The organism is Fredinandcohnia quinoae (genome assembly GCF_022427965.1).
GTDB lineage: Bacteria > Bacillota > Bacilli > Bacillales > Bacillaceae_L > Ferdinandcohnia > Ferdinandcohnia quinoae.
Genome location: NZ_JAKTTI010000015.1, coordinates 1 through 89,801, shown reverse-complemented (window position 1 = coordinate 89,801; position 89,801 = coordinate 1). Strand labels below are relative to the sequence as shown.

88 protein-coding genes and 2 riboswitches are annotated in these 89,801 nt (G+C 35.9%); of the genes, 32 read left to right on the top strand and 56 right to left on the bottom strand.

The window, feature by feature from the left end:
• Positions 1 to 247 precede the first annotated feature (247 nt).
• The 8 genes from opp4C to MJG50_RS11130 form a co-directional block, all read right to left on the bottom strand.
• Positions 248 to 1,156, bottom strand: coding sequence for an oligopeptide ABC transporter permease (gene opp4C, locus MJG50_RS11165; protein WP_240255777.1), 909 nt, complete (start codon positions 1,154 to 1,156; stop codon positions 248 to 250).
• 12 nt (positions 1,157 to 1,168) lie between these two features.
• Entirely contained in the window at positions 1,169 to 2,134 is a 966-nt protein-coding gene (gene opp4B, locus MJG50_RS11160) for an oligopeptide ABC transporter permease (protein WP_240255775.1), read from the bottom strand.
• Between the two features lie 35 nt (positions 2,135 to 2,169).
• Positions 2,170 to 3,888, bottom strand: coding sequence for an oligopeptide ABC transporter substrate-binding protein (gene opp4A / locus MJG50_RS11155; RefSeq protein ID WP_240255773.1), 1,719 nt, complete (start codon positions 3,886 to 3,888; stop codon positions 2,170 to 2,172).
• Between the two features lie 54 nt (positions 3,889 to 3,942).
• Positions 3,943 to 4,935 (bottom strand): ABC transporter ATP-binding protein, encoded by a 993-nt coding sequence (locus MJG50_RS11150; protein WP_240255771.1) that lies wholly within the window; start codon positions 4,933 to 4,935, stop codon positions 3,943 to 3,945.
• 1 nt (position 4,936) lies between these two features.
• Positions 4,937 to 5,959, bottom strand: coding sequence for an ABC transporter ATP-binding protein (locus MJG50_RS11145; protein WP_240255769.1), 1,023 nt, complete (start codon positions 5,957 to 5,959; stop codon positions 4,937 to 4,939).
• A 271-nt stretch (positions 5,960 to 6,230) separates the two neighbouring features.
• Positions 6,231 to 7,004, bottom strand: coding sequence for a DUF2268 domain-containing putative Zn-dependent protease (locus MJG50_RS11140; RefSeq protein WP_240255767.1), 774 nt, complete (start codon positions 7,002 to 7,004; stop codon positions 6,231 to 6,233).
• 95 nt (positions 7,005 to 7,099) lie between these two features.
• Positions 7,100 to 8,335: a beta-ketoacyl-ACP synthase II gene (fabF, locus tag MJG50_RS11135; RefSeq protein WP_240255765.1), complete on the bottom strand. Its 1,236-nt coding sequence runs from the start codon at positions 8,333 to 8,335 to the stop codon at positions 7,100 to 7,102.
• A gap of 43 nt (positions 8,336 to 8,378) precedes the next feature.
• Complete coding sequence (locus tag MJG50_RS11130; RefSeq protein WP_240255763.1) at positions 8,379 to 9,311, bottom strand: beta-ketoacyl-ACP synthase III; 933 nt, start codon at positions 9,309 to 9,311, stop codon at positions 8,379 to 8,381.
• Between the two features lie 194 nt (positions 9,312 to 9,505).
• On the opposite strand from MJG50_RS11130, the gene MJG50_RS11125 reads away from it, so the two are divergent.
• Positions 9,506 to 9,772: a hypothetical protein gene (locus tag MJG50_RS11125; protein WP_240255761.1), complete on the top strand. Its 267-nt coding sequence runs from the start codon at positions 9,506 to 9,508 to the stop codon at positions 9,770 to 9,772.
• 23 nt (positions 9,773 to 9,795) lie between these two features.
• Here MJG50_RS11125 and MJG50_RS11120 read toward each other — a convergent pair whose 3' ends face one another.
• From MJG50_RS11120 to MJG50_RS11110, 3 genes are all read right to left on the bottom strand, one after another.
• Complete coding sequence (locus tag MJG50_RS11120) at positions 9,796 to 10,752, bottom strand: BMP family ABC transporter substrate-binding protein (RefSeq protein ID WP_240255759.1); 957 nt, start codon at positions 10,750 to 10,752, stop codon at positions 9,796 to 9,798.
• Positions 10,753 to 10,848: 96 nt separating this feature from the next.
• Positions 10,849 to 11,373 (bottom strand): Rossmann-fold NAD(P)-binding domain-containing protein, encoded by a 525-nt coding sequence (locus MJG50_RS11115; RefSeq protein ID WP_240255758.1) that lies wholly within the window; start codon positions 11,371 to 11,373, stop codon positions 10,849 to 10,851.
• A gap of 92 nt (positions 11,374 to 11,465) precedes the next feature.
• On the bottom strand, positions 11,466 to 12,209 hold the full coding sequence (locus tag MJG50_RS11110) for an alpha/beta fold hydrolase (RefSeq protein WP_240255756.1): 744 nt from the start codon (positions 12,207 to 12,209) through the stop codon (positions 11,466 to 11,468).
• A gap of 174 nt (positions 12,210 to 12,383) precedes the next feature.
• On the opposite strand from MJG50_RS11110, the gene MJG50_RS11105 reads away from it, so the two are divergent.
• Positions 12,384 to 12,572 (top strand): YjzD family protein, encoded by a 189-nt coding sequence (locus MJG50_RS11105; RefSeq protein WP_240255754.1) that lies wholly within the window; start codon positions 12,384 to 12,386, stop codon positions 12,570 to 12,572.
• A 41-nt stretch (positions 12,573 to 12,613) separates the two neighbouring features.
• Here the strand turns inward: MJG50_RS11105 and MJG50_RS11100 are convergent, their stop codons facing one another.
• From MJG50_RS11100 to MJG50_RS22160, 12 genes are all read right to left on the bottom strand, one after another.
• Positions 12,614 to 12,793, bottom strand: coding sequence for a YjzC family protein (locus MJG50_RS11100; RefSeq protein ID WP_240255752.1), 180 nt, complete (start codon positions 12,791 to 12,793; stop codon positions 12,614 to 12,616).
• 82 nt (positions 12,794 to 12,875) lie between these two features.
• Positions 12,876 to 13,877, bottom strand: a complete 1,002-nt coding sequence (gene argF, locus MJG50_RS11095; RefSeq protein ID WP_275695584.1) for an ornithine carbamoyltransferase — start codon at positions 13,875 to 13,877, stop codon at positions 12,876 to 12,878.
• Entirely contained in the window at positions 13,832 to 16,969 is a 3,138-nt protein-coding gene (gene carB / locus MJG50_RS11090) for a carbamoyl-phosphate synthase (glutamine-hydrolyzing) large subunit (RefSeq protein ID WP_240255750.1), read from the bottom strand. The genes argF and carB overlap by 46 nt, the downstream gene beginning before the upstream one ends.
• A 114-nt stretch (positions 16,970 to 17,083) precedes the next feature.
• Complete coding sequence (argD, locus tag MJG50_RS11085) at positions 17,084 to 18,235, bottom strand: acetylornithine transaminase (protein WP_240255748.1); 1,152 nt, start codon at positions 18,233 to 18,235, stop codon at positions 17,084 to 17,086.
• On the bottom strand, positions 18,236 to 19,012 hold the full coding sequence (gene argB, locus MJG50_RS11080; protein ID WP_240255746.1) for an acetylglutamate kinase: 777 nt from the start codon (positions 19,010 to 19,012) through the stop codon (positions 18,236 to 18,238). It lies immediately after the preceding gene.
• A gap of 13 nt (positions 19,013 to 19,025) precedes the next feature.
• Positions 19,026 to 20,252 (bottom strand): bifunctional ornithine acetyltransferase/N-acetylglutamate synthase, encoded by a 1,227-nt coding sequence (gene argJ, locus MJG50_RS11075; RefSeq protein WP_240255744.1) that lies wholly within the window; start codon positions 20,250 to 20,252, stop codon positions 19,026 to 19,028.
• Positions 20,253 to 20,267: 15 nt separating this feature from the next.
• Positions 20,268 to 21,311 (bottom strand): N-acetyl-gamma-glutamyl-phosphate reductase, encoded by a 1,044-nt coding sequence (gene argC, locus MJG50_RS11070; protein ID WP_240255742.1) that lies wholly within the window; start codon positions 21,309 to 21,311, stop codon positions 20,268 to 20,270.
• Positions 21,312 to 21,487: 176 nt separating this feature from the next.
• Complete coding sequence (moaD, locus tag MJG50_RS11065) at positions 21,488 to 21,721, bottom strand: molybdopterin converting factor subunit 1 (RefSeq protein ID WP_240255740.1); 234 nt, start codon at positions 21,719 to 21,721, stop codon at positions 21,488 to 21,490.
• Positions 21,718 to 22,191 (bottom strand): molybdenum cofactor biosynthesis protein MoaE, encoded by a 474-nt coding sequence (locus MJG50_RS11060; protein WP_240255738.1) that lies wholly within the window; start codon positions 22,189 to 22,191, stop codon positions 21,718 to 21,720. Before MJG50_RS11060 ends, moaD begins: the two co-directional genes overlap by 4 nt.
• 49 nt (positions 22,192 to 22,240) lie before the next feature.
• On the bottom strand, positions 22,241 to 22,759 hold the full coding sequence (gene mobB / locus MJG50_RS11055) for a molybdopterin-guanine dinucleotide biosynthesis protein B (RefSeq protein ID WP_240255736.1): 519 nt from the start codon (positions 22,757 to 22,759) through the stop codon (positions 22,241 to 22,243).
• Positions 22,744 to 24,012 carry a molybdopterin molybdotransferase MoeA gene (locus tag MJG50_RS11050; RefSeq protein WP_240255734.1) on the bottom strand — a complete coding sequence of 423 codons (1,269 nt, stop codon included), beginning with the start codon at positions 24,010 to 24,012 and terminating at the stop codon, positions 22,744 to 22,746. Before MJG50_RS11050 ends, mobB begins: the two co-directional genes overlap by 16 nt.
• Positions 24,013 to 24,079: 67 nt before the next feature.
• Positions 24,080 to 25,042, bottom strand: coding sequence for a methyl-accepting chemotaxis protein (locus tag MJG50_RS22160; RefSeq protein WP_275695583.1), 963 nt, complete (start codon positions 25,040 to 25,042; stop codon positions 24,080 to 24,082).
• Positions 25,043 to 25,234: 192 nt separating this feature from the next.
• On the opposite strand from MJG50_RS22160, the gene ric reads away from it, so the two are divergent.
• Both ric and MJG50_RS11035 read left to right on the top strand, forming a co-directional pair.
• Complete coding sequence (gene ric, locus MJG50_RS11040; RefSeq protein WP_240255732.1) at positions 25,235 to 25,942, top strand: iron-sulfur cluster repair di-iron protein; 708 nt, start codon at positions 25,235 to 25,237, stop codon at positions 25,940 to 25,942.
• A gap of 300 nt (positions 25,943 to 26,242) precedes the next feature.
• A complete protein-coding gene (locus tag MJG50_RS11035) occupies positions 26,243 to 26,941 on the top strand; it encodes a Crp/Fnr family transcriptional regulator (protein ID WP_240255730.1) in 699 nt (232 codons plus the stop codon).
• Positions 26,942 to 27,131: 190 nt separating this feature from the next.
• On the opposite strand, the gene MJG50_RS11030 is transcribed toward MJG50_RS11035, so the two are convergent.
• The 5 genes from MJG50_RS11030 to MJG50_RS11010 form a co-directional block, all read right to left on the bottom strand.
• Positions 27,132 to 28,310, bottom strand: coding sequence for an MFS transporter (locus tag MJG50_RS11030; protein WP_240255728.1), 1,179 nt, complete (start codon positions 28,308 to 28,310; stop codon positions 27,132 to 27,134).
• A gap of 140 nt (positions 28,311 to 28,450) precedes the next feature.
• Positions 28,451 to 29,047: a hypothetical protein gene (locus MJG50_RS11025; protein ID WP_240255726.1), complete on the bottom strand. Its 597-nt coding sequence runs from the start codon at positions 29,045 to 29,047 to the stop codon at positions 28,451 to 28,453.
• A gap of 14 nt (positions 29,048 to 29,061) precedes the next feature.
• A complete protein-coding gene (locus MJG50_RS11020; protein WP_240255724.1) occupies positions 29,062 to 29,691 on the bottom strand; it encodes an SCO family protein in 630 nt (209 codons plus the stop codon).
• Positions 29,657 to 31,153: a cbb3-type cytochrome c oxidase subunit I gene (locus MJG50_RS11015; RefSeq protein ID WP_240255722.1), complete on the bottom strand. Its 1,497-nt coding sequence runs from the start codon at positions 31,151 to 31,153 to the stop codon at positions 29,657 to 29,659. The genes MJG50_RS11020 and MJG50_RS11015 overlap by 35 nt, the downstream gene beginning before the upstream one ends.
• Positions 31,154 to 31,167: 14 nt before the next feature.
• Positions 31,168 to 31,692 carry a cupredoxin domain-containing protein gene (locus MJG50_RS11010; protein WP_240255720.1) on the bottom strand — a complete coding sequence of 175 codons (525 nt, stop codon included), beginning with the start codon at positions 31,690 to 31,692 and terminating at the stop codon, positions 31,168 to 31,170.
• A 296-nt stretch (positions 31,693 to 31,988) separates the two neighbouring features.
• Between MJG50_RS11010 and MJG50_RS11005 the strand changes: the two genes are divergently transcribed.
• Positions 31,989 to 32,687 (top strand): Crp/Fnr family transcriptional regulator, encoded by a 699-nt coding sequence (locus MJG50_RS11005; RefSeq protein ID WP_240255718.1) that lies wholly within the window; start codon positions 31,989 to 31,991, stop codon positions 32,685 to 32,687.
• Between the two features lie 66 nt (positions 32,688 to 32,753).
• On the opposite strand, the gene MJG50_RS11000 is transcribed toward MJG50_RS11005, so the two are convergent.
• The 4 genes from MJG50_RS11000 to MJG50_RS10985 all read right to left on the bottom strand — a co-directional run bounded on the left by MJG50_RS11000 (position 32,754) and on the right by MJG50_RS10985 (position 35,509).
• On the bottom strand, positions 32,754 to 33,881 hold the full coding sequence (locus MJG50_RS11000) for a TIGR04053 family radical SAM/SPASM domain-containing protein (RefSeq protein ID WP_240255716.1): 1,128 nt from the start codon (positions 33,879 to 33,881) through the stop codon (positions 32,754 to 32,756).
• A 123-nt stretch (positions 33,882 to 34,004) separates the two neighbouring features.
• Positions 34,005 to 34,283 (bottom strand): DUF5316 domain-containing protein, encoded by a 279-nt coding sequence (locus tag MJG50_RS10995; RefSeq protein WP_240255714.1) that lies wholly within the window; start codon positions 34,281 to 34,283, stop codon positions 34,005 to 34,007.
• Positions 34,284 to 34,586: 303 nt separating this feature from the next.
• Positions 34,587 to 35,195 (bottom strand): molybdenum cofactor guanylyltransferase, encoded by a 609-nt coding sequence (locus MJG50_RS10990; RefSeq protein WP_240255712.1) that lies wholly within the window; start codon positions 35,193 to 35,195, stop codon positions 34,587 to 34,589.
• An 83-nt stretch (positions 35,196 to 35,278) separates the two neighbouring features.
• Positions 35,279 to 35,509 (bottom strand): DUF2249 domain-containing protein, encoded by a 231-nt coding sequence (locus tag MJG50_RS10985; RefSeq protein ID WP_240255710.1) that lies wholly within the window; start codon positions 35,507 to 35,509, stop codon positions 35,279 to 35,281.
• 148 nt (positions 35,510 to 35,657) lie between these two features.
• Here MJG50_RS10985 and MJG50_RS22155 point away from each other — a divergent pair, with 148 nt between their 5' ends.
• The 10 genes from MJG50_RS22155 to MJG50_RS10940 all read left to right on the top strand — a co-directional run bounded on the left by MJG50_RS22155 (position 35,658) and on the right by MJG50_RS10940 (position 40,736).
• Positions 35,658 to 35,792 carry a hypothetical protein gene (locus MJG50_RS22155; protein WP_275695582.1) on the top strand — a complete coding sequence of 45 codons (135 nt, stop codon included), beginning with the start codon at positions 35,658 to 35,660 and terminating at the stop codon, positions 35,790 to 35,792.
• 250 nt (positions 35,793 to 36,042) lie between these two features.
• Complete coding sequence (locus tag MJG50_RS10980) at positions 36,043 to 36,732, top strand: Crp/Fnr family transcriptional regulator (RefSeq protein ID WP_240255708.1); 690 nt, start codon at positions 36,043 to 36,045, stop codon at positions 36,730 to 36,732.
• Between the two features lie 80 nt (positions 36,733 to 36,812).
• Positions 36,813 to 37,064: a DUF2249 domain-containing protein gene (locus MJG50_RS10975; RefSeq protein ID WP_240255706.1), complete on the top strand. Its 252-nt coding sequence runs from the start codon at positions 36,813 to 36,815 to the stop codon at positions 37,062 to 37,064.
• Positions 37,061 to 37,267 (top strand): DUF2249 domain-containing protein, encoded by a 207-nt coding sequence (locus tag MJG50_RS10970; RefSeq protein WP_240255704.1) that lies wholly within the window; start codon positions 37,061 to 37,063, stop codon positions 37,265 to 37,267. Before MJG50_RS10975 ends, MJG50_RS10970 begins: the two co-directional genes overlap by 4 nt.
• A gap of 12 nt (positions 37,268 to 37,279) precedes the next feature.
• A complete protein-coding gene (locus tag MJG50_RS10965) occupies positions 37,280 to 38,521 on the top strand; it encodes a hypothetical protein (RefSeq protein WP_240255702.1) in 1,242 nt (413 codons plus the stop codon).
• A 17-nt stretch (positions 38,522 to 38,538) separates the two neighbouring features.
• Complete coding sequence (locus tag MJG50_RS10960) at positions 38,539 to 38,841, top strand: metal-sulfur cluster assembly factor (protein ID WP_240255700.1); 303 nt, start codon at positions 38,539 to 38,541, stop codon at positions 38,839 to 38,841.
• A 73-nt stretch (positions 38,842 to 38,914) separates the two neighbouring features.
• A complete protein-coding gene (locus MJG50_RS10955) occupies positions 38,915 to 39,223 on the top strand; it encodes a metal-sulfur cluster assembly factor (RefSeq protein ID WP_240255698.1) in 309 nt (102 codons plus the stop codon).
• A 205-nt stretch (positions 39,224 to 39,428) separates the two neighbouring features.
• Positions 39,429 to 40,250: a Cof-type HAD-IIB family hydrolase gene (locus MJG50_RS10950; protein ID WP_275695581.1), complete on the top strand. Its 822-nt coding sequence runs from the start codon at positions 39,429 to 39,431 to the stop codon at positions 40,248 to 40,250.
• A 136-nt stretch (positions 40,251 to 40,386) separates the two neighbouring features.
• Entirely contained in the window at positions 40,387 to 40,536 is a 150-nt protein-coding gene (locus tag MJG50_RS10945) for a competence protein (protein WP_240255696.1), read from the top strand.
• Between the two features lie 2 nt (positions 40,537 to 40,538).
• Positions 40,539 to 40,736, top strand: a complete 198-nt coding sequence (locus MJG50_RS10940) for a DUF3813 domain-containing protein (RefSeq protein WP_240255694.1) — start codon at positions 40,539 to 40,541, stop codon at positions 40,734 to 40,736.
• 95 nt (positions 40,737 to 40,831) lie between these two features.
• Here the strand turns inward: MJG50_RS10940 and MJG50_RS10935 are convergent, their stop codons facing one another.
• On the bottom strand, positions 40,832 to 41,686 hold the full coding sequence (locus tag MJG50_RS10935; protein WP_240255692.1) for a BsuPI-related putative proteinase inhibitor: 855 nt from the start codon (positions 41,684 to 41,686) through the stop codon (positions 40,832 to 40,834).
• A 47-nt stretch (positions 41,687 to 41,733) separates the two neighbouring features.
• Positions 41,734 to 42,576, bottom strand: a complete 843-nt coding sequence (locus tag MJG50_RS10930) for a YitT family protein (protein ID WP_240255690.1) — start codon at positions 42,574 to 42,576, stop codon at positions 41,734 to 41,736.
• A 168-nt stretch (positions 42,577 to 42,744) separates the two neighbouring features.
• Here MJG50_RS10930 and MJG50_RS10925 point away from each other — a divergent pair, with 168 nt between their 5' ends.
• Positions 42,745 to 43,608 (top strand): DegV family protein, encoded by an 864-nt coding sequence (locus MJG50_RS10925; RefSeq protein WP_240255688.1) that lies wholly within the window; start codon positions 42,745 to 42,747, stop codon positions 43,606 to 43,608.
• Between the two features lie 65 nt (positions 43,609 to 43,673).
• The gene (locus MJG50_RS10920) at positions 43,674 to 43,805 is read left to right on the top strand and encodes a DUF3941 domain-containing protein (protein WP_240255686.1); all 132 of its coding nucleotides are present in this window, start codon (positions 43,674 to 43,676) and stop codon (positions 43,803 to 43,805) included.
• A 29-nt stretch (positions 43,806 to 43,834) separates the two neighbouring features.
• On the opposite strand, the gene MJG50_RS10915 is transcribed toward MJG50_RS10920, so the two are convergent.
• The gene (locus MJG50_RS10915; RefSeq protein WP_240255684.1) at positions 43,835 to 44,695 is read right to left on the bottom strand and encodes a CvfB family protein; all 861 of its coding nucleotides are present in this window, start codon (positions 44,693 to 44,695) and stop codon (positions 43,835 to 43,837) included.
• A gap of 144 nt (positions 44,696 to 44,839) precedes the next feature.
• On the opposite strand from MJG50_RS10915, the gene MJG50_RS10910 reads away from it, so the two are divergent.
• The 3 genes from MJG50_RS10910 to metH all read left to right on the top strand — a co-directional run bounded on the left by MJG50_RS10910 (position 44,840) and on the right by metH (position 50,918).
• Positions 44,840 to 45,331, top strand: coding sequence for a YajQ family cyclic di-GMP-binding protein (locus MJG50_RS10910; protein ID WP_240255683.1), 492 nt, complete (start codon positions 44,840 to 44,842; stop codon positions 45,329 to 45,331).
• A gap of 96 nt (positions 45,332 to 45,427) precedes the next feature.
• A riboswitch (SAM riboswitch) is annotated at positions 45,428 to 45,541 on the top strand.
• A gap of 80 nt (positions 45,542 to 45,621) precedes the next feature.
• Positions 45,622 to 47,463 (top strand): bifunctional homocysteine S-methyltransferase/methylenetetrahydrofolate reductase, encoded by a 1,842-nt coding sequence (locus MJG50_RS10905; protein ID WP_240255681.1) that lies wholly within the window; start codon positions 45,622 to 45,624, stop codon positions 47,461 to 47,463.
• Positions 47,463 to 50,918, top strand: coding sequence for a methionine synthase (metH, locus tag MJG50_RS10900; protein WP_240255679.1), 3,456 nt, complete (start codon positions 47,463 to 47,465; stop codon positions 50,916 to 50,918). The genes MJG50_RS10905 and metH overlap by 1 nt, the downstream gene beginning before the upstream one ends.
• A 63-nt stretch (positions 50,919 to 50,981) precedes the next feature.
• On the opposite strand, the gene MJG50_RS10895 is transcribed toward metH, so the two are convergent.
• The gene (locus tag MJG50_RS10895) at positions 50,982 to 52,385 is read right to left on the bottom strand and encodes an alpha-amylase family glycosyl hydrolase (RefSeq protein ID WP_240255678.1); all 1,404 of its coding nucleotides are present in this window, start codon (positions 52,383 to 52,385) and stop codon (positions 50,982 to 50,984) included.
• A gap of 198 nt (positions 52,386 to 52,583) precedes the next feature.
• On the opposite strand from MJG50_RS10895, the gene MJG50_RS10890 reads away from it, so the two are divergent.
• Positions 52,584 to 53,168: a DUF2777 family protein gene (locus MJG50_RS10890; RefSeq protein WP_240255676.1), complete on the top strand. Its 585-nt coding sequence runs from the start codon at positions 52,584 to 52,586 to the stop codon at positions 53,166 to 53,168.
• A 16-nt stretch (positions 53,169 to 53,184) separates the two neighbouring features.
• On the opposite strand, the gene MJG50_RS10885 is transcribed toward MJG50_RS10890, so the two are convergent.
• Together MJG50_RS10885 and MJG50_RS10880 are read right to left on the bottom strand one after the other, a co-directional pair.
• Positions 53,185 to 55,164: an EAL domain-containing protein gene (locus MJG50_RS10885; protein ID WP_240255674.1), complete on the bottom strand. Its 1,980-nt coding sequence runs from the start codon at positions 55,162 to 55,164 to the stop codon at positions 53,185 to 53,187.
• 130 nt (positions 55,165 to 55,294) lie between these two features.
• Positions 55,295 to 55,660: a DUF1516 family protein gene (locus MJG50_RS10880; protein WP_240255672.1), complete on the bottom strand. Its 366-nt coding sequence runs from the start codon at positions 55,658 to 55,660 to the stop codon at positions 55,295 to 55,297.
• Positions 55,661 to 55,802: 142 nt separating this feature from the next.
• Between MJG50_RS10880 and MJG50_RS10875 the strand changes: the two genes are divergently transcribed.
• Positions 55,803 to 56,993 carry an ornithine--oxo-acid transaminase gene (locus MJG50_RS10875; protein ID WP_240255670.1) on the top strand — a complete coding sequence of 397 codons (1,191 nt, stop codon included), beginning with the start codon at positions 55,803 to 55,805 and terminating at the stop codon, positions 56,991 to 56,993.
• Between the two features lie 208 nt (positions 56,994 to 57,201).
• Positions 57,202 to 57,363: an aspartyl-phosphate phosphatase Spo0E family protein gene (locus MJG50_RS10870; protein WP_240255782.1), complete on the top strand. Its 162-nt coding sequence runs from the start codon at positions 57,202 to 57,204 to the stop codon at positions 57,361 to 57,363.
• Positions 57,364 to 57,388: 25 nt separating this feature from the next.
• Here the strand turns inward: MJG50_RS10870 and MJG50_RS10865 are convergent, their stop codons facing one another.
• A complete protein-coding gene (locus tag MJG50_RS10865) occupies positions 57,389 to 58,573 on the bottom strand; it encodes a DUF418 domain-containing protein (protein ID WP_240255669.1) in 1,185 nt (394 codons plus the stop codon).
• Positions 58,574 to 58,720: 147 nt separating this feature from the next.
• Between MJG50_RS10865 and MJG50_RS10860 the strand changes: the two genes are divergently transcribed.
• From MJG50_RS10860 to MJG50_RS10835, 6 genes are all read left to right on the top strand, one after another.
• Entirely contained in the window at positions 58,721 to 58,942 is a 222-nt protein-coding gene (locus tag MJG50_RS10860; RefSeq protein ID WP_240255667.1) for a spore germination protein, read from the top strand.
• Positions 58,943 to 58,955: 13 nt separating this feature from the next.
• Positions 58,956 to 59,168, top strand: coding sequence for a spore germination protein GerPB (locus tag MJG50_RS10855; protein ID WP_240255665.1), 213 nt, complete (start codon positions 58,956 to 58,958; stop codon positions 59,166 to 59,168).
• A 71-nt stretch (positions 59,169 to 59,239) separates the two neighbouring features.
• Positions 59,240 to 59,869, top strand: a complete 630-nt coding sequence (gerPC, locus tag MJG50_RS10850; RefSeq protein ID WP_240255663.1) for a spore germination protein GerPC — start codon at positions 59,240 to 59,242, stop codon at positions 59,867 to 59,869.
• Positions 59,818 to 60,045, top strand: coding sequence for a spore germination protein (locus MJG50_RS10845; protein WP_240255780.1), 228 nt, complete (start codon positions 59,818 to 59,820; stop codon positions 60,043 to 60,045). The genes gerPC and MJG50_RS10845 overlap by 52 nt, the downstream gene beginning before the upstream one ends.
• A gap of 6 nt (positions 60,046 to 60,051) precedes the next feature.
• The gene (locus tag MJG50_RS10840) at positions 60,052 to 60,450 is read left to right on the top strand and encodes a spore germination protein GerPE (RefSeq protein ID WP_240255660.1); all 399 of its coding nucleotides are present in this window, start codon (positions 60,052 to 60,054) and stop codon (positions 60,448 to 60,450) included.
• A 49-nt stretch (positions 60,451 to 60,499) separates the two neighbouring features.
• Positions 60,500 to 60,718 carry a spore germination protein gene (locus tag MJG50_RS10835; RefSeq protein WP_240255658.1) on the top strand — a complete coding sequence of 73 codons (219 nt, stop codon included), beginning with the start codon at positions 60,500 to 60,502 and terminating at the stop codon, positions 60,716 to 60,718.
• 30 nt (positions 60,719 to 60,748) lie between these two features.
• Here MJG50_RS10835 and MJG50_RS10830 read toward each other — a convergent pair whose 3' ends face one another.
• From MJG50_RS10830 to MJG50_RS10785, 10 genes are all read right to left on the bottom strand, one after another.
• Complete coding sequence (locus MJG50_RS10830; RefSeq protein ID WP_240255656.1) at positions 60,749 to 64,141, bottom strand: AAA family ATPase; 3,393 nt, start codon at positions 64,139 to 64,141, stop codon at positions 60,749 to 60,751.
• Positions 64,138 to 65,322: an exonuclease SbcCD subunit D gene (locus MJG50_RS10825; RefSeq protein WP_240255654.1), complete on the bottom strand. Its 1,185-nt coding sequence runs from the start codon at positions 65,320 to 65,322 to the stop codon at positions 64,138 to 64,140. The genes MJG50_RS10830 and MJG50_RS10825 overlap by 4 nt, the downstream gene beginning before the upstream one ends.
• 268 nt (positions 65,323 to 65,590) lie before the next feature.
• Entirely contained in the window at positions 65,591 to 69,355 is a 3,765-nt protein-coding gene (gene addA / locus MJG50_RS10820) for a helicase-exonuclease AddAB subunit AddA (protein ID WP_240255652.1), read from the bottom strand.
• Positions 69,348 to 72,842: a helicase-exonuclease AddAB subunit AddB gene (addB, locus tag MJG50_RS10815; protein WP_240255650.1), complete on the bottom strand. Its 3,495-nt coding sequence runs from the start codon at positions 72,840 to 72,842 to the stop codon at positions 69,348 to 69,350. The genes addA and addB overlap by 8 nt, the downstream gene beginning before the upstream one ends.
• A gap of 157 nt (positions 72,843 to 72,999) precedes the next feature.
• Positions 73,000 to 73,461: a flavodoxin domain-containing protein gene (locus tag MJG50_RS10810; protein ID WP_240255648.1), complete on the bottom strand. Its 462-nt coding sequence runs from the start codon at positions 73,459 to 73,461 to the stop codon at positions 73,000 to 73,002.
• 9 nt (positions 73,462 to 73,470) lie between these two features.
• Entirely contained in the window at positions 73,471 to 74,511 is a 1,041-nt protein-coding gene (locus MJG50_RS10805) for a ribonucleotide-diphosphate reductase subunit beta (protein ID WP_431307274.1), read from the bottom strand.
• Positions 74,512 to 74,533: 22 nt separating this feature from the next.
• On the bottom strand, positions 74,534 to 76,822 hold the full coding sequence (locus tag MJG50_RS10800; protein ID WP_240255644.1) for a ribonucleoside-diphosphate reductase subunit alpha: 2,289 nt from the start codon (positions 76,820 to 76,822) through the stop codon (positions 74,534 to 74,536).
• Positions 76,823 to 76,952: 130 nt separating this feature from the next.
• Positions 76,953 to 77,149: riboswitch (cobalamin riboswitch) on the bottom strand.
• A 126-nt stretch (positions 77,150 to 77,275) separates the two neighbouring features.
• On the bottom strand, positions 77,276 to 78,223 hold the full coding sequence (locus tag MJG50_RS10795) for an alpha/beta hydrolase (protein WP_431307273.1): 948 nt from the start codon (positions 78,221 to 78,223) through the stop codon (positions 77,276 to 77,278).
• Positions 78,224 to 78,241: 18 nt separating this feature from the next.
• Complete coding sequence (locus MJG50_RS10790; protein ID WP_240255642.1) at positions 78,242 to 79,546, bottom strand: MFS transporter; 1,305 nt, start codon at positions 79,544 to 79,546, stop codon at positions 78,242 to 78,244.
• Between the two features lie 68 nt (positions 79,547 to 79,614).
• Entirely contained in the window at positions 79,615 to 81,903 is a 2,289-nt protein-coding gene (locus tag MJG50_RS10785) for a glycoside hydrolase family 3 C-terminal domain-containing protein (RefSeq protein ID WP_240255640.1), read from the bottom strand.
• Positions 81,904 to 82,052: 149 nt separating this feature from the next.
• Between MJG50_RS10785 and MJG50_RS10780 the strand changes: the two genes are divergently transcribed.
• Positions 82,053 to 83,270 carry a helix-turn-helix domain-containing protein gene (locus MJG50_RS10780; protein WP_240255638.1) on the top strand — a complete coding sequence of 406 codons (1,218 nt, stop codon included), beginning with the start codon at positions 82,053 to 82,055 and terminating at the stop codon, positions 83,268 to 83,270.
• 87 nt (positions 83,271 to 83,357) lie between these two features.
• On the opposite strand, the gene MJG50_RS10775 is transcribed toward MJG50_RS10780, so the two are convergent.
• From MJG50_RS10775 to MJG50_RS10765, 3 genes are all read right to left on the bottom strand, one after another.
• A complete protein-coding gene (locus MJG50_RS10775) occupies positions 83,358 to 83,708 on the bottom strand; it encodes a VOC family protein (RefSeq protein ID WP_240255636.1) in 351 nt (116 codons plus the stop codon).
• 120 nt (positions 83,709 to 83,828) lie between these two features.
• Positions 83,829 to 84,350, bottom strand: a complete 522-nt coding sequence (locus tag MJG50_RS10770; RefSeq protein ID WP_240255634.1) for a DinB family protein — start codon at positions 84,348 to 84,350, stop codon at positions 83,829 to 83,831.
• Positions 84,351 to 84,437: 87 nt separating this feature from the next.
• On the bottom strand, positions 84,438 to 84,974 hold the full coding sequence (locus MJG50_RS10765; RefSeq protein ID WP_240255632.1) for an isochorismatase family protein: 537 nt from the start codon (positions 84,972 to 84,974) through the stop codon (positions 84,438 to 84,440).
• A gap of 161 nt (positions 84,975 to 85,135) precedes the next feature.
• On the opposite strand from MJG50_RS10765, the gene MJG50_RS10760 reads away from it, so the two are divergent.
• Positions 85,136 to 85,972: a VOC family protein gene (locus tag MJG50_RS10760; protein ID WP_240255630.1), complete on the top strand. Its 837-nt coding sequence runs from the start codon at positions 85,136 to 85,138 to the stop codon at positions 85,970 to 85,972.
• A gap of 48 nt (positions 85,973 to 86,020) precedes the next feature.
• Here MJG50_RS10760 and MJG50_RS10755 read toward each other — a convergent pair whose 3' ends face one another.
• Both MJG50_RS10755 and MJG50_RS10750 read right to left on the bottom strand, forming a co-directional pair.
• Complete coding sequence (locus MJG50_RS10755; protein WP_240255628.1) at positions 86,021 to 86,662, bottom strand: HAD family hydrolase; 642 nt, start codon at positions 86,660 to 86,662, stop codon at positions 86,021 to 86,023.
• Entirely contained in the window at positions 86,659 to 87,177 is a 519-nt protein-coding gene (locus MJG50_RS10750) for a GNAT family N-acetyltransferase (RefSeq protein WP_240255626.1), read from the bottom strand. Before MJG50_RS10750 ends, MJG50_RS10755 begins: the two co-directional genes overlap by 4 nt.
• 147 nt (positions 87,178 to 87,324) lie before the next feature.
• Between MJG50_RS10750 and MJG50_RS10745 the strand changes: the two genes are divergently transcribed.
• Positions 87,325 to 87,735 (top strand): VOC family protein, encoded by a 411-nt coding sequence (locus MJG50_RS10745; protein ID WP_240255624.1) that lies wholly within the window; start codon positions 87,325 to 87,327, stop codon positions 87,733 to 87,735.
• 56 nt (positions 87,736 to 87,791) lie between these two features.
• Here MJG50_RS10745 and MJG50_RS10740 read toward each other — a convergent pair whose 3' ends face one another.
• Together MJG50_RS10740 and MJG50_RS10735 are read right to left on the bottom strand one after the other, a co-directional pair.
• Positions 87,792 to 88,340: a GNAT family N-acetyltransferase gene (locus MJG50_RS10740; RefSeq protein WP_240255623.1), complete on the bottom strand. Its 549-nt coding sequence runs from the start codon at positions 88,338 to 88,340 to the stop codon at positions 87,792 to 87,794.
• Positions 88,341 to 88,442: 102 nt separating this feature from the next.
• Positions 88,443 to 89,429 (bottom strand): nuclease-related domain-containing protein, encoded by a 987-nt coding sequence (locus tag MJG50_RS10735; RefSeq protein ID WP_240255621.1) that lies wholly within the window; start codon positions 89,427 to 89,429, stop codon positions 88,443 to 88,445.
• Positions 89,430 to 89,801 lie beyond the last annotated feature (372 nt).

The following is an 89,801-nucleotide window of genomic DNA, read 5'->3' as shown; positions in this document are numbered from 1 at the left end:
GAATAATAGTAATTGTTTTATCTAATTATGAATTCTATTAAAAATCTGTCGAAATTGCAAGATTATTTTTATAATTTTTACGATTTTTTCGCTTATAATCCTATGAAAATCCTTAATTTATTGCCTTTTTTATTTTTCACTTTAATACTTCATTGTGATAAAGTTTGTTTTATCAATATAGTAGTTTTATTTTTCAATCTAGTAAGTAAACAAAAAAAAGATCCATCACATTTAGTGATAGATCTGTTTAACGATTAGATTTTGGATTCAAGGCATCCTTTAATCCTTCGCCTATGAAATTTATACAAAGAATTGTTAACGTAATCGCTGCTGCAGGTGGTACCCACATCCAAGTATACGTACGCAGCACTACTGAGTCTCTAGCTTCTGATAACATATTACCCCAGCTTGGTGTATCAGTAGAAACACCAAAGCCCAAAAAGCTTAAACCAGTCTCTGCAACGATCATAACAGCCAAAATCAAAGTAGCTTGTACAATGATGGTTGAAGAAACATTCGGTAACAGATGCTTCATAATAATCTTGGAAGGTCTTGTTCCGATTGATTTAGCTGCTAAGATATATTCATTTTCTTTTTCTGCCAGAATTCTACTTCGTACAATTCTTGCAACGCCGCCCCAACTGAGTATACTAATAACGATTATGATTGGCCATGGTCCAGACATTTTTCCACTTAAAATTGTATTTATCACAATTACGAATATTAAAAAAGGAAAAACTAAAACGAAGTCAGTAAAACGCATCAATAATTGATCCATTTTCCCTCCATTATACCCAGCAATCGATCCTATAATAGTTCCAATAACTGTTACAAAGAACATACAGGTGAACCCAATGAGTAAAGAAGTTCTTCCACCAGCTAACAACCGTGCAAAAACATCACGTCCGTTCGTATCTGTTCCAAGCCAATGCTCAGCAGATGGTGCTTGTTTTAATTGCATGAAGTTTACACGAACTATATCTTGCTTTGATAGCATCGGGCCAATAATTACTGTTAGCAAAATTAGCACTAGAACTGATAAGCTTATCATAGCTAGCTTATTCTTCATGAATTTTCTTCTTGCTATTACCCATGGCGAGGGACTCTTTTTAACTGTGTTTGTTACATTTTTATTTGTATTTGAAACTACTTCCATTTATACCCCTCCTTAATCCAATCGAATGCGTGGATCCACTATGCCATATAGTAAATCGGCTATAAGATTTCCGAAAAGCGTTAGAAATGAAAGTAACATTGTTATCGTCATCATAACTGCATAATCTCTTCTTGTAACGGATTCTAGGAATAGCTGTCCGATACCAGGATAAGTGAAAATTGTTTCTGTAATAACTGCTCCACCGATTAATGTGGCAATATCAAAACCTAAAAATGTTACTAACGGAATAATTGAATTTCGTAAAATATGTTTATTATAAATATTTGATTCCTTTGTTCCTTTTGCTCTAGCTGTTCTTACAAAGTCTTTACGACTATTTTCAATTATGTCATTACGTAAAAATTGTGTGTATGACGCTGTACCCATTAGACCTAAAACTAATGCTGGAAGTAATACATGTCTGAATTTACTAACATAATATTCCCAAGTGCCAGGTTCTAAACCAACTTCTATAGATCCGCTAAATGGGAACCATCCAAGCTGAAACGAGAAAAAGTAAATAGCCACAATCCCAGCTACGAAAGAAGGAATCGCAAGTCCAAAATAGTTATATCCTGCAATTAAGTTATCTCCAAGTGTATACGGTTTTCTTCCGGCATACATCCCCATTAAAAATGAAAATATATACGTAAATATTAAAGACACTAATGCTAAAAATAACGTATTAGGAATTCTTTCTAATATTAAATCTGATACTTGCATTTTATGTGCAGTTGATTTCCCAAAATCCCCTTGAACAAAATCAGTAACCCATCTCCAATATTGTACGTATATTGGGTCATTATAACCTAACTTCTCCTTCATTTCTTCGATATATTGAGGATTCGTATTAGATGGATCTATTTCTCCCCCAAAAGGGTCCCCTGGCATCATTTTTGCCAGGGAGAACACTACTAAGGAGGCAAGGAGTAATAATGGAATCATGCCAAGAATTCTTCGTATTGAGTATTGTAGCATGGTGTATTCCCCTTATCCTTTAAAATTTCTTCGAATTACTCTGTAATATACCATTCATGTACATTATCTTGGTATCCTACTGCATTAATATGAACACCTTGAAGACGTTTGTTAATTCCATAAAGGTCCATGTTTTCCCATAATGGTAATGCTGGTAATTCTTCGTTAAATAGTTTTTGCCAATCAACATAAACTTGTTTACGGTAGTCATTATCAAATGCTTTCTCACTTAGACCTTCCATAAGAAGCTTGTGACTTTCTTCATTTACCCAACGACCATAGTTCCATTCAGCATCATTATCCCAAAGACCAGATGGATCTGGATCAGAACCAGTTGACCAAGAACCGAAGAATGCTTCTAGTGCTGCATCATCTTGATCTTTCATGTCGTTATAAAGGTTGAATTCAATTAATGTACCTGTTGCTAATTCAGTCTTCACACCGATATCATTCCAGCTTTGGATAATTGCTTGTGAACGACCTTCGAATGTTGCATTTCCTGCATAGTGACCGAATGAGATTTTGAATGGTTTACCTTGTGGATCTTCGACGAATCCATCACCATCAATATCTTTATAGCCTGCTTCTGCAAGTAATTCTTTTGCTTTATCTGTATTGAACTCATATTGGTTAATTTCAGAATCATCTACTGCAATCCAGAATGCAGAAGGTACAACTGTGTTAAATACTTTACCTTTCCCAGAAAGGAATGCATCAATCATCGCTGGACGGTTGATTGCATATAATAATGCATGACGTAATTCTTTTGAATTAAATTTGTCAAAGTCTGCAACGTTTGTACGAGTTGCTTGGTCACGGTGACCGAAACGTAAACCAATGTATGAATAAGCTGTACCGCCAGATTCTTCTACACGAACATTATCCATACCTTCTAATTCTTTAACAGATGCAGGAGCGATTTCCATAATATCAACTTCACCATTTTGGAATGCACCATTTGCTAATGATGGATCGATAACTTTAATAACTACGCCATCTAATTTTGGCTTACCTTGCCAATACTCATCATTACGCTCTAACTCAACATATTCACCAGCAACAACTTTTTTAACTTTGAATGCACCAAGACCTACTGGTTCTTTGCGGACAGGATCAGACTCAGCTAAGTCTTTAACCGCAATTCCTTCATATGCTTTCTTAGGCATTGGAGTTGGCCAAAGATTTTCTAAGTTATTAATTTTTACTTCTTTGAAAGTAATTGCAATTGTATGTGGATCAATTACGTTAATACCTTCGATATGATCTGCTTTACCATCTTTCTTTTCTGTTGCACCTTTGATTCCTTCAACATAGTTGAAACGAGAACCATCATAGTCTGGATCTGCCATTGTTTCAAGGGCAAATTGCCAGTCTTCTGCAGTTAATTCTTCACCATTATGCCATTTAACGCCTTCTTTAATTTTGAAAGTATACGTTAATTTGTCTTCACTAATTTCCCAAGTTGCTAAGTGAGGAACAGTTTCTAATTCATCATTAGTCGCGAACATACTTTCTGTTGTAAAGTTTAGAATTTGTGCATCGATAGCACTTCTGTAATATGCTGATTCAAATACACCTTCAGGAGCAGTACTTACCGCTAAAGTGATTGTGCCGCCTTCTTTTGGAGCAGCTGTTTCAGATCCAGCTTTTTCATCTTCTTTTTTTGCTGATTTTTCATCTTTACCACCGCAAGCTGCTAGGAATAATGACATTACTAGCATAAGAGCGATAGTCAACAATGCTGACTTCTTCATTTTCTTTCCCCCAGTTCATTTTCTATATGTTTTAAATATTAACCTGTCAAATAATTACTTATATAAATGACAAGCGACCTGATGTCCTGGCTTCACCTCCTTTAATTGTGGTTTTATACGTGAACATTCCTCCATTGCCTTAGAGCATCTTGGATGGAATGGACAACCCGTAGGAGGGTTTGCAGGACTTGGTACATCCCCTTGAAGAACTATACGTTCTTTTTTCTTTCTAGGGTCTGGTTCAGGAATTGCCGAAATTAATGCTTGAGTATACGGATGAAGAGGTTCAGCGTACATACTATCCTTATCTGCAATTTCAGCAATATTACCTAAATACATAACCCCAATTCGATCACTCATATGCTTTACAACACTTAAGTCATGAGCGATGAATAGGAATGTCAATCCAAACTCCTCTTGTAATTCTTTTAATAGATTAAGAACTTGTGATTGTACGGATACGTCAAGTGCTGATACAGGCTCGTCCGCTATAATTAACTTTGGTTTTAATGCTAATGCACGAGCAATTCCAATTCTTTGTCTTTGTCCACCTGAAAATTCATGTGCATACTTATAAAACGCATCTTCTGGTAAGCCAACCCTGCGAAGAAGTTCCACAACCTCGTCTTTGAGTTGTTTTAATGACTTACCTGTATAATTAATAATCGGTTCGGCTACGATATCTCCTACCATCTGCATTGGATTTAATGATGCGTAGGGATCTTGGAATACCATTTGAAAATCTTTTCTAATATCTCTCAGTGTTCTACCTTTAATACTAGTAATATCCTTACCATCTAGTAAAATTTGGCCAGATGTCGGCTCTAGTAATCGTAATATCGTTCGTCCAGTTGTTGATTTCCCACAACCTGATTCACCTACAAGGCCAAGTGTTTCACCACGTTTAATCTCAAAAGAAATATCATCAACAGCTTTTACATTCGCTATTGTCTTTCTTAAAAACCCACCTTTTATCGGGTAATAGGTTTTTAGATTTTTCACTTCTAACAATACTTCGTCATTATTATTTACGATTTGTTTAGCCATCTTATATCACCCCTTCTACAGGCTGACTACTCTTGTACAATAGACAAGAAACATCATGTCCATCCTCTACTTCTGCTAATACCGGTGTTATTTGTTTACACTCTGGCATTGCAACTGGACAACGATCTGCGAATCGACAGCCAACTTTAGGCATATTTTTTAAGGATGGGACGATACCTTCTATTGAACCTAAAGTATCAACCTCTTCATCTAATTTAGGAATTGATTCCATCAGTAGTTTCGTATAAGGATGTTTCGGATTATAGAAAAGTGTATCAACATCTGTTTTTTCAACAATTTTACCCGCATACATAACAATTACTTCATCACACATTTCTGCTACAACACCTAAATCATGTGTAATTAAAATCACGGCCATATTATTTTTTGTTTGTATATCTTTAATTAACTCCATAATTTGTGCCTGTACTGTAACATCTAATGCAGTTGTTGGTTCATCAGCAATTAGCAGTTTTGGTTGACATGCAATTGCAATTGCAATCATAACTCGTTGTCTCATTCCACCTGATAATTGATGGGGATATTCATCGACAATACTATCTGGACGTGAGATACCTACTTGTTTGAGCAGTTCAACACTTACCGCTCTCGCTTTTTGCTTTGATATTTTTTGATGATTGAAAAGTACCTCTTGCAATTGGAAGCCGATTGTAAATACTGGATTTAGTGCCGTCATTGGCTCCTGGAAAATCATCGACATTTCTTTACCGCGTAATCCATTCATTTCTGATTCACTATAGCCCGCAATATTTTTTCCTTCAAAGATAACTTCACCATCGGTTATTTTTCCGATCCCCATAGGTAAAAGCTTCATAACGGACATAGACATTACACTTTTTCCGCACCCGGATTCTCCAACAATTCCGACAATTTGTGACGGTTTAACACTAAATGATACTCCGTCGACTGCATGATATATTTCACCATCTATTGTAAACCCGGTCTTTAACCCCTTCACTTCAAGTAAAGGTGCTTCATTATTACTTCGCGAAATCACGCTCATTCTCGACACCTCAAATATTCTCAAAATTCTAAACAAATATTATATTTATATAAAGAGTTTAGTGGAAAACTATTATAATTGCAAGATAATTTTTTCATTTAATATAATTATTTTTCTGAAAATACCATCAAAAACAAGTGAAATCAGGGATTTTTTCTTTTACTAGAATAGGAATCGCATATTATTTCAATATATTTATAATATTTTATTAAGTATAAATTTTCTAACTAAAAAAACAACACTGATTATTATCAATGTCGTCTCTATAACACTATTTAATTATGTTTTCTGAAGGAATTTTGAATAAATCCTTACATTCAAGTCTATGTTTTTCCATGTATCTTTTCACCAAATAGTACCCAGCGCAATATCCAACCATCTTTGGATAAAATCCCATTCCATATAAAAGTTCATCATGTTTTCGTTCTGACTTGAAAATCGATTGATTAGGTTCTATAATATTTTTCCATAATCTATCAACCTGATTTTCTGTATAATATTTCGTCCATCCAGCTACTTGATCTGGCCCGCATTGTTCACTAACAGCATTTTCTGCCAATCCCTCTATTATGATCGAATCTAACAATGTGTAGTTATCTTCACTTTTATTAATTTTCGTTAGACGACAAACATGATTATATTCATGAGTAAAAACCGCTTTTATCTCATCCACACTATTATTGCTGGAAAAGAATAAAAATAACTTATCCTTAAATGCGAGCCCTGACTTCCCGTTAAATTCTTTTCTTATTTTCCGATTGTATTCATCAACTGGAAAAATAAAAATTGGAATCGAAGGTCCATTCCATTCCCTCTTTAATCGATCTTCCTCCTTTTTCACAACTCGCCATATATTCTCCGGAAGTAGCTTAAGAGGTGCTTCCTCACCCTCTTTATGTGGTTTGTACATACCGTGTACCCGTAAGTATTGATAAATCTCTCGTTCAGAGCTTTCCATTGGAAAATATGTGGTTAGTTTTTTGCAAATTTCTAGTGGATTAGAATAATGATCCCTTATCCACTCATCAGTACGAATGATTCCCATTACTCCCTCTTCCTTCCCATTAAACTACTAGTTAGGGTATTCAGAGCAAATAAAAAAGAGCCAGACCATTTTTAAAGTCTGACTCACTTTCAATTTTAATACTTCTTAAAGATCAGAGTTGCATTATGACCACCAAACCCAAGTGAGTTACTTAGGGCAGCATTAACAACCATTTTTCTTGCTTCATTTGGAACATAATCCAAATCGCATTCTGGATCAGGTGTTTCGTAATTAATCGTTGGCGGAACGATATCCTCTTTTATTGCTAAAATCGAGAAAATAGCTTCTACCCCACCAGCAGCTCCAAGCAAGTGGCCCGTCATCGATTTTGTAGAACTAATTGCAAGCTTATTAGCATGGGCACCAAAAACCTCTTTAATGGCTAATGTTTCAAATTTATCATTATAATCAGTACTTGTGCCGTGAGCATTAATATAAGCAATCTCATTAGGTTCAAGGTTAGCATCTTCAATTGCTTGACGCATTGCACGCGCTCCACCTTCTCCACCCGGTGCAGGTGCTGTAATATGATAAGCATCCCCTGTTGAGCCATATCCAACAATTTCAGCATAGATGTTTGCTCCACGAGCTATTGCATGCTCTAGCTCTTCTATAACTAATATACCAGCACCCTCACCCATTACAAAGCCATCTCGATTTTTATCAAATGGTCGACTCGCTGTATTCGGATCAGGGTTAAAAGACAATGCTTTGTTCGCACAAAATCCAGCAAAAGACATTGTAGTCAAAGGAGCTTCAGTCCCGCCTGTAATCATCACATCGGCATCGCCACGTTGAATAACCTTAAATGCATCTCCTATCGAATTTGTCCCTGTCGCGCAAGCAGTAACCGTACATGAGTTAATTCCCTTAGCTCCAAGTGCGATTGATACTTGTCCTGCTGCCATATCAGGAATCATCATCGGTACATAAAATGGACTAACCCTTCGATATCCTTTTTCAAGAAAAATTTTATGCTGCTCCTCATGGGTTTCCATCCCACCAATTCCAGAACCTATCCAAACCCCAACACGAGGAGCAATGTCATCTGTAATTTCCAAATTTGCATCTTTAACAGCCATAAGAGACGCCGCTAATGCATATTGGGTAAACCGGTCCATTCTTCTAGCTTCTTTTTTGTCCATATAATTTTCCGGATTAAAATCTTTTAGTTCAGCTGCCACCTTTGCAGGTAAACCTTCTATTGTAACCCTTGTAATAGGTCCAATCCCTGATACACCATTTTTAGCATTTTCCCATGATGTTTCTACATCATTTCCTAATGGAGTTACTGCTCCTAATCCTGTTACTACAACACGTTTCTTCATCATAATTAAATCTCCTTCCATATATCCTCGATTCTATGCTTAATTCTTAACGACCCCACTTGATTGCAATCGCACCCCAAGTCAATCCGCCACCAAAACCTACCATAACTATAATGTCGTCATCCTTGATTCTTCCAGCTTCTAAATCGTCAACAAGTGAAAGTGGTATTGATGCTGAAGAAGTATTTCCAAACTTATTTACTGTCTTTGACATTTTTTCTTCAGGTAGCTCCAGACGCTGTCTCGATGCCTCCATGATTCTAATATTTGCTTGATGTGGTATTAAAAAATCGATATCTTCTTTTTGTAATCCTGCCTTTTCTATCACATTCACGCATGATTCTCCCATTTGCCTTACAGCAAATTTAAAAACCTCTCTACCGTTCATGATGATGTATTCATCCTGATACAAATGCTTTGCGCCAGTTCCATCCGCACCAAGTTCAAATGATAAAATCCCTCGGCCTTCTGAAACATTCCCAATTACCGCAGCTCCTGCACCGTCGCCAAATAATACAGCGGTATTACGATCTTCCCAATCAGTGATTTTCGATAATTTTTCTACACCAACTACTAAAATATGTTTATAAGTTCCACAGTCAATAAATTGCTTTGCTGTCACAATACCGTACATAAAACCAGCACATGCTGCACTAATATCCATTGCAGCTGCGTTCTTTGCCCCTAGTTTTTCTTGTATCATGCATGCGACCGAAGGAAAAGGTCGATCAGGTGTTACCGTTGCAACAAGTATCATATCAATTTCTTCAGCAGTAATTCCAGCATTTTCTATTGCTTTTCTTGCCGCCTCATAAGCCATATCCGATGTATTTGTATTATCATCTGCAATTCTTCTTTCCTCAATACCAGTTCGAGTACGTATCCATTCATCAGAAGTATCCATCATCTTTTCTAAATCATGATTGGTTATTATCTTCTCAGGTATATATCTACTAATTCCTAATATTCCAGCACCCATTCCAAACACCCCTTTAATTATGTCAAATATTATTATCAATTATTATGACTTGGTACTAATTTTAATTCATTTTTTTACTCATATCAACTATTTCAATTTAACTAATACAAAATCGTGTAAGTATGATACTAGTCTATCCCATTATTAATGAATGAGCATACGATATAGAAGATCAAATGTAAGCAGGTGATTATATGAATCCAAACCAAAAAGAAAATAATTCTGATCCAAAAGAGCCAAGCCTCAGAGATGATCCATTTAGCCGTCTTATGTTCGGTAATCGTCAGCAAAGAGGTACGGATGAGGAAAGACCCGAACCTATTCAAAAAGATGAAAATAATCAAATTGATTATTCACAACTGATGAATCAATTCGATGAAATAATGGCTTCAGTAGATAAGATAAAACCTGCTGTAAAACAATTATCTCCTTTCCTCAAATTTTTCAAGAAAAAAAAATAGCTATCACACTGAAGTGATAGCTATTATTGATTTGGTAAATCCCCTGTTTCTTTGTATGTATGAATTGCCTTTTTAAATTCTTTTACGAAGTCGTCATCAATATTAGAACTCAATTCACCCATTGAAATGACCCCATCTTCAAAATCAAAATAGAGATTACCTGCATTAAGCTCACCTTTATTAAACTTTTTTGCAACTAAGAGATAGAGTTTATCTACTTGTTGTATCGTACTTGTTAATACAGTTCCTTCACCTAAATCTGATTGGTCAGAAATATATCCTATTGCATATAGCCCTTTTTCTTTCACTTTTTCAATTACATGGACATTGTATCCATCCCCTGCAGGGTAAATAACGTCAACACCTTTATCAATCATATTATTTAAAATAGATATTGCACGTTTGTCATCATTCCAATCTTCGACATAATCTATTTCAACATCTACACTATGATTTTGAAAAGAGGCTCCTTCATAAAAGCCGTTGATTTCAGGCTGCCATTCAAAAGCAGCTATAATTCCTACTTTGTTGGTCTTCGTCATTTCTCCTGCAACCATACCCCCAAAAAACCCCATTGCATTACCTTTAAAATTTAAACTTGTCACATTCTTTCCTCTAACATCACCATTAAAACAAACGAAATGAACATCTGGATAGTCTTTAGCAATATTATTAAAAATAGGGGCATACTCACTACTATGACCAAAAACTAGGTTCACGTCTTTTTTTACAAAGTCATCAACCACCTGTCTTGTAGCTAACTCTGAGACAATCCCCTCCTTATAAAAAATATCAACTCCAAGTTCAGATTGAATTTGAAGCATTCCCTTATATCCCTTTGTACCCCAAACCTGATCATTAATTGAATCAGGCACAAGTAGACCTACCTTTGTAATTCTATGTTCAGAATTAGGTTGTCCACATGCTGTCATACTGACAAGAAGGAAAAAGAGAAAGAACCACTTATATGGTTTTTTCATCTTGACAACTCCTTTAAAACACTGAAACAATTCATTTTCAAAACCTTTATTATTATTTTACTTTTACTATAGCGGAAAGTAAAAGAGAAAATTTCACTATTCGAAATAAGTATTCACCCATTCCCTATATTCCTCAACTTTTCGATGCCCAGTCTGAAGATTTGTAGTCGTAAAATCAATTAAAGATGTAAAAAAGTGAGCTTCCTTATAATGGATAACTTGCTTGGAAAGCGTAAGATTTAGTTCTTCACACCATTTTAAATCAAATTCACTCTGCTGCATATGATTTGTATGCGAAGATACAAGTACGAGTCTTATTTTATTTGAATAACAAAATTCAATTGTTTTATTAAGTATGTTTGAACTTCTATCACATATATCATCCATCGCATATAGAACAACGTCAATATTACAAAAGGAGAAATTGTCTGAAGAAAAATCAGAAAGATCTTCAAATATAAAATTTGCATTTCTTCCTATGCGGAACATTTTCTCTTCTTCCATACTATCTTTATCCGGAGATAAGTCTACACCGATTACATATATATCTTCATCAAGTAAGCGACAACAAATCCCATGACCGACAAACGTAAAAGCCCCAATAATCATTGCTTGTTTCATCCACTTTACACCCCTATGTCATAACCTAATTACTGTAATCGTATGCCAAAAAACAGAGTAATAGTCCCAGTCAAGAAATAAACATGGGACTATTACAATTGCTTCTCGTGATCCTTATAAAAATTACAAATAGATTGGCTTAAGCCAAATGCTTTTTCATTCACATGATAACTTACAATTGGTTGTTTACTTTCACTTTGCCTAATTTCCTTATACATTCTAGTATGAATTTCAGGTTGGTACGTCTTATCAGTTGTATTTTGCCAGATTCTAACCGGTGTATTTGGTGAATGATAGTCAATGTTGGGAATATACCTTTCAAGGTCAATCATAGCTTCCTTATCATTTATTTCAAATGCAGCTGCAAGTTCCTTAATTAATCTTTTATAAAAAAATTTATTGTTTTTTTCGTATTCAATATGCGCCAACAGATCGATGCAAGGGTTTAATAAAGCTACAGATCTAATTTTATTTTCAATTTTGTTCATTAATTGTAATGCGACTAATGCACCCATTCCCTCAGCAAATATATGAATTCGCTCATTAAGGATCTCCCTTTTCATTGTCATATGACAGAGCTGGACAGCTAATTTTAAAGCCTTCGAACTTCCCCAATGTACCCCATATAGATTGGAATAAAAAATAGTATAGCCTTCCTTCTGGAGATATTCGATGATGTTTTTTCTCCCCGGATTTTGCATCCAAAAACTTGTATATTTATCAACAAAGTTGTTCTTATCACCAATTATTAATACACCAAAACCATTTGGTCTTTCTGGCAAATGAATGACAGACCATTCCATATCAACTTGAAAAAAGCGTTGGTTTTGATCCATTTCCATCTCCCCTAATTTCTTTAAAAGTAACTTCTTATTAATCTATGTAGTCAATCAAAAGATGAAAGGGGGATTGCCTATTTTAAAAGAACTTGTATTGAAATTGATATAAGGTGTGGTAAAATAGATGAAGATGTTTAACTTTATTCGACTGCAGTAACGAGGTGAAAATCAATGCGTTATATTTGGACAATCATCTGGACATTTTTATTAATTCAAATGTCGGCATATGTAATCGGTTCCATGCAAAGTGCTACATATAGCTTCAAGACTGTTTCTATTGTTTCTTTAGTAGTAGTAGTTCTTATCTTCATCATCGGGGCACTTATTCCAGACGAACCAGTGGAAAATGCACAACATTAAAAAAAAGACCTATTAAGGTCTTTTTTTCGTATATCTAGTTTTTATGGTTTTCTTTTGTATGACCATTTACGATTATGGTTTGAATTCTCTGGGAAAGGGTCACCGGCTTGAAGCTTTACACTTTTCGGATTTTTCACCATATCACCTGTTTCTCCAATTTCAACGTAAATACCATTATTCGGTGCCTTTTGTCCTGCTCGAAACTCATGACTTTGCCCCATCATAATCCTCCTTCAGAAATAATATATCATTACTATTCCCACGACAACGTAAAATCATGACATGTCGAACCAATAAAAAATTTCATTCTAAAATTGTTTTTAGCAAGGCTTTTTGTACATGTAATCGATTGCCCGCTTGTTGGAAAACAATCGAATTTGGACCGTCAATAATTTCAGAAGTTACTTCCTCACCACGTTTAGCAGGAAGACAATGCATAAATTGATAATCACCTTTTGCATTTTTCACTAAATCTGTATTTACTTGATAACTAGAAAAGGATTCTGTTCTTATTTGTTTTTCTTGTTCTTGCCCCATACTCGCCCATACATCCGTATAGATGAAGTCTGCATCCTTTACTGCATGAATTGGATCATGACATATTTCAATTTTTGCATGTGTCTGCTCCGCTATTTCTTGTGCGTATGAAATAATTTCTGGCATTGGTTCAAAGTTTGGCGGACAAGCTATTGTACAATTTAACCCCACTTTTGCTGCTCCAATTAATAAGGAATGAGCTACATTATTTCCATCACCAATATAGACAAGCTTACTTCCTTCAAATGTTCCTTTTTCTTCATATATCGTTAATAAATCTGCCAGTGCTTGACATGGATGAAAGTCCTTTGTTAGACCATTTATGACTGGAATACTTGCATGGTTTGCTAATTCAACTACTTTTTCATGTTCAAAAGTACGGATCATAATCGCATCGACATATTGTGATAGTGTATTTGCAGTATCACCAATTGTTTCACCTCTCCCCAGTTGGAGGTCATTACTTGTTAAAAATAGTGCACTTCCCCCAAGCTGTAACATTCCTGCTTCAAATGAAACCCTCGTACGTGTTGATGGTTTCTCAAATATCATAGCGAGTATTTTTCCTTTTAAATAAGGTGTCTCAATCTTTTGTTTGTACTTTTCTTTTAAATCTATAGCCAAATCAAGTATATACATAATTTCTTCTTTGGATAAGTTTTTAAGTGTTAATAAATCCTGCCCCTGCAATGAGATTTTCTTCGTTTGTTCCTTAATTAAATTCAATTGACCATCACTTCTTTCTTTTTCAGATAGTTTCCTTGCCATTCTTGAATAGAAATAACCGAATACTTAGCATCCTGACAAAATTGATAAGCTTGTAAAAACGCTTCAACTGTTTCAATTTGAGTAAACACTTGTAGTCTTTTCGCACTCGCCATTATTTTCTGTTGGATGCTATCTGCGTCATTTTTAAAAGATATGTATGCTAGTGCTCGAGGGCTATTCATCCAACTGTTAAAATCTATATTCTCCTTAACCACTAATCCTGCTTGCTGAATGGATTTGAATAAATGATGTAAAGAAGTAGAATCAAATTCATCAGTATATTCTATAAAAATCTCTGTCGCATCTTTTTTATTTTGAAAATAACTTTCGAATACTTTTCCAAATGCTTCTTCTACTGTTTTCCCAATGCTAATTCCTTCTCCAGTCGACTTCATTTCTGGTCCAACTGTCGGATTACCTTGAAGCTTGTTTGTAGAAAAGACAGGAAATTTCACTGTATAAAAAGGTAGGTCAGATAAAATACCATTTTCTTTTGTAACATCTTTTAATAATTTCCCGAGTAATAATTCAGTAGCGTATTGAATCATTGGAACACCTGTAACCTTACTTACTATAGGAACTGTTCGGCTTGCCCGGGGATTAACCTCCAAGCAATAGATTTCATTTTGGCTAATTGCAAATTGAATATTCATTATTCCAACGAAATTTAGCTTCTTTATAATTCTTTCTGCATAATTAGCTATTGTATTCTTTTCTTTCATTGTTAAAGAATTTGCTGGGATTACGGCATAACTATCACCTGAATGTACACCCGCTTTTTCAATATGCTCGATAATTGCAGGGATAAGAATGTTACTTCCATCTGATAAAAGATCAACATCATATTCTTTTCCATTAACAAATGCATCAATTAAAATTGGAAATGGTAGTTGTGATGACTTATTAGTAAATACTTGTAACTCTTCTTCATTCTTTACAATAACCATTCCTTGACCACCAATGACATATGATGGTCTTAATACTATTGGAAACCCCAGTTGTTTTGCCTTTTTTGTTAATTCATTTCTATCACTAGCTATCTTCCCACTTACATGTGGGATGTCTAACTCCTCAAGAAGTCTGTAGAAACTGTCACGATCTTCTAGTTGATCAATAACAAATTGAGTAGTACCGACGATTGCTACACCAGCATTTTCAAGTCCCTCTGCTAAATTTATCGATGTTTGCCCACCATATTGAACAATTACTTTCTCAACATTCTCAGCTTCAACCACATGTAAGACATCTTCAAGAGTGAGCGGTTCAAAAAATAGTTTATCGGCAATTTCAAAATCAGTGCTTACTGTTTCAGGATTATTATTGATAATCAAGGTTTCATATCCTGCTGCTTGCAATGATAAAATACCATGGACAGAGCTATAATCAAACTCAATCCCTTGACCAATTCGAATTGGACCAGAACCGATAATTAATACTTTAGGTTTGTTGGAGGTATATAGATCGCTTTTACCACTATAGCTTGAATAGTAATAACTTCCATGACCTGATTCCCCTTGCGGATAAGTAATTACTTTTTTATAAATTGGATATATCCCTAGCTCGTTTCTGACTTGACGAATATCTCCTTCGTCCTTATTAATAAGTTCTGCAATATACTGATCTGAAAAGCCCAATTCTTTCACCTTTTGTACAAACTCATACGTAAAGTCATCTATCGTTTTTTTGCTTATTTCAGCTTCCATGTTAATTAAGGATTGAAAAATTTTTAGAAAATACATATCAATCGAAGTCCATTTATGAATGTCATCAAGTGGAGTATCTCTTCTAATCAGTTCTAAAATAGCGAAAAAACGATTCTCATGCCCCTCTTGAGCGTATTGTTGTAATTCCTCGGTTTGTTTTCCAGAAATTCTATTTAGTCGTAAATAATGATGTTCACCATCCAATGAGTTAACCGCTTTTTGAATGGCTCTTTCAAAATTACAATCAAGTGCCATGACCTCACCTGTAGCTTTCATTTGCGTACCCAACACATGTGACACATTTGGGAATTTATCAAATGCAAAGCGTGGAAATTTTACAACTACATAGTCTAGTTGAGGTTCGTCACAGGTGAAATCTTTGCCTAATAACTCATGTAATGTATATCCTACAGCAAGCTTAGCTGTTATTTTGGCAATCGGAAATCCGGTTGCCTTTGATGCTAATGCGGATGATCGGCTTACCCTAGGGTTAACCTCAATTAAATAATAATTTTTCGTAATTGAATCTAAAGCAAATTGAATGTTACACCCTCCGACAATACCTAATTCAGAGATAATTTTCATTGATGATACTCTCAACATTTCAAGTTCATCATTTGTTAATGTTTGAGCAGGTGCTACAACGATAGAATCACCGGTATGAATACCGACTGGATCAATATTTTCCATCGTACAAATCGTCATACAATTATTTTTTTCATCACGGATAACCTCAAATTCAATTTCTTTCAATCCTGAAATGCTCTTTTCAATCAAACATTGAGATATCGGACTTTCTGATAATCCATTTGATGTAAGCTGGATTAACTCTTCAATATTTTTGGCAATCCCACCGCCTGTTCCACCTAATGTGTACGCTGGACGAACAATTACAGGAAAACCAGTATCTTTTGTAAAACTCACTGCCTCTGTAGTGTTCGTTACAATAAGACTACTAGGGACCGGTTCATTTAATTCATACATCAAATTTCGAAATGCCTCCCGATCCTCTCCCTTTTTAATAGCATCAATTGAAGTCCCAATTACGTTTACATTATATTTATCAAGGATTCCTTTTTCATGAAGTTGAAAAGCAAGATTTAATCCTGTCTGACCTCCTATAGTTGGAAGTAGAGCATCTGGTCTTTCTTTCTCGATGATCTGTTCAAGACTATTTAAAGTTAATGGTTCGAAATAAACAACATCAGCATTTACTTCATCTGTCATTATCGTTGCTGGATTGTTATTTACTAAAATAATCTTATATCCTTCTTCTTTTAATGCACGACATCCTTGTGTCCCCGAATAATCAAATTCAGCTGCTTGACCTATTACAATTGGTCCAGAGCCAATAATGAGGATAGATTGTATTGATGTGTTTTTTGGCATATAACCATCTCCTCTCACAATATTGCATATTTATTAATATAAAAGTATTTTTATGCATTTACCATTAAAAAAAATAACTTTGCTCTTTTTACACTAGCCCCTGTGGGGGTATTATCAATTAATCCCCACATTTACAAGTGTTTCTTCAATCAAGTTTACTGCCTTATCAATTTCTTCATAAGATACAGTCAATGGCGGCAATAATCGAATCACATTTTGACCTGCTGGTAAAACGAGCAAGCCATTATTTCGAATAGCTGTAATTGCTTGAACGACTTCACTTTGACATGCAATTCCTTGAATTAACCCTTTTCCACGGACCTCCGTCATCCATGATTGGTCACCTAGAATTTCATTTAGTTTTTTACTCAAATATTCACCTTTTTCCTCAACGTCAAGCATAAACTCATCATGAAAGATAATATCGAGTGTTGCTTTTGCAGCTGCCAATGATATTAGGTTTCCACCAAAGGTTGATCCATGCGTACCAGGCCCAAATGCCTCCCGTAAATACTCTTTACCAAGCATTGCACCAATTGGTAAACCACTACCTAGTCCTTTTGCTAGTGTCATTATATCAGGTGAGATATTAAAATGTTGATAAGCAAATGCTTTCCCAGTTCGGCCAATTCCGGTTTGTACTTCATCGATAATAAATAAGGCTCCAAATTTCTGACACAGATTTTGTATTGTTTCTAGGAATTCTGCTGATGCTGGAATAACTCCACCTTCCCCTTGAATAACTTCAACAAGAATTGCAGCAACCGTATCATCCATCTCTTTTTCTAATTGCTCACAATCATTATATGGTAGATATACAAACTCTTGTAAAAGTGGTCCAAATCCAGAATGAATTTTATCCTGTCCAGTAGCAGCCATCGTTCCAAATGTCCGACCATGAAATGATTGTTTAAACGTAATGACCTTTGATTTTTGGGTATATTTACGTGCCAGCTTTAATGCTGCTTCGTTCGCTTCAGCACCACTATTACAGAAAAAAACAGAATCCATATCACAATTTTCCACAAGCTTCCCAGCAACCTCTTGCTGAAGTTCAGTATGAAAAAGATTTGATACATGCCAAAATTTATCGAGCTGTTGTTGAATCGCTTGTTGCACAACTGGGTTACGATGACCTAAATTGCAGACAGCAATTCCCGATACGAAATCTAAATATTCCTTTCCAGACTTATCGATTATTTTTGACCCTTCAGCAATCTCAACTACAATGTCCCATTTTGCATATGTTGGAAATAACGCATCCATTTAAACCACCTCGAGCTCTTTAACAATTTTTGTTCCTTTCAAACTTCCATCTAATGCTAGTAACGAGTCCTTACCATTAATAATTGTTATTTCATGCAACTGGCCTGTTGAAAGAGCCTGAAGAGCTGCCTTTACTTTAGGAATCATTCCACCGTAAATCGTTCCATCTTCTATAAGCTCATCAACTTCATTTGTATTTAAATATGGTACTACTTCACCATCTTTAAGTATTCCAGATACATCTGTTACAAATAGTAAGTGTTTTGCATTTAGAGCAATCGCTACACTTGCAGCCGCAGTATCAGCATTGATGTTATACTTATTAAAATCATCTGCAATACCAATTGGCGAAAGAACTGGAAGGTAGTTTTTCCTTAAAAGACCTTCTAAAAAATTGCTATTAACATGGGTTACCTCACCAACAAACCCCAGCTTTTCATAATCAATTGCTTTTGCAGAAAGGATGTTAACGTCAGTACCAGCTAATCCTACTGCATTAATCCCCATTTTAGATAAATTATTTACTAGACTTTTATTAACCTTACCAGATAAAACCATTTCAACAACCTCTAATACCTCAGCTGTTGTTCTCCTTAAACCATTCACAAACTCACTTTTTATTTGCAGCTGATTCAGCATTGTTTCGATTTCTGGTCCACCTCCGTGAACAATCACGATTTGAAAGCCTTTTTGCTGCAATTCTTTAATACTTGTAAAAAATTCATCCGATAACTTTGCTAGTATACTCCCACCGCATTTTATTACAATCGTATTCAATGATTTGCACTCCTCATGTCCGGTAGCTTGCATTTATTTTGATATAATCATAGGTTAAGTCACATCCCCATGCTGTTCCATTACCACTTCCGAGATTAAGGTCAACATGAATAATAACATCCTTATTTTCCAAGTATTCTTTGGCAAGCTCTTCTGAAAAAGAATGTGGTTGACTAGCCTTTAACATTTGGATATCCCCAATTGAAATATCGACAATATCTGGATTAACTGTTGCATCACTGTGACCAATCGCCCCAATAATTCTTCCCCAGTTTGCATCGGCTCCGTATATAGCTGTCTTTACTAGATTTGAGCCAACAATCTTTTTCGCAATAATTCTTGCTTCATCATCCGACATTGCACCCGTTACATTAACTTCAACTAGTTTGGTTGCACCTTCACCATCTCTAGCAATCTGTTTTGCAAGGTCTTCAAAGGTTGAATGAAGAGCTAGTAAGAAGTTATCCCAATCTGGGTGATTGGGTGTAAGCTGTTCGGTATCAGTCATCCCACTTGCCATGACTAATACCATATCATTCGTTGACGTTTCCCCATCAACTGTAATCTGATTAAAGGTAACATCCGTAATTGATTTCATTGCCTCATGAAGTACAGCAGATTCAATTTTTGCATCTGTTGTAATGAAGCCAAGCATCGTCGCCATATTTGGGTGAATCATCCCTGAACCCTTTGCAGCACCCGCAACAGTGACTGTTTGTTCATTAATAGTCGTTTGATAACATGCCTTTTTCATTACTAGATCCGTAGTCAATATAGCGGTTTGAAAATCCTTTGCTGCTTCGTTACTATTGATTGGAGAAAGCATACCTATTCCATTGCTTATTTTATCCATTTGCAGCAATTCCCCAATCACACCAGTAGAAGCAACAGCTACATGATGATCCAAATATCCAAAATGATTTGCTGTCAGTGCTCTCATTTCATAAGCATCCTTCAAGCCTTGTGCACCTGTACATGCATTCGCACAGGCACTATTAATGACAACAGCCTGCAGTTTATTTTCAACGGCTATACTATCCTTAGTTACCTGTAGTGGTGCTGCTTGAAAATGACTTTGTGTGTATACAGCTGCACAACTTGCTGGTACATCACATGTAATGACACCTAAGTCTTTTTTTGCATATCGTAATCCAGCATGAACACCTGCAGTTTTAAAACCTTTAGGTGTCACGATTGACCCCTCTTCTACTTTCACTACATGAATATCTTTCGTATACATCCCGCAACACCCCTCCTAAATGTAAATAGGTATGTGGTCTAATCCTGCCCGTTCATCGAAATCAAACATTAGATTTGCATTTTGGACAGCCTGACCAGCAGCACCTTTCATTAAATTATCGATTACCGAAACGACTGTTATTCTTCCAGTACGATTATCATATGCGATACCGATATCACAATAATTTGTTCCATATACTTCTTTTGTTCCTGGAAAATTACCAGGTTCTCTTACTCTAACAAAATGGGAATCTTCGTAAGTTGTTTTATATAAGTCAACAAGTTGTTCTGTACTTCCTACAGATTTATTTGCATTTGCGTATGTTGTCGCCATGATTCCTCTTGTCATCGGTACTAAATGTGTATTAAAAGTAATAAACGGAATATTTTCATTCCAAATTGAAAGCACTTGTTCAATTTCTGGAATATGTTGATGTTGATTTACTTTATAGATTGTTAGATTATCATTCGTTTCCACAAAATGAGTAACTCTTGATAGGCTTTTTCCAGCACCCGAAACACCTGATTTTGCATCTGTAACGATTGAACGTTCATCAATGAGTTTACTCTTAACTAGTGGAGCCAATCCTAGTAATGTGGCCGTAGGATAACAACCAGGATTTGAAATAAATCTACAATTTCTTATGTCTTCCTTATTCCATTCGGTCAATCCATAGATTGCTTTATTTATATCTTCTTGTGCTGGGGCAGGGTGCTTATACCATTTTTCATATGTATTCGGATTGTTTAGTCGATAATCCCCAGATAAATCAATAATTTTCACTTCATATTGGAGCAGCTCTGGAATAATTTTTGATGATATCCCAGATGGTGTTGCAATGAATACAAGATCAACTTCATTAGCAATCTTTGAAATATTAATATCTTCTAGTTCATCAGAAATGATATTTTTTAAATGTGGATATATTCCAGCTAAATTAACCCCACTTTGTGATGAAGAATGAATTGAATGAATCCTAATATTTGGGTGATTTAATAATAATCGTACTAACTCAATACCACTATATCCTGTAACACCAATTATTGCTGCCTTCTTCATTATATCCTCCTTCATTTATATTCACTGTTTAAATTATTTTCCATTATAAGTCCGTATAAAAATAAAATCAATTGTATTTTTATTAAATATTATTTTAAACATCAAAAAACAGGTATTCTCACTAATGAGCGTACCTGTTTTATAGATAAAGTGTTGGGAATATAAAAACAATGATATTAACCGCCACTAACTGGCGGAATTAATGCAACAGTGTCTCCAGCTTTGATTACGTCAATGTCAATTGCGTATTCTTCATTGATTGCAAACATAATCTGATTAAGGTTTTTAAATTCATATCGTTTCTCAAGTTCTGTCTTAAGTTCCGTTACTGACATACTTTCCAAATCTAATGTTATTTTTTCTGAACCAACGACCTCCTGTAAATGAGCAAAAAATAAAACTGTAATCATTTTATGTCCTCCTCCTCAGGATAACCTGTTGAGTATTGTTTTGTTTCTAACTGGTCACCTATCCACATTTCTCCATCTTCCCAATGTTCTTTTTTCCATATTGGTACAATTTGTTTTATTCTTTCAATGGCATATTCATTTGCAGCATATGCATCCTTGCGATGTGGAGTGGAGACTGCGATAACGACAGCAATCTCAGAAATTTCAAGCCGGCCTATTCGATGTGTTATCGCTGTTTTAGCCTCAGGCCATTTTTCTGATATTTCTTTACCTATTTCAGTAAGTTTTTTTTCTGCCATCGGAATGTATGCATCATATTCCAAACGTAATGTTCGTCTTCCCTTTGTAAATTCGCGTACTGTTCCAATGAAGGTTGTGATTGCTCCAGCTTCCCGTCGCACAACCTTATTAGTAACTTCCTCAATATTAATTGGATTTCTTGTTATCATGTACAATTGATTGTTGTTCATTAACTTCCCTCACTACCTGTAAAGTGCGTGTTCAAAAAGGAGGATTTTGTCAGACTTTTTGAACGTTATCTTCAAATAACCAATCAAGATATTTTTCTTCATCCTTTATATTAAATATTGTAAAATTCCCTTGAATGGGAATCCATGAGATAACAGCGACAATATTTTGTAGGATTGTTAATAGTTCCAAATCTTTTTTCTCCCTAATTAATACTATTTTAGGGAAATTAGCTGTTTTATAGCCTTCAATGATTATCATATCGTGTTCAAAATAAGAATAAAGCTTAATGATGTCATCTAATTTCCATTGTGATATGTTAGTAGCTTCAAGCTGAAGCATTCCTCCACCTTCAACAGTCGAGATGACAGCTCCAGCTTTTCGATGTTTTATAGAATCTGTATTTTGATTAAATGGCTTTAATTCACTCATATGCCCATGGTGTTTTATTGTTGCCATTTTACAGTGATTCAAACTACCTTTTCTAACAATCTTTTCAACAAGTGTCGTTTTCCCGCTATTTTGAAAGCCTACAACTTGTAATATTGGATATTTTACACCCACGGCCACTGGCTTCCCTCTTGATCCTCTAAAAATAAGACATCGACATCCATTCCCTTTTCGAAGCCTCTTGTTCCGCCAGGCAATACCATTAATCCGTTTGCATCTACAAGTGATGACACGACATTGGATTTATCAAGGCCACTTGGTTTTACCCGCACTTTCCCCTCATCAAAGCTTATTTTACTTCTAACAAACCGAGTAAATGGGTTTGGCTTTGGAAAATCAGCATCTAGAACTGCCTTCATTTTCATTAAATGTGGTTTCGAAGAAAATAACATTGTTCGAACTATAGGTTTAACAAATAATTCGAAGCCAACATAACATGCAGATGGATTACCAGATAATCCAAACAGAAGTTTCCCATTCAATTGGGCTACCGTTGTGACGCTTCCAGGTCTCATCGCAACTTTATCAAAGAGAACCTCTGCACCTAACTTTTCATAAATGGCAGGTAAATAATCATAATCCCCAACAGATACCCCTCCAGTAGTGATCATAATATCAACTTGATCTAATGCATTCTTAATTGCTTCGTAGCATACATCAAAATCATCAGTAAGCTTTCCGAAATATTTTGGCAATGCCCCGGCTCTTTCAATTTGAGCATTGATCATGTATGCATTACTATTTCTTATTTTTCCTGGGACAAGTTCTTCGTGTACGTCTAGCAATTCAGTACCAGTCGCATAGATCCCTACCACTGGCTTTTTTGCTACATCGACTTGGTCATAGCCAAATGTAGCCAGAAGTGCCTTAACTCCAGGGTTAATAAATACCCCTTTTCCAACTAAGACTGAGCCCTTTGTTGTATCTTCCCCTTGAAATGAGATATTGTCTCCGGACCGAAACGGCCTTTTAATTGACATATATTTTTTTCCTTCACGTTCATACTCAGTTGTTAATTCAATCATTACAACTGCATCACATTCAGTAGGCATTTGAGCACCAGTCATTATTCGTATTGCTTGAAAGGATTCCACTTTTTTTGTAGCAACAAATCCGGCTCCTATTTCTTCAATTACCTCAAATTCAATAGGATGATTTTGACTAGCTATTTCGGAATCAGATGCTCGAATTGCATATCCATCATATGGAGAACGATCAAAAGGAGGTACATCATGATCCGCTCTTAAGTCTTCAGCTAAAAACCTACCAAAGCTATCATCTAGTGAAATCGTTTCTTTTTCACCCTTATTTGCAAATGCTAGAACTTTAGAAACTGCTTCTGGAACTGGAATCGGAGTTCTTCTTTCAACCATTTCTTTCACTCTTTTCTAATGAATTCATTTTACTGTAGCCTTATTCATAGGAACGGCAAAAAAACAACTATTTACTTGCTGTCATTTCACTAAGTTGTGTAATACCTTTTTCTAATTTATTATCAACTATTCTTGCATCATCAATATGCTGATGAATTAAGTCATTCGCCTCAACAAATAAATCCTTAGTTGTTGAAATTTCACTCATAACACCTTCTGAATACTCCTTTTGTTCCTCAATCGTTGCTAATACTACTTTGATTTCATTTTGTACGGAACTAATTACAGCTAAAATATAGTCAATTTTTTCTGTCGTCTTAGAGCCAACATCTACACCTGATTTAACAAGATTTGTACTATTAGTGGTAGAAAGTAATGAATCATCAATTTCTGTCTGAATGGCTTTTGTTAATGTACTTATATGTTCAGTACTCTCTGCCGTACTTTCTGCTAACTTACGAACTTCAGAAGCGACTACAGAGAAGCCTTTACCATGTTCACCTGCTCTGGCTGCCTCAATTGATGCATTAAGAGCTAATAGATTCGTTTGATCTGCAATGTCCTTAATGACCTTCACAATATTTTCAATTTCTTTTGAACGATTGCTTAATTGATTCATCTTTACAGATGTATCTGTTAGCTGATCTCCCAGTTGCTTCATAATCTCTTCAACTTTTGATACTTGTTCGCGCCCTTCTTTTGATTTCATAACCATATCTTCGGCAGAAGTAAGTAATGAATGACCATTTTCGTATAATTTTAATGAATTCTTATTTGAGAGTAGACTTAAATTCTCAACTGAATCAAATTTCTCTTTTATTTTTCCGACCAAGTCTCCTAATACATGGTGCTGACCATTTACGTGTTCATGCTGTTCAACAGTTGTTAACAATTCATGATAAAACTCTTTTATAAATGTATTTATATATTCTCTTTGGAATTCTCTTTCTTCATTTAATCTTTTAACTTCTTCATGAAGTTGTTTATTTTCGCTAATTAGATCCTTATTCTGTGATTTGTACGTAAACATAGCTGTTCAGCTCCCTGTCCCTTTTCTTCTATTTATAAATGTACCAAGTATTAAAGTTTAGTTATGTGACTAAAATCACATGAAAAATGTAGAAATTCTTTCGTAAGTGTGATTCTTATCACCTCATCACCTTTCATAAAAAGATATCCTTTATTTAGAATACTATAGTTCAACTATTAGGAGGTAATAAAAATGGAACAAACATTTAATGAACAACATATAATTGGCGAAATTGTTACAGCATTCCCTAAAGCAGGTGATCTTTTCAAAAAACTCCGAATTGACTTTTGCTGCGGAGGTAATCGACCTTTAATCGAAGCAATTGAAGAAAGAAACTTATCCAAAGATGAAGTACTTGAAAAACTAAATGGTCTTTACAATGAAATGAAAGCTATGAATGAATCTGAGATTGATTGGAAAGCTACTAGCTATTCTGAATTAATTGACCATATCGTAAATAAACACCACCGTTATTTGAATGAAGAATTACCGCAGCTTAGCCCATATGTGACAAAGGTACTTCGTGTTCATGGTGCAAATCATCCACACTTAGTAAGGGTTCATAAATTATTTAATCAATTAAAGGCTGAACTTGAAGAGCATACAATTAAAGAAGAAACTGATTCTTTCCCACTTATATTACAATTTGAAAAAGAACATACGAAAGAAAATCATGAACTAGTAAAAAAACATGTTGCTGAATTAGAAGGCGACCATGATGAAGCCGGTACAATCATTAAAGAAATTCGTGATATTACAAATGACTTCCAACCACCAGTTGGTGCATGTGGAACATACCGTCTTGTATACCAGCGCTTAGAAGCTTTAGAGGCAGATTTATTCCAACACATTCATCTAGAGAATAATATCCTGTTTCCTAGAGCAGCTGCTGCAATTTAAGAACAAAAGCGCAAGCGCCTTGATTTAAAGGATCGTCGACTAAAATCCGCCACGTCCTGTGGCGAACGTCGACGTCAGCACGTCCTGTGCAAGTCCGACAAGCAAATGTTCTGATGCAAAAAAGTCGCTCTTTGACTTTTCTTGCATCAGGTTATTTGTCCTCGAGGGCCTAGGCGCTGGAGCTGAACGTAAAAAAACGTTATACACGAGGACAAACTAAAAGGGCTGACCAAATCAGCCCTTTTTTTCAGAATAAAGCTTAACTTTAAGAATCTTTAACTAGCAATGGAGGTGTAGTCCTTGTATCAAGAACTTTTACAAAAGATAGAAATACTAAAAAATTTACCAGAAGATACATTAAATATCATTGGAAAAAGCCTAAAAACGATAAACTATCAACGAGGGAATATGATATTTTCCGAATTTGATATAGCGAAAGGTGTTTATTTTGTAAAATCTGGGGTTGTTCGTTTAACAAAAGGAGACCATACTGGTAAGGAAATTGTAGTATGTATTAAAAAAGCAGGTGAATTATTTGCAGAAGCTTGTTTATTTACGGAGGAAGGAACACTTTATCCCGCTACCGCTACAATGATACAAGAGGGAGATGTGCTTTTTCTAAAAACAGCTGACCTTGAAAGGGAGCTCTTCATCAATCCAGAGCTAGGCATCGAAATTATTCGTTATATGAGTTACCAGTTAAGAGGATTTACAACTACATTACGTGATATTGCATTACTCGATGTGTACAGTAAAACAATTTCTGCACTAGATCGATTAGCAAAAGACTTCGGTGAAAAAAATGGGTATGGTGTAAATATCGAACTGCCATTGACAATCCAGGAATTTGCAAACTTAATTGGTGCAAGACGCGAAAGTGTGAGTCGTGTCTTTTCAAAGCTCCGTAGTGATAATATCATCACGATACACGAAAGAAAAATTGTAATTTCAGATTGGTGTAGATTTTGTACAATGTATCGAATGCAAATGTTTGCCTAATAGAAAAGCGCAAGCGCCTTGTTCAGCCCCGACAAGCAAATGTTCTGTGGCGAGAAAGTCGCTCTTTGACTTTTCTTGCCACAGGTTATTTGACCTCGAGGGGCTAGGCGCTGGAGCTAGACAACCAGAAAATTACTGGAGCTAGACAAAGAAAAAGATTGAGAATTTAGTTTCTCAATCTTTTTTTTTATTAAGCTGGATCAAATTCATATACTTTTTCTTTTTGCTTTTTATCAAACATAAATCTATTTACAATTAAGCAAACAATAGCGAGAACGCCAAGTAAGATAAACCCAAGTACATAATTACCTGTCACGTCTTTAACAATTCCCATTAGGATAGGAGGGAAAAATCCTCCTAATCCACCCCAAGCTCCGACAATACCTGTTACCGCACCTGTTGCTTTTGGGAATAGATCTGGGACAAGCTTAAAGACTGATCCATTACCTAATCCAGCCATAATCGCGATAAAGATAACGCCAATACGCATGATAACAATATCCTTCATTCCGAAGGCAACTACAATTGCACCGATTGCAATTCCCATGTAGACAAATGTTAATATTTTACCAGCACTAATTTTATCTGCTAAGAGTCCTCCAATTGGTCGGGTCAGTGTTGCTACTACTACAAAACCCGCTGCTCTAAGTCCAGCATCAACCGGTGATAGTCCATATAAATCTGTTAATAGTGAAGGTAAGTATATCCCTAGAGCAACAAATGAACCAAATGTAACGAAATAAAACAGAGATAAAGTCCAAGTATTTTTATATTTTAAAACCGATAATGAGCTTAATATTGTAGTATGCTCAGTAGGCTTTGGAGTTTCTGGTGTGAAAAACCAAACTAAGATAATCATAGCAACTATTGGGATAATTAATCCCCAAAATGCCCACTGAACTCCAAATGCAACAGCAATTGTTGGAATTACAAAACCCGCAATTGCAGTTCCGATATTTCCCATCGCATTTATTCCAAGCGCTGTTCCTTGTTTTTGTGGTGGAGTTAATTTTGATACAAACGCAATTGAGATCGCAAATGAGGTACCCGCCATACCGATAAAGAACGCCCAAAACATCAGAACTGCAAAACTATTTGCGAACCCTGCTCCAATAAGTGGGATAATCGTAAATAGTAATAATACAGTAAACATCTTTCTTCCGCCATAGCGGTCTGTTAAGATCCCTAACGGTATACGCATGATTGATCCTAATAGGACAGGTATTGCTACTAAAATACTTTTTTGAGTTGATGTTAAATGATACATTTCTTGAAAGGTGCTTGCCAATGGAGAAAGAACTGCCCATACCGTAAATGCAAATGTCATCGCAATTGTTGTTACAGGTAATACTAATTTTTGTTTATTCATGTTATCCACCTCAAAGTGAAATAAATTTGTTAACACTATAATATGAGGTAAATAAAAATAGAAATGTGAAGTAAATCACATTTCTACACACTGTCATACTTCATTCAAATCTTTTTGACTTATTTTCAACTTAATAAAAATTATGCTTGACGGTTTGATTTTCCATGAATAAAATATTTCACTGATTTTCCTGTGAATAACCTAATGATAAAATATAAACAGAGCGCAAACCCAATGTATAAAAAAGCTTTTCCTAGTTGCTGTTGAGCAGTTACCAAATAATTATTACATAATCTAACTGGTGATGCTAAATAAAGCCAGCTCATTACAAATATCATCGAAATAAGATTTGCCCATATAAATGATTTTGAAATAGGACCAAGTAACTTCCAGCTCTCATACAAAGGTACACCAACAAGTAATGGCAAGCTTGCATATTTCATAAGCTCCATCAATGGTTCATTTAAAGCTGCATCTATTGCTCTCGGTAGACTCCAATATGAAACGATAAACACTACTAATAATATTCCAGGAATCCCATTTTCATTAAAGGATTGAGTTATCTTACTCCACTTGCTAGTTAGTCCCATCGCACAAAGAAATCCACTTACTACTAACAGAGGAATTTGTACAAGCATTGTTCCAACCATACTTGATTCTAACAAGTGGCGTACAAAAGGCAAAGAAAGGACCAAGAATAAAGATAAGCCCATTATAGAAAATTGATAGCGTGCCATAAGTTCACCTACTTTTATAGAACAGCATCTAAATATGTCAATACGGATTGCGGTCTTTGAAAATCAAAAATATTAGTTAATTTTCCATCAGGATTTATGACATAAAATGCTGAGTTATGCTCGTATCCCCCGTACTCATTCGGGATAACGATCACTTCTAATGTATCTAATACATCTTTAAGCTCTTTTACGTCTTGAATTGTTACCATTTTCCAAGCAATTCCATCAGCACCATAGTAATTACCATAAGTCTTAAGTGTTTCTGGTGTGTCCCTTTCTGGATCGAAGCTAATACTTAACATTAAAACTTCATCCCCGAGGACTTCCTTTGGAATACCATTATAAATTTCTGCAAAATTACTCTCTAAAACTGGGCATAAATCACCACAAGCTGTATACATAAATGTTAACAATAAGTATTTTCCTTTTATGTCATCAATTCGAAAATTTTCACCCTCTGAATCGATTAATGTAGCCATAGGGAGCTCCGGTTGCTCCCTTTGTAGATGAATAAACCTAGCAGTTTCAGCGGTATATGCACGAAATCCATCGGTCCCTAGCCATAATAACGAAAAACCAGCTATCACGACCAATAAAATTGAAATACCTTTACGCATGGCTACTTGGATCGATTCTCTCTTCAAACTTATGGTCAATTTTACCATCGAACGATTTTGTAAATCCAATGAATCGAATGACAAATGTTAAAACTGCCAAAATGACAAATGTTCCAAATACAGCACCAATACGGTCAAATGCTATCCATTCAGGAAAATGCTCTGCCCAACGTCTCGGAGCACTTACCTTTCCGGAGAATAGGAATGAACCACATAGTCCTAGGAAGAACATTACATACACCCAAAAACTAATATAATCCACATTACCTGCTTTTTCTTTACCATTTACTTTAGCTAAATAATACATAAATCCGAATAACATCGCTGTTGCACCTAGTCCCATATACATATGGAAATGTCCTGGTACCCATTTTGTATTATGCATAACATGATTAATTACGATTGTTGCATCAACAATTGCTGGCACAACTCCAATTACCCAACCAAACATTGATAAAAAGATAAAGGATGAACCAATGTCCCATTTAATACCTGAACGATAAACAATCATTAGTGCACCATATGCTGTAACAACCAATACTGGAAGTCCATTCGCATAAGATAACGCCTGTCCCATAATAATCATCCATTTTGGAAGAGCAAAATCCATTAATAAATGGTGAGGATAAATAATGATTGTAAAGATTGTTGATAAATTCCAAGCAATTAAGAAAGGACGATTTGCTTTCCACGGCCGCTTTGTATACATTGCAAGGATTTCATACACTGCAATAACACCCATATAAATAACGGAGTTTGCAAATATATGTCCAAACGCATATGTTAAGTTTTTGGCAAGGAGTGGATCAATCTTAATTGATGGTATAAATAAATTGATCAAACTCATAACGATTACACTTGCTCCAGCAACTAATGCAGTAATATTGACGATAGAAACCATTGTACTTGCGACAACCGCCGCTGGAGGTCCATAACCTTTTTTCCTTCCGAATACAATTGACCATCCTAGACCGCCACCTAAGCTACCATATTGCTTAATAATACCTCTTGCTGTCTCTAAATAAAGTAATAAAAAGCCAATTCCGATTAAAAGCATCCCAATTAAATATAGTGCTGCACCTGTTAATCCCCAGCCACCACCAGAGATAGCAGGTAAAGGATATAAAAATGTCCATGCCCCTGCAAAATCAAATGCGAAAATACCTACTAAAACTAAAACGACACCAACAATAAAGAAGATAAAATTAGCTATTAGAATACCCTTATTAAGCTGTACATACTTACTTAAGAAATACCACATAATGGCTGAAGCAGCTAATGCCGATGCACCGACCATCCCTGTACCATGCACAGTTAAAATTTCATAGAAAAAGCCTGGATCCACATCAATTAGCTTTCCCTGTGCTAAAAGCATCAGAACACCGAATACCATCATTAGTAAAATGACGACACTACCTATTAATAAATACAAGTTAATTATTTTACTCTGGGAAGCTGCATTTCCTCCCTGTGAATTCGTATTAGACATGCAATCATCCCCCTTTATTCTGTTACTGTAATTTCACCAATCATTATATGGTGAGCAAGTCCACAATACTCCATACAAAGAATTTGATAGGTACCTGGCTTATCAAATGTGTAAAAAACAGTATTCGTGTAATTTGGCATTGCTTGTGTTTGCGCTAGTAAAGTCATACTTTCATCATAAAGCCCAAAACCATGATTAACATCTTCACTTGTGATATCAAACTCAATAGGTTCCCCAACCTTAAACTCTGTTTGACTTAGATTCCAGCCAAATTGAATGGCCTTAACATCTACGATAACTGGATTTTCGTCTGCACCATATACAGGTCTTTCAAATGGTAAGTCAGATAAAGTAAAGTATGAGACCGTTCCCATAATAATGAGCAGAGCTACGAAGTAAATATTCCGAAAGCGATACCATTTCTTTTGAATTGGCTCATAATCCTTGCGTCTTGCTGTGTTCAATACAACAAATAAAAATACCCCTACAATAAAAATCATTAAAATGAGTGAAACATACCATGCCAACGTCTGGTACAAATTCTTTCCCTCCTAAATCATATAAAATTCAAATCCTGTACAAAATCTTACATGATTTAGGAAAATCAAATCTGTATGAAACATCACATTTTGTCAAAAACCCAACATAAACTAAGAAGGTTTATCATAATTGTTAGAAATTGTTCATAACTACGTTTTTACTTGCTATCTCAATGATTTAGGTACTTTTTACTACTATCACTGTGATAAATTGCATATTACATACATTGACTATCAATATATTATCAATTTAAATCAAACTATAGCGTCAATATAGATGGAAAAGGGTGATACAAATGGTTCAATTAAATAAAGCCCCCATTTCAACGGAACTAACAGAACTATTAAAGTCAGCTAATGAGGTAATGAGAGTAAGAAAAACTTGTTATTTATTTCAGGAAGGAATGGAAGCAAAAGAGCTTTATCTTATATTATCTGGAAGAGTAAAAGTAAGTAAGGTTACTGCAGAGGGGCAAGAATTATCTCTACGAATTGCCAGCCAAGATGAAATTGTTGGAGAATTAACATTGTTCACTGACAACCCTAAATATCTTTTTAATTGTGTCGTTTTAGAAGATTGTGAGGTAGCAATAATTAAAAAAGATGACTTAGAAAAAAAGCTATTTAAAGATAATAAGCTGGCTTTCGAATTTATGAAATGGATGAGTGATCATTTCCGAAAAACTCAAACAAAATTTAGGGATCTTGTTTTACTAGGTAAAAAAGGAGCTTTGTATTCTACTTTGATAAGAATGACAAATAGCTATGGAGTTCCTACCGAAAGAGGGATTCTCATTAATCTACGCCTAACTAATCAAGAGCTCGCTAACTTTTGTGCGACAACTAGAGAAAGTGTTAATCGAATGCTAACAGAACTTCGTAACTTAGGGATTATTTCAGTTGCAAAAGGGAAAATAACAGTCCATGATTTGGATTATATTAAGAAGGAAATTAACTGTGAAGGATGTCCTGTTAAATATTGTAGTATTGAATAGGAAAAGCGCTGGAGCTAGACATAATCGAAAAGCTACTAGAAATTTTTCTAGTAGCCTTCCCTTACATTAATTTGCTAGCTTTTTTTCTTTTTTACGAAGAGCTTCAGGTATATACACACAGAACGGTTCACTTTCCATGTAATCTCCTGTCATCGCAAATGCACGCGAACGTGATCCTCCACATACATGACGGAACTCACAAACTCCACATTTACCTTTATACTTATCAGGATTTCGTAGATCTTGGAAGATTGGAGAATTTCTGTAGATGTCTGACAATGGTGTATCTCTAACATTCCCCGCTTTTACTGGTAAAAGTCCACTTGGATAGACATCACCAATATGTGAGATAAATACAAACCCATTTCCATCATTTACTCCTTTTGGAGCCCTTCCTAAGCCATCAATTTGACCTGTCTTCCCTTTCATTAATGCATCTTCATATTTAATTTTTGATTGTTCCTCCTTCGTTTCACGCATTTTTGATTGAATAACAACGCGACGGTAGTGCTGGGCTGCTGTAGTTTTAATATCAAACTTCACTCGCTTACTTAATTCATAAAGCCATCTGAAAACCTGCTCATGCTCTAATGGTGAAATCATATCGGAATCTTTGCCACGTCCAGTTGGTACAAGGAAGAACACACTCCAAAGAACACAATCAAGGTCTTCCACAAGCTTCGCCATTTCTTCAAGCACATGTACATTATATCTAGAAATTACTGTATTAATTTGAATTGGTATTTCGAGTTCGTGTAAATACTTAATCGCATTCATCGTTAAATCGAAGGATCCTTGTGTCCCGCGGAAGTGATCATGGATTTCTGCAGTTGGACCATCCAAACTAAATGCCCAACGTGCCAAGCCTACTTCCTTCGCTTTTTCAATTGCTTCTTTTGTAACATTTGGTGTAGCACTTGGCGTCATCGATACTCGAACACCTTTTTTGATTGCATATTCTGCGATATCATAAACATCCGGCCTCATTAAAGGATCGCCACCAGTAAATACAAGCATCGGATTGTCCATTTCATAAATATCATCTATTAATTTCCTTCCTTCATTAAAAGAAAGTTCTCTTGGATCTCTTGTATATTGTGCTTCTGCACGACAATGCAAGCATTTTAATTGGCACGCTCTTGTTAATTCCCATATAACGATAAATGGATTTTCATTATAATCTCTTTCAAACATGGGAAAACCTCCTTATCCTTGATGAGCACATTTTAGCACTACAGCAAAATAAAATATGTGAGTCTCATCACAGAAAGGAGAGATATTCGAATAACGTTCACAAATGGAAAAGTAAATTGAGGCTTACAAATATTTGATTGTTAATAGAAGAGCAACAATCAAATTAGGGGCTCCAATGAGGGAAAAAATAAATAACCAACGATTTCTCATCAAACGGTCACTTTTCGTTTCTGTTGCAAAATTAGCTCTAATTCGATCACCACTAATGAATGAACCCGAAAGGATACCAGCAATTAATAAAAAAACAATTCCTGAAATACCTGAAATAACGGAGTATTGCTCATATTCTTGTGTGGATAGGCCCATTATTAGTAGGAAACCCGAGGAAAGAAGGCCAAGCAAAAGTCCTATCTTCAGAAATATCCCTCCTTTTTTGCAGTTCCTATTACGATTATATTAGTGATTTTCACGGTTTATGATTATAGGGATGTATGATGGTGACTTATATCTCTGTACAAAAAAACACCTGTAGAAATTCGTTCTACAGGTTAAGTATGCTTTTCCTTTGCATACTTTAAAAGTGAGGAAACATTTCCAACCTTTACTAGTGGAATAAGGATTTTCTTGTAAAAGTCCATCCTCCTTCCAATCAGGTTGACCCTACAAGATTATATAATTTAATAATAGATTATGATGTGAACTCTATCACAATGAGTCTTTTTTTAATTTTTTATATTCTTCTTGATTATTAATATTGTGAAATTCGGTTCCACCAAGGCTTAAATCTTCTTCGGATACAAATAGAACCGAACAAGAGGCTAATAAATCTTGCATCCTGAATTTTTTTTCAATAAGTAATTTTTCAATATGATCTTTTAATCTAGAATGATAGACTGCAATAAGTGGTTGAGCTCGTCCATCTACGATAGGAACTACAGCATCTATTTGCGGGTCGATGAAGGAAATAAGTTGCTTAATAAGTCCTGTAGTAACTTGAGGTGTATCACAGGGTAATACGACATACCAATCAGATTCATCTATCGACATTGTCGCAAGGATGCCTGCCAACGGGCCATTCCCTTGGTATTCTTGGGGATCCTCTATTACGGTTACTAATTTATTTTTAATAAATCTTGCTTTTATTGACGGGTGGCTAACGATGAAAATATTGTCAACATTCTTTTGGAGTGAATTAATAGCATGTTTGTAAAAATACTCATTATTAAACTTTGCGAATGCTTTCGGGCTTCCAAACCTTCTAGACTCGCCTCCTGCTAGGATGATACCAGTTATTTTAGTTAATGTGGCAACCAATGCGATTTCTCCTTCAATGACGTTTTCGTACCATTATTATACTAAAAAAGAGGACGGATACACACCCGCCCTCATAGTTTTACTTATTTCTTCCCAATCGCTACTCTCCACACTTCCGGGCCTTCTTCAAGGTATTCCCAAGTAAATTGGTCGTTGCGTTCCATCATAAATTGATATTGAAGTGGTCTTGGATCGTGGTCATTAACTAATTCCAAAAACTCACCTGAATTTATACTATCAAATGTTCTAAATATTGTAGGATGCTTATCCTTTGGTGCATAATCAGGTACATTTACTTTTGCTGCGAATTCCATTTTTCATTCCTCCTAATGTGTTTATGGGTACATTTTACCTAGTAGATGAAAAAAATGTAGTGAACCACGTCACATCATCAATATGTTTTTAATCATATATCTGAAAATTATGAGATAATGAAGAAAATAAATAAAGAGGTGATTTCATTTGAAAGAACTAGTCGGTACATGTTCAGGGTGTGGAAAAGAGATTTATTGCCTAGAAGGCTTTTTTAATGGTGTCGTTTCAGATGATAAAAAGACGATAAAATGTTTTGATTGTGCAGAGGAAGAGGAAAAATAAAGGAACATGTGAAGGAAGGGACACCCCTCCTTTCACGTTTCTAGCAATATTATTTCAACTCCCATTTTAATTAACCCCACTTTTTAGTTTTATTCATACAAACATTTCCCCTTTTATTTTGTGACCATTTTGTGAAACCAGTCACACACTACCAAAAGAGTATGATTTAAATCACAGCCTATTTCTCTCATATTGATACAATTTTATGTAGATGAAAATGTTTCTCAGGAGAGAATAGGAGTGAACATATATGATTAATCAATTAATCCGGGCTCAATTAAAGGAGGTACCGATTTTTAAGGAGCTTACGCCAGAAGAGCTTGAACCTTTTGTGGATATCTCACAATCACGCTTGTATAAGCAGAAAATGCTTGTATTTATGCAAGAGGATCCTTTAGATCGTGTCTTCTTTATTCAATCGGGTAAGGTGAAAATTTACAAAACCGATATGCATGGTAAAGAACAAATTATTTCTGTCCTTGAAGCTGGAGAAATGTTTCCTCATGCAGGTTTCTTCCGCAAAGGTGGTTACCCTGCACATGCAGAAATTATTGAAGATGCGACATTAATTGTTACACCCATTGATCAATTCGAAGAAATTTTAATTAAATATCCTGAGCTGTGTATAAAGCTCTTTAAAGTACTAGGTGAAAAGATAATCGACCTACAAAAACGCCTTGAAGAGCAAATTCTACATAATACATATGAACAGATTATTATGCTTCTTCTGCGATTATGTAGGACAAATGGTGTTAAAGCTAATGATCGTTATAAGCTGACGACCCATTTTACAAATCGTGAATTGGCAAATATGATTGGAACTTCACGTGAAACGATTAGTCGAACTATAAGTATTTTAAAGAAGAAGGGATTTGTTGATTTTACCGATGATGGATTTTATCTGCTGGATCATATGAGGTTGCATGACGAAATTTTTTAACTACTCGTGATACAAATCACATAATATTATATTGAAAATGATTATCATTAATATATAGAAACAATTTAGGAGGTATGATGATGAATCAATCAGAAGGAAAAGTAGTAGAATTAGATGTTCGCGAGGATCTTAAAAATAAACTTGAGCCTTTTCAAAAAATCATGGAGGCAGTTAAATCCTTAAAGCCTGGTGACACATTCATTCTTCATGCACCATTTAAGCCAACACCATTATTTGCGGTTTTAAAAGCAAAAGGTTTTACACATGAGTCTGAACAAATTGAGAAAAAACATTGGAAGGTTACCTTTTTCAAACGGGGTGACCAAGCATGATTTTAGATAACCGAGGACTTGAACCCCCTCAACCGATGATGAGAACATTAACAACACTTGAGAAATTAAATAAAGGTGAAACACTAACAATAATTAATGATAGAAGACCGATGTTTTTGTATGAACACCTAGATGATTTGGGTTGTACTTATACAACAACACCGAATCCTGATGGCAGCTTTCAAATTGATATTACGAAATAAGGTGTTACTAACATGATGCCTTCGATTTCAAATGAAACAAATATCAAGCTGCCGTTATCATTTATCATTTTTAGTCTTATTGCCTTTTGTGCTTCTCAAGTGATTCTACTTTTCAATGGTCATTTAATTGTAGAAGAATATTTTCGTTCACCAGCGATATTGTCTGCAGTTCATTTATTAGTCCTTGGTTGGGCTTTGATGGTAGCAATGGGAGCCATGTATCAGCTCGTACCTGTAGCTTTTTTAACACCAATTTGGAGTGAAACGTTCGGTTTCTTCCAGTTCGGTATAAGTGCAATTGGGATTGCTGGATTTGCGATTACTTTATCTTTTTCATTTAAATTAGCTGCGATCACAGGTATTATTGCTGTACTTGGAATATTGTTATTTATTTTTCAAATGTTCATGACAATGAAAAAGCAAGCTAAGAAGAATATTTTAACACTTTTAGTAGGCAGTGCTCTGGCTTGTCTTTTGATTACGATAACACTTGGGATTCTTTTAGCAGTTAATATGGGTATGGGACTTACAGATTTCAATCATATCGTAGTGTTAAAATCCCATATTTTATTAGGAATCACCGGCTGGTTTACCCTTTTAATTTTTGGATTTTCCTATAAGATGGTTCCAATGTTTTCACTAGCACATGGTTTTTCTATGAAGCCAAGTAAATGGGTATATATCGTGTATGTAGCAGGTCTTGTTGTCTCAATTATTAGCTTTATAACTGAGGAAACATACCTCTTTCAAATAGGATTAAGTATTCTATTTATAGGATTTTCAATATTCTCATATCACATTTATTTAATCATTAAGGCAAGGCTGAAGAAAAAACTTGATAAGCCATTTACCTTTTCACTGTATGCAATTAGTTTTGGTCTTGTCATACATGGACTTGCAATGGTACTTTCATTCTTTCCAGGTCATTATCGATTTTTTGGTTTACTTATTTACCTTTATATATTCTGCTGGATTGTCTGTAGTATTCTTGGATATTTGTATAAAATTATTCCATTTCTTTGGTGGACACATCGTTATAGCAAGGAAATTGGAAAAAGCAATGTACCCACCTTAAAGCAATTGATTGATGAAAAACTGGCATATCCGATTTTCTATAGCTTTCTGTTTGGTGTTCTAATTGTTCTAGTGTCAATCTTCACTGGGCAATTGCTTATTTTCACCATCGGTCAAGGGCTAGTACTAGTTGCTACATTCGTTTTTAGTTATACAGTCATTAATGTTTTAAGGAAATAAAAAAGGAGGAATGTCAGATGGAATTACGTGACCAAATTATTGAACAATTAAAGCAAGTAATTGATCCTGAGTTAAATATTAATGTAGTTGACTTAGGACTTATATATGAAATTGATATTAGAGACAATAAAGATGTTTTTATCGAAATGACATTAACAACACCAGGATGTCCTTTGCACGATAGCATTACTAGTGGTGTCAAACATGCTGTTTCTTATCTTGATGAAGTAAATGATGTTGAAGTAATCATTGTATGGCAGCCTGCTTGGTCACCTGAAAAGATGTCCCCTGAAGCAATGCAGCAATTAAGAGGTTATTAAGCCAGGTTATTTCACTTTATAAACATGATTCGGTATACTAGAAATAAGCTAATCCTTGAAAGGAGTGTTCAAAATGGACAAAGCGTTAGAAGAAAATATAATGGGTGCATTGGAGCAAGTTAATGACCCTGAATTAGGGATTGATATTGTAAATTTAGGACTGGTCTACGGTGTGGAAATGGATGATGAAGGGATTGTAACAGTAACAATGACTTTAACATCAATGGGCTGTCCACTTGCTGGTACGATTGCTGCAGATGTAAAACATGTTCTTACTGACTTACCTGAAATCAAAGGTGTAGATGTTAATATCGTTTGGAGTCCTCCTTGGTCAAAAGAAATGATGAGTCGTTATGCGAAGATTGCTTTAGGAATTAGATAAACAAAAAGACGTGTAAGCTATTAAATGATAGCTTACACGTTTTTTTATTACAAGTAAAGTAAGGTAATCAATACTTTATCTAAGTAAAAATTTCCTTTTCATTTGACGATTTTTTCGTTTAATGTTTAAGTTAGATTATAAATTGTTTGATTAGTGAATAGCATTTTTAACATGAGAGGGAAAAAACTGGGGTGAAGGAGATATTATGACGAAACAGCATATTATAGCACTTGACTTAGATGGAACATTATTGAAGGATGATAAGACTATTTCAGCTAAATCAAAAGAGGTTCTTTTGAAAGCGAAGCAGGAAGGTCATATTGTCATGATTGCAACTGGACGTCCTTTTCGTTCAAGCGCGATGTATTATCAAGAGCTTGGGCTAACTACTCCGATTGTAAATTTTAATGGTGCATTTGTACACCATCCATTAGATGAGGGTTGGGGAACATACCACACTCCAATGGATCTTAAGATTGTTAAAGACATTGTTGAGGTAAGCGAAGAATTTCGTGTAAAAAATATATGTGCTGAAGTAATTGATGAAGTATATTTCCATTACCATGATGAATCATTACTTGATGTATTTAGTATGGGAACACCGAATATTGAAACTGGGGATTTACGAAGAATCCTAAAAAGTGATCCTACTTCAATTTTAATCCATCCAGATGAGGAAGTAGCTCAAAAGATTCGAAAGTATTTATCAGATGTACATGCTGAAGTAATTGATCATCGCAAATGGGGTGCACCATGGCATGTCATTGAGCTTGTAAAAAGTGGATTGAATAAGGCAGTTGGAATTCAGAGGGTAGCAAAACATTATAATATCCCTGCGGAACGAATTATTGCTTTTGGTGATGAGGATAATGATTTTGAAATGATTGAGTATGCTGGCCATGGAATCGCGATGGGAAATGCAATTGATCAGTTAAAAAATATTGCAAATCAAGTGACACTTTCTAATGAAGAGGATGGAATTGCTCTCTACTTGGAAGAAGTTTTAAAACTAAATAAAGCATTATAATGGGAGAACTGGTGAAAGCCAGTTCTTTTTTTCAGAAATAATTACCGTTATAAATGTTTCTTTTTGTTATAGACTATGTAATGACGCAATGTTATAAGCGTCCTTTAATGCTGTTAATATGAGGAGGTAATTACGGATGGGTAGTAATAAATCAAAGCGATTTGTTCATCAAGGTGCTGATGCAGTTCAACAACATGCACAACGCTTTCCGTACCGTTCTACTTTAGCAGAGGCAGAAGAGAAAAAAATGAAAAATGTTGAAAAGTCCTCTTTAGGGGGAGTTTAAAAATGGGTAATATGTTATTCCAAAAGGCCCGAGAAACGGTAGCAATTGCTAAACAGGCAGTGAATGGACAAGGAAACACTTCACCTGATGATGCTATTTCCGTAGCCAAAAATGCTCTTTCTTCTGCATATGCAAACTCAACAACAGCTGAAAAAGTTCAACTACGCGAACTACAAAATAAACTAGATCAACTTCAATAGTTAGAAATGCACAGGAGCTTTGTCTAGCCGTAAAACTTTATAGGTTCTTACCATTTAATAAAAAACTAGGCACCATTGTAAAATGGTGCCTATCTTTATTGAAATCGTTGCAATAGAGCGTTGTAAGAGTTGATAATTGAGCCGTCTTTTGCGCTTTTTTCGTAGAGATGAATGATTAATGCACCATTTTCAGGCAATTTTTCCTTAGGGATTGATATTTCTATTTTAAATTCTGCCCATGCAGGAGCACCTTCACTTGCCATTTGGGCAGTTTCATTAATAATATAATCATGACCATCTTCTACTGTATACAAAAAGCTAGCTTCAAAAACCCTTGCCTCTCCTGTTACAATATATTCACCATTCTCACCGCTAACCTCTACATTTCGGAATGCATTATTACCAACCGGAATCGTAAAAGTCGCATTACTTGATTGCAAATCATTTGAAGCAACCTTCTGCTCATTTACTTGCGAAGCGGTTACTTTTGCACTTATTTTATATTCTCCAGCTGGCAATCGTTCTCCATCATTTGTCGTATAGTCCCATTTTTCAACCCAACTTTCTTCAGTTCCGGCTTTTAATTCTATTTCTTCGAGTACTTGAACAAATGATTTATCGATTGAATAGCTATATACTTCATGACCTGCTTCATTTGTAATAACAAAGTCAAATTTTTGTCCCGAAGGAAAAATGATATTAACTGAATTCTCACTTGTATTTTTTAATGTAATTATTATATTAGCTTCGCTTTCGTTAGGCTCTATTTCCACATTTGTTTCAAGCTTTTCAATAGGATTCTCCACTAAACCTGGTTCCTTATCATCTATCGGTTGTTCTTTTGTAATGTCTTCCCCACTATTAACAGGCTTTACCTCTTTAGCCCCACATCCAGAAAATATAAAAATAGTCATGATTGATAGTAATAATAAAAATAATTTTTGTTTCATTAATGTCACCCCTTTACTCATTTGTCGATTTCAAAGCAAAAAAGTTTCTACTCCTTCCGAAAAAATCCGAAAACACCCATCGATTGGATTACGTTTGTAAAAGCATTTGGGTCAACTTCCTTTATCACTCGTTCTAAATCATATAATTCATATCTTGTGATTACAATCATTAACATATCTTTACTCTCATTCGAATAGGCGCCCTTCGCTGGCAGCATTGTAATTCCTCGCACAAGCTTTTCATGGATAGCCTTTTTCAATTCATCTGCCTTTTTCGTAATAATCATTGCTGTTAATTTCACATGTCGTGTATGGATCATATCAATGACTCTTGTCGAAGCATATAGTGCAACTAGTGTATATAATGCCTTTTCCCACCCATAAAGTAGACCTGCAGATAAAATAATGACCGCATTTAACGAGAAAAAATACGTACCAATTGGTCGATCCTTGACTCGCGAAAGAACCATTGCTATGATATCAAGACCTCCTGTTGAAGCACCCCATTTTAATGTAAGTCCGATACCTACAGCTTGAATGACCCCACCAAATACTGCATTCAATAAAATATCATCAGAGACTTTTTCAAGTGGGATAATACCCATAAATACAGTTGTCAAAGCGACAGAAAGAAAGCTATATAATGTGAATGATTTACCAACTTTCATCCAGCCTAAAATAGCTACTGGTATATTCAATAATAGCAATAATATACCGGTTGAAATAAAGATAGGACTGAATTCCTCAAGAACCCTCGATAGCAACTGTGCAATTCCAGTAAAACCACCTGAATATACATCAGCTGGGATTAAAAATAAATTTAAACCTAGTGCATTTAATAAAGCCCCAACGATAACAATTATTACTTTTTTCGTTTCAGACAAGATCATAAGTCATTCCTCCTGGAATATCTTTCATGTTTAATCTACCCTGAAATAGTTTCAATTAAAAGTTGATATTATTATAAAACTCTTTTTATTGTATTTTTTATCATTACTAGATACACTTACGTTAGATATAACAGTTGAAATGATAAAATTTAAAAAGTAGGTGAAAAAATGACTGTTAAAATTCTTACAGATAGTGGAAGTGATTTGCCATTGCAGTTCTTTAATGATGGAAATGTAACTTTGATTCCACTAGTAGTAAACCTAGACGGACAGGCATATGAGGACCTTACCTCGATTCAACCAAAAGAAGTATATGATGCGATGAGAAATGGCAAGGCACCAACGACTTCACAAGTATCGCCAGCACGATTCAAAGAACTTTTTACCAACTTGGCTAAGGAAAATCAACCAGCAATTTATATCGCTTTTTCATCGGAACTTTCTGGTACTTATCAAACAGCGGTGATGATGAAAACAGAGGTTGAAGAAGAATTTCAAAATTTGGACCTTACCATAATTGACACAAAATGTGCATCATTGGGTGAGGGCTTAGTTGTGAAGGCGGCTGCTGAGTTAGCTGCAAAAGGCGGCACGAAAGAAGAAATTATTGAATTAGTAAAATTTTACAGCACTCATATGGAACATATTTTTACTGTTGATAATCTCGAATATTTAGCACGTGGTGGCAGAATTAGTAAAGCTTCCGCATTTGTTGGTGGGTTACTTAATATTAAGCCGATTTTAAATGTTGAAGATGGAAAACTAATCCCTCTTGAAAAAATCCGCGGGAAAAAGAAGGTAAATAAACGAATTCTTGAAATTATGGAGGAACGCGGTGTAGACCTTTCGAAACAAACAATTGGAATTAGCCATGGGGATGTCGAAGACGAAGCACTTGAATTAAAGAGACTATTTGAAGAAAAGTTTGGATGTAAATCAGTCTATATTAATTATGTTGGGGCAGTCATAGGTTCACATTCCGGGCCAGGGACAATCGCGATCTTCTTTTTAAATAAATTGCCAAGCAACTAAGATTACATAGTTTGAACATGACTGGAAATGCTAACATTTGAAAGCATGAAAAGGAGTGTTCTAATATGCCACATACGAGTGATAATGATAAAAAAGCGCAAGATAATAACGCACTTCGACATGAGAAAAATATGATGCGCGAAAAAAACCGGCAAAACGGTAAGCATCAATACTCTAAAAAAACAGATCATAAATGATAAAAAGATACCCGATTCGGGTATCTTTTTTATTCCTTCTTAAAATATGTCCAGCCTTCCTCTTGATACACTTTGCCTACCTTCATTAGATTTCCAAGCGCACGTTTGAAAGCTGATTTGCTCATGTTAAATCGTATTTTTATTTCTTCAGCATCACTTTTGTCCCAATATGGCATTGCTCCACCACGGCTTTCCATATATGAGTAAATCTGCTCTGCATCATCGCCTATCACCTCGTGGCCGCGTGCAAGTAATGAAACATTAACAGAACCATCTTCCTTCACATCAATAATTCGACCCTGTACCTTTTCACCTAAGCGTGGCTCACGCTTACGCTGACTTTCGTGGATAAAACCAATATACCCTTCATCACTGATGATAAAAGAACCAACCAATAGCAGCCGGTACACTGTTCCAGTTATATTTTTATTATAATCTTTTCTTTCCGCATTTTTGGAAATAGTACGAATGACATCTTCGGTTGCAAGCCTTCCAAAAAGACGACCATTTTTATCAGTTTTTAATGAACAATATAAGCGATCCCCTTGTTCAGGCCAAAGATCCCAAATTTCATGAAGGTCATCCTTTGAAACAAGAATATCCTTATTTATTCCGATATTGACAAACACACCTAACTCACGCTTCACTTCCACGACTTCCACCCAATCATATGCATTAAGCTGGGCAGTTGGTATCTTCATAGAAGCAGCAAGCCTTCCTTGATGATCCTGAAATAAGAATACTGTCAATTCATCACCTAGATCAAATTCCTCAGTAATCTCATTATTATGTAATAAAACATCTTCTTCACCATTTGTTAAAAAATATCCAAATGGTGCTTCTCGATCGACATCTAACGTAACAACCGTTCCCGGTATTAATTCATTCATCTTATAAAACCCTTCCTTCATGTTCTATGCTTAATAAACTATACCACATAACCTTTTTATAAGTGAAATCTGTTTTGGTATAAGTTGTTCTATCTGTAGTATTTTACTATAATTAAAATAAATATATATTTTTGGAGGTAGCCAATGTCTAAAGAAAGCTCATTTGATATTGTTTCAAAGGTCGAAATGCCAGAAGTAACAAATGCAATTAGTATTGCAATGAAGGAAATTAAAACTCGTTATGATTTTAAAGGTAGTAAAAGTGATATTTCCCTTGATAAGGAAGAACTTGTCCTTGTGTCTGATGACGAGTATAAGCTGGAACAATTAAAGGACGTATTGATTAGCAAGATGATTAAGCGTGGGGTTGCAACGAAAAATCTTGACTACGGAAAAGTTGAAAATGCTTCTGGTGGAACAGTTCGTCAACGCGCCAAGCTAGTTCAAGGAATCGATAAAGATAATGCAAAAAAAATAAACACAATTATTAAAAATAGTGGTCTGAAGGTAAAAAGTCAGATCCAAGATGATCAAATACGTGTTACAGCTAAGAGTAGAGATGATTTACAACAAATCATTTCAGCTGTCCGTGAAGCAGACCTTTCAGTGGATGTTCAATTTATTAATTATCGATAATTTTACATTAATTAAATAATTCTATTGATTTTCTAGCTACTTACCGTTAGTATTTAATACAATATAACTTTACAGTAATAAAAACTAAATAACATATTCTTATCAAGAGAAGCTGAGGGACTGGCCCTATGACGCTTCAGCCCCCTGACATCATTCATGATCGAACAGGTGCTAATTCCAGCGAATTCCTTGAAATTCGGAAGATAAGAAGAAGCATATACATTAATAGCCTTCTTCTTAAGAAGGCTATTTTTTATTTTCATTGCTTTATTACCAATAGGAGGAGTCACATGGGATTACTTGAAGACTTAAAAAAGAAAATATTAATTGCGGACGGTGCTATGGGGACTCTTCTCTATTCCCATGGTGTCGACAGCTGCTTTGAAGAACTTAATCTATCCAAAAGTGAGCAAATACAACTTATCCACGAAGCGTACATTAATGCTGGTGCAAATGTCATCCAAACAAATACATATGGAGCAAACTACCAAAAGCTTGCGCGTTATGGCTTGGAGGATCAAGTTAAGGAAATAAATATAGCTGGAGCAAGGATTGCAAAAAAAGCAGCAAGCCAAGCATATGTCCTTGGAACGATTGGTGGGATCCGGAGCTTTAGGAAGTCTGCAGTTTCAATAGAAGAAATTAAAAGAAGCTTTCGAGAGCAGCTCTATATTTTATTAAATGAAGAAGTTGATGGGATTTTACTTGAAACTTACTATGATTTAGAAGAAATCAGAACCATTTTAGAAATTGCAAGAAAAGAAACGAATAAACCAATTGTGGCAAATGTATCACTCCACGAAATTGGCATTCTCCAAGATGGAACACATCTTACTGAGGCATTTAATCAATTAGAACAACTTGGAGCAGATGTTGTAGGGTTAAACTGTCGGTTAGGGCCATATCATATGATTCGTTCACTAGAAGAGGTACCGATTCCAAATAAGTCATTTTTATCAGTTTATCCAAATGCAAGTTTACCAGAATATGTGGAAGGTAGACTTGTATATGAAAAAAACACTAAATATTTCGAAGAAAGTGCCCAACACTTTAGAGAACAAGGTGCTAGATTAATTGGGGGCTGCTGTGGTACTACGCCACTTCACATTGAAGCAATATCAAATGCATTAAAAGGATTGCCTCCAATAACCAATAAGGTTGTTAAGAAACAAGAGCATGAAATCAGTGTTAAAAGCGCAGACCCGAATAATGCCCCACCCATCCATGAGATTGTAAAACAAAAAAGGTCAGTGATTGTTGAGCTTGATCCTCCAAAACGCTTGGGGATTTCAAAATTCATTGAAGGGGCTAAAGCTTTACAACAGGCTGGAATTGATGCGATTACACTTGCGGATAATTCACTAGCTTCACCAAGAATTAGCAATGTCGCAGTGGGTACTATTTTGAAGACCCAATATAATATGAATCCATTGATACATATTACATGCCGGGATCGAAATTTAATTGGGCTTCAATCGCATTTAATGGGGCTTCATACACTTGGGATGAACGAAGTTCTCGCTGTTACCGGAGATCCTTCTAAGATTGGAGATTTCCCTGGGGCAACGTCTGTATATGATTTATCCTCTTTTGATCTAATTGGCTTGATAAAACAGTTTAACGAAGGAATCTCATACTCTGGTAAACCATTAGGACAAAAAACAAATTTTTCGATTGCTGCTGCTTTTAATCCAAATGTGCGCCACCTCGACAAAGCAGTTAAACGCTTAGAGAAAAAAATTGCATATGGAGCAGATTATTTTATTACACAGCCGCTCTTCAATGAAAAACAAATTGAAGATGTTTATGAACATACGAAACATTTATCAACACCAATATACGTTGGGATCATGCCATTAACGAGTGCTAGAAATGCAGAATTTATCCATCATGAAGTTCCTGGGATAAAACTATCAGATTCCATCTTAGATAGAATGTCAGCTGTTAGTGATAATCCAATAATGGCGCAGCAGGAAGGGATTTCAATTGCAAAATCTTTAATAGATGCTGCTTATGAATTATTTAATGGTATTTACTTAATCACGCCATTTTTACGATATGAAATAACAGTTGAATTAACAAATTATATCCATGCAAAACAACTGGCCACTACAGAAAGGAAGGTATATTAATGAGTGAATTATTGTTGCAACAACAGCTGCAAAAGAAAATTTTAGTTATTGACGGTGCCATGGGTACGATGATCCAAGCAGCAGACCTTTCACCAGAGGATTTTGGAGGAGAAAAGTACGATGGTTGTAATGAGTACCTTTCTTTAACCTCACCCGAAACAATTGTGCAAATCCATGAAGCTTATTTACAGGCAGATGCCGATATTATTGAAACGAATACTTTTGGTGCTACCAATATCGTTCTAGATGAATATGAACTTGGCCATTTAGCTTATAAAATAAATGTTGAATCTGCAAGACTAGCAAAAAAGGTTGCTATCAAATATTCTACCGCAGAGTGGCCACGTTTTGTTGCTGGGTCAATGGGCCCTACTACAAAAACATTATCCGTTACAGGTGGAATTGCGATTGAGGATTTAATAAATTCATATGAAGAACAGGCTCGAGGACTTATTGATGGTGGCGTTGACCTCCTGCTGCTCGAAACAAGTCAGGATATGCTAAATGTAAAAGCCGGCTATATCGGGATTAGCAATGCATTTAATAAGACAGGTAAAACCATCCCACTTATCGTATCTGGGACAATCGAACCGATGGGAACAACATTAGCTGGTCAGAATATTGAGGCGTTTTACTTATCATTGGAACATATGAATCCAATAGCCATCGGGCTTAATTGCGCGACAGGTCCTGAGTTCATGACAGACCATATTCGTTCACTTTCTGACTTGGCAAATATTGCTGTAAGTTGTTATCCGAATGCTGGGCTCCCTGATGATGAAGGGCACTATCACGAATCGCCAAGCTCACTAGCAATTAAGTTAAAGGGGTTTGCAGAAAAAGGCTGGTTAAATCTTGTCGGTGGATGTTGTGGAACAACCCCAGAGCACATAAAAGCAATTGCTGAAACTGTAAAAGACTGTAAACCAAGGGAATTACCTACTTCAACTCATCCACATGCGGTATCTGGGATTGAACCACTGATATATGATGACAGTATGCGTCCCCTATTTGTTGGGGAGCGTACGAATGTAATTGGATCAAGAAAGTTTAAACGGCTAATATCAGAGGGAAAATACGAAGAGGCTTCCGAAATTGCGCGTGCTCAGGTTAAAAATGGTGCACATGTTATTGATATTTGTTTGGCTGACCCGGATCGTGACGAACTAGCTGATATGGAAAATTTTATTCAGCATGTAACGAAGAAAGTGAAAGTTCCACTTGTAATTGATTCAACAGATGAAAAGGTCATTGAACGTGCATTGTTATATTCTCAAGGTAAAGTAATTATTAACTCGATTAACCTTGAGGATGGTGAAGATCGGTTTGAAAAAGTGGTTCCCTTAATTAAGAAGTTTGGTGCTGCAGTTGTTGTTGGTACGATCGATGAGATTGGAATGGCTGTAACGGCTGAACGGAAACTTGAGGTTGCCATACGTTCACATGATTTATTAGTAAATAAATACGGATTGAATCCTAAGGATCTCATATTTGATCCACTTGTTTTTCCGGTTGGAACCGGAGATGAACAGTATATTGGTTCTGCGAATGAAACAGTAAGGGGCATACGCTTAATTAAGGAGAACCTTCCCGAATGTTTAACGATATTAGGAGTAAGTAATGTTTCATTTGGTCTACCACCTGTTGGGCGAGAAGTATTAAATTCCGTATATTTATACCATTGTACACAAGCTGGCTTAGATTACGCGATTGTCAATACAGAAAAATTAGAACGTTTTGCATCGATTCCTAAAGAGGAAATTGAGCTTTCAGAACAGTTGCTTTTTCATACAGACGATCAAACACTAGAACGATTTACTGAAACTTATCGAGGAAAAAAGAAAGAATCAAAAATACAGGCGTCCAATTTAAGCTTGGAAGAACGACTTGCTTATTATGTAGTTGAGGGAACAAAGGAAGGATTATTACCTGATCTAGAGCAAGCCCTAGATCAATATTCCGACCCCCTCGATATTATTAACGGCCCTTTGATGGATGGAATGGCCAAGGTCGGAGTGCTTTTTAATAATAATGAACTAATCGTAGCCGAAGTATTACAAAGTGCAGAGGTAATGAAGACATCTGTTGCCTTTCTAGAACCTTATATGGATAAAAAAGATGATAGTGGTAAAGGAAAAGTAATATTAGCAACCGTAAAAGGTGATGTTCACGATATTGGGAAAAACTTAGTAGATATTATTTTAAGTAATAACGGCTTTAAGGTTGTTGATCTGGGAATCAAAGTGACGCCTCAGACCTTAATTGCCGCAATAGAAGAGGAAAAACCAGATATAATCGGTCTTTCAGGGCTATTAGTTAAGTCAGCACAACAAATGGCTGTTACTGCTCAGGATTTACAACAAGCTGGCATTTCAATTCCTCTTTTAGTTGGAGGGGCAGCACTTTCAAGAAAATTCACTGATAACAAAATAGCTCCTGATTATTCCGGAACTGTATTATATGCAAAGGATGCGATGGACGGACTTTCACTTGCGAACCGTTTACAAGCAAAGGATACGCTACCAGAATTTTTAAGAGAACTTGAGTCCAAGCGTGAAAAGGCAAGAAATGCAGTATTGCCAGAGGAATTTTTACAACTAAAGAAGCAAGCAGCAACAGCAGTTAAAAACCGCTCTAAAGTATCAACAGACGTACAAGTCTTTACACCGACTGATTTGAAAAGGCATGTATTGAAGCATTTCGATTTAGCACAAATTGAACCTTATATTAATATGCAAATGTTGCTTGGACATCATTTAGGATTAAAAGGAAAGGTGCAAAAATTAATTGCTCAAAAGGATGAAAAGGCCCTTAGTCTAAAAGAAGTGATCGATGATTTATTAGCTCTAGCTAAAAAGCAAAATCTAATCCTTCCTTCTGCAGTATATCAATTTTTTCCTGCCCAAAGTGACGGGGAGTCTGTTATTATTTATGATCCTACTGATAAGAAAACAGTTATTGAAACTTTTACGTTTCCGCGACAGGAAAAAGGTTCTTTCCTTTGTCTTGCTGATTTTCTTAAATCTAAAGATAGCGGTGTGATGGATTATGTAGGATTTTTCTCAGTAACAGCTGGACGTGGGATTAGAGAGCTAGCCGATCAGTATAAAGCTGACGGTGATTTCTTAAAGTGTCACGCGATTCAAGCATTAGCGTTAGAAACTGCAGAAGGCTTTGCGGAACGGATTCATCAAATGATGAGAGATCAATGGGGATTTCCAGATGGTCCAGACTTTACAATGCAGGATCGATTTGCAGCTAAATACCAAGGACAGCGTTTCTCCTTTGGGTATCCCGCTTGTCCTAACATCGAGGATCAAGAAAAATTATTCCGACTAATTAGCCCAGAGGATATTGGCGTTCAGCTAACTGACGGATTTATGATGGAGCCAGAAGCATCCGTAACAGCAATCGTTTTTGCACATCCTGAGGCAAGGTATTTTAATGTTTTATAATATAAATGCGTTCTGAACATTTAAAAGAAGCATCACCATTATCGATGATGCTTCTTTCTTATTTTATACCTTTGGGCTATGTTTTCTTTTATTAATATATAGGAAAGTGAGCATGAGTATTGGAATAATAATGACCGTAATTAATAACCAATAATTAATTCCAGTATCGTTTTGAACAAGATATACTTCTGCAATATCTCGGTCAACAATTACATCAAATTTCCCATCATTTGGTCGAATGAGATCTTCCGTTAAAAGCCCTCTTAATTCTTTACTTGTGTCGACTATGTCATTCGATAATGTTACTTTTTGTGATTTCGTAGTATTATTTATCGCAACAATGATCGATTGTTCTTCATAGTCTCTTTTAAAAACAATCATACCGTCTTGATTTGAAATTAATTCGAAATCCCCTTTTGTAAGAGCAGGAATTGATTGTCTCACTTTTCCTAATAAGCCAATATATTCAATAAGATCCTTTTCTGTTCGAAAGTCCATCATTCCACGATTATCTGGGGTTTCCTTTCCGTTTAAGGCAATCTCAGTACCATAGTAAACAACTGGAATTCCTGGCATCGTATATAAGTATGATAAAGCAACCTTAATTCTTGGAACAGGATGTTCATTTTCCTCTGCAGATAAATATGTAAAACGAACCGTATCTTGATTATCTATGAAATTAGCTAATAAATTGGGATTTTCATATACCTCATGACTATGATTCAAAATTTCCTCAACTTGTTCTAATTGACGATCTGGTACACTGAATGATGATGCGACCTCTTTATATACCGGAATATTTAGTACAGAATCAATTCCAAGCTTTGTGATCTCTGCTAAATCTTGAGGATTATCCAGATCGGTAGGTTGTCCTAATAAGAAAAAATCCTTCTTCTCAGCCTTAACTGTTTTTGATAATGTGGTCAAGAAGTCTTTTGGAAGTAAGTCAATAGAATCTAGCTTATAACCATCAACATCTGTTTCAGTAATCCACCATTTTGCAGCTTTTAAGATTTCAGCTTCATTGAATGAATTAGTGCTATTTCGCAAACCAAGATCAAGGATGATCTTCAAATTTTTATCGTGAGCTTTTGAAACTAGTTTTTTAAATAATTCTATTGTACCAAAATGCTCATCCACTTCAAAATAGTCCTCAACCGAGTATCCATCATATCCATCTGGTCCATTTTTGAAAATGGGGGTTAATAAAATTGTAGTAAATCCCATATCAGTAATAAAATCAAGCCGATCAATAATCCCTTGAATATCCCCACCATGGTATGCAAGTGGATCGGAGAAATCAACATCAAAGTCATTTGTTTGATCCCCATTACTAAATCTATCAATCATTAATGAATATATCATTTCATCTTGCCAACCATTTTCTCCTATTTCTTCTGCTTGAATCGGTGCAGCAGAAAAAAGAAGTAATGGAATGAGTAATAGTAAAATTACCTTTCTCTGCATCTTAGGCTTCTCCTACTTTCTATATATTCTCCTTTCTTAAAGTAACCCTTTCCAACATAAAAAGTCAAATTTCACATACTCCGTTATATATTTCTTGTTTCTTGTCTAAAACGATAAAGTGAAACTTCAATCAGTGGGGGTTTTACTTCCAGTTAATGCGGGATAACAAGGATAACTTAGACGGATGGAGGATTTGCATTGGATCTACAACAACGATTAGGCAACATCAAGGAGCAGAAACGATCACATATTGTCGGAACAGTAGAATGTATTAATGAACAATGGATTTTTTTTGATGCAGAAAGTGACGAAGCATCCATGCTTGAAGAAATGATTGATCATGATGTAGAAGTATTTACCCTTAATAGATGGGAAAAAGGAGTCTTTGTAGAAGAAGGTCTTATCAAAATGTGTGACTATTTTTATAAACTTGAAAATGGAGATTGCCTTCGTTTTCGTAAATGGCTTCCACAGTCTTATAATAAATTTTTAGAGAACTTTTCTGAGGATTTATTTTTAAAATACACATCATTATTAAATAATCTTTCTTTTTCATTATATGATTGCATACATTGCCACAACCAATTTATATATAGCAAAGACAAGCAACATTTCCAAGGGGTTAATTTCATTATATATGATAATACTGAAACTATATGCTCGGTTCATCATCATTTTTCAAGAAATAGCAAAGAAATTGACCGATTTGAATTTACTATAGCTACAGGAAAAAGGGCAATTCTAACAAATCTACAAAAGAGAGAAAAGGGAGTTGATACATAAGTATCAGCTCCCTTTTCTAATTAACTTTCCTCGCAGCTAGACCATTTGTAAAATCTTCACTAATTAACGGTCGATCAATATAGAAGCCTTGTGCATAATGACATTGAAGCTCTTTCAATAGTGATATTTGCTCACAGGTCTCAACACCTTCGGCAACTACTTTCATTGATAATCCATGCCCCATCGTAATAATTGCTTTAACAATTGCGATATCTGATGTATTCACCTTTAAATTATTGATAAATGATTGATCGATTTTTAAAGTATTGATAGGTAAATCCTTCAGATAACTAAGAGATGAATAACCTGTACCAAAATCATCAATAGAAACCTTTACACCTAGCTTTTGTAATTCCTGCATGACAACAATACTATGCGAAATATTCCGTAGCATAACACCTTCAGTAAGCTCTAGTGTCAAGTGTTGAGGCGCAAGGCCTGATTCATTCAATGCTTCCTTCACTTCATTTATAAAACTAATTTGTTGAAATTGGTTTGCTGAAACATTTACTGAAATCGTTAAATGATCATATCCCATATCATGCCACTTTTTATTTTGCAAACATGCTTGTTTGAGTACCCAAATTCCAATATCATGAATTAGCCCAGTTTCCTCTGCTAATGGTATGAATTCTCCAGGTGAAACAAGACCAAGCTTTGGATGATTCCACCTTATTAATGCCTCACTTCCAAAAATCCCTCCAGTCTTAAGGTCAATTAATGGCTGATAGCATAAATAAAATTCATCCTTATCCAATGCACGACGTAAATAGCTTTCTAATTCAAGCTGATAAAGAACTTGTTCATTCATTTCTGTGGAATAAAACTTCATTTTATTTCCACCCTGCTTTTTTGCTAGGTTCATTGCAGTATCAGCATGTTTAAGTAAGGAATCAGTGTTAACACCGTCAGTTGGATACATACTTACACCGATGCTTGCCGTTAAGAAAAATTCCTGTCCCTCATACATGATTGGTTTTGCAATCTCGTGTAATAGCTTCTGACCATGGTCTACGACACTATTAATCCCAATATTTTTCGTAAAAAGAATCGTGAATTTATCTCCGCTAAATCTCGCTAAATAGCACCTAGAAGGGAGTAATCTTTTGATTCGATTTATAAGCTCCTTTAAAATCATATCTCCAGCATAATGACCAGCAGTATCATTAATTAATTTAAATCGATCTAAATCAATAAACATAACGGCGAGATGCTGTTTCTTCTTCTCCATCCGATGAACAAATTCATTAACTTGTTCCGTAAATCTCAATCGATTTGGCAATCCAGTTGCCGTGTCATAGTAAGCTAGATATGCAATTTTCTCTTCCGCTCTTTTTTGCTCTGTAATGTCTCTGCCTATTCCGTATATCCCTACCATTTCACCATTCATAATGATAGGAATATTCTTAATTAAAAATAAATACATTTCTCCACTTTTCGATTGAATTTCAAGTTCATAGTACTGCTCTTTTCCTTTTTTAGCTCGATTAAAATGCATACGTACCTTTGGAACATCTGTCTCTTTTACAAAATTTAATGAGTTTTTATCAAGTACTTCTTTCTCTGTATACCCGATTATTCGCTCAAATGCTGGGTTAACACTTGTGAATCTACCTTCAAGATCTGTTGAATATACGATATCTGTATTATGTTCAAATAGTGAACTATACCGTTGCTCTGATAACTCGAAATTTTGATATAATTGATTAATATCCTTTGATGATACAAAGATCGATGAAGAATAGATCGTAAATAATATAAAAAATGAATCTCCTGAAATAGGATGTTCAACAATTTTCTCTTCAGTTGTTGTTCCAATAGTGACAGCCTGAGGTAGTAGTTTTTCAATTTTGGTAAGCAAGCTAATATAAGATTGTTCATCTGCTTTCCCACTTAATAGCTGAACAAGTATATTTTTTTCACTAGTTAGATGATGTTGCTTAACAAATTTTTCAATTTCTTCGAATTGTCTGCATTTCAAACTCAATGTTCTCAAGCAATATTCACCACTCTTTCAAACTCTAGAAGTATGACAGTTCATAATCTTAAGATAGCATATTTTTTTATTCAAAAACACTAAAAGTTAAAAAAAGCTACCAAAAATGGCAGCTTTTCGAAATATTTTATTACATGTGCAATATGCCTAATGGTAGACGCCATCCTAGAGCAATCGTTAGAGCAAGCACGATTATCAACAGAACCCAAAATAAACCAGTAGGTCTACCATCACTTTTACGAGTTAAAATCATTTCCATAAACCCAATCACTAACAATCCAAGAATTGCTTTTCCTATGTATTCCCCGTCTATTTGAACCCCACCAAATAATAAGAGTAAACCAGTAGCTAAAATAAATAAGTAAAACAGGCGCAATGTCATATGCATGATTTTTACTGCTTTTGCTTTTTCACCATTAAGTAGTACGAATGTAATAATAAATAGTATTATTGCAATCGCCCATGCCGCAATATGTGCATGTGTATTAACTGTCATCTCTTAATTTCCTCCTTTTTCTAGTACATATACCATATATAATAGCATGTTTCTTATAAAAACTAAAAGTTTTAGTGTTGATTCCCTTTCCACAGTAGGATATTGTTAGTAGTATCAAAAATAATTACCGGAGGGGATAATATTGAGTAAGACAGAAGAACTTATTTCATTAACAGATCATTATGGAGCACATAATTATCACCCGCTTCCGATTGTCATATCTAGAGCTGAAGGTGTATGGGTAGAGGATCCTGAAGGGAATAAGTACATGGATATGTTAAGTGCATATTCTGCTGTTAACCAAGGACATAGACACCCAAAAATTATTCAAGCATTAAAAGACCAAGCAGATAAAATTACATTAACATCACGAGCATTTCATAATGACCAGCTTGGACCATGGTATGAAAAGGTTGCAAAGCTTACTAAAAAAGATATGATCTTACCAATGAATACAGGAGCAGAAGCCGTTGAAACAGCATTTAAAGCTGCTCGTCGTTGGGCATATGACGTAAAAGGTGTTGCTGAAAATCAAGCTGAAGTAATTGTATGTGATGACAATTTTCATGGCCGTACGATGACAGCTGTTTCAATGTCATCAAGTGACGAGTATAAACGTGGATTTGGGCCAATGCTGCCTGGAATTAAAGTCATTCCATATGGTGATCTTGACGCACTAAAATCGGCGATTACCTCAAATACAGCTGCATTTATTTTTGAACCAATTCAAGGTGAAGCAGGTATTAAAATTCCTCGAGATGGCTTTTTAACAGAAAGCTATAACATATGTAAAGAAAATAATGTACTGTATATTGCAGATGAAATACAAGCTGGTTTGGCACGATCTGGAAAATTGTTTGCATGTGAATGGGAAAACATCATACCTGATATGTATATTTTAGGAAAGGCACTTGGTGGTGGCGTATTCCCTATTTCATGTGTTGCTGCAAACAATGACATCCTTGGGGTATTTAACCCTGGTTCACACGGATCCACATTTGGAGGAAACCCGCTTGCATGTGCCGTATCTATCGCTGCATTAGATGTATTAATTGATGAAAAGCTTGCAGAACGGTCACTTGAACTAGGCACATATATGATGGAAAAGCTGCGTGAAATCAGGAATCCAATGATTAAAGAAGTAAGAGGTCGAGGATTATTTATTGGTGTTGAGCTGACTGAGGATGCGCGCCCATATTGTGAAAAACTTAAAGATGTAGGGTTACTTTGTAAAGAAACTCATGACACTGTTATTCGTTTTGCCCCACCACTAATCATTTCGAAAGAAGATCTAGACTGGGCAATTGATAGGGTTAAGGAAGTATTATCTTAATTTGTAGTAGGTCTGTGGTAAAGAAACCCACAGACTTTTTTTATTTAGAGATTTTGCAGGATTTTGTATGAATATGTAATAATTTAAGAACTTTTAGCGAACTTGTTTAATTATTTTTGTAGAAAGTTATAATAATAGTGGACCAAATAAGACAACCTAGAATCTTCAATACGGTTAAAATGCTGCAAATGGAGAAATGATAATGTTGATGTTAAAGCTAGTGATCGAGATAAAACGTCGAAAAATGATTTTTTTAGCAAATCGGTATGGGTATACAGCGAAAGAGACCGTGAAATGTAGCCAAGAGCTAGATCAATTATTAAACATTCATCAAAAGGCATTGGAAAGAAGACTTAAATTGGTGAATTAAAAAAGGCATTCAATATTGAATGCCTCTATTTTTTGATCTGAACTTTTTGACCATAGGTAAGTGTTCTCCACAACCATTCAACTGGACCGTACCGAAACCTCTTAATCCACAGCTTGCTAAGGAAAATTTGAACAATAAAAATTCCAACTGCCAACAATGTACCAGTGAAAGGCTGCATTTTATTATAAAATCCAAGCCCATAACTATAAAAGATTAAAGTACAAATGAACGATTGAAATAAATAATTACTCATTGAAAGTCTACCGACTGCTGCTAATGGTGATAAAATCTTATTCCAAATTGGAAGTCTTACAAGCAACACGATTGAAGTTGCATAAAGGATCGCTGTTGCAGGACCACCAATCGTATCTTGTATATAATCAGTACCTAAATTTTTGCCAAAGAGATACGGTGCTAGCTTTGTCGGCAAACCGATTACCAATGAGATCAGCCATAGTACTCTAATCTTTTTCAAATGTTCATTTGTATTCTCAAACCATTTTGATTTTGCAATAAACGCACCAAGAAGAAACATTGGTAGCAATGTTAGGATGAGAAAAAATCCATTGGCAAGATTATTTATATAATACCAATCTTCAATTCTTTGTAACGTAATTTCCGCAAAGGACCCTGAGCTATATACCTCAACAAGTTTAGCAGCTAGCAACTCATCATAAGGATAGATTGCTACCTCTGGTGCTACTAACGACGCAAGTATCATTAATCCCGATATTAATACACTAGGTATAAAAATTAACAACAGTGACCAAATGAGCAAAGTCACTGGCTTTGCTTTATGAAATAATATCATAATGGCTCCAACAATTGCATACGAAATTAAAATATCTCCGTGCCAAATCAAAAATGCATGGATACAACCAATTATGAGCAGAACAAGAAGTCTGCGTGTAATCAGCCGATAATAAGAATATCCCTTTGCAATTGCTCGCTCTTTAAAAATGACCATTCCAAAACCAAAAAGGAAAGAAAATAGCGTATAAAAGCTAGCCTGGGCAAAAATATCGATAAATTGATTTGTTCCCTGATTCAATGATCCACTCCACCATTTTTCTGGATCTAAATAAAGCATTGGTGCATAGAAGGATGGCAAATTCACTAAAAATATCCCCAAGATAGCCAAGCCCCTAATTACATCAATTGATTGAATTCGTTCTTTTACCGTAATCGGCATAAGAATTTCTTTGTTCATTCCTCCAACTCCCTAACATATTTACTTAATTAAATTATAGTTGAACATGTCCTTATTCACTAGAGATATTTACCAACAACAATCCATTCACAACTTTTGGGCTATACTCATACACTGTTGTAGTTAATAACAAAAAGGGTGTTACACATGCCAGCTATTGTAGGAGCAGTTAAGGTGAATAGTATTGGAAATAGTAGTATTTTTAATATTGGTGATGTGTTTCAGATGGCACCAAATAGTGTAGCAAAGACATTTGCTGGGGCTGGGTCTTTTAATACAGGTGATGGCTTGCGAATTAATAATCACCAAAGTGTAACAAATACGTATGATACGGATAATATTGATCAAGTAACAATTGGAAATTTATAGGAGGGATGCTATTTTGAATTATTACATCAATCAAACCATTTGTATTCAATCCCTTAAAATTGGAAGTATTAATAATTCTTCAGTACTACAAATTGGTAGTGCCGGCATTATTAAGCCGGTATCCCATCTTCACAATACAGGTGGGTTCACAGAACCTGCACCCGAGGCAGTCTCCTCCACATTGGAGGGCCCTGCTGTACCACTAACATCCCCAACTTCGGCTTAAAGATAGGCATTCACCCATTTTTACCCTTATGCATAATATAACAATAAAGGCGAAAAGAAGAGGTGAATATCTTGTACTCATATAATTACGATATTTCTATATATTTACAACAACTTCACCAGTATGTAGAAACTCAAAATCAACGAATTAATCATTTGGAGAAAATAATTAATCAGCTTCAGACAACAGTAGATGAAATTAAAAAAAGACCTTCAACCCATATTGATCGGATCGAATATAAATTTGATCAATTAAAAGTAGAAACATTAGATGGTACATTAAATATTGGTTTAAATCCCACAAACGGGGAGCAAATAGAAGAATTCGCTGTATCACAACAAGGGAAAACGAACATACCGGATGTAAGACATATTCATAAGCCCGTTATAGAAAAAATTGAAAATGAAATAAATGAGTTTTTAACTAATGACTGTTATCATATCATCAGTCAACTGGAGAAAAGTGAAGGTTACATCCTTGCTGAAGGCTATAGTGATTTTATTATAGAAGATATTCGCAATCAAATTCATGAACGGATTCATTATTATTTACAACAATATCAAGCTGACCTACGTACTCCTGTACATGAAAAAGAAATCTATCAATCTATTATAACAAAAGTAAAAATGGATATACAAAACTCGATTACATCTTTTATGAACCATATACCAGACAACATGAAAGAAGGGAAACCAAAATGAATTTCACCGTTGTAAATAAGGATATTCAAGTTGGTAATATCAATATTGTTGGTGTCGGTGCGTCCTCTGTATTTTTAATTGGAGACACAAAAACGATTTGTTTATCATCTGTATTTGATACTCCACCTGAATCTTTAATTATTGGGCCATATGTTCCCCTCTCACCACAGGCTTGATGTACAATGATGAATCGATTATCAGTTGTTGACTTTATTTATGTTAATTCGATTGCATTTAGTTCAATTTTAGAAATTGGGGATTCAAAAAAAATTACTCCAGTATCAACCGCACTTGCTGTTCAACGAGAAGTGCCACTTTTTTTCACAAACGAGGGTAATTTTTCGGCCTATTCAATTTTCTCTCAAGAATTACCGAAAGTTACTATTACCGAAAATATGAATATGAATATTTGTAATCAAAATCCTATTATAAAAGTAAATTCAATAAAGGTAACTGGGCTATCATCTTCCTCAGTTATGCAGGTAGGTTCAACCGAAATTATCAATGCTGAAGCAAGACTTAAACATATTCGAAAACTTTTACCTAAACGCCATAGGACTCATACTAGTAACGAAACATAAATTGATATCATAGCGTATAGTAAATTCAATTAATAAAGGGTGTCTGAAAATGCCAGCAATAGTAGGTCCCATAAAAATTATAAGTATTGGCGGTGGGGTCGTTAATTTTGGGGACTCCTTCTATGTATCACCTAAGGATTCAGCTAAAACCTATTCAGGATCTGGTTCATTTAATACAGGTGACTTCATCTGTACAAATAATGGTCTAAATTCAACAAATACTAATGACGAGGATTTTGCAGATCAACTAATTAAGAGGAATGCATAAGAAAGAGCAGGTACTAGACGTACCTGCTTTTTACAAGGTTTCAATTTTTACTTGTGTACCCCTTCCAGATGGTTCCGCGGGTATTACAATAAGACGTTTTGGTAATCTCGCCCTTAGTTCCTGAACATGACTGATAACTCCAACTGCTAGCTGTTTCGAATGAAGCTTCTCAAGTGCCGAGACAACAGTGTCTAACAGGTCTGCATCTAATGTTCCAAAGCCTTCATCTAAGAAGAAGAACTGGAGTGGATACTCTCCACGCAGCTGAATTTGGGCTGAAAGAGATAATGCTAATGCCAATGATGTTAAGAAGGTTTCCCCACCAGATAATGATGTAACAGGGCGTCTAACTCCTCCATTCGCATCATCCCGCATAATGAATCCCCCTTGTGAATCCACTTCAATTGCATAACGCTGTCTTGTTAAGATACCTAGTCTTTCTGTGGCATCACGACTAACTTGAACAAGTTGTTCCTCAGCAATGTATTCAACAAAGCTATTCCCTTTGAAAACAGCTTGTAGCTGATGATATTGCTCAACCAGCGCGTCTAATTCAGTACGTCTACCCTCAAGCTCATTAAAACGCACATGTTTTTCTTGGAGCACCTGAAGTGCTTTTAATGCAGCACCTTTCGCCTCAACAGCTTCATTAACCATTTCTTTTATTTCTTCACGAATTTTTTGGATGTCTTGCCATTTTTCAAAAGATATTTCCTTCCCATTTAATAGCTCATTTAGGTTCGTTAATTCTGCAAACAACTGTTTTACTTTATCTGAATACTCTTCAATTGTACGCTTCATTATTTCCTGATCATTTTTCGAAAGTATAGCACTTTTCACATCTTCAATTGATAAGAAATTGGTTTCTGATTTTACCTCATTCCATTTTGCAGTTGACTTTTCTAAGCGACTTTTACTTTCGGTTAATGATTGTGCAGCTGCATGTGTTTCATTCTCAAGCTGCTGACAGATTTGCTGTGTATGCAGCCATATTTCATAGGTTGAAGCTTCCTTTTCCTCGACATTCTTTAGCAGTTGTTCTGTTTCGGACAGTAATTGGTTAATATCGTTTTCGCCAATTTCTTGTGAAAGCTTTTCGCGATGCTCATGTAATGCTTCGTCCTTATTTTGTAAAGCAGAAGTAAGTTCGATGACATTACGTTCAAATTGATTGAAATCTTCTTGATGTTTGCCACTTTCTTGTTCTCTTTGTTCTAATATCTTAGCAATATGATCAAGTTGAGCAGTTAGTTCCTGAACATTCTTGTCCTTTGTAGAAATTTCCGCCATTTTTGTTTCAATTGAATCAAATTGCATATTAGTAAAAATTTGATTCCACTCAGCTTTTTGGTTCTCTACCCTTTTAGATAGTGAAGTAACTTTTTCTTGGATTTCCATATGATTCATTTGTAGATTTTCTTTCGTGCTTTCTATTTGGGCAATACTTTGGGTAAGAGCTCGAACCTCCTGTATTGCCTTTCTTCCTGTTTCTTTTAGCTGAAGATAATCTTGATTGAATGATTTTATTTCAATCTGCAAATGATCTAATTTAGAATATATTGATGGAAAAACATCTATTTCTTTTACTGGAGGATTTTCTTTAATTTGAACCTCTAAATGACCTGGGTATTCTTGAACAAGCCCGTGAGAAATTTGTTCAAGCTGTAGCTTTAAGGTCGTTATTTGTTGTTTGACCTCTTGTGCTTGTCTGATACCATCCGTAAGGTGTTCGATCTCTTTTTGAAGAACATTTACTTGATCATCATGCATAACTAATGGGTTCGGATGTTCGGTTGAGCCACAAACTGGACATGCAGCACCCTCTTTAAGCTGACTCGCTAGCTGTATCGCCAGATTTTTTGTTCTCATCTCCTCTAACTGCTGTTTTTGTTTTGCTTGTTCATTCTCAGCCCGTAAGATCACCTTTTCAGAATCTACTTCTATCTCGCAAATAGCATGGTAAGTAGCATCTGTTTTTGAAAATAAAGACTCCATTAGCTTCTTCTGCTTCGAGAGAAGTTCATTTTTTGTGGCAAACATCTTTTCAGCTTCTGCTAGTTGTTTTTGTTTTTTATTTTTCTCTTCTAACAACCCTCTTAATGTCTCATTATTGTGTAAAATAAGTTGCTTTTGCTCATATGCTTTACGGATTACATCCCGCTCACTTGCAGAAACGGTAAGCTTTGATTGTTCTTCCTTAAGCATTTTTTGTTTTTCCAATCCTCTTGTAATCACATCTGACAGATTCGTAATTAGTTGTTGCTTTTCATTTGTTTGTTTTTTTAGCGCATTGAGCTTACCGTGTAATACTCTAAGTTCATTTTCTAGCACAACAGCCTTTTCTTGAATTACTTTAGCTTCGATAAGCTTTTGCTTTTTTGTAAGTAAAATTGGGAGTTGTTTCGTTTTTTCCAATCTTGCTTGATTATAGTTTTCTAGACTTTTTTCCAGTTTTAGCTTATTGATCTCTAGTTGACTATGAACTTCTTTATGCCTATTCGTCCATTCCATTACAGCAATGTTTGATGCCTCAAATTCTTCTAAATATGGAAAAACTTTATCTGCAGTGTCAGCAAGCTTCACTTTTGACTCTAATTGCTGAATATGATCCTTTTCTCGTTCAACCTCATTTAATTTTGTAGCAAGTGTTAATTTCTGTTGTTGCCAATCCCAAATCTTTTTACTTTGTTCAAATTGCTCCTCAACCTTTTTTAACTCAGTTTGGCGCTTATTTAAGAGAATTTCAACTTCACTAAGCTCTGTTTCAGCTTGTTTAATTGCTTCTGTTGAGGCATCACCAAGTCCTGTCTGTTCTGCAACAACCTCATTTAATTCTGATTTTGCTGTGGATAGTTTATTCTTCAGCTTTTTATTAAGCTTGTCCCCATATTGTTCAAGGTTAAAAAGTCGTTGCAGCATTTGCCTTCTGTCAACGCCCTTTAATGATAAAAATTCCGCAAATTTCCCTTGTGGCAGCACTACCGCCCTTGTAAAATCATCAATCGTTAAGCCAAGTAATTCTTGTATTTGCTGATTAACCTCACCAATTTTATCAGCCAACACGACAGATTCTTCATTAACTTCGATTAAACGGCTGACCGAGGATTTTACCCTTAGTTCATCAGCACGTTTAAAGCTTCTTTCAATCATATATCGTTTCGCACCATTTGCATTTTGAAGTTCAAAAGTGAGGGATACATGGAGCTGTTCTTCCGCATGGTTCAAGATTCCCAATGTGTTATTAGATGCGCGCTCCACTTTCCCATAAAGAGCTAGTGTCATCGCATCCAAAATCGAGGATTTACCGCTTCCGGTAGGACCAAATATCCCAAATACACCTCCTTCACAAAGTGAACTAAAATCAATTACTTGTTTTTCTCGAAAGCTGTGCAGTCCCGCAACTGTTAAAGAAATTGGTTTCATGCTTCTTCACCTTCTTCTTCTGTCTCATCAGTGATTAACTCTAGAAATAATTTTGTTAGCTCCTGTTCTGGTTTAGCCCCACCAGTTTGACGTACATAAAAACGCGAGAATAGCTCTTCAATCGGTAGATTTGCAACTGTTTCTTGCGTTGCTTTTTCTCTTTCAATTTCTTCAAAAACCGGACGGATATGAATAAACCCACTATGAAGCTTTCGCAATCTATGAATCTCTTCAATTGAAATGGCATTTGTGACATGAACCTCAAGATCAATCCATGCATTTATGTCTTTGCCTTCATCAAGCCAAGCATATACTTGTGGAAGTCCTTCTGTTGCTTTCCAGCGAACCAGTGGCTTTCCACTAGATAAAAACACTTCCGACATGTCAATGGGTTGTGATGGTTTGGCTTCTAAAATTGTCACAGATTTGGCATAGCCAGCCTCAGAAAAACTATAGGCAAGCGGTGAGCCAGAATATCTTGCCAAAGTATTCGCCCTGGGAATCATTTGTGGTCGGTGCAAATGGCCCAACGCAACATATTGCGCTGCTTCTGGTAGACTTGTAGCCGCAACTGTATACGCCCCCCCTACTTCAATTGGTCGTTCAGAATCTGAAGAACTTCCTCCCGTAACATAAATATGGCTCATCGCAATATTTATTGTTTCAGAGGTGAAGGCCCTACTCATTTCTTGGAACATTCCTTGAATTCGCTTGTCATACTTATCACGTAAAAGCAGCTCTTCATGAGATTCTGATAGAACTTCTGCAAGACGAGATTCAGATGGGTATGGTAATGCTGCTAGTTTTAAAGTTTCATTTGTGGTTGGTACATAAATGGTTTGAACTTCCATTGTCGGTAAGCCAAGTAATTGGATATGTTGTTGGTGTGCAAGGGGCGATGCTGCAGACAACCGATCGGGATTATCATGATTTCCGGCAATGACTGATACCGGACGCTTCCCTCCATTTGATAATCGAGATAAGCTCTCGTAAAATAACTGCTCGGCCGCCGCAGGTGGATTGACAGTATCAAACGCATCACCCGCCATTAAGACAACATCAATTTTTTCCTCTTCAACAATCTTTACAAGCTCGTCCAAAAATTGTTCCTGCTCTTGTAATCTACTACGACCTTCTAATGATCTACCTAAATGCCAATCTGCTGTGTGTAGGATTCTCATAAGTTAAAAGCACCGTCCTTTGCTTGTTCTAGTATATGTTTATTTTATCATAGGTGTTTGTTCGAAATTAGGTTAGGGGGAATGGAAATTTATTCAGAAATGGCAAGATTATAAGGTGAAAGCCAATGAAAGATTATTTGATACCTGCGATATTTATTCATTAGGGAATCTTAATTCGGCGTTAGTAATCTACATTCAATGTTAGCCTTCAAGTTTCCCGACTGAAAAAACAGGATTCCGCCACTTACAACGGAATCCTTTCTTCTCATTATACCTCTAGCAAATATCCACCATCAAAAAAGTATAAATATCTTTCTTTTAGTGGCTTTTTCCATATATGTTCGATTGCTTGACTGTAAAGCTCGAGTTGGACTCGATAACGATCTTCCAAGACAGGCTTCGCTTCTTCAAAACCACCTTTAAATCTCCCTGTTATCGTATCTGTTTTGTAATCAATCAGAACAATTCCCTCTTCATCCTCGAAAATACAATCGATGACACCTTGGATTAATACATTCTCCTCTTGTAAATCCGTCCAATCTGCATATGCAACACTTGCAGGTAAAGCCACACTAAATGGAACCTCGCGGCAAACCTCTTCAGCTCTCATCATTCTTTGAGCAATGCTCGTATTGAAAAATCCAATTACACTTTCGATATCGATTACTCCTGCCTGTTCAGGTGTCAGTAACTCTTGATTAACCATCTTTGCAATCTGCTCATGAATTGTATCCTCATGAATTGCATCTTTAAAATTAACATGCTGCATGACCATATGCATCGCTGTACCTCGTTCAGCAGCTGTAAGTGATTTTTGCTGCATAAAGCGTGGTCGGTCTGCAATCGATGAACGGAATTTTGGTATAAATGCCGTATCACTATTCTCGTCAATTTGATCACGTTGTCTCTTAATCTCAGATACCGATTGCTTTGAGCGCTTGTTCGAAGCTGATAGATAAGAATATGACCAAGTAAGCTGGTTCTTAATTTGAGAATAATGGCTTGTTTCAACCGGCACAGGTTCTCCCTCTATTATTGCTTGCTCGATTTGTTCATCCCTCATTTGCACCTCAGTATCAACATCATGTAACGTAGTCGAAGCAATTGAACGAATCTCCCATTTAGCTGGATGATTAACGAGATCATCAGGTAATTGCTTCGTGGATTCTTCCCCTCGTAAAGCTTGACAATCACGATGTCGAACAAGTGCTGGTCCAATCCAATCTAGGTAGTTTTTTGCACCAGCCCTTGTATGATCAGCAATCAGCCATTCCTTATTCGCTAATGTTGCTTGCCATTTTACAAGCTGCTTTTCCAAATCCTTTACTGTACCAACGAGATAAAGTTTTTCTTTCGCCCTTGTTAGAGCAACATAAAGCACACGCATTTCTTCAGCTATTAACTCAAGATGCATTTTCTTTTTAATTGCTTGCATCGGTAAAGTTGGATAGCTAATTCGAAGCTTCGGATTCACATACTTGGAGCCGAAGCCAAGTTCTTTATCTAATAAATATTTTTTATTCAGGTCCATCATATTGAATTGCTTTGAAAGTCCTGCAACAAATACAACTGGGAATTCGAGTCCTTTACTTTTATGAATTGTCATTAAGCGAACAACATCTTCTTGTTCACCCAGTGCTCTAGCAGTTCCTAGGTCATCACCACGATCTTGCATTCGCTCAATAAATCGCAAGAATCGGAACAAGCCTCTAAATGAAGTAGCTTCATATTGACGAGCTCTGTCATATAAAGCCCTTAGGTTCGCTTGGCGCTGTTTGCCACCAGGCATTCCGCCAACAAAATCATAAAAATACGTGTCCCGATATAATTGCCAAATTAATTCAGATAGCGCACCATTTCTTGCTTTTGTTCGCCAAATCTCAAGATTGTTATGAAACTGTTTTAACTTTTGATAGGTTTTATCATCATGAGGACTATCCTTAATGAACATTTTAAGTGCCTCATAGTATGGACTGTTTTTATCATATGTTCGAATGATTGCAAGCTCTTCCGCATCGAGTCCTACAATTGGCGAACGCAATACAGAAGCTAGTGGGATATCCTGATACGGATTATCAATTACTTTTAATAAGGACATCATAATCGATACTTCCGTTGCTTCAAAATACCCTGTTGATAGGTCCGCATAAATCGGGATTCCCTGTTGTTTAAATTCCTCCATGATTTGCGATGCCCATGGCATGGAACGCATTAAAATAACTACATCACGATAGGTCATGCTTCTCATTCGATCCTGTTTACGGTCGTATATTTGGAACTGACTCGAAATCATTTCTTTAATTTCCTTCGCCATTGCCCTTGCTTCAAGCTGTGCTGTTTCTAAATCAGCCTTATCGAATAAGACTACCTGTTCTTCACCCTCGTCTTCATTCTCATAAGTAACTGTCTCTTCTTCTTGCCCATTTTTATCAATTAAAAGGAGCTCTGCCGCCATTTTTTCACTTACTGGATATGAAGCACCAAGCTTCAATTCTGCATCTTCATCATAGATAATTTCACCAACTGTTTCACCCATCAATTGTTTAAACAGATAATTAGTTCCATCTAAAATTTCTGCACGACTTCGGAAGTTTTTTGAAAGATCAATTCGAATTCCAGTTCCCTCTCCAGCTTGGGTAAATCGCTTATACTTACTTAAGAAAAGAAGTGGTTCAGCGAGTCTGAAACGGTAAATCGACTGCTTGACATCTCCTACCATAAATAGATTCCCTGTTACTTCTCCTTCTTTCGTTACGAGCTGTAAAATCGATTCCTGGACCATATTCGTATCCTGGTATTCATCAACAAGTACCTCTTCAAATTGAACGCGGTATTCAAGCGCTGCTTCAGAGGGTATGAGCTTCCCAGTATCCGAATGACCTTTTCGTAAAATATTCAAACAATAATGTTCTAAGTCAGAAAAATCAACAAGTCCCTTTTCTTCCTTTACCTTCTGGAATTGCTCACCGAACTCAATGACAAGCTGGATTAGCATACCGATCGAAGACTGCATTTCTATAATATCCTGCAGATAGCTTTCAGGCTTTCGGCTAAATAAATCCTCCTTCAGCTTTTGTACTTGCTTTTTTGCGTCATCCCTAAGCTTTGTCACTTGCTTTAAAAGGATTTCATCGTATTCATCACCTTTACAAGACTTTGCCGTTTTAAACGTAACGTTTTGCATTGCTTCATATAATGCCGTCCAGGATTCATCTTTTGCATGTAAAAGGCGGTAAATTTGTTCTAGATCCGTTTCTATTGTTTCGGCACGCGGTGCTGGACCACCAGGCTCCCTTGTCAGATCAAGCCCTTGTAAAAGATTCGCCTTCACCCCCTCAAGTTGAAGAGAAATATCTGCTAATAAATATGGAATGTATGGGGTATCCTCTAATGATCGTTCATCCACTTCATACTCGGCCGCAATTTGACGTAGCCACTCATTTGGTGATGGATGTGCCCGTGAAAATTCATATAATTTTCGGATCATATTTTGTAATTCAGTATCTGTTCGATCATTCGTGAACCGGTCAACGAGATCAAAGAACTGAATGTTATCAGGATTACTATAATGCTCCTCGAATAATTCCTCCATCACCTCGTCACGAAGAAGCTCAGCTTCAGTGGAATCCGCAATCCGAAATCCTGGATCGATATCTATCAAATAATAAAATTTACGAATAACCTCTAAGCAAAATGAGTGAATCGTAGAAATGGAGGCACGGTTAAGTAAGCTTAATTGCCTTCTTAAATGAAGAGAACCAGGCTCCTCCTTTAATGCCTTCTCAAGTGCTTCACCAACTCGGTTTCGCATTTCAGCTGCAGATGCATTCGTAAATGTCACAACTAATAAGCGATCGACATCAACTGTAATCTCTTTAGAAAGGATTTTTTTTATGATCCGTTCAACTAATACTGCCGTTTTACCTGACCCAGCAGCTGCTGCAACAAGAATATCCTGGCCACAAGAAACAATCGCTCTCCATTGATCATCAGTCCATTGACTACCTTCTGGTTTTTCGACGATATTACTCATGAATGCCTGCACCTCCATTTCTGATTTTATCTAAAACGACATCGTTTTTTTCTGCCGATAGGACGCGGTAATTATTATCCTCTAGACTTTGATCAAATTGACAGACTGATTTAAACGCACAAAATGTACATGGTGTTTTATCTTTTAATTTATATGGAGCAATATCAATTTCACCGTTTGTAATTCGATTACCTGTGTTCTTAAAAACACCTCTAACATGATTTCGGAGATGGCCAATATCTTCTTCGCTTGCAATTTGTGAAGTTGAGTAAAAGCTGCCATCTTTTTTTATTGCTGCTGATACAATTTGTGAATAGCCTGTATCCAATGTTTGGTCCATCAATCGGACTGTCTCCTCGTCACCTAAAAGAAGACCTTTCATTTTAAATCTCTTAAAAATCTCTTCTTCAATTTTATCTTCGGGCATTGCCTTATTTGCATTAATCAACGGATCATGCACATGAAAATAGACGACACCCGCTGGTGTTGCAGTCGTTCCAATCCACTCTTTTGAAGACGAAATAATCACATCAAGATATGTGAGCATTTGTAATGCAAGTCCGTAGTATACCTCTGCTAAATCAAGGGATTTCTGACTTGATTTATAGTCAACAACCCTTAATAATACTCCTTTGGAGCTTTCCGCTTTATCAACACGGTCAATTCGGCCAACTAACTCCATCGTACTTCCGTTATCAAGCGTGAACTGAATCGGTGGTAATGGACCTTTCTTTCCAAATCCTAGCTCCATCCCAATTGGTGCAAAACCACTAGCTTTCGCATGCTCACTTAAAATAGACGATGCACGACTTATGATTTTTTGAAGCTTTTGCATAATGTAATGGTATCTGTTTGAGCTTAGTAAAATCTCATTTTGCAATTTCGGTGCAAGTGCTTCAACAGCATCTGCAGCTAATTGGTCACACTGCGCTTTTGTGATATCTCGCCAATCGAGGCCCTTTTCTCTTAGTGAATCCGATATTTCCTTTAATGCTGCATGGAACAGCTCACCAATATCCGGTGATTCCAAGCGAAAAACCTTTCGATCGCGTAAATGAAGACCATAGTTTGCAAAATGTGAGAAAGCACATCCTTGGAAGACTTCCATCCTGGATACACTCCCTTGAATATGGTCACCATACAAAGCTTTTGTAATCTCTCTTGAGAGCTTATTCGGTTTATTTTTATAAAATAAACTATTAAGCACAAGCTGAGTTGCATCTTTCATATCTTCGATGTTTACAAAATAATTGTACACATCCCACCAGAGGTCTTTAATCGGATATTGTTTTTTCCATGCTTGTAATTGAGTTGCTAAATATGACAGAGAAACATTGGGATTAACGATATATTCCAACTGATTTTCTTCTGCTAGCTCTGATGGTTCATTTAAATAGAACTTTTCATTCATATTTGGAAAAATTTCTTTTAATCGCTTAAGAATCGTCGATGGAAGAAGTGATTTTCCTTCTTCATTTGCAAGGGGGTAGCTAATAAAAAGCTGATCAGATGGACTCGTAATGGCACAGTAGATTAAAAAATTCTCATCTAGTAAAGTCACTCGACTACCAGGTGCTAATCTCATGCCAGATTCGCCAAGCATTTCCCTGTCCTTTTCTGAAAAAACCCCTTCTTCATTTGGTCTTGCTGGAATAACGCCATCATTTGCACCAATAATAAAGGTACATTTAATATTTGAAAATCTTGAACGTTCCAGGCTTGCAATTAAGACCTGGTCGATGGCTGGTGGAACAAGAGCAAAACGCATACTCTCTATACCCGTTTCCAGCATATTGCAAAATAATGTGGGCTCTACTTTTTCATCTGCCATAATTTCTACGAATTGATCAAGCAACTCAAGAACTGAATTCCAAACTTGGTCATTCTCTCTTGCTTCAGATAATCTGCCCGACATTTCAGCAATAAGCTTAAGCTCTTCCATTTTTGCAGGAATTTCAAGTTCTTCTAAATACAGAAACAGAGCTTCACACATACTCCGTCCAGTCTTTGCCTTTTGAAGACGTTTTTGTAATGTAAGCAGTGGTTCGACAATCATTTGACGAAGATCGTTCAACATATCCTCATAGTCACGTTCTTTATTTGTTTGGGTAAGACCATCCTCTTCGATTCCACGAAAACGCTTGTACTTCCAACGTTTATCGCTTGTCCATTTATATCCTTGAATTCCATATTCAAGCACATAGTTTTCAAGCTTGTCCATATCCTCACGCAGTTTAGTTATATCCTCTCCAAATGGATATAAAAGATCTGTCTTTACACAACGAAATACAGCTTCATAACGCCAATTCCCCGTAATAACCTCAAGACTTGAACGAATCAGTTCAATTAAGGGATGATTTAACATCGAGCGCTTTTGATCAATAAAAAATGGGATCTGATAATCTTGAAAGATTGTTTCGATGATTTCGTGATACTCACCCGCATTACGAACTAAAAGAGCAATTTCTCGATATCGGTAGTTTTGTTCACGAACTAATTTTTGGATTTCACGAGCAATCCCTTCAATTTCAGCTCTTCGGTTGACAGCCTGTGCGAGGGTAATTGCAGCCTTTCCACTGTAAGAAACTGTAGGTCTTTCATCAAAATATGCTTCCAAATGAGTTAGTGATGGTTCAAGAACAAAGCGCATTTGTTCTCGTAAGAAGATAGGTTCTTCTACCTTAATTTGATCCTCTGAAGCTAATTGACAAATTGATTGATAAGTTGTCCCAGTCATTCGAAATAAGCTTAAATCGTGGGGAGGTAATCCATCATAGGCCTTATCAACTGTTAACGCAATGGTTACCTTTTTACCAACCTTCATTAATTGGCCAAGTACTTCAAGCTCCTGTGGAGTATAGCTATGAAAGCCATCAATAAGTATTTCAGCTTCCTTTATATAATTTGATTGAGGAATTTTCTCCGCGAGCAAACGCAAATAATCCTCAGAATCCACATACTTTTCAAATAAATGCTTTTCAAGGTCAACATATAGTAATTTGAGATCATGGAGTTTATCAGTGAGAACTTGATTCTGTTCATTTTGTAACTGGTGTCGTTGTTCCTCTAATTGTTCAGGTGTAATACAATACCTTTTAAACTCTGCTACCATTTCTTCCATCTGAGTAATGAAGCCATTTTTATCAGCAGCACGTGAAAAAACCTTCAAGTCTTGCTTTCGGGCTTCTATGATTTTTCGTAGGATCATATTAACCCCAACATTATTTACATGATAACGACTCATTCCTCCTGTTTCCTGTAATACACGCCAAGCTAAACGAGTAAAACTGAATACTTGAGCACGCATCATTCCACCAATTCCTGGTGTGTTAATAAGATCATATTCCATCTGAAATGTCATTTGATCTGGAACTAAATAGATAATTGGTGATCCTGTTGGTTCTTCTCTTAATTTTTCTCGGATAATTTCTAGGCATGTATGTGTCTTGCCTGAACCAGCACGTCCTATTATAAATTGAAGTGACATTATTGTTACCTCCAAAGTTGAATCATTGTTTCATTTAATACTCTAATTGTACCAAAAAAACGAAATACATGGTGTGAACTGTTACCTTCCAACTACAACCAAATTAAAAACAAAAAGAGTATGAACGCAATGAATATTACGCTCATACCCCTAATCGTTATATTAAAACCTTAGATCTACTTGCTTCATGTATCCGCTTCATCACAGACTTAACTAATCTTTGACACCTTTCAATATCCTGTAGTTGTGGGGATAGTTCTATTTTTAGTGTTGCAGCCAAGTTTGAATGTACATACAACATATCTCTAAAATCATTAACTGCCCCGCAAAAATGAGGATAAAATCTGTCACCAGTTCCGAACACACCAGTCACAATCTTTTTGGATTCTTGATCCTCAAAAGCTTGATATATCGTCTTCATTTCTTGAGGTATTTCTCCATCTCCCCACGTATATGTTCCGATGACAATAGCATCAAAATGGTTAATTTGTGAAATCGGAAACTGATCAATTTGGTATAATTGCACATTATCAATTTCATTCTTGAAAAATTGGTGAATGATATTCGCTACTTCATTGGTATTTCCTGTTATAGAAGAGTAAACAACTGCTATTTTCATAACCCACACCTACAATTCATCGAAGCCATTTGACTGTGAAACCTTAGTATAGGTTCGGGATTTTTGTTCGAAGAAATCAGATTTTGTTTCATTCATCATTTCATCACTGAAGACGTGAATCCATGGCATCGGATTGTCTCTTTCCTCATATAGATTTTGAAGTCCGAGCTGACGTAAGCGCTTATTCGCAAGATATTCCACATATCCTTTGAATTCATTCAATTCAATACCTTCAATGTCCTTTAAAATTACACTTGCCCATGCCTTTTCTAGCTCCACCGCTTGTCCCACTGTGTTATACACATATTCGATATTTTCTTCATTATTTAGATCAGGATTTTCAGTTAAAAGAATCCGTACAAACTGTGCGATAAAATAGGCATGCTGCATTTCATCCCGCTGAATATAACTAATCATTGTACTCGTCTTCAACATTTTTTGTTGACGTGCCAAATGATAGAAAAATGCAAAGCCAGCATAAAAATAAATACCTTCAAGATTAATCGAATTAATCCCAAGCTTAAATAAATTCTGCGGTGTTGGATTCTCACGAAAACATTCATATGCATCTAAAATGAGTTCATTTCGCTTTTGTACAATTGGGTCGCTTTTCGCCTGATTGAATCGTTCATTTTGCTCACGTAAAGGAATAAGAGAACTCAATATATAGGAATAAGACTCGTTATGCACAGCTTCCTGTTGTGAGATAACAGCAAAAATAGCCTTGAAGCTAGAATCTGTTACATAATCCATAACCTGACTCATCGTTGGGGTTTGCAAGCTATCAAGTGATGCCAGCTGTGTATTCACCCTTAGGAAAATATCCTGTTCCGTTGGACTTAAAAGATCCCATTGCTTAATATCATCCTGCATATTTATTTCCTGAGCCTTCCAAAAGTTTGCTAGCAATGTTTGATATAAGGTATACATCTGTGGATAGGCAATATCATTCCAGTTCAGTAATCCTGACGATTGTCCGTTAATAATACCTGTTGATTTATTTGGATGTTCTGGGTTTAATAATTTTATTTTCGTTAAAAGTGTATTCATACTCATATTCCCACTCCTTTATTTAGCTATGACAAGCCTCACATTCTTCTATTTCCTCCTGGGAAGTGCTTCGTACATAATAGGTTGTTTTCAACCCTTGCTTCCATGCTTCCAGATGTAGATTTAATAATTCCTTAGCTTTTATGTCGTGTCTTACATAAAGGTTAAAACTAATGGCTTGATCAATATGACGCTGGCGAGCAGCATTTTGTCTTATACCCCACACCTGGTCAAGCTCATGTCGTGCACGACGATAATAATTATACGTAATATGGTTCAAATCTGGAGCCGTTACTTTGAATTTAAAATTCTTCTTCTCCTCAGCGTATTCAACAGCATACAAAGGATCGATTCCATCTGTTGATCCACCTATTTTTGCAGTTGATGAATTAGGAGCAACAGCCATCAGCCATCCATTCCGGATGCCATTGTTTGCAACATTTTCTTTTAGTTCGTCCCATCGTGATGACTGGTATTGTTTACGCTGAAAATATTCACCTGTCTGCCATTCGGATCCTTCAAACTTACTGTAAGCTCCTTTTTCCTGAGCTAGTTCCATTGAAGAACGTATTGTATAGTAAGCAATATCTTCATAAAGCTCATCAGCATATTGAACAGCCTTATTAGATTCCCAATGGATGCCTTCAAGTGCTAACAAATGATGCCAGCCAAATGTACCAAGACCAACTGCTCTGAATTTCTTATTTGTCATCTCAGCTTGTCCGACTGAAATTGTATTTAAATCAACTACATTGTCAAGCATTCTTACTTGAATGCGAATTAAGCGTTCAAGTACATTTTGCTTAACGGCCTTTGGTAGATTAATAGAAGATAAATTACAAACTACAAAATCACCCGGTTTTCGAACAATGACGATATTTCCATCTTCATCCTTGAATTCCTTCACAATTGTGGTTGCTGACATATTTTGAGTAATCTCTGTACAAAGATTACTACAATAGATTGATGTCCTCCCTATCCCAGAAAGATGCTTATTTGGATTTTGACGATTAACTTCGTCTCGGTAAAACATGTAAGGTGTTCCAGTTTCTAATTGAGCAACCATAATACGTGCCATAATATCCATCGCACGATATGTTTTTCTAGGTAAAAGTGGATTGTTCACTGCTTCCATATATTTCTTAGTAAAAAATTTTCTGTCAGTTTCATCATAAAAATCCTCAAGACCTAGTAGATTGCCATTTTCATCCTTCCACCCCATCAATTGCTTCACTTGATGAGGGCAAAACGTATGCCATTCACCAATACTTCTTCCATTCTCATCGACTTCTTCTAATCTTTGCATAAAGAGGTCTGGGACAGTCACACCAGTAAAAATATCATGTGCTTTTCTGCGTTCATCTCCATTATTCGTCTTCAAATCTAAAAATCCATTCATGATATCCTTATGGAAAAGATCCAGATAAATGGCAATTGCACCTTGACGTTGACCAAGTTGGTCTACACTAACAGCTGTATCATTAATTAAGCGAATCCATGGGACAACCCCTGAAGAATTACCTTTAAATTTCTTAATATCAGAGCCTAGTGCACGAACCTTTCCATAGTAAATTCCGATTCCACCACCATCTTTACTCAACCTTGCAATATCCCAATTGTTTAAATAAATGCTATCAAGAGAATCATCGACAGTATCAATGAAACATGACGATAGTTGTCCAAAGCTTTTTCCAGCATTTGAAAGAGTTGGTGTCGCAACAGTCATATATAAATTACTTAATGCCCAGTATGCCTCTTTGACAAATCCCACTCTTTTCGATTTTTCTTCATTTTTCATTAATGTCATTGCAATAATCATAAATCTCTCTTGAGGTAGCTCATACACATTTCTCTCATGGTCCCTTGCTACATATCGATCAGCAAGTAAAAATAAACCAATGTAAGTAAATAAAGAATCACGTGTTGGATCAATTTCTTTTGCCAATTCTACGATCTCTTCTTTTTGATAGGAATATAGAAGGTCGGTGGAATAAATCCCCTTATCGGTTAGTGTCTGAATGAGCTTATATAAATCTCCATATTTCAAATGAGAATCATAGTTCCGATTTTTACCTGCTTCTTCATATAGTTCATCTAAGTAGAGCTTTGCAGCTAAAAATGTCCAATCAGGTTGATCCATTGCAATATTATTTAATGCATAAAATAATGCCTGTTGGTTTGCTTCTGACTTTGATAGATTCTTTGCTCTTATACGTTTTGTAATCTCTGAAATATCTAGTTGATACTTTCGTGAAGCGTTGTTAAGCTCGGCAATAACAATTTCCAAATCAGATTGAAATGTAGTACTCATTTTGTCCCCTCCAATAAAAATAAAAAATCCGCCCAATTAGATTGAGCGGATAATACGATAACATCAGAGAAAAAGAAAGAAACTTGGTTTCCCGACAGCCACCGTTTCCTTCTCAATCCCCGAAGAAGTTAAAACATCTCAAAAATAGACAGGTCTCCTGACTTATGCATCAACCTACTTTGAATCCTTCCCGCATACAAACCTCTTTCGAAGCTTCAATATACAGTGGTAATTTCATTTCGTACGCATTTACAGTTGCGGGGGCAGTTCTGGTATTTCACCAAATTCCCTTTTAAGCCTACAGGCATCTACTTTCAAGGCTAAACACTATATGTAGTTTAAATTTTGTTCATTAACACAATATGTGTAACTGCATTTAATAATAATCGAAATCTAGTAGAATAGCAAGACAAAAAAATACCGACTGAATAATAGTCGGCGTAAAGATGATTATTATTGTAATCCAAGTTTCATTGCTTCCACATATTGCTTTAAGGCACGTTGACTGACTTCAGCATCTGGGATTCCCAGCTCAAATCCGTGGTAACATCCAGGATATAGATGAAACTCCGTGGTTACTCCTGCTTGACTTAATCTTGCAACATAATTAATCGTTTCATCACGGAATGGGTCAAGCGTTCCAATACATGTATAGGTTGGTGGAAGTCCTGAAAGATCAGCAGCGAGAGCAGGTGATGCATATGGTGATACTTCACCTTTCTGTTTAGCCCCTAAATATAATTCCCAAGCTTTTATGTTATAGTCTCGATTCCATACTCGATGATCGGTAATTTCAATACTTGATGGTGTTATATTACGATGATCGATCATCGGGTATAACGGCATTTGAAAAACAATATGTGGCCCTTTTCGATCTCTAGCTAATAGAGTGAGTGCAGCTGTTAAGCCACCACCAGCACTTGCGCCAGCAACTCCAATACGGGAAACATCTACTCCAAGTTCGTATGCGTGATCAGCAAACCACGTTAATGCAGCATAGCAATCTTCTAAAGGTACAGGATATGGATGTTCCGGAGCTAATCGATAATCTACCGATACAACAATGCATTCCGCTTCCGAAACAAAGCGTTGACAAAGCGCATCATCACTATCAGGTGTTCCCATCACATAGCCGCCACCATGAATCCATAATAATCCTGGGAGGATTCCTTTCTTTTCGATAGGCTCATATATTCGTACCCTTACCTCTTCGGCACCTTCTGGCCCTGGAATCAACTGATCTGAAATTGTAATCGTTTCATCTCTTGGTTGCGGGTTCGATCTAGACACCTCATTTGCAAGTTGTCTAACCATATTGATATCGACAGTCTCCCAATCAAGCTTAATTTCTGGTGTAGCCATTAAATGACCAAGTAATTCAGGGTGCACCTTCTTTTCCATTATTTAGCCTCCCAATAACTAATTAATTGTCTGTCCCTTATTTGCATCGGTCAAAATTTGCTGTTTCTCTTTTCTATATTCTCCAACCTCTGGTAATGGTTTAATCGCAAAAATACTCAGTACAACAAACGATGCCAGGAATAAATAAAAGAAATTCCAGCCTCCAATCCCTAATAATAAAGGTGCAATCAATGGAACAATCGATTGCGGAAGTGTATTTGCTACATTCATTAATCCAAAGTCCTTAGCTGCATCTTCCTGATTAGGTAAAATACGCGTTACTAATGCCATATCAACAGAGGTAAAACAACCCATACCTAGGCCAATTATGACTCCAGCAATAAGAATTGTCGTGTAGTTTGGTAAAAATGCAACTACTAATATCCCGACTAAAATAACGAAAGCTGAGCTATATAAAAATGGCTTTTGTTTCTTGAGTTTGTCTGATAGAATTCCTCCTAATACACTTGTAAAAGCAGTTGCTGCTAAAGCAAGAATATTAATTAGACCAACGCTTGTAGTTGCTTCACTTTCCGAAAATCCTAGTCGGTTAACGAGATAGATTGTTAGATAAGAAGTAACACCTAATCCAATATTCAGTAAAAACTTAGAGATGATTGCCCATGTAAACTCTGGAAACACACGGGGATTAGGATAAACCTTACTTAGCTTTTCCACTAAAGTTAAGTTCTTCTTTTCCACTGCCACTTTTTCTACTTTTCCATCACGAATAATGAATAAACTGAGGATTGGGCCAACTATAGCAATAATTGTTATGACGAACCATTTTGTAATTGTAGGAACTGAATTCAAACTCATCATGAGAATCATTCCGACCCCAATGCCAATTGGTAGAGTCAGTCCAATTAGGCCTGACATTGTTCCACGTCTATGTTCTTCAACTTGGTCGGGAATTAGTGCAGTGTAGGCAGCCATCCCAAAGTTAAAGAACAGCTGTGCCACACACCATGCAATTAACACCTGCCAAATTTCTGTTGAGAGCCCAATCCAAATCAGCGCCATGCAGCCCAATAATGATCCTAATAAAATCCAAGTGCGACGCCGTCCAAATGGAATATTTGTACGATCACTTATCGCACCACCCAACGGATTCCCAATTAACGCCAAGAAAGCACCAGCACCTGCGACTAAACCATATGATGTCGTGTATCCTTGAGGGTCAATTTCAATCATTTTAAATGATAATAGCATAACAGCTGGGGTCATCAGACCAACCATCATGCATGAATAACCTAACAGAATGCCAAAAGTTAATCTGCCAAACGGTGTTTTTACTTGGCTTTTCAAAGTCTTTTCAGCCATATACTTCCCCCTCAAGGTAGAAAACTAAACCAATTCACAATTGTTCCGGATGCATCGATCAATCTGTTTTATTTTTGTATCTGGCTATTAAAAAGATCGATTACTCCAATTAACATTTCATCCGTAAATCTGCCCTCACTAAAATTAACAAGCGCACGTAAAGGTGTATTTTTGAGCATAGCAGCCATTGTTTTTGCAGCATCACTTTCTACGTCTGTTCCATTTATAAGTGGATTCATTTCACCTGCTTTTTCAAAAAGATCAATTGCAATAGGTGCTAAAATTGGATCTGATAGAATGTCACCAACAAGTGTATTTCTGTGTATCTTTTTCGGAATTGAAACAGTGGACTTAACATGGATTCTGTCAGATAGAACAATCTCACTTGATGATTTTCCAATTAAAATATCAAATTCACCTGTCTCAACATGCCAGTCTTTTAATTCCACGTTATAGTAAGCAAATGAACGTTTGTCTAAAATGAAAGTAACAGTCTTTTCTTCCCCAGGTTGTAACTCTACTTTCTTAAAGCCTTTAAGCTCCTTTTCAGGTCGGGCAATACTGCTACATACATCTTTCACATAAAGCTGCACAATTTCTTTCCCTGTGATATGACCAGTATTCTTAACATTTACACTGATTGAAACGTTATCAACATCCTGAATTTCATTCTTATCAATAGATAGACGACTATATTCAAAGTTTGTATAACTTAAGCCAAAACCAAACGGGAATAGCGGTTCAATTTTTTTCTTGTCATAATAACGATAACCAACGAATATTCCTTCTTTGTATTCCACTCGATCTCCATCACCCGGGAAATTTAAATAGGATGGATTGTCACTTAACACCTTCGGGAAGGTCTCAGCTAATTTGCCACTTGGATTTGCATCCCCAAATAATAAATCTGCAATTGCCCCACCATATGCCTGCCCTGCTAAATAACCTTCTAATACCCCTTTTACCTTATCAATCCACGGCATTTCAATTGGTGAACCATTACTTAATACGACAACAATGTTTTTGTTAACTTCAGAAATAGCCTCAATAAGCTGAACATGATTTTCAGGCATTCGTAGATGCTCACGATCATACCCTTCAGATTCATAGCGATCAGGCAGCCCAACAAAAAGAATCACTGTATCTGCTCCAGCTGCTACTTCTTTCGCCTCATTTATTAGTGATTCATCTGATTCATCACTATCAATGATATAGCCTTCGGCAAATGAGATCATTGTTTGATTACCTGAAACCTTTTCTATTTCGTCTAAAAAGTTTTCAAGTCTTGTCGGATTTATATGTGAGCTTCCACCACCTTGGTAACGAGGTTTTTTAGCAAATCCACCAATGACAGCGATATTCCCGCCCTTTTTCAGAGGTAAAATTTGATCTTCATTTTTTAATAAAACGACACACTCTCTTGCCACCTCTCTAGCTAATTGATGATGAGAATCCTTACTATAAATAGCATTTTCCTTTTTATTTTCAACAGCTTTAAAAATAATTGAAAGAAGGCGCTCTACGGCTTGATCTAGCTTTTCTTCTGTCAACTGACCATTTTTTACCGCATCAATAATTTTCTTCTCTCCATTTCCATGGCTAGAAGGCATCTCTAACTCAAGACCATTCGCAAGACCAGCCACTCGTTCATTCACTGCACCCCAGTCAGAGACAACAAAGCCTTCAAAACCCCACTCTTCCCTTAATATCTCATTTAAAAGATCGTTATTTTCCGATGCGTACTCTCCATTGACTTTATTATAAGCACACATGACCGTCCAAGGCTGCGCTTCCTTCACAGCACCTTCAAAACTAGCTAGATAGATTTCACGCAATGTTCGTTCATCAATTATTGCATCAGTTGACATTCTACGGTGCTCTTGATTATTCGCTGCAAAATGCTTTAAAGATGTTCCTACTCCTTGACTTTGGACCCCTTTAATATGATTGGCTGCCATTTGTGTTGAAAGATAAGGATCCTCTGAAAAATATTCAAAATTCCTACCACAAAGGGGCGAACGTTTTATATTTGCACCAGGTCCTAGAAGGATTGCTACATCCTCTGCCTGACATTCCTCACCTAATGCCACACCCACCCTTTCAATCAATTCCGTATTCCAAGAACTTGCTAACCCTACGGCAGAAGGGAAACAAGTAGCAGGTATACTGTCGTATAACCCCATATGATCAGAGTTTTCAGCCTGCTTTCTTAATCCATGTGGCCCATCTGCTACCATAATTGATGGAATTCCTAATCTTTCAATCCCTTTTGTATGCCAAAAATCCAGTCCAGAACAAAGACTTGCCTTTTCTTCGATTGTCATTTCGGAAATAATTCTCTTAATATTTTTTCCCATCATAATCCTCCTCGAAAAATTGACTTTGAAAACGTTTTCTTACCCTCTATTATAATTTTTCTTAACCTAACAATATGGTATATTTTTTAGAAAAATAGTAAAATTTATAGTATAGTTTTAAAAATATTCACTCAACTAGAGGTGGAGCTATGAATACTTTCAAGTTTGAAACCCTGGAATATGTTTGCAAGCTGCTTTTTAATTCGTATAACATATCTATTTTCTGTATGGATAATGAGGGAGATTTGGTTTTTGAGTACTCGTATAATAGTCTGTATAATCCTCTTTACCCTTCCAAAAAGGAGTTTTTAAAACAATTTTTTATTCAGGATGAGCCTTGTCATATTCCAATATTCAAGACTACACAAAATCTAGAAAATTATTTTTCTATCAAATTGCAAGAAAATAAATGTATTCTTGTCGGTCCTGTCCTTTATTCAAGGTTATCGGATGAATCGGTAAAAGGCATTATTAACGACAGCCATTTAAAAATAAACCAAGATGTTCTTGTACAGCACTACCTTTCTCTTCCAATTTTAAGTCATTTGAATTTTATCAATATGAGTATGGTCCTCTATTACATGCTTTTTCAGCAGCAACTGGATCTAGTAGATATTTTACAGAACGATGAAATGCTTGAAATGAAAATGGATAAACTTGAAACACCTGATTTTTATATTTCCGAACGTCGTCAAAAAAGCAGCACCTTCTTTGATCCATTAGCTGAAAAGAAAATTTTTGATTGTATTAAGGAAGGCAAAACCGAAGAATTAATCAAACATATTAAGTCACTGCCTGAAACAGTGGAATTAGGGGTATTATCAAAAACAAGCCATTTAAGAAGCCAAAAAAATTTAGGAGTTGCGATCATCACTTTGGCAACAAGAGCAGCTGTAGATGGGGGAATTTACCCAGAAATTGCTTTTACTATAAGTGATTTATTTATCCAAAGTCTTGAAGAATTACAAGAGAGTAGGGCAATTCTTCCGTTCGTTGAAAAAGCATTAATTGAATTTGCAGAACGAGTAGAAAAAGGGAAGACACACAAGTATTCAAAGCCAATTAATACATGCCTAAACTATATATTCTCTCATCTTTATGAAGACATTACCCTTACTCATTTAGCTGAAGTCGCTGAAATGAATCCAAGTTATCTGTCCAGTCTTTTAAAAAAGGAAGTAGGTGTTTCTATGATCGAATATATCCAGCGTGCGAAGATAGATGAAGCCAAAAGCTTAATGACCTACACGTCCCATACTTTATCGGAAATCTCGACCCTACTAAATTTTCACGACCAAAGTCACTTTATAAAAGTATTTAAAAAGTATGCAGGTACAACACCAAATCGATTTAGGAATGGAGGATGAATTACATCCTCTGGGAATTTTTCTGTTTACTCTCCCCTTTATTAAATGCAACTTTCCGAAAGAGATAGCATTTTTTTTAAGATTGAATTATTTTTTTTGAACAAGCCCAATACCAAGTCCTACAGGATCTACTAAATATGCTAGATAAAAATCTTCAAACTCCATTTTATCCCGTACAATCATTGCACCGTTGGCTTTTGCTAATGAAATGGCTTCATCAATTGAATCTACTTCAATTTGGATACGAGTTCCAAAAGGGTAATCATGTGGTCCTTTTGCAATTCCCCCATCAATTCCAGCTTTTCCTTCTTCTCCAGTCACAACCTTCCAATAATCCCAGTTAGGCTCAGCAATCTTCCAACCGAAGACTTTTGAATAAAACTCCAAAACTTTCTCTGGTTCTTGACTATTTAACTCAAATCCTATTACCCTAGCCATTCTAATCAATTCCTCCCCGTTGAAATATCAACTGTGCTTCTTTACTTTAAGTAAAATTGTATACGATAGAAAGGTTTCCTTTAATTCCTTTCTTACCTTTGGTAAAATAATTTGTCTCGATCATCTCTTTAATACCCCTAAATATTCTATCCATGGTCCAACATCCAATTTATATCTCTTTGCCATTACCCGTACAATTTGAGAAATATGAGTTAAATCATGAACAACCCATGTTGAGATTAATTCTCTAACTTTTACTTTCCCAAAGGCAGGATGTGAACCTGTTAATTCAAGATGGTCAGGAGTTATAAGCTTTGTTAATTTAACGATGTTTTCTGTTCTAGTCGTATTGAATTCAAGTAATTTTTGCTCTATGTTTTTTTCAGATTTCTCATTTAGATGCGAATAACGATCAAAGGGGGGAAATGGTCTACTTTCACCATCCAGCAGAATCATTTCTAATCTTGGTATCCAATTATATTTCTCCCCTTCAATGAGATGGTCGATCACCTCAATAACACTCCATGTTCCCTCACCTTCATTACAGGTCATCCATTCATCAGATAATCCATCTAAAAAAATCCCAATTGTTTTTGGTGTACGCTTCAAAACCTCAATTGCTTCCTGCAGATTAAAATTCATTTAATCGATCCTTTCATCTTTAATCAACTGAAGCTTGAATCACACAATCTAAAAAATCATGTGGGAAGCTCATGGCTATACTACCTATTATTTCTTTTCCTTATATTCCTCTACATACTCATCATAGTCTAAAACTTCGATGGCCCCAGACCAATGTAAAACCGTACCAACGAAGTCCTTAATGTCGAGCCCTGGCATTTCATATGTATCTTCTGAATTCGTTGTTCCTGTTGCATTCTCAATGAAGGTTACTTCATAACCTCTATCATAAGCAGCAATTGCTGTGAACATGCAGCAAAATTCGGTATTAAAACCTGTTATAAAAAGATGGTCAACCTCTAGTTTTTCTAAAAGATTACTGAGTTCTGTCTTATAAAACGAACTTGGTGTATGCTTCTCAATTATGTATTCAGCATAATCTTTAAGGGAACTATGAAGCTCTGATCCAACAGAGTTTCGATATAGTGGATCTTCCTCATTATCTTCCATATGTCGAATGAAAATGACCGGAAGATTTCTTTCTTTAAAATCTTTAATTACCTCTTCCATAAGAGATAGTTCTTTTGTAAAATCGCTAAAATTTACAATTCCATTTTGTACATCAATTACTAAAAGTGCTTTCATTGCACTACACCTCCGTTGCAACAATATTTCTAGATATACTGGTGAAAACCCTTTAATTTTTCTTATAATTTTATATTTTTCAACATTTCAGTTGACATTAAACTTACTTTAAGGTTTACGATAACAGTATACATATCAATTTTTTGAGGAGAGTGGTACAAATGATGTTTCGTTGGGATGGTGGATTTATAATGGTATCTTGGGATGGATTTGATGAAGGAGTGGAATGGTACACCCATCACTTTGGTTGGACTTGCCTTGATAAAGTAATTACTCCTGTTGGCAAAAAAGCATTTCTCCAGATGCCAAAAGCTGGTGTTGTGACTTTAAAGTCATTTGAGGGTGACTATGAACATTTTCTAAATGATCATGGCGAAGAGGGAAATGTTCGGCTCTGCTTTGAAATTGGAGATTTAGAGAGAATGATTGATTATGCACGCTTGAACAAGATTCCATTTAGTACACCAATTACATTGCCAAATGGAATGAAAAGCATTGACATCATCGGTTTCGAAAATGCTCGGTTTACAGTATTTGAGAATCCTTCATTGAAAGATACATATCCCGAAGCTAAGATACTAGGTTTTGGTGAAGTAAATACAAGGATTGGAGTAACCAACCTAGACCATGCGGTTGAATGGTACACAAAAAACTTAGGATTCATTAAAAAGGAAGTAAACCATGAAATGGGTTTTGCCCATTTACAGACAGAGGATGCATACGACCGACACGTTCTGAAAGAAACTTTTTATGATAACATCTACCTTGAAAAAATCGAGACGGCAGTAAAAGGAAACCCTTCTGTCCGTACATACTTTGATATTAGACCCGATGAATTCTTTGATGCGTATAATATGCTAATTAAAAATGGGGTAACTCCTTCACAAATAGCCGGAGATCCTATGAAAGGCTGGGGTGGCTTTCATATCTTCGACCCAGACGGGAATCGGATCAATATATGGTCCTATCAAATGATGCGAGAAGTATACAAAGGATAAAAGATCCAGAACTTTTCATCCTGGATCTTTTATCGCAAATCATTTAGATTAAAATCGTTTTTCAATCAAATTTTTAAATGACTTTACATTATAACAGCTATCATTTGGCTGTACTGAAAATGAAATCGATTGGTAGTTTGGCAGCCATTGCACTCCTACTGTGAATACATTTGCACTGATTCCTGCTTGAATGTCAGCATCACTATCCCCGACAAAAATCACTTCTTCATTCGAAGCTTCTAATCGTTTTAGCGCTTGAAATATTCCTTCTGGATGTGGTTTCGGCTGAACTACATCATCTCCGGTAATAATCACGTCAAAATACGCTTCCATTTTTAACTCTTTTAATGAAATTTCTAAACTTCTTCTTGCTTTTCCAGTAAAAATACCAAGTTTGAAACCCATACTTTTTAAATCTCCAAGCAGCTGAAGAATTTCAACATTATCCTCAACATAATGCGAATGCCTATCTTGATAGCATGTATAATACATTTCAATTGCTTCTTCTATTTTTTCACTTGAAAGATTTTCTTTTATAATCCCAGTTTCCGAAGGTCCAAACATAGCTACAATTTCAGAATTTGTAAGATCCCTATTATCAAATGTTTTAAAAACCGATTGAAATGCGTAAAAACAAATCGGCAATGTATCTGCAAGCGTTCCATCAAAATCAAAGATAACTGCTTTCATTGTATTTCCTCCTTTAAAAACAAAATCAAATGCTCCTCATCAGAATATATGCCGTTAAACTTTATCGCCTTTTTTTCAAATGCATAGATATCAAAACCAACATCTGTATATAGTTTTTTTGCTAGTCTATTATAAGCATTAACAGTTAAATGAATTTGCTCGATGTCTCCTAATCTCTTTGCAAAACGAATAGCTTCCATCAAAAGTGATTTTCCTACTCCCGCTCCCCGCTTTTCTGGATCTACATACATCGCAACAATATTTGCTCGATGTCTAAGTTTTATCGGCTTATCTCGCATCAATGTTACAACACCAAATAATTCTTCCTCTTCGAACGCACCAAATGTAAAAATATCTTCTGATTGAAAGCTCTCCTTATATTCTTCTATTGGATTTTCCTTTTCCAAAGCCTCTTCATATGTTGTTAAAAAAGCTTCCGGTTCCGTTTTCAATGCTATTAACCGTAGATCCCAGTATTTTCTAGCATCCAGTGGAGTTAATTGTCTTATTCTCATTTTCTACCTCCTTATTTGACGAACGTACGTTTCCTTAGTTATGATGATAATGAGAGAATTTTATTGAGATATGTATGAGATTTTCCTAAAAGTGCAATCATAGTCAAAGTTATGTTAAAACAATTAATGAAATGAGGAGATTTATTTATGATGAACCAAGCATCACCCTATTTTATGTTTAACGGAAACGCAAGAGAAGCATTAGATTTTTATAAGGAACTTTTTGAAGGTGAAATTTTAAATGTTCAAACTTATGGTAATGCAGATTACCCAACACCTCCTGAAGCTGAAAATCTCATCATTAATGCTCAATTTAAGAAGGATAACCTATTTTTCATGGTGTCAGACACCTTCCCAGGAAGTACTGTTGAAATCGGAAACAATATTTCCTTAGTACTTGAGCTTGGAAGTGAAGAAGAAATCCAAAAGATTTATAGTCGTTTAAGTGAAAAAGGTACTGTCGAAATGGAGCTTCAAGACACATTTTGGGGTGCAAAATATGCAAAAGTAAAAGACCCTTTCGGAATCACTTGGGATTTAAATTATACAAAGTCATAATGCAAAGAAAACGGGTTCCTTTTTTGGTGGAATCCGTTTACTTGCCTCTATGAAAATTATGCTTCTTTTTTACTCCACTCCTGTTTTAAAAGTCCATAAAGATACATATCATACCGCTTCCCATCACGCTCTAGAAATTCTCTATATGTACCCTCCCTCTTAAATCCTACCTTTTCATACAAAGCAATTGCCCTTTCATTGTATTCAAAGACTGTTAATTGAATCCGATGCAAGTTTAATTCATGAAAGGCAAATTCTAAAACTAGCTGGATTGCCTCATATCCAACCCCTCTACCTCGATTTTCTTTTCCACCAATTGCGATTGCCATCCATGCATTTCGATGTGGCCAAATAATGCTGTCAAGATCGACAAACCCTACTAATCTATTTGAATCAAGCTCCCTAATTCCAAATACAAACTCCTTCTCATTTTTCTGCTCCACCCATTCTTTAAACGCATCAGGATGCTTTGGAAATGCAGGTAGTGTGTCAAGATTTCGTAAAAACTCCTGATCCTCATACCATTCAACAATTGTTGCAATATCTTCTTCCCTTATTCGAACGAGCTGCAACTTTTTTCCTTTTAAAAGATTATAAGATAACATATTTCCTTCTCCCCTATATATTACTACTTCTGTTATTCTCCATATTATCTTAATTTCCTTTAAATTATGATGATCTATTTAATGAATGAAGTTATCTTGAAGTTAGATATGATTATATGATGGATTTTTCGATAAATAATATACTCTTCCTTTTGTATTTCCGTCAAAATCAATACTGACAGAATTCAAAATACGTTGTGCCGCTGAGCAGGAAGGTAATAACAGAAAATCACGTAGTTTTCGATTAGTTATGGTTGTTCCAAAAAGCAAAATATAATCTGTGAGTGAATCGATATGTGCTGTTCGTGAAGAATACCCACAATCTGTACAATCCCATTTTCGCTGTGTTCGCTTCATTGGTAATGTGTTACATATAGGACAAAATACCCCTTTTAATAAATCATCCTCATTAATTCCAAATTTCATCAGAATATCTTCATCAAATGGGGTATTCATTTTTAGTAACTGATTGGTTAACTTTTGAATCTGTTTACCAGTTAAATCACCATTTTTGAATTGTCTTTCGTATTTATTGAACTTCTGCAAAAGATTAACACTATGTGTAATTTTCTGTATGTGCGGATGACCTTGAGTTGTACTAAGAATTGCGGACGAATTCGTTATTACTAATAACGTTTGTAATGGGGGTATTGGATAATTATTATGCATTAGTAGGCGCTTTAGTTGGAACTGTTGTCGATTTATTTGTGCGAGTGGACTGGTATAAGAAATCTTTTTATTTTCATTTGTTTGGATTAGCTGGTCGAAAATGTGGTCAAAATGTAGTTCCCCACGAAGATTCTTTGATTCGAGGATTAAAAAGTGAGTTGGACTAATAACTAAAACATCCATTTCAAAAAACTGACCATTTGCGGGATCCTTAATACGAAGACCATGAAAAATATGGTATCGCTTTTCATCCAAAAAACTCAAATAATATTGTAAGGACTTTTCTCCTTTATATCCGGCCATTCTTTTTCCAAGTTCACTTTCTATTTCTTGAAATTTGGGATGGTTTTTGGATAATCTTCTTTGTAATACGTGCAACTTTTTTAATCTTAGGGAGGGCTCAAGTTCTTTTTTTATCATTTATTCAACTCCTTTATTTGATTAAATTTTACTTTTCGACATTGATTGACGAAACCCTTCTTTAATTGACAAATTTTTTGGGGATATCTGTTAAAATGATTACGGGTCTAGGGAATTATTTAGTTGTTGCAACATTAATTCGGCGTTAGCAACAGGAATTCGGCGTTAACCACAGGAATTCGGCGTTAACCACTTTAATTCAGCGTTAGCCACAGGAATTCGGCGTTACCACTTTAATTCAGCGTTAACCACAGGAATTCGGCGTTAACCACTTTAATTCAGCGTTAACCACTTTAATTCAGCGTTAGCCACAGGAATTCGGCGTTAGTCACTTTAATTCAGCGTTAGCCACAGGAATTCGGCGTTAACCAC

Bases quoted from the DNA above. Each gene is read 5' to 3' on its own strand.
- MJG50_RS11120 (WP_240255759.1), bottom strand. From the start codon at position 10,752: ATGAAAAAACCATATAAGTGGTTCTTTCTCTTTTTCCTTCTTGTCAGT.
- opp4B (WP_240255775.1), bottom strand. From the start codon at position 2,134: ATGCTACAATACTCAATACGAAGAATTCTTGGCATGATTCCATTATTA.
- MJG50_RS10755 (WP_240255628.1), bottom strand. From the start codon at position 86,662: ATGAAAGCAGTTATCTTTGATTTTGATGGAACGCTTGCAGATACATTG.
- MJG50_RS10870 (WP_240255782.1), top strand. From the start codon at position 57,202: ATGTTAAAGCTAGTGATCGAGATAAAACGTCGAAAAATGATTTTTTTA.
- MJG50_RS11060 (WP_240255738.1), bottom strand. From the start codon at position 22,191: ATGAACAACAATCAATTGTACATGATAACAAGAAATCCAATTAATATT.
- MJG50_RS10770 (WP_240255634.1), bottom strand. From the start codon at position 84,350: ATGAATTTTAATCTGCAGGAAGCAATTGAGGTTTTGAAGCGTACACCA.
- MJG50_RS11150 (WP_240255771.1), bottom strand. From the start codon at position 4,935: ATGGCTAAACAAATCGTAAATAATAATGACGAAGTATTGTTAGAAGTG.
- MJG50_RS10975 (WP_240255706.1), top strand. From the start codon at position 36,813: ATGAATCAATCAGAAGGAAAAGTAGTAGAATTAGATGTTCGCGAGGAT.
- MJG50_RS10910 (WP_240255683.1), top strand. From the start codon at position 44,840: ATGTCTAAAGAAAGCTCATTTGATATTGTTTCAAAGGTCGAAATGCCA.
- MJG50_RS10935 (WP_240255692.1), bottom strand. From the start codon at position 41,686: ATGAAACAAAAATTATTTTTATTATTACTATCAATCATGACTATTTTT.
- MJG50_RS11145 (WP_240255769.1), bottom strand. From the start codon at position 5,959: ATGAGCGTGATTTCGCGAAGTAATAATGAAGCACCTTTACTTGAAGTG.
- opp4A (WP_240255773.1), bottom strand. From the start codon at position 3,888: ATGAAGAAGTCAGCATTGTTGACTATCGCTCTTATGCTAGTAATGTCA.
- MJG50_RS10960 (WP_240255700.1), top strand. From the start codon at position 38,539: ATGGAATTACGTGACCAAATTATTGAACAATTAAAGCAAGTAATTGAT.
- MJG50_RS10840 (WP_240255660.1), top strand. From the start codon at position 60,052: ATGATGAATCGATTATCAGTTGTTGACTTTATTTATGTTAATTCGATT.
- MJG50_RS11125 (WP_240255761.1), top strand. From the start codon at position 9,506: ATGAATCCAAACCAAAAAGAAAATAATTCTGATCCAAAAGAGCCAAGC.
- MJG50_RS10790 (WP_240255642.1), bottom strand. From the start codon at position 79,546: ATGGCTGAAAAGACTTTGAAAAGCCAAGTAAAAACACCGTTTGGCAGA.
- MJG50_RS10930 (WP_240255690.1), bottom strand. From the start codon at position 42,576: ATGATCTTGTCTGAAACGAAAAAAGTAATAATTGTTATCGTTGGGGCT.
- MJG50_RS11100 (WP_240255752.1), bottom strand. From the start codon at position 12,793: ATGGGGCAAAGTCATGAGTTTCGAGCAGGACAAAAGGCACCGAATAAT.
- MJG50_RS10750 (WP_240255626.1), bottom strand. From the start codon at position 87,177: ATGAGAATAAGACAATTAACTCCACTGGATGCTAGAAAATACTGGGAT.
- MJG50_RS11140 (WP_240255767.1), bottom strand. From the start codon at position 7,004: ATGGGAATCATTCGTACTGATGAGTGGATAAGGGATCATTATTCTAAT.
- MJG50_RS10860 (WP_240255667.1), top strand. From the start codon at position 58,721: ATGCCAGCTATTGTAGGAGCAGTTAAGGTGAATAGTATTGGAAATAGT.
- MJG50_RS22160 (WP_275695583.1), bottom strand. From the start codon at position 25,042: ATGTTTACGTACAAATCACAGAATAAGGATCTAATTAGCGAAAATAAA.
- MJG50_RS11030 (WP_240255728.1), bottom strand. From the start codon at position 28,310: ATGAATAAACAAAAATTAGTATTACCTGTAACAACAATTGCGATGACA.
- MJG50_RS10740 (WP_240255623.1), bottom strand. From the start codon at position 88,340: ATGTTATCTTATAATCTTTTAAAAGGAAAAAAGTTGCAGCTCGTTCGA.
- MJG50_RS11130 (WP_240255763.1), bottom strand. From the start codon at position 9,311: ATGGGTGCTGGAATATTAGGAATTAGTAGATATATACCTGAGAAGATA.
- MJG50_RS10805 (WP_431307274.1), bottom strand. From the start codon at position 74,511: ATGAATACACTTTTAACGAAAATAAAATTATTAAACCCAGAACATCCA.
- MJG50_RS10895 (WP_240255678.1), bottom strand. From the start codon at position 52,385: ATGCAGAGAAAGGTAATTTTACTATTACTCATTCCATTACTTCTTTTT.
- MJG50_RS10785 (WP_240255640.1), bottom strand. From the start codon at position 81,903: ATGGGAAAAAATATTAAGAGAATTATTTCCGAAATGACAATCGAAGAA.
- MJG50_RS10735 (WP_240255621.1), bottom strand. From the start codon at position 89,429: ATGATAAAAAAAGAACTTGAGCCCTCCCTAAGATTAAAAAAGTTGCAC.
- MJG50_RS10760 (WP_240255630.1), top strand. From the start codon at position 85,136: ATGATGTTTCGTTGGGATGGTGGATTTATAATGGTATCTTGGGATGGA.
- MJG50_RS11025 (WP_240255726.1), bottom strand. From the start codon at position 29,047: ATGGCACGCTATCAATTTTCTATAATGGGCTTATCTTTATTCTTGGTC.
- argD (WP_240255748.1), bottom strand. From the start codon at position 18,235: ATGGATGCGTTATTTCCAACATATGCAAAATGGGACATTGTAGTTGAG.
- MJG50_RS10915 (WP_240255684.1), bottom strand. From the start codon at position 44,695: ATGAATGAATTAATACCGGGAACGGTTGTTACGTTAGATGTCGATCGA.
- MJG50_RS10980 (WP_240255708.1), top strand. From the start codon at position 36,043: ATGATTAATCAATTAATCCGGGCTCAATTAAAGGAGGTACCGATTTTT.
- MJG50_RS10800 (WP_240255644.1), bottom strand. From the start codon at position 76,822: ATGAGTACTACATTTCAATCTGATTTGGAAATTGTTATTGCCGAGCTT.
- argF (WP_275695584.1), bottom strand. From the start codon at position 13,877: ATGGCAAGGAAACTATCTGAAAAAGAAAGAAGTGATGGTCAATTGAAT.
- metH (WP_240255679.1), top strand. From the start codon at position 47,463: ATGAGTGAATTATTGTTGCAACAACAGCTGCAAAAGAAAATTTTAGTT.
- moaD (WP_240255740.1), bottom strand. From the start codon at position 21,721: ATGATTACAGTTTTATTTTTTGCTCATTTACAGGAGGTCGTTGGTTCA.
- MJG50_RS10825 (WP_240255654.1), bottom strand. From the start codon at position 65,322: ATGAGAATCCTACACACAGCAGATTGGCATTTAGGTAGATCATTAGAA.
- MJG50_RS11050 (WP_240255734.1), bottom strand. From the start codon at position 24,012: ATGGTTGAAAGAAGAACTCCGATTCCAGTTCCAGAAGCAGTTTCTAAA.
- fabF (WP_240255765.1), bottom strand. From the start codon at position 8,335: ATGATGAAGAAACGTGTTGTAGTAACAGGATTAGGAGCAGTAACTCCA.
- MJG50_RS11110 (WP_240255756.1), bottom strand. From the start codon at position 12,209: ATGGATCAAAACCAACGCTTTTTTCAAGTTGATATGGAATGGTCTGTC.
- MJG50_RS10945 (WP_240255696.1), top strand. From the start codon at position 40,387: ATGGGTAGTAATAAATCAAAGCGATTTGTTCATCAAGGTGCTGATGCA.
- MJG50_RS10965 (WP_240255702.1), top strand. From the start codon at position 37,280: ATGATGCCTTCGATTTCAAATGAAACAAATATCAAGCTGCCGTTATCA.
- MJG50_RS10905 (WP_240255681.1), top strand. From the start codon at position 45,622: ATGGGATTACTTGAAGACTTAAAAAAGAAAATATTAATTGCGGACGGT.
- MJG50_RS10745 (WP_240255624.1), top strand. From the start codon at position 87,325: ATGATGAACCAAGCATCACCCTATTTTATGTTTAACGGAAACGCAAGA.
- addA (WP_240255652.1), bottom strand. From the start codon at position 69,355: ATGAGTAATATCGTCGAAAAACCAGAAGGTAGTCAATGGACTGATGAT.
- MJG50_RS10865 (WP_240255669.1), bottom strand. From the start codon at position 58,573: ATGAACAAAGAAATTCTTATGCCGATTACGGTAAAAGAACGAATTCAA.
- opp4C (WP_240255777.1), bottom strand. From the start codon at position 1,156: ATGGAAGTAGTTTCAAATACAAATAAAAATGTAACAAACACAGTTAAA.
- ric (WP_240255732.1), top strand. From the start codon at position 25,235: ATGGAACAAACATTTAATGAACAACATATAATTGGCGAAATTGTTACA.
- argJ (WP_240255744.1), bottom strand. From the start codon at position 20,252: ATGTATACGAAAGATATTCATGTAGTGAAAGTAGAAGAGGGGTCAATC.
- MJG50_RS10835 (WP_240255658.1), top strand. From the start codon at position 60,500: ATGCCAGCAATAGTAGGTCCCATAAAAATTATAAGTATTGGCGGTGGG.
- MJG50_RS10970 (WP_240255704.1), top strand. From the start codon at position 37,061: ATGATTTTAGATAACCGAGGACTTGAACCCCCTCAACCGATGATGAGA.
- MJG50_RS10780 (WP_240255638.1), top strand. From the start codon at position 82,053: ATGAATACTTTCAAGTTTGAAACCCTGGAATATGTTTGCAAGCTGCTT.
- MJG50_RS10795 (WP_431307273.1), bottom strand. From the start codon at position 78,223: ATGGAAAAGAAGGTGCACCCTGAATTACTTGGTCATTTAATGGCTACA.
- MJG50_RS10880 (WP_240255672.1), bottom strand. From the start codon at position 55,660: ATGACAGTTAATACACATGCACATATTGCGGCATGGGCGATTGCAATA.
- MJG50_RS10775 (WP_240255636.1), bottom strand. From the start codon at position 83,708: ATGGCTAGGGTAATAGGATTTGAGTTAAATAGTCAAGAACCAGAGAAA.
- MJG50_RS10810 (WP_240255648.1), bottom strand. From the start codon at position 73,461: ATGAAAATAGCAGTTGTTTACTCTTCTATAACAGGAAATACCAATGAA.
- MJG50_RS11115 (WP_240255758.1), bottom strand. From the start codon at position 11,373: ATGAAACAAGCAATGATTATTGGGGCTTTTACGTTTGTCGGTCATGGG.
- MJG50_RS10955 (WP_240255698.1), top strand. From the start codon at position 38,915: ATGGACAAAGCGTTAGAAGAAAATATAATGGGTGCATTGGAGCAAGTT.
- argC (WP_240255742.1), bottom strand. From the start codon at position 21,311: ATGAAGAAGGCAGCAATAATTGGTGTTACAGGATATAGTGGTATTGAG.
- MJG50_RS10765 (WP_240255632.1), bottom strand. From the start codon at position 84,974: ATGAAAGCACTTTTAGTAATTGATGTACAAAATGGAATTGTAAATTTT.
- MJG50_RS11005 (WP_240255718.1), top strand. From the start codon at position 31,989: ATGGTTCAATTAAATAAAGCCCCCATTTCAACGGAACTAACAGAACTA.
- MJG50_RS10940 (WP_240255694.1), top strand. From the start codon at position 40,539: ATGGGTAATATGTTATTCCAAAAGGCCCGAGAAACGGTAGCAATTGCT.
- MJG50_RS10920 (WP_240255686.1), top strand. From the start codon at position 43,674: ATGCCACATACGAGTGATAATGATAAAAAAGCGCAAGATAATAACGCA.
- addB (WP_240255650.1), bottom strand. From the start codon at position 72,842: ATGTCACTTCAATTTATAATAGGACGTGCTGGTTCAGGCAAGACACAT.
- MJG50_RS10950 (WP_275695581.1), top strand. From the start codon at position 39,429: ATGACGAAACAGCATATTATAGCACTTGACTTAGATGGAACATTATTG.
- MJG50_RS11000 (WP_240255716.1), bottom strand. From the start codon at position 33,881: ATGTTTGAAAGAGATTATAATGAAAATCCATTTATCGTTATATGGGAA.
- MJG50_RS10985 (WP_240255710.1), bottom strand. From the start codon at position 35,509: ATGGAATTCGCAGCAAAAGTAAATGTACCTGATTATGCACCAAAGGAT.
- carB (WP_240255750.1), bottom strand. From the start codon at position 16,969: ATGCCAAAAAACACATCAATACAATCTATCCTCATTATTGGCTCTGGA.
- MJG50_RS11015 (WP_240255722.1), bottom strand. From the start codon at position 31,153: ATGTCTAATACGAATTCACAGGGAGGAAATGCAGCTTCCCAGAGTAAA.
- MJG50_RS11105 (WP_240255754.1), top strand. From the start codon at position 12,384: ATGCGTTATATTTGGACAATCATCTGGACATTTTTATTAATTCAAATG.
- MJG50_RS10925 (WP_240255688.1), top strand. From the start codon at position 42,745: ATGACTGTTAAAATTCTTACAGATAGTGGAAGTGATTTGCCATTGCAG.
- MJG50_RS10830 (WP_240255656.1), bottom strand. From the start codon at position 64,141: ATGAAACCAATTTCTTTAACAGTTGCGGGACTGCACAGCTTTCGAGAA.